This window comes from Erwinia artemisiae, assembly GCF_051400835.1.
In the GTDB taxonomy this organism is placed as follows: domain Bacteria; phylum Pseudomonadota; class Gammaproteobacteria; order Enterobacterales; family Enterobacteriaceae; genus Erwinia; species Erwinia aeris.
Window position 1 is genome coordinate 374,303 of sequence record NZ_JBLFFM010000001.1, and the last position, 115,343, is coordinate 489,645.

Consider the following 115,343-nt stretch of genomic DNA (forward strand, 5'->3'; position numbering starts at 1 on the left):
AAGTTTTCTCCAGCCTGGCTATTCCGGCGGTGCTGACCTCGCTGATGCTGCTGGCGAAATACCGCTTCGGCCACCAGCGTAGCGAAGAATAGTTTCCGGCCAGCCGTCGTCATTTCGTTGTCAAAGCCGTGTCGGAAACGATGCGGTAATAGCTTTCAGCCAGCCAGCGTCATTTCGTTATCAAACCGTGTCGGAAACGGCGCGGTAATAGCTTTCAGCCAGCCAGCGTCATTTCGTTATCAAACCGTGTCGGAAACGATGCGGTAATAGCTTTCAGCCCGCCGTCGTCATTTCGTTATCAAACCGTGTCGGAAATGGCGCGGCTTGAGCTGACTTTGGCTGTAAATATCCCCTTACGCCCTGCAAAAGAACGACATTGATTTCCCGGTTCTGTTGATTAGCAGACTGCAAATTACAGCATGAACTGAACGGTTCGATAAATAATAATCATTTGATTAATAATCAGAAAAATTGGAAGAGCATGATCCAAATGTTAAGGAACCGTAAGCATTTTCTGTAAATGAGGTCACCCGTTGGACTTTGCCGTGGCGCTTGCAAATAATAGTCAGCAGATTACTCAGGACGCAGCAATGAAAAACGAACGCTTGATAAGGATAAGGACGGCAGAAGGGACCCTGTGCGGCAGTCTGGATAAGGACGTTTTTGTTTTCAGGGGCATACCTTATGCCGCGCCGCCTGTCGGCGAGTATCGCTGGCGATCGCCGAAGCCGGTAACGCCATGGCAGGGAGAGCGTGACGCCACGGCATGGGGGGCGGCCAGCTGGCAGAACCGGCAATATTGCACGGCGGTGGGCGGCGGCGATCCGGGCGCGTTCAGTGAGGATTGTCTCTATCTGAACGTCTGGACGCCGGAAACGGAGCCGGCGGGCCCAATGCCGGTCATGGTCTGGATCCACGGCGGCGGTTTTACCATTGGCGCGGCAGGCCTGGCGCCCTATATCGGCCAGCCGCTGGCCTCGCAGGGCGTGGTGGTGGTTACCCTTAACTATCGGCTGGGTCATCTGGGATTTTTTGCGCATCCGGCGCTGGATAAAGAGTATGCGCCGGGCGAAGTCGTCAATAATTTTGCGCTGCTGGATCAAATCGCTGCTTTGCAATGGATACAGCGTAATATCGCTGCCTTCGGCGGCAATCCGCATAACGTAACGATCTTCGGAGAATCATCCGGCGCGCGCAGCGTGCTTTCGCTTTTTTCCTCGCCGCTTTCGGTTGGATTGTTCCATAAAGGCATCGCGCAAAGCCCCTATGCGCTGCCCGATCTACCGCGCGAAAAGGCGTTGGCAAACGGCGAAAAGCTGGCCCGCCATTTTGATTTGCCGCACGCCACGGCGGAGCAGCTGCGCGCGCTGCCTGCCGACGCCTTCTGGCCGCTGGAGAGTTCGCTGGCTAACGGCCCGGTGGCGATAGCGGGCGATCGGGTTTTACCCGTACCCATGCTGAAAGTCTTTAACAACGCCGCCCAGCACAAACTGCCGTTAATGATCGGCAGCAACAGCGATGAGGCCAGCGTCCTCAGCTATTTTGGGGTCGATCCCGCGCTGATTATCCGGCAGCTGCGCGCCACGCAGCGCCTGGGATTGCGTATGAAAATGATCCGCCTGCTGTACGACGGCCTGTATGATGACGACAAGCTCGGCAGGCAGGTGGCGCGTGATATGACTTTTACCGCCATGGGCTATATCGCCGCGCTCTCCCACGCCCGCAAAGGTATCCCTGTCTGGCGCTACTACTTCGATTACGTATCAGAAAATTCGCGCGACCTTTATCCTGACGGAACCTGGCACGGCAATGAGATCCCCTATACGCTCAATACCCTCGACGAGCTGACTGCGCAAATGGGCGATCGCCCCTTTACCGCAGGCGATCGCGAGTTTGCTAAAAAGGTTAGCGGTTACTGGCTGAATTTTGCCCGCCACGCCAGCCTCTTTTCTCACCGGCTCGAAGGCGAACCCGACTGGCCGGTTTGGCAGCCTGGCGCAGACGTAATGATGCGCTTCGGCGAAACGGGCCCGACGCTCAGGCTGGAGAAAAACTTTATGCGCAGACGGATGCAGCTGTTTCGCCTGCTGATGAAAAATATTGTTAAACTTCGGGAATAATTTTTTAACATCGTCCCGCTGGATTTATAACGGATAAAAAAACAAATAACAGGCGCAGCAAGGACTTAACGCTGCGCTATGGTCAGTAACGCCCTGAATAAGAAAGAAATAATTACTCATGATTTTGTTGGCGATGCCGATAACTCCTGTCAAGCGTCCACCACGCAGGACGAGCACTCGGGTTTTAACATCGTTACGGAGTAGTTATGAATTTGCTAAAAGATTTTACCATCCGCAGCGTAATGCTGTCGATCCTCGGGCTTTTCTGCCTGCTATGGACGGCAGTGGGCATTTACAGCGTCTGCGCGCTGAATTCGCTGGGCCAGGGCAACGAGGTTGACCGTGAGCTGGTGAACCAGATGACCACCCTGAGCAAGGGCAACGATCAATATTTTCGCTTTATTACTCGTCTGACGCGCGCAGTGGAATCCCGCCAGGCGGGAAGCCCAACGGCGGCTGCGGATATGGCCTCGGTACAAAAAGCGCTGGATAACATGACCAAGCTGCTGGCCGATTTCAAAGCCGAAGCGCCAGGCCCACTGGCGCCAGGCTACGCTGCTGCCGTCATCGCCAGCTGGCAGAAACTGCTGGACGAAGGGGTTCTGCCGCAGATGCAGCTGGCACAGCAGGCGTCGCTGGACGATTTCCGTCGTCATGCCGCCAGCGTGACGCCGCCGCTCAGCCGCGCTTTTGGCGCCAGCGTGGATAAATTCAATCTTGCCGCTGGCGAAAAGCTGGACGTGACGCGCGTCACCGTCGATCACCTGACCGATATGACTAAAATGATCATTGTTATGGCGGTGATTGCCGGCCTGCTGATCCTGCTTTTTACCGACCGCTACCTGGTAAAAATGCTGGTGCGCCCGCTGGATGGAATGCGCGAGCACTTCCGCCGCATCGCCGAGGGCGATTTGAGCCATCCGCTGGAAGATATCGGCCGCAACTGCGTTGGCAAGCTGATGCCGCTACTGCGCGCCATGCAGGATAGCCTGCGGGAAGCCGTCAGCGCCATCCGCAGCGGCACGGATAATATCTACCGTGGCGCGGCGGAAATCTCTTCCGGTAACAACGATCTTTCCTCCCGCACCGAACAGCAGGCCGCCGCGCTGGAAGAAACCGCCGCGAGCATGGAGCAATTAACGGCCACCGTGAAATTCAACGCCGACAACGCGCGTCAGGCCAGCGAACTGGCACAGAGCGCCTCAACCACCGCCAGCAAGGGCGGCAAGCTGGTAAAAGACGTGGTGGATACCATGCAGGGCATTTCCGGCAGTTCTCGCAAGATTGCGGAAATCACCAGCGTGATTAACAGCATCGCTTTCCAGACCAACATTCTGGCGCTGAACGCAGCGGTAGAAGCGGCGCGGGCAGGCGAGCAAGGCCGTGGTTTCGCCGTGGTAGCCAGCGAAGTGCGCAACCTTGCCCAGCGCAGCGCCGGGGCGGCTAAAGAGATTGAAACGCTGATTGCGGATTCCGTTACTCGCGTGAATCAGGGATCCCGACTGGTTGGCGAAGCCGGTAGCACCATGGACGACATGCTACAGGCGGTAGCGGAAGTTGTGGAGATCATGAAGCAGATCGCCTCCGCTTCGGAAGAGCAAAGCAAGGGCATTTCGCAGATTGGCACCGCCATTACCGAAATGGACAGCGTGACGCAGCAAAACGCCTCGCTGGTGGAAGAGGTTTCTACAGCGGCCAGCGCGTTGGAGCGCCAGACCGAAGAGCTGACGCTCTCCGTTTCTAAGTTCCGTCTCTCACCGGCTACAGCCGCCACGCCGTCACCGGCGCCTTACGTCAAGGCCGCGCCGATTAGCGCACGACCAGCCGTGGCGAAAGCCAGCGCCGATGACTGGGTCTCTTTCTGATCCTCGTTATGCCTTAGCCTGAAGCGCCGTGACCCGGCGCTTTTTTTATGCCTGCCGCGCGGCCAGCAGGCAAAGCTGTTCTGCTACCTGATAAGACTTCACAAAGGAGGAGACCGGCAGGAATTCAAAGCGGGAATGGAAGTTGTGCGCGCCGGTAAAAAAGTTTGGCGTCAGCATGCCCTTCGCCGACAGCGCCGCGCCGTCGGTTCCGCCGCGCATCGGCGTAACCTTCGCGGTAATGTTCAGCGTCTCCAGCGCGGCAAACAGCAGATCTATCGCTCGTCGATCTTCGCCGATAGCGTTGCTGATATTGCTGTAGATCTCGCTGATGCTGACCTCCACCTTGCCGGTCGGATACTGTCCGGCAATCAAGGCGGCGACCTCGTTGATTTGCTGCTTGCGTTGCGCAAAGCCCGTCAGCCCGAAATCACGGATAGAGGCTTTTAGTCTTGCCTCGCTCGCGTTTGCCGTCATCTCGTTAAACCAGATATAGCCTTCACGTCCGGCCGTGTGCTCCGGCGTCTGGCGGCGGTCAAAATGGCTGATAAAATCCCAGGCCATCAGCAGGGGATTCACCAGTACGCCTTTGCCTGACATCGGATGCGCCGGCACGCCGGTGAAGCGGATATCCGCCGACGCCGCGTTGAAATTTTCATAGACCACTTCGCCCAGCTCGCAGCAGTCAATGGTATAAGCGAAATCGACGTTAAAGCGTTTCTCCAGATCCAGCGCTTTGGCACCGCGCAGGCCGATCTCTTCATCAGGCACAAAGGCGACCACGATATCGCCGTGCGTCGCTGCGTCGCGGAGGTTTTCCAGGAGCGTCATCACGACCGTAACGGCCGCCTTATTATCGGCGCCCAGCACGCTGGTGCCGTCGCTAAAGATAATTTCCTCATGCTGATAAGGGACGATCTCCGGGTGTTCAGCCACCCGCAGCCAGATCTCCTGTTCACTGTTGAGGCAGAGATCCTGGCCTTCAAAGCGCAAAATCTGCGGGTGAATATGGGGCGAGAGGCCGACATCGACGGTGTCGATATGGGTGATAAAACCGATACGCGGCGCGCCCGGCGCCTTGCCGGGCAGGACAGCGGTAACGGTCGCGCATTCATCGACCTGCACATTTTCCAGCCGCAGGGCGCGCAGCTCTTCCGCCAGCAGGTTAGCCAGCGTCTGCTGACCGGGCGTGCTGGGCAGGCTTGTCGCGGCGGCATCGCTCTGGCTGGTGACGGCAAGATAGCGGAAAAAACGGCTGGTTAACTGGCTGGCCAGTTGCTGAGACATAGACAATCCTGTGCTTAAGAGAAGAAAAGGGCCGGGCGGCCCTGCTTATCAGCAAACGCCAAAGTCGCCGTCTTCATGGTAAAGATTGACCGAGCTGGCAGGCACCTCGATCTCTTTTTTGTCGGCATCATCCACTCTGGCACAATAAAGCGTCTCGCCTTTAACCTGCAATACCACCATCTTTGGGCCGCCGGTTTTACTTTGCACAATATCATCAGTTTTAAACATGGTATTTCTCCTGTGGTCTCCTTCTATTAACGGTTAGTAAATGAGCATTTGCAAGTGCTTCGTCAGCAAACTGCTGAAAAGTCACTATACTTACCCTTCACGCAAAGCAAACGGGAGGATATTGATGACTATTCATAAGAAAGGTCAGGCACACTGGGAAGGCGATATCAAGAAAGGTAAGGGCACTATCAGCACCGAAAGCGGCGCGCTGAAAGAACAGCCTTACGGTTTCAACACCCGCTTTGAAGGCAAGCCGGGCACTAACCCGGAAGAGCTGATCGGCGCGGCACACGCTGCCTGCTTCTCGATGGCGCTCTCGCTGATGCTGGGCAACGAAGGTCTGGTGCCGGACAGCATTGACACCACGGCGGACGTCTCGCTGGATAAAGTTGGCGAAGGCTTTAAGATTACCAAAATCGCGCTGCAGAGCCAGATCGCCCTGCCGGGCGTCGACAGCGCTAAGTTTGATGAAATCATCAATCAGGCCAAAGCGGGCTGTCCGGTTTCCCAGCTGATGAATGCGGAAATTACGCTGGATTATAAGCTGAACTAATCGGGCCCCGATACCCTGCCGCCCGGCAGGGTATTATCTCTTCTTTCTACTGAAAATCTCTTTATAGCGCGCTGGCAATGTGTTGCTAATTACCCGTTAATTAAATCTCCTCGGTAAACATCCTCTAAATACCTGGCTGATCTTAACAGCAGGTCTGTTTAATCAGCGTTATCTCCAACGCGCTATTTTATTTCGCTTCTGCCGGGGCGCGCATTCAGGATTAACCGTAACATCAGTAAGTTGTATGGATAAATATCAAACCGAATTCCCTTTGCTATTTGGATAAAACAAGGTTAATAGTGGTTTGCGGCTTGATTCCGACTCAGGCTTCACGGCATTGATATCCGGCACTGACTTAATCTTTTAATCAGGGGAGAAGGGGATGAAGCAATCGGTATTGAAAGGAGTAACAGCCGCTATGCTACTGGCAGCGGCAACGGGCGCGGCGGCCAATACGCTGGTATTCTGCTCGGAGGGATCGCCAGAAAATTTTAATCCGCAGCTTTATACGTCAGGCACCAGCGTAGATGCCAGCGCCGCGACCGTTTATAACCGGCTGGTGGACTTTAAACCCGGCACCACTGAACTTATGCCAAGCCTGGCAGAAAGCTGGGATATCAGTGCTGACGGCACCGTTTACACCTTTCATTTACGCAAAGGCGTAAAATTTCAAAGCAACCGCTATTTTCATCCCACGCGCGATTTTGGCGCAGACGACGTAATTTTTTCTTTTATGCGGCAGAAAGATCCGCAGCACCCTTATCACAACGTTTCCGGCGGCACCTACGCCAACTTTGAAAGCCTGGAGTTCGGCTCGCTGATTAAAAATATCGAGAAACTGGACGAGCACACCGTGCGCTTTACGCTGGCCCATGCCGAAGCGCCGTTTCTGGCCGATCTGGCCTGGTATTTTGCTTCTATTCTTTCGGCTGACTATGCCGATGCCATGCTGAAAGCGGGCACACCGGAGAAGGTCGACAGCGATCCGCTCGGCACCGGGCCTTTTGTGCTCGCGCAGTATCAGAAAGATTCGCGCATTCTTTACCGCGCTTTCCCTGAATACTGGCAGGGGAAAGCGAAGCTGGACAGGCTGGTTTTCTCTATTACCCCGGATGCCTCGGTACGTCTCGCCAAGCTGACCAAAAATGAATGCCAGGTGATGCCGTTTCCCAACCCGGCCGATTTGCCCAAAATACGGGCGGACAGCAATCTGGTGGTGATGCAAAAACCCGGACTCAACACGGGCTTTCTGGCGTTTAACACGCAAAAAGCCCCGACGGATAACGTCCGGGTGCGCCAGGCGCTGGCGATGGCGATCAACAAACCTGCGATTATCGACGCTATTTTTCAGGGGACGGGCACGACGGCAAAAAATTTGCTGCCGCCTGACGTCTGGAGCGCCGCCAGCGATTTACAGGATTATCCTTACGATCCGCAGCGCGCTAAAGCGCTGTTAAAAGAGGCGGGCGTGGCGCCGGGCACCGCCATAGAGCTGTGGGCGATGCCGGTTCAGCGGCCTTACAACCCCAACGCGCGCCGTATGGCGGAGATGATCCAGGCCGACTGGCAAAAAGTGGGCATCAACGCCCATATCGTCACCTTTGAATGGGGCGAGTATTTGCAGCGCGTTAAAAACGGCGAGCATCAGGCGGCGCTGATGGGATGGACCACCGCGACAGGCGATCCGGATAATTTCTTCGGGCCGCTGTTCAGCTGTACCGCGGCGAAAGGCGGATCGAATTCGGCTAAGTGGTGTTACAAGCCGTTTGATGCGCTGATTACTGAGGCGCGCTCGGAACAGGATCATCAGAAGCGCGTGGCGCTTTACCGCCAGGCGCAGCAGATGATGCATGATCAAATGCCGGCGGTGATGATTGCCCATTCCACCATTTTTGAACCGGTACGCAAAGAGGTGATGGGCTATCAGGTTGATCCTTTTGGCAAACACCTTTTCTGGCAGGTCGATCTAAAATAGCCGCGGCTATTCGGCGCGGGAGCGGGCTGTTTCAGCGCCCGTTCCCGCTGTGCTTGCCTAATTCTTCGCAGGCATAGGCAAGGAACAGATTCAGCGCCGCTGAACGCTGACGGCCGGTCACGGTCTGAACCTGCAATGTACGCTGGGTCAGCTGATCGATCCCGAGAGAGCGCAACGCCAGATCCAGTCCGGCGTGCTGGAACAGCACCGTGAACGGGCTGCATAGCGTGATCGCCAGCGGGTTTTGCTGTAAAAATGCATAGAGCGTGCTGAAATTATTGCAGGTGAGTACCGGCTCGATAAAGGTCCCGTTCATCTGACAGGAGAGATCAAACAGCTGGCGCACCGTGGTAGCGCGATCGGGCAGCGCCATCGGCCAGGCGGATAAATCCTGCAGTCGGATCGACTTTTCCGCCAGCGGATGGTCTTTACGCATCACCATCAGCACCGGCGCGGGCCAGGAGCCCAGCACCTCGACGCCGCGCTCCGGATGCAGGCTGAACTGAAAAGCCACATCGCATTCGCCCTGGCGCAAAATATCCGCCACTTCCTCAACGCTTCCTACGGTCAGGTTAAAGCTGACCGCCGGATTGAGCTGACGGAACCGCGAACACAGCCCCGGCAGCAGGCTGAACGCCATGCCGTCGGTACAGGCGATGCGCAGCGCCGTGCGCCGTACCGCCTTCAGGCCTTTGATTTCCGCTTTTGCCTGCTCCATGCCCAGCAGGCTTCGCCTGACGTGACCCTCAAAAATTCTGCCCGCATCGTTAAGGATCATACCGCGTGCATGACGCTCAAACAGCGGCGCGCCAATATCCGCCTCCAGACGCTGGATCTGACGACTGATAGCCGAAACGGCCACAAACAGCTGCTGGCTGGCGGCGCTAAGCGAACCTGTACTGGCGACGGCCAGAAAATAGCGGACTTCAGGACTAAGCATAAACCTGCCTCTTTATGGTGCATGCTGCCTGGTAGTGCAGCGAACCTTTGCTTTTGCAGCAAAGCTTGTTTGATATTTTTATAATTGTGGCAAAGCCAGATTTTAGCTTAGATGGAAGCCATAACACTATAAAAGCAAACACAGGTGACTTATGACCCTCGAGCAGCTTCTGACGCAGGCCATGGCATGGTTTGACCGCGGTGAGTTTAAACAGGTGCTGGCCAGACGCATCGCCATTCGTTCCGAAAGCCAGCGGGAGAACCGCGAGGCGGAGATCCAGCGCTACCTGCAGCAGGAAATCGCCCCGGCCATGCAGGCAATGGGCTTTGAGCTAATCGCAATCGATAATCCTCAGGCGCCGCGCTACCCGTTTCTGCTGGCCTCGCGTATTGAAGACGCCGCGCTGCCGACGCTGCTCTGCTACGGACACGGCGACGTAGTGTTCGGCGACGACGAAAACTGGCGCGAAGGGCTGGCTCCGTGGCGGCTGACGGAAGAGGGCGACCGCTGGTACGGGCGGGGCAGCGCGGACAACAAAGGCCAGCACTCGGTCAATATCGCCGCGCTCGAACAGATCTACGCGGCTCGCGGCGGCAGGCTGGGGTTTAACTGCAAATTTTTGTTCGAAATGGGCGAAGAGATCAGCTCGCCCGGCCTGGCGCAAATCTGTCGCGAAAACCCGGAACTGCTCGGCGCAGATATTTTTATCGCCTCTGACGGCCCCAGGCTGAGCGCCGAAAGGCCCACGCTGTTTCTTGGCTCGCGCGGGGCGGTAAACGTTCGGCTGAGCATCAACGCCCGCGATCGCGACTACCATTCCGGCAACTGGGGCGGCCTGCTCAGCAATCCTGGCACCCAGCTGGCGAACGCTTTTTCCTCTCTGGTGAACCAGCACGGCCAGCTTCAGGTTGCGTCGCTGAAGCCGCCGGCGCTGACGGAAGAGATCCGCGCGATCCTGAGCGACATTACCCTGCAACAGGATGTCAACGGCCCGCAGATCGATGCGCAATGGGGCGAAGCGGGGCTGACCCCCACTGAACGGCTCTATGGCTGGAACACTCTGGAGATGCTGTCCTTTCTGACGGGCAATCCGGCGCGGCCAATGAACGCTATTCCCGGCAGCGCAACGGCGGTCTGCCAGCTGCGTTTTGTGCCGGGCACCGACTGGGAAAACATTGAGCGTCACCTGCGTGAGCACCTGGCCGCAGCAGGATTCAGCCAGGTAGAAGTGAAGATGCTGCGCGGCTCGCCAGCAACCCGGCTCGATCCGCGCAATCCGCTGGTGGGCTGGGTGCTGGAGGCAATCCAGCAGGTCAGCGGCAAAAAGCCCGCGCTGCTGCCAAACCTGGGCGGTTCACTGCCGAATGACGTCTTCGCGCATATTCTGAACCTGCCCACGCTCTGGATCCCGCACTCCTATCCGGCCTGCGGCCAACACGCCGTGGATGAACACATGCTGCAATCTGTTGCGCGTGAGGGTTTGCAGATAATGACCCGGCTGCTGTGGGATCTGGGCGAGAAGGGCAGCGAACTGATTGCCAGCCACCAGCGGTTCAGGCAGCAGCAAGGAGGCGCGCAATGAGTACCTTAATCGACCAGCAGCGTTCTGTAGCGGCCACGCCCAACCTGTATAAAACGCTGTTCGCCACCTGTATCGGCAACGCGCTGGAGTGGTTCGATATTGCGATTTATGGCTTCTTCGCCAGCTATATCGCGCAGGCTTTTTTCCCCACGGCGGATCCGGCGGTGTCGCTGCTGCTGACCTTCGGCAGTTTTGGCGTTTCTTTTCTGATCCGCCCGCTTGGCGCGGTGGTGCTGGGCGCCTATGCCGATCGCGTCGGGCGCAAAAAAGCGCTGCTGATGTCCATTTCCCTGATGATGCTGGGCGGCGCTATCATTGTTCTTATGCCCGCTTACGCCACTATCGGCCTGGCCGCGCCGGTGTTGGTGCTGCTGGCTCGCCTGATCCAGGGTTTTTCCGCCGGCGGCGAATTCGGCAGCTCGACGGCTTTCCTGGTTGAGCACTTCCCGCAGCGCCGCGCTTTTATCGCCAGCTGGCAGTTCGCCACTCAGGGAGCCAGCACGCTGATGGCTTCGGCGTTTGGTCTTGGGCTGGCACACTCTCTGAGCGAGGCGCAGATGGAAAGCTGGGGCTGGCGCCTTCCTTTTGCCTTCGGCCTGCTGATTGGCCCGGTCGGGCTGTACATTCGTCGTCATTTGCACGAGCCGGAAAGCTTCAGCCGCCGCGAGAAAATTCGCTCGCCGCTTCGGCTGTTGGCAGGGCAGCAGAAAAGCCTGATGCTGCTGGCGATCGGCCTGATGATTATTTCAACCGGCATCAACTATATGCTTAACTACGTGCCGACCTACGCCACCAAAAGCCTGCATCTTTCTGCGACCACGGCCTTCAGCGCCACGCTGCTTGCGGGCATAATCCTGACGGTGGTCACGCCGCTGATGGGGCTGTGGGCGGAAAAAATCGGGCGCAGGCCGCTGATGTGGGGCTCGCTGTCGCTGCTGCTGGTAACTATTTATCCGGCTTTCGCGCTGGTGGTGAACCAGCCGACGGCGGGCAGGCTGCTGTTGCTGGTCGGCTGGTTGGCGCTGCTGAAATCGGTCTACTTCTCAGTGGTGCCGTCAATGATGGCCGATCTCTTCCCGGTGACCACGCGCGCCAGCGGTATGGCGATTAGTTACAACGTCGCTGTGACCTTGTTTGGTGGTTTTGCGCCGCTGATCTGTACGTTGCTGATTAGCGCGACCGGCACCAGCCTGGCACCGGGCTATTACCTGATGGCACTGACGCTGCTCAGCGGCTGGGCGCTACTGAAAAGTCAAACCAGGCCAGGAGAAGAACAAACGGGCGAGCGGGGTGAAGCGCTGTAGAAGCAGCCCGAAACGAAAGGTTCATGCCTTTAGTAAAAACTCTGGCAACTGGCCAGGAACAAAAGATGCGTGCCTTATAAAACCAGCCTGAAACAACGGATATGCGCCTTTCAGGCTATGTGCAGCAACCAAACGCGACAGGCGCGCGCCTTTCTAAAGCGATAAAAAGCCCGCGTGGTTATGACGCGGGCCAAACAGGGCAACGATCGATACGGCTAAGCCAACCCTGGCTTAACTGGCGGTGACCACTTTAATTGCCAGGCCGCCACGAGAAGTCTCACGATATTTAGCATTCATATCTTTTCCCGTTTCATACATGGTTTCAATCACCTTATCCAGACAGACCCGAGGCTCGCTGACGCGATAAAGCGCCATCCGTGCCGCGTTAACCGCTTTGACGGCCGCGATGGCGTTGCGCTCAATGCAGGGTACCTGCACCTGGCCCGCCACCGGATCGCAGGTCAGCCCAAGGTTATGCTCCATGGCAATCTCCGCCGCGATGCAAACCTGGGCTGGGCTGCCGCCCAGCAGTTCGGCCAGCCCGGCGGCGGCCATGGAGCAGGCGACTCCCACTTCTCCCTGGCAGCCTACTTCCGCGCCCGAAATCGAGGCGTTCATCTTATACAGCGAGCCAATAGCGCTGGCGGCCAGGATAAAGCGAGCCAGCGAACCGGCGTTGACTTCACGAATAAACTTATCGTAATAGGCAAGCACCGCCGGGATAATACCGCAGGCGCCGTTGGTCGGTGCGGTTACCACGCGGCCGCCCGTGGCGTTTTCCTCGCTGACCGCCAACGCAAACATATTGATCCAGTCAACTACCGCCAGGGGATCGCTGGTGGTTTTATCGCTGCTGACCAGCGTGCGGCGCAGGGCTGCCGCACGACGCGGCACCCGCAAACTGCCTGGCATAATGCCTTCCGTAGTCATGCCGCGGGCAATGCCGTTGCTCATGACTTCCCACAACCGCAACAGGTAAGCATCCAACTCCTGCGGAGAATGTAAAGCCCGCTCGTTTTGCATCATCAGCCCGGAAAGCGACAGCCCGGTTTTGGCGCAGTGCTGGCGCAGGTCGGCGGAATTTTTATAGGGCCAGGGCACCGCAACGGCGCTTTGCCGTGGCTGATGAAAATGCGCTTCATCAACGATAAAGCCGCCGCCCACGGAATAGTAGACTCTGGTCAACAGGCGCCGGGAACCGGCAAAGGCGGTAATACGCATCCCATTTTCATGAAGCGGCAAATTCACGCTGTGAAAAACCATGCACTGCTCAAGCGGAAAGGCGACTTCGTGTTTGCCTTCAGCCAGGGGAAGACGACCCGTAGCGGCCAGCTGCTGCATAAAAGGCGCAATGGCATCAATATCGACGCTTTCCGGCAGCCAGCCGGCCAGCCCCATAATAATAGCGGTGTCGGTATTGTGCCCTTTGCCCGTCGCCGCAAGCGAGCCGTATAAATCCACAACCAGCGAGGTGGCGTCAAGGAGCAGATGGTGGGCAATTAATTCATCAATAAAAGTTTTACCGGCCTTCATTGGCCCGACGGTATGCGAGCTGGAAGGCCCGATACCGATTTTAAACATGTCGAAAACGCTAATCATAAAAACTCCGCGCGAAAAGAGAAGGCCCGGCCGATCAATTCATCAGTGAGTAAACAATGCCCGAAATGGCGACCAGGCCTGCCAGCACCACGAAAAGGTTGCTGAGGTGGCCGCGATACTGCTGCATCGCCGGGATCCTGCGGATCGCATACATCGGCATCAGGAACAGGATCATGGCGATCACCGGGCCGCCGAGCGTTTCGATAATGCCCAGAATGCTGGGATTCAGCGTGGCGACAAGCCAGCAGGTCAGCAGCATAAACAGCGCCGTCAGGCGGTTAAGCTTTTTCGGCCCGATCTCTTTTCCGACGGAGCGCAACGATTTTGCTACGATGCCGTTAAAGCCCTCGCGCGCGCCTAAATAGTGTCCCAGGAAAGATTTTGTTATAGCGATCATGGCGATAATCGGCGCCATCCAGGCGATAACCGGGGCGTTAAAATGATTGGCCAGATAAGAAAGAATGGAGATATTTTGCGCTTTAGCCGCGGCCAGATCGGCCGGCGTCAGGCTGAGGACGCAGCTGAAAACAAAAAACATCACCGTCAGCACCATCATGCCGTGCGCGCGTGCCAGAATGCGGGAACATTTCGGCTCGGCGTCCGCGCCATACTCTTTGCGTTTGGCGACGGCAAAAGAAGAGATAATTGGCGAATGGTTAAAAGAAAATACCATCACCGGTATCGCCAGCCAGAGCGTCAACATCAGGCTGCCTGAGCTGGTCGTAGTAAAAGAAAGCGTATCCAGCGCGGCGCTGTTCCAGCGAGGGATCAGATAAACGGCCAGCACCATCAGCGCGGCGACAAATGGAAAAACCAGCACGCTCATCGCTTTTACGATCATCTGTTCGCCAAACCGCACGATAGCCATCATCGCCACGATCAACAGCAGCGACAGCACCATACGCGGTGGGCTGATCATACCCAGCTGATGCGTCAGAAAACTCTCTACCGTATTGGTTATCGCCACGCTGTAAACCAGCAGAATAGGATAGATAGCTAAAAAATAGAGCAGGGTTATCAGCTTGCCTGCGCCGCGACCAAAATGTTCTTCCACCACTTCCGTTATATCTTCGCCGGGATTTTTACCCGACAGCACAAAACGAGTCAGCCCGCGATGGGCGTAATAGGTCATAGGGAAGGCGAGAAGGGTCATAATAATCAGCGGAATTAACCCGCCAACGCCGGCATTGATCGGCAGGAAAAGCACCCCTGCGCCGATGGCGGTGCCGTATAGTCCCAGCATCCAGACGGTATCGGTTTTACGCCACGTCGTAGCGGCAAGCGGTTCTGCGGCTGCCTGAGGAATATGCATTGTACTCTCCGGTTAAAATAATAATCTAAAAAGCTGCCAAATTATCAAAATTTAGTATGGGTTATTCCGCTCGGAGCGCGATATTAAACTACTCAGGCGGCGGCAAGGAAACTAACCTGAACGTGCCGGATAAACAGTGATCCGGATCTCGCATCGGATATTAAAAAAGTCTTAACGCGCACTTTATTATTTTGCTGAGAAGGTTGGTTGAGTATTAATAATCAGGAGGGATAAAAATCAGGCTGGAAATAAAATATATTTTATATTTTAAAAAAATTAACTAAGCGGAGGTAACATGCATAATTATAAGCGCGTGGTAACTTTTGAGTGAGAAGAAAAAGGCCGACTATCATCGGCCCTGGTTATTCAGCGTGCCTGTAAATAAACGACGTGGGTCTGTAGATATTCTTCCAGGCCGTGGCGACCGTCGGCGCCGCCAATGCCGGATTTACGCCAGCCAGCATGGAAACCCTGCATCGCTTCAAAATTTTCGCGGTTAACGTAGGTTTCGCCAAACCGCAGCTTTTTCATCGCCTGCATCGCCGTATTCAGGTTTTCGGTAAAAATGGAGGAGGTCAGCCCATATTCGCTGTCGTTAGCCAGCGCGATCGCGTCATCCAGCGTTGCGAAGGGGATAACCGGCAACACCGGGCCAAAAGTCTCTTCCCGGACGATAGCCATGTCCTGGCGTACGTTGGTCAGCAGCGTTGGCTCAAAGAAGAACCCGCGATCGCCTTTGCGTTTGCCGCCAGCCACTACAGTCGCGCCCTGTTCCACAGCATGGGCCACTTTGTGCTCCAGCCGCGCCAGCGCGTCGGCAGAAATCAGCGGGCCCATATCCAGCGTGTCGTCCTGCGCGGGATCGCCGCAGCTGACCGCATTAAAAGCCGCCGTCAGGCGGCGCACCACCTCATCATAAACGCCTTCCTGGACATAAAGGCGCTCCGTACAGTTGCAGACCTGCCCGGTATTAATCATGCGCGAAGCCACGATGGCTTTTACCGCCAGATCCAGATCCGCATCGTTCATGACGATGGCGGGCGCTTTGCCGCCCAGCTCCAGCGCGACTTTGGTGACGTTTTTTGCCGCCGCCTCCAGCGTGGCGATCCCGGCGTTTACGCTACCGGTCAGGCTGACCATTCCCACTTCCGGGCTGGCGGCCAGAGCCTGTCCTACCTCCGGCCCATAGCCGGTTACCAGATTGAACACGCCCGGCGGCAGCCCAATCTCTTCAACGATTTCAGCAAATATTATCGCGTTGGCCGGCGTCAGCTCGCTGGGTTTGATCACAATGGTATTGCCGGTTATCAATGCCGGAGCGGCTTTGCGGGCAATCAGGAAAAAAGGGAAGTTCCACGGCAGGATCCCCGTGGTCACGCCAATCGCTTTTTTCAATATCAGGATGGTTTCGTCAGGGCGATCGCTTTGCACAATCTCTCCTTCATAACGGCGCGCCCATTCGGCCATATAGTCCAGATAGTCTGCGGTAAACAGCACTTCCGTCTGGGCCAGCTGCTGCGTTTTGCCGCCTTCCGCCACGATAGTGGCGGTCAGCTCCGCTTCACGACGACGAATGCCTGCCGCAATCTGGCGCAGCCAGCGGCCACGTTCAACGGCCGGTAACGCTTCCCAGGCGGGTTGGGCAGCTTTGGCCGCGCTGATGGCGCGATCGGCCTCTTCTTTATCGCTTTGCGGGATGCGGCACAGCAGCACTTCGGTAGCGGGGTTAATTACGTCAATCCAGCGATCGCTGCGATTCTCAACAAACTGGCCGTTAATAAAACAATGATGCAGGCGCGTCACAGGCGTCGTCTCCGTAAATGATATTTTGCGTTTTAGTTAATGTAATGTTGCAGTTATGCTGCCGCATTGAGAGGGTTAATGCCTTTCTCTGAGCGCCACGCCACGCGTGAAACTGGCAAAAAGACAAAGAGATTTGACGAAGAGTGCTGAATAAACAGCAGGTTAATGGAAATATTTGGATGTTTTTCAGAGCAAAGACAGATAACCTGTATCTGTGATCGCAGACGGGATAAGACGGTGGATTTTGCCATTTTCATGCCGGCGCAGGCAGCCAGCCAAAGGTGTGGAGAGAGGCAACCTTCGTAGACTCAGCCTACCGGGAATTTTACCCTCCTATGAAGGAAAAAAAGCATGAGCCACCTTATCTTTGCAGGTATTTTCTGGCATCTGGTGGGCGCGGCCAGCGCCGCCTGCTTCTATGCGCCATTTAAAAAAGTGCGTCACTGGTCCTGGGAAACCATGTGGTCCGTAGGCGGGATCATGTCATGGCTTATTCTGCCCTGGGCCGTCAGCGCCGCGCTGCTGCCTGATTTTTGGGAATTTTACGGCTCTTTTTCGCTCGCGCAGCTGCTGCCTGTTTTTCTGTTCGGCGCCATGTGGGGGATTGGCAATATTAACTATGGTTTAACCATGCGCTACCTGGGCATGTCGATGGGAATAGGGATCGCTATCGGCGTAACGCTGGTGGTCGGCACGCTGATGACGCCGCTGTTACAGGGGCGATTTGTCGAACTGTTCAGCTCCACGGGCGGCCGGCTGACGCTGCTGGGGGTACTGGTGGCGCTGTGCGGCGTGGCGATTGTTTCCCGCGCCGGGCTGCTGAAAGAGCGGGCAATGGGCATTACGGCGGAAGAGTTCAACCTTAAAAAAGGGCTGGTGCTGGCTGTGTTCTGCGGAATTTTCTCCGCCGGCATGTCGTTTGCGATGAACGCCGCCAAACCGATGCAAGACGCCGCCCTGGAGCTGGGCATCAATCCTTTATATGCCGCGCTGCCCAGCTATGTGGTGATTATGGGCGGCGGCGCGCTGGTTAACCTGGGCTACTGCTTTATCCGTCTGGCTACCCAGTCCAGCCTGTCGGTAAAGGCGGATTTCTCGGTAGCGAAACCGCTGCTGGTCAGCAATCTGCTGCTGTCGCTGCTGGGCGGCACCATGTGGTATCTGCAATTCTTCTTCTATGCCTGGGGCCACGCCCGCATTCCCGCGCAGTATGACTTTATCAGCTGGATGCTGCACATGAGTTTCTACGTGCTCTGCGGAGGGCTGGTCGGGCTGGTGCTGAAAGAGTGGAAGAACGTCGGCAAACGTCCGGTCAGCGTGCTGTGCGGCGGCTGTCTGGTTATTATTCTTGCCGCCAACATCGTTGGCCTGGGGATGATCTCCTGATCGGAACGCCACAGGGATGTGGCGCTTACCATGCGGCGGCTTTTTTCTGACGGTGCTGTTCGAACTGCTGGCGAAAGGCGCTGGGCGTCATGCCGGTTTCCCGGGTAAACACGACGGAAAAATAGTTGCTGTCCTCAAAGCCGCACAGCGCGGCCACGTCGCCAATCAGCGAAGGCGTGCTGCGCAGCAAAAATTTAGCCTTACACATGCGCAGCTGCCGCAGATACTGGCCTGGCGTCATGCCGGTCTGCTGACGAAACAGCTGCTTGAGCGCGCGCTCCGACAGCTGATGCTGAAGACAAAAATCGCTGAGATCGAAATGGGCCAGCTGGCCCTGAATGGCCGACATTAGCAGATCCAGCTGTTCGCCCTCAGGCAGCTGCCAGGCAACGTCCGCCGCGTAGCGGTGACGCTGTAGGATCAACACCAGCTGTAAAAACAGCGCCTCCGTCAGCTGACGCGACAGCCGATCGCTTTTGGCGCTCTCCTGCGCCAGCTGCTGGATCACGCTTCTCGCCAAAGCCATGCCGCGCGTCGTCAGCCGCCAGGCCTTTTTTTCCTGCGGCAGAAACTGCGACCAGTCCAGGCCAAGACGAAAGCGCTCCGGGCAGTAGATCACGTTGTCCAGCACCAGCTCGTTGACCGACTCATAGCTGTGGCAGTCTTCAGGACTGATGTAGAACAGATCGCCGCAGGTAATAAGCCAGGGGCGATCGTTCATCACGTGCAGCCCGTTGCCGCGCCAGACGATCACCAGCTCGCAGAACTCATGAATATGGGACGGGAAAGTTTGCTGGGGCGCGCGGTCGGCAATAGCGACCGGCATCAGCCCGGACGGAAAATAGTCGGCTTTCGCCAGACAAAGCGGCTTGCTCACGTGTCACCTCACAGGTCATTTTGCCTGATGGTACGCGGAGAAAAGCCAAATTCACGCTTAAAAAGGGTAGAAAAGTGATTGCTGTCACCAAATCCGCAGTGGTAGGCGATATCGGTAATACGCATTTCACTGTGGCGTAACAAATGCCGCGCCTGCAACAGACGCAGGCGGTTAAGGTAACGCTGGGGCGTGCTGCCCGTCTGTTGTTTCAGCTGGCGATGCAGCGTGCGCAGCGAAAGTGAAAACTTATCCGCCAGCGCGTCCCAGTCCACTTCCTCGCTGTAATGGTCGGCCAGCCAGTCCAGCAGACCGCGCATTCTCCCGCTCTGATCGTCACCGGGCTGCTCGCTGCATCCGCGCCGCAACAGCACCAGCAGCTGCATAAAGCGCAGCTCCTGCTCGGCCCTCGCTTCGGGCTGTTTCGGATCTACCGGCGCGCCCAGTTCTTTAATCAGCGTTTTCGCCTGTTCCATCACCCGGCCGCTGATACGCCAGTGCGAGGGGTAATGTCCTTCTTTTTCCTGAGGTAAAAGATGCTGGAAGTTGGTAATAAAGCGAAACGCCTCCGGCCCACGATAAAGCACGTTGGTCAGGATCAGACGATCCGTTTTTTCATAAAGATGGCGATCATGATCGCGCACAAAGCAAACGCATCCGCCGCAAAGCGTACGGGGTTCGCCGTTGAACACGTGCACGCCCGCACCCTGTTCAACCAGCACAATTTCGTGAAAATCCTCGTGGTGATGTTCAGGAAAGGCGCTCTGCGGCATACGAGGTTCAATGGCAACGGGCAGGCCGCCGCCGGGAAAAAAGTCCACGCTATGTAGTAGGGTCATGGTGCATCTCCTGGGTCGACTCTGGGGTCAGTTTACCGCCGCCGCCTGCGTTGCTGCCTTGATTTTTTGACCGGAAACATCGGCAAATCCGCTTGTTTTTCAAGAAAGTGCGCAGGCAAGTTGGGAAGTGCGCGTCGCGTCACACCGTTAATTTGCCGGCGCCTCAGCAGGAAATGTGAGCTGCTTCACGTTCACCTTTGCCCTGTTGCCAGCGAGGGATCACGCCTGGCACTGGCAGGAAGGTGCCAAAAGCAGCGGCTTTTAGACTAGGGGGCACTAAACAGACAGGAAGCCATCGCCATGAGCCTACAAAATTGTGTTGCCATCGACATGGGCGCCTCCAGCGGACGCGTGATGCTGGGCCGCTTTGATCTGCAAAGCGGCAAGCTGGCGCTGGAAGAGGTCGCCCGCTGCGTCAATAGCCTGGTCGTCAGGGAAGAGCGGCAATGCTGGGATGTGGATGCACTGGAAAAATTTATCCTTGCTTCGCTGGACAAGCTGATTCAGCAGGGCATTGCGCCGGACAGTATCGGTATTGATACCTGGGGCGTGGATTACGTGCTGCTGAATAAGCAGGGTGAGCGGATTGGGCTGCCGGTTTCCTATCGTGACGACCGGACCTGGGGCGTAATGCAGAAGGCCTGCGCCGATTTGGGTCGGGAAGCCATCTACCAGCGCACCGCAATCCAGTTCCTGCCTTTCAACACCCTTTATCAGCTGCGTGCGCTGTGCGAGAGCCAGCCGGAATGGCTCAATGACGTACGTCACGCTTTGCTGATCCCGGACTATTTCCACTATCGCCTGACCGGCAAGCTTAACTGGGAATACACCAACGCCACCACCACGCAGCTGCTGAATAGCCAGAGCGGCGAGTGGGATAATGCGCTGCTGGAATGGACGGGTGCCAATCCCGCCTGGTTCGGCAAGCCCACCGCGCCCGGCGTAAAAATTGGCGACTGGAAGGCCAGCACCGGCTTATCCGTCCCGGTCATCGCCGTCGCTACGCACGATACGGCCAGCGCCGTGCTGGCGGCGCCGCTCACCACGGACAACGTCGCCTGGCTCAGCTCCGGCACCTGGTCGCTGATGGGCTTTGAAAGCCTGCAACCTTATAACGATGCCGCCGCGCTGGCCGCCAACATTACCAACGAGGGCGGCGCGGAAGGGCGCTACCGCGTGCTGAAAAATATTATGGGCCTTTGGCTGCTGCAGCGCGTCTGCCGCGAACTGGCTATCGACGATCTGCCGGCGCTGGTGCGGGAAGCAGAAGCGCAGCCTGCCTGCCGGTCGCTTATTAACCCCAACGATGAACGCTTTATCAATCCGGTCAATATGGTGCGCGAAATTCAGGACGCCTGCGCCGGACAGGGGATGCCGACGCCTGCCACGGCCGCCGCGCTGGCTCGCTGTATTTTTGACAGTCTGGCGCTCTATTACCGCTTCGTGCTGGAAGAGCTTGCCGCCGTACGGGGCGCGCCTTTCAGCCAGCTGCACATCGTTGGCGGCGGCTGTCAGAATCCGCTGCTGAATCAGCTTTGTGCCAACGCCTGCGGTATTCCGGTGGTTGCCGGGCCGGTCGAAGCCTCCACGCTTGGCAATATCGGCAGCCAGCTGATCGCCCACGGCAGCGTCAGGGATGTCACCCATTTCCGCCAGCTGGTCACCCAAAATTTCCCGCTGAACACTTTTATTCCACAGGCCAGTGACGCTTACAGCCGCAGCTGGGCGCTTTTTCAGTCACTGACACATTCGGTTAAGGAGCTATGCGTATGACCCAAGCAATTGAGCAGGCGTTTGAACTGGCAAAATCACGCTTTGCCGAGCAAGGCGTGGACGTTGACGCCGCACTGAAGCAGCTGGATCAGCTGCCGATCTCAATGCACTGCTGGCAGGGCGATGACGTCCGCGGTTTTGAAAATCCTCAGGGCGCGTTGACCGGCGGCATCCAGGCGACCGGCAACTATCCGGGAAGAGCCAGAACGGCGGTCGAACTTCGCGCCGATCTGGAACAGGCGATGTCGCTGATCCCTGGCCCCAAAAGGCTGAACCTGCACGCCATTTATCTGGAAAGCGACAGCCGGGTCGAACGCAACGAAATCAAACCGCAGCACTTTGCCAACTGGGTGGAATGGGCAAAAACCAACGGCCTGGGTCTGGATTTCAACCCGTCCTGCTTTTCGCATCCGCTGAGCGAAAACGGCTTTACGCTGGCCAGCGCCAATAAAGAGATCCGTGAATTCTGGATCGAACACTGTAAAGCCAGCCGCAAAATTTCGGCCGCGTTTGGCGAACAGCTGGGCACGCCGTCGATTATGAATATCTGGATCCCGGACGGCATGAAAGATCTGCCCATCGATCGCTTTGCGCCGCGCGAACGCCTGGCGAACTCGCTTGACGAGATCATCAGCGAGAAGCTGGATCCGGCGCACCATATCGATGCGGTAGAGAGCAAACTTTTCGGCATCGGCGCGGAAAGCTATACCGTTGGCTCAAACGAATTCTGCCTGGGCTATGCCGCCAGCCGCCAGACGGCGCTGACGCTGGATGCCGGTCATTTTCATCCGACTGAAGTTATCTCCGACAAGATCTCAACTGCCATGCTCTACGTGCCGCGTCTGCTGCTGCACGTCAGCCGCCCGGTGCGCTGGGACAGCGATCACGTGGTGCTGCTGGATGACGAAACCCAGGCCATCGCGCATGAAATCGTGCGTCAGCGCCTGTTTGACAAGGTGCATATTGGTCTCGACTTCTTTGACGCCTCCATCAACCGTATCGCCGCCTGGGTTATCGGCACGCGCAACGCCAAAAAAGCGCTGCTGCGGGCGCTGCTGGAGCCGGTGGACAAACTGAAAAAGCTGGAGCTGGAAGGCGACTACACCGCGCGTCTGGCCCTGCTGGAAGAACAAAAATCGCTGCCGTGGCAGGCGGTGTGGGAAGCGTACTGCGTACGTCACGACGTCCCGGCGGGCGCAGGCTGGCTTGACAGCGTTCGCCATTATGAACAACAAACTCTCAGCAAACGTTAAGGATGCAACATGCAACACATTCTGACTTCATGGTTCGTCCAGGGAATGGTAAAAGCCACTACGGATATGTGGTTAAAAGGGTGGGATGAACGCAACGGCGGCAACGTCAGCTACCGCTTACTTGATGAAGAAGTCCGGCCGTTTGCTCAGGATTTCTACCGTGAGCCGCGCACGGTTGAACTGACGCAGCCCGTACCGGAACTGGCAAACTGCTGGTTTATCGTCACCGGCTCCGGCAAATTTTTCCGCAACGTGCAGCTGGATCCGGCGGACTGCCTGGTGCTGCTGCGCGTCAGCGAAGACGGCCGCGCCTACAGCATTTATTGGGGATTGAGCAACGGCGGCCTGCCCACTTCCGAGCTGGCCTCCCATTTCCAGTCGCACAGCGTGCGCATGAAAGTGACCAACGGCGCCGATCGCGTCATCATGCACTGCCATGCCACTAACTTTATGTCGCTGAGCTATGTGGTGGAGCTGGACTCCGCGCTGTTTACCCGCCTGCTGTGGGAAGGCAGCACCGAATGTCTGGTGGTGTTCCCGGACGGCGTGGGCATCGTGCCGTGGATGGTGCCGGGCACCGACGGCATCGGCGAAAAAACCGCGGAGCAGATGGCGTCGCACAGCCTGGTGATGTGGCCGTTCCACGGCATTTTCGGCGCAGGCCCGACGCTGGACGAAACCTTTGGCCTGATCGACACGGCGGAGAAATCTTCCGAGGTGGTGGTAAAAGTGCTGTCGATGGGCGGAATGCGCCAGAGCATTACCACGGAACAGCTGGTCGCGCTGGGTGAACGGTTCAATGTGCAGCCATGGCACGCCGCGCTGGAAGCAAGGCATCCGCATGTTGCGTAAGGCTTTTGTGATGCAGGTGCATCCTGATAAGCATCAGGAGTACGAGCAGCGGCATAATCCCATCTGGCCAGAACTGGCGCAGACGCTGAAAGCGCACGGCGCGCATCATTACAGCATCTTTCTGGACGAGTCTCGCCATCTGCTGTTTGCGGTGGTGGAGATCGAATCGGAAGCGCGCTGGAACGCGGTCGCCAGCACGGAAGTGTGCCAGCGCTGGTGGCGGTCGATGTGTGAACTGATGCCGTCAAACCCGGATTTCAGCCCGGTCAGCGAAGAGCTTAAGCCGGTATTCTATCTGGCATAGTAAAAAGCCCTGGATGGGCCTTCAGGACTGACAACAACGCATCTAAAAATAAGGCTCATCATTTGATGAGCCTTTTCGTTAGTTAATCCGCAGCTGCGGATAGCGTTTCATACTCCAGGCGCACCAGGCCAGCGAAAAGAGGCCGATTGCGCCGCCGGCATAGCCGATATGCGCCATGCCCAAATGCAGGCTCACCTGATTGCCCAGCAGCGCGCCGCCGCCAATGCCCAGATTATAGATGCCCGACATCAGCGACATCGCCACGTCGGTGGCGTCCGGCGCCAGCGTCAGAACTCTGACCTGAACCGCCAGGCCGATAATCATCATCGACAGCCCCCAGATAACACACAGCGTCGAGATCGCCACGGTATGCGTTGCCGCGATTAACAGCGCGAGCATACAGACCGACACCAGCGTAATCGCGCCCAGCAGAAACGTCGCCGGAAACTTGTTGCCCAACGCGCTGAACAGCACGCTACCGATAATGCCCGCCGCGCCGAAAATCAGCAGCAGGAAGGTGGTGAAATTGCCGCCCATCTGCGCCACGGCCTGAATAAAGGGTTCGATATAGCTATAGGCCGTATAGTGCGCCGTAACAATCAGCACGATCAGCAGGTACAGCGAGACCAGGGCAGGGCGACGGAACAGCATCGGCACGCTTTTTAGCGAGCCGGTATGTTCGCTTGGTAGCTTCGGCAGCAGTTTCGCCAGGGTTAGCATAGTCATCAGCGCCACCACGCCGATTACGCCAAAAGTGATACGCCAGCCAAGATACTGTCCGATGACGCGGCCAATCGGCAGGCCCAGCACCATAGCCAGCGCCGTACCGGTCGCCAGCATACTCAGCGCCTGGGTTTTCTTGCCGGCTGGCGCCACGCGAATAGCCAGCGAGGCGGTAATTGACCAGAAAATAGCATGTGACAGCGCGATGCCAATGCGCGAAACCACCAGCACGTTGAAGCTCCACGCGAACGCCGAAAGCGCATGGCTGGCGATAAAGAGCAGGAAGATGGCAATGAGCAGAAAACGCCGTTCGATTTGCCGCGTGAGCAGCATCATCGGCAGCGACATCAGCGCCACCACCCAGGCATAAATCGTCAGCATCAGGCCGACCTGGGCAGTCTGCATGGCGAAGCTGCTGGCGATATCGGAAAGCAGGCCAACCGGCGCGAACTCGGTGGTGTTAAAAATAAATGCGGCGATGGCCAGCATAATGACGCGTAGCCATGCGGTCTTGCGAGAAACGGTTATTGATTGCATCAGGTTTAACGACTTGTTGATAAGTGAGTTCCGCGTTACGCGAAAACAGAAAAGTGTCCATATTGTGTTTGATTTGTGCGACAGATGACATTGAAAAACGCCGTTTTTATGTAAATCAGCATAATCGGCGCGTGGCGAAGGTCATTCACCGCTTTTCACCCTTGTTTCTTGATTTAACGGCGAAAAATCTGTCGACCGGTGAGTATAGCCACAATTACGGGATGCGCCAGGCAGGGAACACCTTCTTACATAACCGCTGCGGGAAAATCAGCATTTCGCACGGGGTTGCGCTACCCTGGAAAGAGAATACCGTTATTTATCGCTTACGATAAGGAGTCTGTAATGAATCAACGTTCCGCTGTAGCCGTATTGGGATTGGGCGCGATGGGGCACGCTTTTGCCGCGAACCTGCTGAAAAACGGCTTTGTCACCAGCGGCTGGAACCGTACCAGCGCGCGCGGTGAAGATTTGCAAAGCGCCGGCCTGCGGCTGGCGGAAACGCCGGAACAGGCGGTGAAAGAGGCCGACGTGGTCATCAGCATGTTGGCGAATGCGGAAATCACCGAGGAAGTGCTGCAAAAAACGCTGTCGAGCCTGAAACAGGGCGCGATCCTGGTGCAAATGGGCACGATTGGCGTAGAGGCGACGGAAAAGCTGCTCGCAACCCTGCACGAGAAGCGTCCGGACGTGATTTTACTGGATGCGCCCGTTTCAGGCACTAAAGCACCTGCAGAAAACGCGCAAATACTGGTGTTGGCCAGCGGCGACCGGGAGAAAGCGCAGGCCGTCGAGCCGGTTTTTGCCGCCATCTCAAAAGGCGTGAAGTGGTTGGGGGCGGCGGGCGCGGCGTCGCGCATGAAGCTGGTGGTCAACGCCTGGCTTATTTCTATGGTGCAGGGGCTGGCGGAAAGTACCCAAATGGCGGAAGAGTTTGGCTTTACACCGGATGAATTCTGGGACGTACTGGACGGCGGGCCGCTGGCGGTTCCCTATGCCAAAGCGAAACTGGGCATGATCAAAGAGGGCAGCTATGAACCGCAAATGCACCTGACCTGGGCGTTAAAAGATGCTCGCCTGGCGCTGGCGGCGGCAAAAGAAAGCCGTCTGCCGGGATTAACCACCATCGCCGAACTGTGGCAGCAGGCCGTGGATGCAGGCTATGGCGAAAAAGATCTGTCGGTCATCTATCGCTATTTGCAGGAAAACAGATAACTTTCTTGTCAAAACAGAGGGAATAATCCCTCTGTTATTCAGGGTTATAGCGTAAATAGCAGGAACTGCTTAACGGCTTTCTTCTAAAGTGCAACACTATTTGGTATATTAATTTACTATCATCTTTATTAGTTGATTGATTTTAATGCTTTTTTAGATCACCGCCGATACGGTGAGGCACAGCTAAAAGCAAGGATCTGAACATGCTTGATATTCGTTTTCCTACAGCTTTACAAATGGTGCTCTGCATAGCCCAGGCGGAGCGGGAAGGTAAACGCAGCACCAGCAAAATTCTGGCAATGGGCCTTGAGGCCAACCCCAGTTTTGTCCGTAAAATGATGGTGCCGCTGACCCGCGATGGCATTATCGTCTCTACGCTGGGCCGTACCGGAACTATCCGGCTGGGGCGTCCGGCGGAGGAGATTACGCTTTGCGATATCTATACTTCCGTGCTGGAGGATAAACCGCTGCTGGCAGGCCGCCCGGAAGTGCCGGCGCGTTGTCTGGTTAGCGCCAACACCTGCTGGTTCTTTAAAGAGCTGGCTCACGAGGCCGAGCAGGCGTCGCTCAACGTGCTGGCGAAGCGGACGGTTGCCGACGCGCTACGGGAAATCTATGAGCGCGACCGCCGCTATCCCGAAGGCAGCTGCGAGGCGATGAAAACCCGTGAAAATGCTGAAACCTGAAGGGCAAGATAACCCTGAATATGGCCGGGCACTGACAATGCCCGGCTTTTTTATTGTCTTAAATCCTGTCGGGCCGCCACGGCTGCCGTAATCTTTACGCACTACGCCGCTTGTTGTGCGCTCTCTTTTTGCCGCTTCGCGATCGCATTTAATGCAACAATTATACTTGCATTAAGCGCGCGTCTGTTTTACCGTTACTAAATGCACTAATGACAGTTACCTTTTACCCCGCCCGGCGGCGGAGGTCAACAGCAAAAACAGGTTATAATTCTAAGGGGAAGACAATGAGCCATGATGATTTTATCAGCGACCTGGTAATGTGGATCGACACGCATATTGAAGGCAAGATGGATTTGGATACCGTGGCCCGCCGGGCAGGCTACTCCAAATGGCATCTGCAGCGTATGTTTAAGCAGCATACCGGCCATGCTTTAGGCGAATATATCCGCGCGCGTCGTCTGAAAAAATCCGCCGAGCGCCTGGCTAAAGGCGGCGAGCCTATTCTGGACGTGGCGATTTCATTCGGTTTCGATTCCCAGCAATCTTTTAACCGCAGCTTCAAACGTCAGTTCGGCCAGTCGCCGGGCGCATGGCGTCGTCAGGTGCAGGTCAGCGCCTGATTGCTTTTCAATGGCGGGCGTAGCGGCCCGCTTTGACTTTTCCGTTCCGCCTCCGTTTCGTTCCTCGCCGCATCGCATAAATATCAGTTCGACCAGGGCAAAACTAACTTTTCCGTCCCGCCTCCGTTTCGTTCTCCTGCCGCAGTGCATAAATATAGGTTCGACCAAATCAAAACAGGCCTGAAAAAACGCGGAGGATTGTATACTGTCTGAATTGTAATGCTTTTTGACTTCAGACAGACAGGAATCCCTATGGAGATACGGAACCTCACCAAACGCCAGCTTTGCGAAGCCGCCAGCTATCTGCTGGTCTTTATCGCGCTGCTGATGATTTTTCCTTTACGCCTGCTGCCGTGTTTTCTGGCCGGATTTATCGTTTACGAAACCATTCTGGCGCTGACGCCCTGGATAGAGAGGCTGGTCAAAGGGCCGCTGGCGCGTTGGATCACCATTTTCTTTCTTACCGTGGTGGTGCTGTTAGCGCTGGCGGGCGGTATCACCAAACTGATTGGCTTTCTGCTGCACGACTTCCACAGTCCGGCGGCTTTCCATGCCGCCGCCAGCAAGCTGCTTGAAGATGCGCAGGATACGCTGTCGCCGGTGGTCACGCGCTATCTGCCCGCAGATATCGATGAACTGCAGCATCAGGTTATGGCCTGGCTGCGCGAGCATCTGGTTGTGGTGCAAACGCTGGGCCGTACCGCCGCGCACACCTTTGCCACTATGCTTATCGGAATGCTGCTGGGCGCGATTATCTCGCTGCGCATCAGCGGCAGCGATACCAGCAACGCGCCGCTAACCCAGGCAATGCTAAAACGTCTGACGCTGCTTGCGGCTTCTTTTCACGATGTGGTTTTCGCACAAATCAAAGTCTCGCTGGTCAACACGCTGCTGACCTGTGGCTTTCTGTTCGGCGTGCTGCCGCTGTTCGGGCTGCACTTTCCGTTTGCCAAAACCGTTATCGTCCTGACCTTTATTGCCGGAATGCTGCCGGTGATCGGCAATCTGATCTCCAACACGGTTATTGTTTTGATTGGGCTTTCCATCTCTTTGCAGGCAGCGCTGATCGCGCTGATTTTCTTGATTCTGGTGCACAAGCTGGAATACTTCATCAATGCCCGTATCTTTGGCACCCGTATCAACGCCAAAACCTGGGAAATCCTGCTGGCGATGCTGGTGTTTGAATCCGCCTTTGGCTTGGCGGGCGTGGTTGCCGCGCCGGTGTTTTACGCCTATCTGAAAAGCGAACTGCGCCACGCCCGCCTGATTTAAGCTGCTTTACTGGCCCCGTTCGGGGCCAGTCTCCGCTATAAAGCTTCTTTATTCTTCTGCCGATAACTTCTCCTGAAGAACCGGAAAATTGCTTCCGCTTCATCTACCAGGGCATCAAATGAAACTCTCTAATTATAAGATCAGCGTGCGTTTAGGCCTGCTGGCCGCAGTATTGCTTTGCGCCACGCTATTTATCGGCCTGCGCGGCCTCGCTATCAACGAAAACGCGCTTGAGCAAAGCAGTCAGATCATGCAGCAGGAAATGCAGATTGAGCGGGTTATCGACACCGCGCGAAATGCACAAGTGCAGTTTAAGATTCAGGTACAGGAGTGGAAAAATACGCTGCTGCGCGGCGGCCAGAGTCCGGAGGCTTTTGCTAAGTACAGGACGGCTTTTATTGAACAGGGCGACAAGACTCAGCAGCTGCTTGCCACGCTGATCGAGACGATGCCGGCGGTAGGCATGGATAACCGTGAAGCGCGGGAGACGCGTAAGCTTCATGGCGAGCTGCAAGAGCGCTATCTCAGCGCGCTACAGGCTTACCAGCAGGGTGATGCCGACAGCGCGCAGCGCGTCGATCGTCTGGTCACCGGCGTCGATCGTCTGCCGACAAAAATGATCGACGAAGTGGTAGCCAACGTGCTGACGCACACGCAAAGCCTACATAAGCAGATCGCCGCTGCTAATCAGCAAAGTTATCAGCACACCAGACTGATCCTGGCCTTGTCGATGCTGTTAGCGCTGTTGACCGGCTGCATCATTACCTGGTGGCTGGTACGCAGCATCACCCAGCCGCTGGCGCAGGCAGTAAAAATCGCCCAGACGGTGGCGGCCGGCGATCTGCAGACGCAAATCGTGGTGAAAGGCCGTGATGAAACGGCCTCACTCATGGCCGCGCTGAAAGAGATGAACACCAATCTTACGCGTATCGTTTCCGACGTGCGTGACGGCACGGAAACTATCGCCTCGGCTTCGTCACAGATTGCCCTGGGCAGTCAGGATCTCTCCGGTCGTAATGAGGCACAGGCCAGCGCGCTGGAAGAAACGGCGGCCTCGATGGAGCAGTTAACATCCGTAGTCAGAAAAAATGCCGACAACGCACGTCATGCCAGCGATATCGCTCAGGATGCCACGTCAGCCGCGCAGCTGGGCGGCAGCGTGGTGAAGGAAGTAGTACATACGATGGGCGAGATTCAGCATTTTTCCAGCCAAATTAGCAATATTATCAGCCTGATTGATGGCATCGCCTTCCAGACCAATATTCTGGCGCTGAACGCCGCCGTTGAAGCCGCAAGGGCAGGAAGCGAAGGGCGGGGCTTTGCCGTGGTGGCCGCTGAAGTGCGGGCGCTGTCGCAACGTTCTGCCGCTGCCGCCAGGGATATTAAAACCTTAATTGACAGCTCGGTCAGCCGCATCAATACGGGTAACGCGCTGGTCGAACGCGCGGGTCAGGCGATGGAAAATATTGTGGAAAACGTGCACCGCGTCAGCTCGCTGGTGGCAGAGATCTCGCTGGCAAGTAATGAGCAAAGCGTCGGTATCGATCAGGTTAACCTCGCGGTAACGCAAATGGATGATGCCACTCAGCAGAACGCCTCATTGTCGCAGGAATCGACCGTAGCGGCGCAGTCCCTGCAGCAGCAGGCTGAAAATCTGCTGCGTAGCGTCAGCGTGTTTAAGCTTTCCGCTATTGTATAGGACACAGAAACGCGACGGCGGCCCGGCTGCTGTCGCATTCTCTCTTTACTAAATAAATAGGCGGAAGACCTGCCCAACGTACCTTTTCGTTCTGCTATTTTTGCCACAGAGTACACTGTTAAATAACCATCATTTCACTATTAAAAAAATAAATTATTTAGCGACAGGGTTAAGAATGTGACATTTTACTGTTAAGCCAGCAGGGTAATTATATTTTGCTATTCTTTTTTTCATGGCGTTTATCCTTTCGTTAATTAAAGAGATAGCCACCTCCTTCATTTAATGCTGACCTGTTATCAATAATTGTCGCCTGGCGATAACGCTTGCCTGATATCTTTCTTTGGACATAAACCCTGAAGAGAAAATAATCATGGCAACCCTGAGTAAAGTAAAAAACATATATTCCCTGGAAAGGCCGGTATGGATGGATGCGGCCGGTCTGAGTAAGGGTATTAATCATGACCGTCAGCATCTGGGAATTATCCTGTCTGCAGGGCAGGCGATCAAAGTCCGCCAGCTATCGCCCAATAACGGCTCATTGACGCTGCGTTTACTGAATAATGATGATCAAACTGAAGCTTCTGTCAGCTTTGGCTCCGCCTGGGTGAAGTTAAGTGCCGGCGCGGCCTCTGTGCCTTTTATTGATACCCCTTACGATCTTTCCACTGCCGTTGTGGAATATGAATATGACGACAGGGCTAACACGCTGCCTGTCTATGAGCAAGGCGGCAGCGAAAGCGCTTTCTTTCAGCTGTGGGACAGCCAGAACGCTGAGTTTGCATTAATCAGCAGCGAGTTTGTGAATATTTTAATTCCGGCAGCCGATAAACAAAAACTGCGTACGCTCCACGCGCAAAATAGCATCGACCGTTTAATCGAAGGCTACAGCAATATCTTTAATTTTTATAACACGCTGCTTGGCCTTTCTTTCCAGACACCTGTTATTACCGATAGGAATATCCGCAACCGCTACTTTATCAAGGCGGATAAAAGCGGCCCGGGCGCGGCCTATTACAGCGGTAGCTGGACCGCCGAAAGCAGTCCGACCATTAGCGACTTCTGGCTGTTCAGCAAAGAGCCCGGCTGGGGCTGCCTGCACGAAATTGCCCATGGTTATGAAGGCAAATTCATGTCGGACAGATTTATCGACGTGCGCGAGGTCTGGAACAATATTCACTGTGCCTGCTACCAGCATCTTACGATGGGCGACAGGCAATATCAGGAAGGCTGGCTGTACGACTATGGCAGACAGGCTGCGGTGGAAAAAGTTATCAATGATTTTGTGCGTAACGGCACGCCAGTGAATCAGTGGGATCTGCGCTCGAAACTCTACTTTATGATGCAGATGGTCAACAAGGCGGGCATGGAAGCCTTTACCTACTTTAATCAGCAGTACCGTCTGCTCAGTAACCGCGACGGCTTTATTGCTGAAGAACATTCGCTGCTGGATATGCTTTCTGTCAGCTTTGCCGAAGCGGGCGCCAAAATTGACGTTACGCCTTTTATGCAGCTGGTTGGCGCGCCACTCACTCGCCAGCAGCGCGACAATAATCTGTTTTGCCAGGGTAAGGCGGTTTATCCGTTAAATCAGCTGGTAGAAGAGGGACGGCTGGCGGCGTTGCAGCAGCAGCTGAATTTGCGTAGTCCGCTGGCGTTGGTGGATGTTCAGCAACTGAAAATAACCGGTCTGACCGGCAGCGTCAGCCTGAAACTGGATATCGATGACTTCCGTCAGATTGAAAATGAAACCCTGACGCTGCTTGACGGCGCAACGGTCGTACGGCAGGTAAAAATTAACCGGCAGGAAGTGCTGCTTGAGGATCTGCCTGTTGGCGTTTACACGCTGCATTTACCCACCGGTAAAAGCCAAAAGTATGCTGTGCAGCCAGGCTATCTGAACGTTAAAACCGGGCAGTCAGCGCAGGTTATTCATTACCAGCGTAAAATAGCCTCACCGTTACTTAATCAGGTATTTAACCTGCTGGGGCTGGGCGATGCCAGTTTTGCCAGCGTCGAGCTGGACCACAGCAAAGGCCTGCTCAGCATTAATGCGGGTGGAAACAGTCCGCACGTTTATTTCCCGGATCAAACCTATGCTCAGATTACGATCCGCGACGGCAGCAACAGAGAAATCTATAAAAGAACTTTTCTGGGCAACGATCGCCTTATTGCTCACGACGAAATCGCTTTCTCTTACGGGGATCGGATTGAAATCTACCATCGTGAACCTTCTCGTTTACGTTTGTCGCCCGCCGTATCCGGCATAATCGATGCTACTGGCGAAACCAATCATTTTGTTATTACGGCCAGCGGCCTGAAAAATGAAAAATTAAACAACAACCCAGAAACGGATCTGGCCGAGAGACTGGAAAGCGCTTCGCTGGCGATTGCCGCTAACCATGCGGTTGTGGGCGCGGATTATGCGGCGGCTAAAGACGATCTCTGGCTGGCCGTCATGGCTTTGAGCCGTCCGCTGCGTGATATCCTGTTTGCAAAATATTATATTTATCTTTCTATGCATAACGAGCTGACGGAGCATCCTGAAGTGCCTGAAGTGCCTGAAGTGCCTGAAGTGCCTGAAGTGCCTGAAGTGCCTGAAGTGCCTGAAGTGCCTGAAGAACCGGTGGCGCCGGCTCCGCCGCTTTATCCGCTTTGGGAAGCCGGTCGCATATACGTCGGAGGCGACAGGGTGACGCACAAAGGACGAAACTATCTGGCTAAATGGTGGATTGGGCAGGGCACCGAACCCGGCCTGGAGAGCACGACCGGGGCGGCAGACGGCGACGGCCGTCCATGGACAGAGATCTAACCCAGGTCTGAGTCAGGCAGCCTGAAAAGTATTCATTTCGGGCTGCTGTTAAATGGCAACGCAGAGCACATGGGAAGGGTACTCTGCGTTTTTTACCTTTATTGAAAGTAACCAGCGGTTCAACTAAACCGCCGCCATCCTGCAACGGCTTTCTCCCGTGCCTGCTACTTACCTGTCTGCTTCAAAATCTCAGCCAGCTGCGCGCGGTGCTCGCCGTCAATCTCCCGAGCGGCGGAATAACCGGCATTCAGCAGAATGGTTTCATTCAGCCCCACCAGCCAGTCATAGATATAGTAGGCGGCATGGTTATTAGGCTTCAGCGCCAGCTTTGTCAGCCGCTGGCCCGGCCCCAGGCTGGCGGCCTGGGTTTCCGGACGGGCGAAGATCTTCTGGCCACGATTGATTTTACTGTCGGGGCGCGCCGACTCTGGCAGATGCTGGAAGCCGAGCCAGGCGACGAAATCGCCCAGCACGCTCAGCGCGCGGGAGACCTGGCGATCGGCCAGCATCTCGGCCGGGGTATTCGCCGCATCTTTATCCGTCAGGATTTTCACCAGCGCGCCTTCAATATCCAGACGAATACTGGCCGTGGTCAGCTCTTCAGTCAGCATCTCCAGCGTGGGGCGCGTCACGCCCAGCAGCTCCAGCAGCGCGTCCTGTTCGGGCAGCTGTCCCAGCAGGTTGATCCAGTAACGGTAGACCTGTTGCGCAAAGCCATTTTCCGCTTCGCTCTCCTCGCCCGTTTGCTGCGCATCCAGCGGCAGCGGTAAAGGATCGTTGCTCAACAGATCGATACTCATTCCAATGCCGAAGGGATCCTCTTCCGTCAGGGCATACTCTTCGTTGCTGCGGCGCTCGGCGGGGTGTTGCTGCTGCATAAACAGGTGACGCAGCGTTTCGCGCGTCGGCAGCAGCCGCTCCAGCAGCTCGCCGTGCACGCCGGTTCTGGTTTGCAACGCCTTCAGCAGCGATTCGGCAACGCGCAGGCGGGCCTCCGGCTCCTCTTTTTCCGCCGCCAGATACCAGCGGCCCAGCAGGTTATCGCTCAGCTCGCGACGGATCTCGCTGAGCTGTTCCTGCAAGCGCGTCATTTTGTTTTCGCGGCTGACTTCGCTGGTCAGCCAGCCCGCCATCCGCTTCACGCCCTTATCGTCCATCGTCAGCATGGTGCCCCAGGCATCGCCGGGATTGCCCACGTAGCGCTGTACGGCGGCGTCGTGGTTCTGACCGTGCGTAATACGCTGGTCAAAAGGCGTCAGCGCCCAGATTAGCGCAGGTTTGCGGCCGCTGTGCGGCTGGCCCTGGGTCTGCTTCACCCAGTTGTCCAGCACACGGCCCACGATGCGGGTATCCGCGCGCTGGCTGGAAGCGTTACAGACCATCAGCAAGTCGACATCCTGCCGTTCTGCGGCGCGGGTTAACAGGAAAGGACGCTTGGCGGTGGTAAAGGCCAGCGCCAGTTCGTGTGCGCTGTCATCCGGCAGAACTGACGGTTCTTCAAAACCGGGAAAGTCCAGCAGATCGACCTGTTCAAACAGGTTTTCACGCGGCGCGCTGTAGAACGGCAGCAGCACTTCGCGGCTCAGCAGGTTCAGCTCGCCCAGCGCCAGGTTAACCGGCCTCAGGCTGCGGCCGTTATGCTGCGGCACTACCTGAATAACGCGATCCGATGAGGCGTTAAAATAGCGCAGGCCGCTGCTGTTTAATACGCTCAGGCCGGGATCGTCCACCGTGCTGATGGGCGCCAGCACGCGTCGCGCGCCGGAAAGATGATGCAGCACGTGCGCCAGCTGGCGATAAAGCGCGGAAAGATCGCGGTCTTCATTCCACAGCAGGGAAAAGAGGCGGGCGCGATCGTCCACGCCCAGCATCGGCGCCAGCTCCACGGCCTGCGGCCAGAAATGACTTTCCAGCGCCTTGCTGCGGCAAATCTGGGCGGCGTTCAGACGGTGCCACAGCGCCACCACGTTATTGCTGCTCATGCCTTCCACGCTCTGCGCCTGGCGATAAACGGCGACGCTTTTCATGCGCTCGGCAATCTGCTGCTCATCCAGCGCGATGGTTTCGCTGCCGCTGCGTTTGGCCCAGATTTGCGCCAGCACGCCGGCGATCTCTTCTTCGCTCATCAGCGACAGCTGCACCGGCCATTCGTTATCGGTGCTGGTCTGCCGGCCGCTGAAGCGCATCACCATGGTGGCGCTCTGCTGCTGCGGATTAAGCTGCGCATAGTCAAAGGTGGTATTGCCCAGCGCCAGCTCCATCCGGCCTTTTTCACTGGCGGCCAGCGCGGCGATCAGCCAGGCTTTGCCCGCCTGCGCCAGGCCGAAAAAGCCGACCGCGCACTCATTGCTCGCGGCCTCATTCAGCCGGGTTGCCTTGTTATGCTGATGCCGCAGCCGGACGCCAAGGCGATCCGCTTCCATATTAAGACGTGGGGCGGTGGTACGGGCGCTTTCCAGCCAAATCAGCGCGCGATCGATACCCTTGGTCACGTTTTCCAGTTTTTTGCCGAACTGCCCCGATGGCTTAGGCGTCAACGCTTTCATTTTTTATATACGCTCCCACTGTCAATCCAGTAATGGGTTAATCCTGAGCCGCTGCTGGCCAGCGTATTCAGCCTGAGCCGCAGATGTTCCAGCGGCACGCGGCTGCCGTCGTCCAGCGTTGCCTCGGCAATAGCAAATCTTTCCGGGCCGAATTCGCCTTTGGTTTCCGCCACCGCCAGCTTGATCTTCAGCACCTTGTCGCCTGCCACGCTGCGGGCCAGCTGCGGATCGGCGATCGACAGGGTGTAAAGCGGCGAAGCGGGCCAGCGATCGTTATCCAGCTGCCGGAATCCCAGCGTCAGCGCGCCGCGAACCTGAAAACGCTCGCGTGGGTCGAGCCGGAAATTATCGTCATCCAGATCGATATCGGCATACCAGACGTTCTCGGCGCTCAGGCTGCCGTTACCGTCCAGCATGCCCAGATAGCGAATAGTGGAGTACGGCTGAAAATCACCTGCCTTAAACCAGAAGTTCGCCAGCCTTAAATCCAGCGACAGCAGGCACAGCATAGCGCCGACCGCCGCCGTGGATTTCGGGTTCTCAATCCGGCCCTGTTTGTTAAAGGGATACCAGTCGTTGGTGTGGTAGCCGTCCAGCGACAGAATACGGCTGACCGGCAGCGGCTGGAGATGGCGGAACAGCGCCTGCACGCCAGGGAAGCGCGAAGGGCGACCCGTCAGCAGCAGCACATCGCAGTCATACACGGCAACCACTTCCGACATCGAGCGCAGGCTCTGGGTAATATTCATACGCGGCGACAGGAACTCCGCATGAAGCTTGCTCAGCCTGACCACCAGCGGGACACGCAGCAGATCGAAAGCTTCCGCCTCGTTCGGCAGCTCGCGCTGGATCTCGCGGTTGATATAGTCGAGCAGCTTTTGCGTCGGCGCCTGGGCCAGCAGCTCGCCAAAGCGGGCATCCAGCTCGGCGTTCAGCTCCAGCGGATCGAATTTTTCATAGGCTTCCAGAATCGCCTGGCCTACCGGAATGAAAATTTGCAGCGTAACCTGCTGACGCAGCGTGGAATGTCCGTCCAGACGACCTTCATGGCCGAAAAGCCGCGTCATTACGCCTTCCGGGTTCACCATACCGGCTTCTTTGAACGCGTGCTGCAAGGCGGGCAGCACGTAAAGCTGGATCACATCCAGCAGAATGTCGTCGCCGGCCTGCTTAAAGCCTTCGCGGAACAGCAGGCGCGGCATAATCTTCACGTTGTTACCGACGCCGTCATCCAGGCGATACTGGGTGATCGCCAGATCGGTGGTGCCGCCGCCGATATCAATGGAGGCGATACGCAGCGTTTTGCCCACCGGCTCGTCGGGCGCGCGAACGCGATCGGGGCGCGCCATGCTGACAAAGAACGCCTCGGCGCGACCGCCGAAGTTCACCTGCGTTTCGTTATAGAGATAAACCATCTGGCCGCAGGTCGCTTCGTCCCATTCCATCTGGACTTCCGGTACCGGCACGCTGCTTTTTGCCTTGTCTTTGGCGCTGGTAAAGTCGTCATCCGCCGGATGCCAGCCCATCGCTTTCCAGATCAGCGCGATCGCTTCCTGCATCCGACGACGGAAAATCTCGCGCTCCGGTTTAGGCATAGCGGAAGGCAGCGTCAGGATAATATTACGCAGCTGGCGCGGCGCGCTGCTGTGCAGCATCTTCTGGCGCTGCAGCGCGCTGTTCATTTGCAGCAGCGCCTGCGCCAGCAGTTCGCCAAGCATAAACGTCATTACGGAACTACGGCTGTACTGCGGCGTAAAGACCGGCAGGCGCTCCTCCAGCGGCTGGCTGAACAGCGGCTCGCCTTCGTCATTAACCAGATTAGTCAGCGGCGCGGCGGTTGCCAGCGGCTCCAGCGCGGCGTTGCCCGGCGTGCGGCTGAAGCGCCAGCCTGGCGTGTAGGCATCCTCATCCCAAAGATAGCGGCGCGGGCTGGAAATGCCGGTTGCGCCTTCCGTGCCTAAACGCTGCAGCGCCAGGTTGCTCGCCTCGCGGCCTACGCGGGTAATCGAAGGCCAGATAAAGGCGTCATCGCGTCCGCTTTCCATCGAGAAGTTCTGCTTGCCAAAGCTGGCCTGGGCAAATTCAACGCGGCTCTCGAACAGCTCGTTATAGACGCGGTGCGGCGTGCCCAGATCCCGCAGATGCAGCTCATAGGTGTGCTTGAGGCCGTGATGATCGTCAACGTGATCTTCCACCATAATGCCGCAGGTATGCGAGTTGCCAACGTCCAGGATCAAATCGACCGGGATGGCCGGCTCCTGTAGCGTGGCGGCGCTGATCTTCAGCTCCGGCATCGCCAGCTGGTGGCCGAGCATATGCAGAATATTCAGGTAATGGGCCTGGTATTCAAATTCGCGCAGCGCTGTGCGGATATTAACCTGCGGACGCTGCTCGACGGCGGCGGCCTGCTGGCTGAAGACCTCGCGCAGCCAGCCGTCGATCCAGGTATGATCCAGAAACTCGCCCAGCTCGTTGCTGCGATAAGCCAGCGCGAAGCTGACGCCGTTTTTGACGTCGCTCTCCACCAGCGCCAGCGACTCGTCTTCGCCTTCCTGCCAGGTGCGGGTTTCGAAAGCCAGGCAAATGCGATGCGTCTTGCCGTTTTGATCGGGCTTATCCAGCGCGACAATCTGCACGCGCGCCCAGTTATCAGGCCCGCCGATAAAAGTGCGGGGCGGATTAAAGCGAAAGAAGGGCAGCGGCAGCCACACGCCGTCCAGCAGCGCCAGCGACTGCGCCAGCGGGAAACTAAACTCGGGCTTCACCACTTCCGGCATGCCGCCCACCGCGATCGGCAGCAAATATTTGCCGCTCTGCGCGTTAAAGTTCAGACGCAGCAGCGGGCCGTTGGCCGTCTGACGGACAAATTTGCCCGGCAAATCGTTTTCCGGATCCGGCGTCAGGGCAAAATCCAGGAACTGGATGCCGCTGTTCTGAATCAGCGTCATGTTCGGTTTAAAATCTGCGGTCGCCAGCATCATTATTTACTCTCGCGCTTCATCGTCATCGGTAATACGGTATCGGCATCATATTGGCCGCTACAGGCGGCGGCGGTGCCTTCGGCGCCCTGTACACAGGTCAGCTCGGGCATGTGGTAGCGCGAACCGTCGCTGCATTTTGCTCGGGTGCGGCTATTAATTACCAGGTTGCCGGATTTCATCACGCCCGCGTAGACCTCCACGCGACAAACCGTGCCGTCGCCCTGGGTCATCTGCGCCTGGCCTTTGCCGTTGCGCAGCTGATAGCGCAGCACGGGCGGCTTGCCGGTGAGCGGGGTTTTAATGCCGACAATCACGCGCCAGTTGCCGTTAAGGAAACGGGTAGAGCCTAGCTTGACCGCGTCCGCAGGCAGCACTAAATCATCTTTACCCGCAGGCACGGCAGGCGGCTGTTCAACCGGGGCTGGCGTGGTCTCAGCAGCGGACTGCGCCGGCGTCACCGTAACGGCCGCGACGCTGGCGGGTGCTACCGGCAGCGCAACGGCAGACTGCTTAACCGCATCAGCAGCAGGCTGCGTTTCGGCAGGTTGTTTAGCCGCATCGGCAGCCGGCTTCGTCTCAGCGGTTTGTTTAGCCGGTTCGGCAGCAGATTGCTTGATATCAGCAGCGGTTTTCTCGGGCGCAACCGCAGGTTTCGGCTCATTTACGTTCGCGGATTGTGACGCTGTCACTTCCTGACGCATGGCGGAAAAATAGTTTTTCATCTGCACGCCAAACACAACCAGCAGCGCGGCAGCAGGCAGTATCCAGCCATAGCGCAGCAGGTTTTGCTTAGCCGTATTTTTCACAGGCTCGGGTTTAACGGGCGCTGATGCAGCGGGCGGCGGCTCAGGCGCATTTTCCGACTCGGCGGAGGTCTGATAAGCCGCAATGGCAGGTGTAACGACAGGCGTAACGACAGGCGCGACGGCGGCAGCGACAGACGGCGCGCTTACCGCAGGCGCGACGGCAACCACCGGCGCGGCCGCCGTCATTTTCGACAGCGTCAACGGCACTTCTTCTTCGACGGCGCGCAGACAATCCAGCGGATCCAGCTGGCCTTTTTTCTCAAGGCTGACAAATCCCCAGAAGGTCAGAACGGGTTTGCCGCCGACCAGATAGACAAAGTTTTGATCGGGAAACTGAATCGCTTTAGCCAGCAGCGCGCCAAAAAGTTTCTGACTGTTTTTATCCGACTGCAGCGCACGCTGGCACAGGTCGGCCACCGTTTGCTGACAGGCAACCAGCTGATTTAACGCGTGCGCGCGTGCGCTGTCGCTGGCCGCAGCCCAGGAGATAACTTTGCCGGAAATGGGCGAATACCAGTCCAGACGGTCACCGGCATCGTTGGGTTGAGGGATAGCCAGGCAGTCAGCTATCTGCTGCTGTTTCCGCAGGCGCAGCGTCTCGCGCAGCTGCAGGGCTGATAAATAAACGGGCTGACCGTTTTCGCCAAGAGGCAGAACCGCGTCCAGGCTTCCGCTGCGTAAAAATAGTTTAGCCACGCAAAGACCTTTTTTAGTCAGGATTCAATAAGTTTTAATCCAAATTTCTATTTACTGTAGTCGAGTGGACTTAAATCAAATGCAGAAATAAGAGGGTAAAGCGTGTTTTACTCAGCTCATGACGCAAAAAAAAGTCAGGAACAGGTTAATTTTTAAGGAAAATAGCTGGAAAAAGCAGCGCCTATCGCAATAACAGGCGCGGCCGAGGTTAATTTTTTACCCAAAGTGCCGATAACGATTTTGTGACGAATACCATAAATATGACAAAAGGTTACAACATGATCGGCTCTACCAAATCGGGGATATTATCCTGGCTGAAATCCAACGCCAGCCATTTACGCGCAACGCTCAGCTCGCTGAACAACGCCATCGCCATGATCGAATTTACGCCACAGGGTCATATCCTGACGGCAAATGCACTTTTTTTAGAGACAATGGGCTACAAACTGAGCGAAATCGTTGGCAAGCATCATCGGCTTTTCTGTACCGACGAGCTGATTCACTCGCCGGAATATGGTCAGTTCTGGCAGCGCCTTGCGCGTGGCGAAAGTTTCAGCGATAAGTTCCTGCGGCTGGCAAAAAATCAGCGCCCGATCTGGCTTGAAGCTAACTATGTGCCGGTACAGGATCGCCACGGCCGGGTGATTAAAATCGTTAAGCTAGCCTCCGATATTACTAGCCATATTCAGGATGCGCAGGAGCAGCGGGCGATGACGACTGCTATCAGCCGCTCAATGGCGGTGATTGCTTTTAACCTGAAGGGTGAAGTATTACGCGCCAACCAGAACTTTTTAAAAACCACCGGCTATAGCCATGAGCAAATTATCGGGCGTCATCACCGCATGTTTTGCGCGCCGGAAGTGTATAACAGCCGTGAATACAGCGAGTTCTGGCACAAGCTGCAAAAGGGCGACTTTGTCGCCGGGCAATTCCCCCGCGTTAACAGCAAGGGCGAAACGATTTGGCTACGCGCCACCTATAACCCGATTTTCGATGCTAACAACGAGCTTTATGAGGTTGTCAAATTCGCTACCGACGTAACGGCACAGGTAGAGAAAAACCAGCAGGAGCGCGAAGCGGTCGATCACGCGTATAAAGCGGCGGTGGAAACCAGTCAAAACACGCGGCTCGGCGTCAGCGTGATTGAAAACAGCGTGGCGCGCATGAACGAAGTCGCCAGCGAGATGCATAAAGTCTCAGGAGACATCAACGGCCTTAGCTCCCAGTCCGCGCAAATTGGCGAGATAGTGGAAACGATCCGTTCTATTGCCAATCAGACCAACCTGCTGGCGTTAAACGCCGCCGTTGAAGCGGCCAGAGCGGGCACGCATGGACGCAGCTTTGCGGTCGTGGCTAACGAGGTGCGCAGCCTGGCGGCCAATATCAATAGCGCCAGCCAGGAGATCGCGAGCGTGGTCGATCGTAACCAGCAGCTGGCACAGCTGGCGCAAAAAAATATTACCGCAAACCTGGCGCGGGCCGACAGCGGCGTGGCGCTGGTAAAAGAAGCGGGCGACGTTATCGTAAATATTCAGAACAACTCCGAGCAGGTGGTTGACGCCATCGGCAACGTGACGCAGCATCTGACCAAATAGCGGCTTCATCTTCCGGCGGGCTGCCGCAATAGTGGACATATTGCGGCGCAGATCGTCAATTTTTACATCCTGATACACTCCCTGCCGCTAATGACTCGTTTCGCTCCCTGACCATCCGGCGAGCTTTGCTAAACTCAGTCCGTTAACGAAACAGAGGAAGAGAGCATGAAAATCAAAAGCTATGCAGCGATGGAAGCCGGTAAGGCCCTGGAGCTGTATGAGTATGATGCGCCGGAGCTGAGCGCCGAGGAAGTGGAAGTCGAAGTGGAATATTGCGGCGTCTGCCATTCCGATCTCTCAATGATCGATAACGAGTGGGGCATCTCACGCTATCCGACTATTGCCGGCCATGAAGTGATTGGTCGCGTGTCCGCCATGGGCGAAGCAGCGAAGTCCAAAGGGCTTTCCGTTGGCCAGCGCGTGGGCATTGGCTGGACGGCGAAAAGCTGTCAGCACTGCGACGCCTGTATCAATGGCGAGCAGGTTAACTGCGAGCAGGGTTCAATCCCTACCATTCTGAACAACGGCGGCTTTGCCGAGAAGCTTCGCGCCGACTGGCAATGGGTTATTCCGCTGCCGGAAAACCTGGACGCGGCGACCGCTGGCCCGCTGCTGTGCGGCGGCATCACCGTCTTTAAACCGCTGCTGATGAGCAACGTCACGGCGACCAGCCGCGTGGGCGTCATCGGCATTGGTGGCCTGGGCCATATCGCTATCAAGATCCTGCGCGCGATGGGCGCGGAAGTGGTGGCGTTCAGCTCCACGCCAGATAAAAAGCAGTCCATCCTGGAAATGGGCGCTGACGAGGTCATCAACAGCCGCGATCCGGAAGCGCTGAAAAGCCAGGCGGGCCGTTTCGATCTGATTATCAGCACTGTAGCAGTGGATCTGGACTGGAAACCTTACTTCGACGCGCTGGCGCCGCAGGGCAAATTCCACACCGTGGGCGCCGTGCTGAAACCGTTTGAAGTCTCCGCTTTCCAGCTAATTATGGGCGATAAAGCGTTGACCGGCTCGTCTACCGGTTCTCCGGGCCAGCTGCGCTCGCTGCTGAAGCTGGCGTCACGCCGCGATATCGCGCCGCGCGTGGAGTATTTCCCGATGTCAAAAATCAATGAAGCGCTGGATCACGTGCGCGCCGGTAAGGCGAACTATCGTGTGGTGCTGAAAGCGGATTTCTGATGCGGTCTTTTAGCTGCTGATATGCTGAACGGCGACCCTGCGGTCGCCGTTTTTTTTAGCCTGCCCTGGCCGGATACAACCATGATGTGTGCTTAGCCCTGGCCTGCGTCCGTTTCAGTAAAAGCAGGGGTCTTCAGGCCGGTGGAATAGGCTACCTTTTTTACTTTTTCCGGCGTGGTGGTCACTTTTACCGCCGGGATAGTGACACGCCCAAAGCCGAGCAGGGTAGGGACATAGCCGCCAACCTGGTGCTCGCCTGCGGGCAAATGCAGTTGCAGGCTCTGACCGCGGATCAGCGCGCCGGCATCTTTACCGTCCACTGTGACATAAACGGCAGAGCCGTCATCGGTACGGCTGGTCACGTGGGAAACGTCAACCTGAGTTGGCCCCGTGGAGAAATCTTCGGCCGAAACCACGGCCGGGCCTTTAAAGAAATCTTTAGCCGATGCCGTTATCGATGTTGTGGCCGGTTCATCTTTCTTGTGGCTGGTGCAGCCGGTCAGGGTTATGGCGGCCATCGCTACGGCCAGGGTGAAACGACAGATCATTATACCTCACTATCCTCTACGGCTTTTAAGGCGCTATTTTAGCGCCTGGCCGCGTCTGAAAACAGTCAGGTCTCTTCTTAAAATGTGCCTTATCGCATTTTTTAACCGGCGCAGACAAAGACCTGACGCGCCTGAGCAGGCAAGATCTCAGTTTTCCGATAATCGTGATGGATAAAAACCGGCTAACGGGAGTCATGATCGCACTTTAGTTACATCATACTAAAGGTACTGATAATAATTCCATACCTAAGCTCCAGAGATAACACGCATTCATACAGGCTAAAACGCAGCTAAATCAGATACAGACTATCAGTAAGAAAGGCATTTTTTGCGGGTAAAGTGCCGCTTCGAATCAGGAACGAAGCGGCAAATGGCTTAACCTATCACCTTATTTCTTCCCGCCAGCGGCGCAATCGCCACCTGTAACAGGCTTAACGCAATCATAAACAGCAGCGGGGCCGACCAGCTGTCAAAATGCTCGTGCAGCACGCCGAAAACCAGCGGGCCCAGCGCGGCCAGACCGTAACCTACGCATTGTGCCATGCCTGATAAGCGCGAAGCCTGATGATGATCGCCCGAACGCAGACCAAACAGAGAAAGGCTTATCACCAAAGAGGCGCCCGCGCCCAGTCCGGCAATAATCAACCAAAACACGGCCAGGGCAGGGAACAGATAAAGGCCGCACAGCCCGGTAAAAATTGCCAGCGAAGCCAGCAGGGCGATAGCGCGCTGATCGGCCAGGCGTTTCAGCGCCCGCATACAGGCAAGATTGGCGACGATTGCCACAATCTGATAGAGAAACAGCAGCCAGCCGGCGGCAAACTGGCTGAATCCTTGCGCCTCAGCCCAGGGCGTAAACCACGCAATCAGCGTGTAAAAGGCCAGCGACTGCAATCCCATAAACAGCGAAACCTGCCAGCCTAATGCGGCACGCCACGGCGAGCGCAGCGTAGAAACCGCCAGCGGTGTGCGCGTCGTTTGTCGTTGCCGGGCGCGTTTCAGCAGCGGTAGCCAGGCCGCCAGCGCGATGGCCGCCGGGATCAGCCAGACGGCCAGCGAAAAAAACCAGCCCGCATTCGTTAACGATGCCAGCGGCACCGCGATACCGGAAGCCAGGCTGGCGGTAATCGACATGACACAGGCATAAAGACCGATATAGCGGGCGGAATGCCGGGCGAAATCACGCTTAATCAGCGGCGGCAGCAGCACGTTGGCGGCGGCAATACCACCGCTCAGGATCGCCGTGCCCAGCCATAGCGCAGCGCTGCTGCCGGCAATGCGCAGAGCGGAACCGGATAAGATCAGCCAGACCGCGAGCCACAGCGTTTTCTCCAGTCCAAAGCGATTGCCTGACCACGCTGCAGGTGGCGCGAGCAGGGCAAACATCATCAGCGGAATAAAATTAAGCAGGCCAGCGTCGGTAGCCGTCAGGCTAAAGGTCAGGCGAATATCTTCCAGCACCGGGCCAATCGACGTCAGGGGGGCGCGCAAACAGGCTACGGTAAGCAGTAAAACAGTAAGGAAAAAACCGGAACGGGTAAAAATTGGGGACATTATCGACATCGCAAAAAGAGCAGGCGCGGCCCGCTGATTATGCGTTGGTTGACGTTAACGCTTACGCAACCGAGCTGGCCCGGCTGTCTGGGCGCTATGTTAACGGCTAAAAAGCGCCGTTGTAAACCTTTTCAGAATGCCCTTATGTAGCCGGTTTACCCGTCATGGCTTACGTCTTACAAAATCCTGAAAAGTTCATTAATAGTCTTTTACATAAGAAATAAAAAAAATTATAGTTCTCATTCGCATTTGTAGATGGCCGTATCATTCGGCGATCGCCGGGGTAGCAGCGTCGGTAAAAGCGTTCCATAAAACAAAAATCACAGTGGCTAAACGGCTCAGGCCGTTAATGACAAGATCGAGGTAGTGATGTTTTTTGCTCAGCACATTAACAGGGAAATCCGCCGGCACGGCGGCGTAGCCACTTCTTACTCCATCGTCGCCGCGCTGGTCGCCGTGGCGTTACAGATGCCTCAGGCAGCAGCGGCGGAAACCGCAGAACAAACGCTTACGGTGAGCGCCGCGTCAGATAATGTCACCGATACCTCCGCTACCGATTACAGCGTTCCCGTCACCTCTTCGGGCACCAAAATGCCGATGATTGCGCGCGATATTCCCCAGTCAGTCAGTATTATCAGCAAGCAGCGCATGGAAGATCAGCAGCTGCAATCGCTGGGCGATGTGTTGAACAATACAACGGGCGTGATGCAGTCCGTAGCGGATATGGATCGCCGCACCTATTACTCGCGTGGCTTCCTGATCGACAACTATATGGTCGATGGCATCCCGACCGTATTTGAAGGGCGCTGGAATCTGGGCGACGCCCAGTCTGATACGGCACTGTACGAGCGTATCGAAGTCGTACGTGGCGCAACCGGCCTGATGACCGGCGCGGGCAACCCTTCCGCTGCGGTCAATATGGTGCGCAAACATGCGGACAGCAAAACCGCGACGGGCGAGCTTTCCGCCACTTACGGCAGCTGGGACAAGCAGCGTTACGTAGCCGATCTCTCTTCGCCGCTGAGCGAATCCGGCAACGTACGAGGCCGTGTAGTTGCCGGTTATCAGGACAACAACAGCTTCGTTGAGCGCTACGGCGCCGAAAAGAAATTTATCTACGGCGTGGTGGATGCCGATCTGACCGATTACACCACGCTTTCCGTTGGCTATGAATACCAGCAAACCAACGCGGACAGCCCAACCTGGAGCGGCGTGCCTCGCTGGCATAGCGATGGATCGTCCACCGACTATCGTCGTGGCTATAACACGGCGCCAGAGTGGGCCTATAACGATAAAGAAAGCAAAAAGGTTTTTGTTAACCTGAAGCAGCGTTTTGACAACGGCTGGATGCTGACGCTAAACGGCACCCATAACGAAACCTTCCTTGACAGCCGTCAGCTCTATATCGACGGTTTCTTCGATAAGAACACCGGCGCGGGCGTCTCTTCCTACGCGGATTACCCGGTCGTCGGCGGCACCGGTTATAACACCGGTAAACGCAAGGTCGACTCGGTCGATACCTTCGCCAGCGGCCCTTATGAGCTGTTTGGTCGCCAGCACGAGCTGATGGCGGGCGTCAGCTACAGTAAGCAGAAGAACACTTATTACAGCGCTTTTGACAACATTTCCTCAGAGATGCTGGGCGATTTCAACAGCTATAACGGCCAATACCCGGAAACAGAATGGAGCGAGCGAACGCTCGCGCAGGAAGACGTGACGCGTCAGAAATCCGCCTATATGGCAACCCGCATTACCCTGGCCGATCCGCTGCATTTGATCCTCGGCGCGCGCTATACGCGCTGGAGCACCAATACGCTGACCCAGGATATGGAGAAAAACAATATCACGCCGTACGGCGGCCTGGTGTATGACATCAACGAAAACTGGTCAGCCTACGGCAGCTATACCTCGGTATTCCAGCCGCAGACCTATCGTGATATCAACGGCAGCTACCTGTCGCCGGTGGTTGGTAAAAACTACGAGGCAGGCCTGAAGTCTGACTGGATGAACAGCCGCCTCACGACCTCGCTGTCGGTGTTCCGCATCGAACAGGACAACGTAGCCCAGAGCACCGGACAGATCATTGCCGGATCGACCGATACCGCCTACGTAGGCAAATCGGGCACCGTGAGCCGCGGGATTGAATTTGAAGTGAACGGCGCGCTGACCGATAACTGGCAAATGACCGTGGGCGGTACCCGTTATGTAGCGGAAGACAGCGAAGACGAAGCGGTTAACCCTCAGCTGCCGCGCACGTCGCTGAAGCTGTTCACCAGCTATCGTCTGCCGTCGCTCCAGGCGCTGACGGTCGGCGGCGGCGTAAACTGGCAGACGCACGTCTGGCAGGATGTGCCCGCGCCGGAAGGCAACGGCACCTGGCACGCGGAGCAGGGCAGCTATGCGCTGGTGAACCTGTTCAGCCGCTATGAGGTGACTAAGCAGCTGACGCTACAGGCCAATATCAATAACCTGTTTGATAAAGAATATGACACCAGCGTGAACCAATATATCGTTTACGGCGAACCGCGTAATTTCTCATTAACGGCCAGCTATAAGTTCTGATGCGGCACAGATAAAGATAGCTCCTGCGGGAGCTATTTTTTTGCCGGTAAATCAATGCGGGGATCTTTCTCTTTATACTCGGGGGTCATTAATGAACGATCCTCATTACTGCATGCTTAAAACAGTCATTCAACCTTCCTGGCGCCTCTGCTAAAACTAGTTCCCTTTAAAAACCGCTACACGTTAGTCGGGAACGGCTGATCCTTTGCTATCTGAGGCTGCGTGCGCGCTCAGGGAGAAAAACATGAAAATAAATATGGTTATTGATAACGTTATTCTGTTGGCCTCGCTGAATGACAGCGAGGCGGCCAGGGATTTTGCGGCTATGCTGCCGCTAACGCTGGAATTAAACGACTACGCAGCGACTGAAAAAATCAGCGATCTTCCTGCAAAACTCTCAGTAGAGGGATCGCCTGAGGGCACCCGTGCCTTAAAAGGCGATATCGCTTTTTATGCGCCCTGGGGCAATCTGGCTATCTTCTACAAGGATTCTGGCTATGCCGCCGGGCTTGTGACGCTGGGACAGTTGGACAGCATTGAGAAGCTGCCGCTAAACAGATCCTCCTTTATGGCCACCTTTGAGCTGGTCGAAAAAGGGTGAGGGCCGGACAGCGCCACAATTTGTGGGGCATATTATGAAAACCCGGCTTCGCGCCGGGTATATGCCAAAAAATCAGAACGTATAAGAGAGATTAACCTCATAGTTGCGCGGCTGGCCGTAAACGGCGGAGTCGCTTAGCCAGGTATACTCGGTGCGATCAAACAGATTATTGACGTTGGCCTGCACGGCCAGCTGCTTCGTTACCTGGTAGCGGGCAAACAGGTTAGCCAGCGGATAGCTGCCCTGATAAAGCCGTTTGGTTTCGCCGTCCGGGCCGGTTGCGTCCTGGAAAGTGCGGTTCTGCCAGTTTACGCCGCCGCCGACGGTCAGCTGCTGCAGCATCGGCAAACGGTAGCGGGTAAACAGCTTCAGCTGGGTTTGCGGCATCTGGCTGTTGTAGCGCCCGGTGGAGTCCGTCGCGACAAAGCGCGTCGCGCCGAACGTCATTTGCAGATTATCCGTTACCGCGCCGTTCAGCTCGAATTCCGCGCCTCTGCTCACTGCGCCTTTGGTCGCAACATAAGCCTGTTCGCTGGAGCCGTTCACATAATTGTCGCCATCCGCTTCGGCAGCGTTCTCCTGTTCAATACGGAACAGGGCAAAAGTGGCGGTCAGGCGACCATCGTCCCAGGCGGATTTCAGGCCCGCTTCGTAATTTTTACCGGTCACAGGCGAAAGATAGCCGCCGTCTTTGCTGCGATACGTTTGCGGCTGGAAGATCGAGGTATAGCTGGCATAGGCTGACCAGGTATCATTAATGTCATACACCAGCCCGCCGTACGGCGTGATGTTGTTCTTTTTCACATCGCCGCTGCTGCCGGTGGTGCTCCACTGGGTATAGCGCGCGCCGACAATCAGCGACAGCGGATCGGCCAGCGAGAAGCGGGCGGCGCTGTACAGCGCTTTCTGCCTGACCATATCGTCCGCGTTCTGATACCAGTCGCCCCAGGCAGGCTCGTCCGCATCGCCGTTCCAGCCGTCGTGGAAGCTGCCGATCTGGCCTTCGTCGTAAGGGCCGTCGGCGCTGTAGGTCGCATTATGCTGACGGCTGTAGCTTCCGCCCACCACCAGCTCGTGGTGGCGGCCAAACAGCCTGAACGGGCCGCTGGCATAGGTATCGAAAGCATCCAGCTTGCGCTTGCCTCTGTCCTTGCTGCCGAAGCCAGTCGTGCCTTCGCCCGTTTGTTCATCCGGCCACTGCTGCAAATAAAGCAGCTTGTCGTTAAAGGTTTCTTCCGCATGGGTGCCGTCGGCGCGGAAGATCCAGCCGTTGTCGAACTGATGGCTGAGATTAGCGAACACTTTGCGCGAGTCTACGCTATAGCGCGTCCAGTCCGCCGCCGTACTGGTGCTGCGATCGTAATGCGTGCGCGTGCCGTTGCTATACCAGGTCGGCAGGCCGCCCCAGGTTGGATTGCCGGTATGGGTCTGCTGATAGTCATAGCCGAGCGAAACCGTGGTGCTGTCGGTCACATCGGCATCGATAACCCCGTAGATAAATTTTTTAGTTTTATGGTAGCGATCCAGCCAGCTGTCGCCATCCTGATAGCCCGCCACCACGCGGCCACGCACGTTGCCGGATTCGCTCAGCGGGCCGGAAGCGTCAACCACGTAGCGCTGCTTGTTCCAGCTGCCGTAGCTGGCCGACACGTTGCCGGTAAAGGTTTTGCTGTCGGCATGTTTGCGCACCATATTAACCGAAGCGGCAGGGCTGCCTGCGCCGGTCATCAGGCCAGTCGCGCCGCGCACCACTTCAATACGCTCATAGATGGCGGTATCTTCCGCCGCATCGCCAAAGTTCCAGGTATCGCTGACGGAGGTCGGAATATCGTCGTAGGTAAAATTAGTGATCTGGAAGCCGCGTGAAAAATAAGCGGAGCGTTCGCTATCGATAACCTCGCTGGCGATGCCGGTGGTGTTATCCAGTACGTCGCCGACCGACTGCAAATTTTGATCCGCCATACGCTGCTTCGTTACCACGCTGAGCGACTGCGGCACGTCGCGCGGCGTCATCAGCATTTTTGTGCCGGCGCGCGTGGTTTTAACGCTGTAATCCTGCTGTTCGCTGGCGCTGCTGTCGTCAGAAGCCGCGTTAACGACCATAGCAGACTCTTCGGCCAGGGCCGGAGTGAGCAGGGCGTAGATAGCCAGCGCCAGCAACGAGACGGTAAATACCGGCGCTCGCGCACCGTTTCCCCTGAGGTTTAAAAACATAAAATTCTCACAATAGGCCACTGCTTTTTATTGTCCGGTGGGACGTGCATTCACGGCGCTCCGGCTGCGCCACGCAGCGGGGAGATCGCAGTGAGAATGTTAATGATAAGTATTTGCTTTTAAGTAGTCTCTAAACAACCTGTCAGCAAAGTGTAACAACTTGTTATTTTTACAGGGAAAACTCATTAGCCGTGCCGCTTCATCCCGTCTGACGCATGGCGCAGATTTACATCTCCTTTGCTAATGCGTATGCTTCTCATTCTTTTTATCGGCTATCAGGCCGTTTATCCATTGATGGAGTCCTGCATGAAATCTTTTAGCCCGCGTAAAGCAGCCCTTGCGGTCGTTGCTGCATTCAGTCTGGCCGCCTGTCAGACCCCGGCAAAAAAACCAGAAGCGCCCGTTAATTCTGCCGCGACGGCCAAAGCGCAAGCGCAGCCTGCCGAGCGCGCGCTGGGCGATGGACTGTATGAAATGGCCTGGACGCCGAAAGCGCTTTACGTCGCCAGCGCGCAATCTTTTAAAAACGTTAACGGCGGCATTCTGTATCGTCTGGATCCCGCCACGCTGGCAACCACCGGTGAAACTCACACCGATCTGAAAAACTTTGGTATGGCGGTCGAGCCGGACGGCAGCGTGTTCTACACCACTAACTCGCTCGACGGTACTATTTCTAAGGTGGATGCAGAGAGCGGCAAAGTGCTGAAACGTCTGGCATTCAGCGAGAAGGGCAAAGACGGCTCGCCTTACGGTGCGCGTGAAATTTTCTGGCACGAAGGGAAGCTTTACGTGGGCGGCGTGGGCGATCCGGGCGTTATTTGGGTGGTGGATGCCAAAACGCTGAAGCTGAGCAAGACCATCAGGAACGCCGGCAAGTGGGTGACGGGCATTATTTATTCGCCGGTGACCGATCGTCTTTATGCGGCTAACGGCGGCGGCGAAGTGCTGGTGATCAACCCGCGCACGCAGAAAATTGAAAAACGCTGGACGGCGGGCGATGGCAAAGCTTATCTGCTGCTGAACCTGGCGGAAGATCCGGCCACCGGCCGCCTGTTCGTCACCGACAACTCAAAGGCGAAAACCACGCTGGTGTTCGACGAGCGCAGCGGCAAAGTGATCAAACGCATCGAAGGCGACGCGCTGGGCATCAAGTTCAACGCGAAGCGCAACGAGCTGTATATCAGCCAGCGCGAATCCAGAAAGGTGTTGCAGCTGGACGCCACCAGCTATGCGGTGAAAAACAGCTGGTCGTTCGACAGCAGCCCGAACAGCCTGCTGGTTTCGCCGGACGGGCAGACGCTTTACGTCACGCTCAAGCAGGATTTCAACAAAGATGATTCGACTAAAGGCAAGGACAGCGTAGTCCGTATCGCGCTGAAATAAGAAAGAGGCGGCCTGCGGGCCGCCTGATTATCACACCTGCGCCATACCGCCATCGACAAACAGTTCGCTCGCGTTGATAAAGCTGGCCGCATCGGAAGCCAGAAAAGCGACCGCTTTAGCAATCTCTTCCGCTTCGCCCAGGCGCCCCAGCGGCACCTGAGCCGCCAGATAATCAAACAATCCCTGGCGCTCTTCTTCACTGACTAATCCACCCAGGCCAGGCGTTTTTACCGGGCCGGGGCTGATGGCGTTAACCCGAATACCGCGTTCTTTCAGATCCAGTGACCAGGATCGTGCAAAGTTGCGTACCGCCGCTTTGCTGGCGCTGTAGACGCTGAAGCCGGCCGTCCCCTGAACGGAAGTGGTGGAGGCGGTCAGGATCACCGAAGCGCCATCGCTCAGCAGCGGCAGCGCTTTTTGCACGGTAAACAGCACGCCGCGCACGTTGGTGCCAAATATCCGATCAAAATGCGCCTCGGTGATGGCGCCCAGCGGCAGCATATCGCCGCCGCCCGCATTGGCGAACAGAATATCCAGACGGCCCGCTTTTTCCGCGATAGTGGCGTAAACCCTATCCAGATCGGCCAGTACGGCGGCATCGGCGCGAATGCCCGTTGCCGCCGTACCGATGGCGGCGACGGCCGCGTCCAGCTCGGGTTGACGCCTTCCGGTAATAAACACGCGTGCACCCTGAGCTGCCAGTTCATGCGCGGCCGCCAGGCCAATTCCCGATGTGCCGCCGGTAACTAATGCGATCTTGCCATTCAGTGCATTCATCTTCTTCTCCGCTGTGGACAGATAATGGCCCGGCTTGTCCGGGTGAGAAGGCACTGTAGCCTTCCGCCTTTTGTTGATAAATCCTGTAAAATGAAAATAACTATCCCTGTACGGAAATAATCAGGACAAAAGAGATGGATCAGCTTATGGCGATACGGGCTTTTGCCCGCGTAGTGGAAACGGGAAATTTTACCCGCGCGGCGGATTCGCTTTCGATGCCCAACGCGACGCTAAGTAAACTGGTGCAGCAGCTGGAGGCGCATCTGGGTATCAGGCTGTTACAGCGCACCACCCGTCGCGTTACCGTCACGCCCGAAGGACGCGAGTATTATGAAAAAACCGCCCGGATCCTGAAGGATTTGGAAGATATTGACGGCGCTTTTACCGCTATTCGCGGCCAGCCGCACGGGCAGTTGCGTATTGATATTGGCGGCTCTACGGCCCGTGACGTGCTGATCCCGGCGTTGCCTGAATTTATGGCCCGCTATCCGGATATCCGTATCGATCTGGGGGTATCGGATCGCGCAGTCGATCTCATCGGCGACAGCGTGGACTGCGTTATTCGCGGCGGCCCGCTTGCGGATTCATCGCTGGTTGCCAGGCAGATTGGTTTTGCCACGCTGATTACCTGCGCCACGCCGGGCTATCTGAAGCGCTCCGGCGTACCTGCCAGCCCGCAGGAGCTGAACAATGGCCATCGGCTGGTTAGCTATCTCTCGTCGGACAGCGGCAGGGCTTTTCCGTTTCGCTTCGCACGGCAGGGAGAAAAAATGGAAATCAAAGCGCCGTACCGGCTCGGCGTAAACGAAAGCAACGCGCACCTGGCGGCAGCGCTGGCCGGACTGGGTATCGTACAGACGTTTACCTACGCGGCCTGCGAAGCGTTGAGAACCGGCCAGCTCCAGGAAATCCTGCAGGCGTGGCGGCCAGCGCCTTATCCTTTTCATGTGGTTTACCCGCAAAATCGCCACGTCACGCACCGTCTGCGCGTTTTTATCGACTGGTTAACAGAGACGTTTCCGGCTCGTATCAATGTGGGAAGTGAATGAAATACTGATGTTGAGACGGATTAAACGATAAAGCCCCGGGTCAGAAAATTACCGGGGATATATAACGGCATAATTTAATTTTATTCAACAAAGACAAAGGTATAGCTTATTAAATAAGCATCGCCTGCCGATTTTACCGGCAGGCAGAAGGATTAGCGTGACGCCGAATCCGGCTCTGAAATAATGCGGTGGCGCTGCGCCTTTTGCGATTCGCTCTGAATGCGGTTCAGCACGTCGCCCTCATGTTCGGCCTCATCGCTGCCGTAAACATATTCATGACCGCTCATCAGTGCATACCAGGCGCGTTCGGCCACTTCCGCCGGTTTGGTCGGCTGACTGGCACCAACTTTGGTATTGGCCTGGCCTGCGTTCTTAAAGAAGTTGGTTTCCGTCGCGCCGGGCATCAGCAGCGTCATATTCAGGCCCGAGCCTTTCAGCTCGTTGCGAATGGCCCAGAAGAAGGAATTGACGAAGGCTTTGCTCGCGCCATAAATCGCCTCGAAAGGGATGGGCGAGGTGCCGGAGATGGAAGAGGTCATCAGGACGTGGCCGCTTTGACGTTCGATCATCGCAGGCAGGAAAATTTTAGCCATATGAACGTAAGAATCGACGTTAAGGCGGATTAGCTGTAGCTCTTTTTCCAGCGCCGTGCCGCCAATAAAGCGGCCGCCCAGCCCCTGACCGGCATTAATAACCAGCGCATCCAGCGCCAGCCCGTCGTTATCGATGCGCTGCTTCAGCTTTTCGATCTCATCATAGCGGCTTAAATCCACGCTTAGTGCGTGGATCTTTGTGCCGTAGCCGCGCAGATCCTCGCAGGCCTTGTGCAGTTTTTCCTCATTGCGCGCTACGGCCACAATGTCATAACCATTTTTCGCAAAAATTCTGGCCAGTTCCAGCCCGATCCCGTTGGAAGCCCCGGTAATCAATGCAATTTTATTCATGCCCGATCCTCTTTTTATATTCTGCGTTAGCGGTCTTTTAACCGTAGCAGCAAAAAAGCGGGACGCGGGCAGCCTGCGCACGTTCAATGGCGCGTTGTCGCTGGCTTCTCAAATAAAATATTTTAAATCAACAGCTTATTTTGGTTGAATGCGATTCAATGACGCGTTGAGTCAACATTTTCGCCCAAAAACCAGTACCAGAGCGGAATAGCCAGCAGGCCGGTAAAGACCAGCGAATAGACGGCGATCATAAACAGCTGTGGCGCCAGCATGCCCGCTGACCAGTCGTGTAAAGGAATATGGTATTCGTCAATCGCGCCGCCGATCATTACTTTCGACATCACGGTAAGCGCGATAACCAGCACAACAGCCAGCGCGGCGATAAACCGCTTTGTTTCTTTCCGTTTCATAACCCGTTTCCACAAGCAAATAGTGCGCCGCAGTATAACAACTCCCTTTGCAAAACGTTCCTGAAACTCGGCAAAATCGTCCCCTCAATTCAGCCGCGTGCGGTTTTTCGCCGTCGGGCGGAATTATGTACAGTTATAGCGGGGCATTTGCAGTAGAATTGCGGGCTTAACGTCATTTATTTAGCAGGAAACTTATGAGGGAGAGTTCGTTAGCCCGCCATCGGCCTTCGGTATGGTGGGGCGCGATGATCATCTGCGGAACCGTGGTTGGCGCCGGTATGTTTACGCTTCCCGTGGTCATGGCCGGCGCCTGGTACGGCTGGTCATTGCTGATCCTGATGGTCAGCTGGGTCTGCATGTTGTTGACAGGATTACTGTTTGTGCAGGCCAGCCAGCATTATCCGCTGGGCGCCGGTTTTGATACCATCACGCGCGATTTGCTCGGACGCGGCTGGGCGGCCGTAAACGGGCTGAGCATTCTGTTTGTGCTGGGCATTCTTACCTATGCCTATATCTCCGCCAGCGGGCCGGTCTACCAGAGCTCTTTAAATCGCGCGGGTCTGCATCTTTCCGTGGCGGACGCCAAAATCATGCTCACGCTATGCGTGGCGGCAGTGGTCTGGCTGGGCACCAAAGGCGTCAGCCGACTGATGACCTTCTGCGTGCTGGCGAAAATCCTGCTGCTGGTGACGCTGTTTGGCGGACTGTTGACGCAGCTGGATATTGCCACGCTGGCTAACAGCGGCGCCTCCGGGCAGGCCTACTGGCCTTATACGCTGGCGGTGCTGCCGTTCTGCCTTGCCTCCTTCGGCTATCACGGCAATATCAGCGGCCTGATCGGCTACTATGCGGGCGATAAAAAACAGGTAAATCGAGCGCTGATGCTGGGGACTTTTATGTCGCTGGTGATCTATCTGTTCTGGCTGACCGGCACGATGGGCAATCTTCCGCGCGCCTCTTTCCCTGCCATTATCGATGCGGGCGGGGATATCGAGGCGCTGATGGCGGCCTTACGGCGCTATCTGCACGTCAGCGCGCTGGCGCTGCTGATGGATGTCTTCTCGCACTTCGCGGTGATCTGCTCGTTTCTTGGCGTGACGGCAGGGCTGTTTGATTTTATTGCCGACCGATTGCAGATGGCGGATACGCGGCTGGGCCGATTAAAAACGGCCTGTCTGACGTTTTTACCGGCGCTGTGCGCTTCCCTGTGGTTTCCGAACGGCTTTATCGCCGCGATTGGCTTTGCCGGTCTGTTCGCCACGCTGTGGGCGGTGATTGTGCCTGCGCTGCTGGCGCGAAAAGCGCAGCAGAAGTTTCCGGAAGCGACCACGCACGCCGGCAGGCAAAATGTAGCCATTGTCGTTGTAATGCTGTTTGGCGGGCTGAACGTGCTGGCGTGGACACTGAGCTGGCTTGGCTGGCTGCCTGTTTTTCGCGGTTAACTATTTATCCGGCCCGGTATTAACCGGGCCGTTTTTTTAGTGATGCAGCATCTCATCAACCACCTGAGCGTTGGTCAGCTGCCACGGATAAAAAGTAGGCCAGTTGTCCATTTCCTTCAGCAACGCTTCCTGAGAGGTGTTGCCCATAAAAATATGGAAGTGAGCCGATTGGCGGGGCGCAATGGTGTGATCGCTGAACTGCACGTATTTTGGTGCCTTGCTGTTGGCGTCGCGGCATTCAAACAGATAGCGAACGCCTTTTTTTCCCGAAGCATACGTCAGGATCTGATGACCCTTGTAGTGATAGTGACAGCGGCTGGCCTGGTCGCCGCGACGAAACTCGATAACATCGTTTTCAATCGCCAGCGTATCGATATCGGTGGCATAGCCCTTGCGGTAATACGCTTTAAGCTGCTCAACGGTTTTGCTTTTATCTTTTTCGGCTTTCTTTTGCAGCACGGGATCAAGCTCGCCGCTGTCCAGCAGAGGGTAGACCGACTGCCAGACGCCGTCCCAGTCCGTCAGGCTTCTTTCCTTAACGTCCTGGTTATTAAAAACGCCTTCCGCCGCTTTCTGTTCGGTTTCGCTCAATGGCTTACCGTGCGAGTGGGCACCATGTGCAAAAACCTGTCCGCACATCAGCAGGGCGCCTAGCGCCAGGCCCACGTTTTTTACTTTTGCCGCCAACATACCATCCTCCGTCCCGTAATTTTTAAATGTTATAACATAACATTTGGGCGGACAGCAATGAAGTTGCGCCGCCAGTAACGGAGGCCATAGCTGGCTATTACTCTTTAGCAGAAAGAACCGCGGTCATATGAACGCCGTTATTATAATTGGCTTCGGTAATGCGGTAAGAGGCGTTGGCCGCTTTCGCCTGGGCTGAAATCTGCGCTTCGGCGGCGTCCAGGGTGGAAGCACAGGCGGTGACGCTTTGGGCGAAGCTCACGGAAGAGATCAGTGAAAGGGCGGTAATAACAACTAATTTTTTGATTGCTTTCATGGAAGGTTCCTTACTTTAATTATCAGATTTAAAGGCATGTCGCCTTGATGTAAGGAATGATAAGCGCGTTGGTGCGGGTTTGAAAGCCGATAGTTTTGCCATTCTTAATCAATAAAACTGAAAAAGAAGAGGGCGCGTACGCCCTGTAAATAAGGGTTATGGCTGTTCTGAAGCACGGCAAAGATAAAAGATAAGAAAGATACCCGGCGCGCTTTCCACTTCCAGCGCGCTATAGGTGTAATGACTGATTTTTCCCTGGCTATCGATAATAGCCTTGTTACCCGTGCCGAACTTGCTGACGTCCTGACGATGCCACATCTCCCGGAACGCCTCGCTGCGGGCGGTAAGATCGTCAATCACCCGCCCGAAATCTTCTGCATAGTTGCTGGCAGCGTAATAGGTGCGAAAGGCGGCAATAGTATGCTGCGCGGCCAGCTCCCAGTGATGGATTTTTTGCTTATAGTCGTCGCTGATAAACATCAGCTTCAGCGAGTTACGATCGTCTTCGGGGATAGTCGACCAGTCAAAAATCTGGCTTCTGGCCGCTTCGTTCCAGTAGAGAATATCCATATTGGCGCGCCGGATAAACGCGGGATGCGGCGCCAGCGCGTCCGCCATCACTTTAACCTCATGCGGTATTGCGCCCGGTTTCGGTGCATTTTTCGCGCCGAAAATCAGCCTGTCCAGATAATCCTGTTCGGTGGTGGAAAGCTGCAGCACGTTGCCGATCCGCTTCAGCGCGGCGGGCGAAATACTGATATCGCGTCCCTGCTCAAGCCAGGTATACCAGCTGACGCTGACGGCGGCGAGCTGCGCCACTTCTTCTCGTCGCAGGCCTTTTACCCGCCGCTGTTGCAGCGTAAAACCATAGTCTTCAGGATTAAGCCGTGAACGGTGATGCGTCAGGAAGTTTTTAATATCCTCGTTGCGTTCCCGGGTATGACTGCCTGTCATAGGATAATTCGCCCCATTTTTCATTCAGCGATTGCGAAATAGTATGGCCGCCAGATTAAGATATTTCGCAGGAGCAAAGCAAAAATTATGTCTACTCAGGCCTCGCAATATACCGGCGCGCCCGGCGTCATGCTTACGGGGATCATTACCCTTGTCGCCGTGATGGGCATTGGCCGTTTTTCTTTAACGCCACAAATCCCTTTAATGATTGAGGATGGCTTTCTTACGCTTTCCAGCGCGGGGATCCTGGCGGCGATGAACTACATCGGCTATTTGCTGGGCGCCATCCACGTCAGTAAATTAAAACGCCATCATACCTTTTATTTAAAAACGGGCCTGATGGCGACGGTGCTGGTTACGCTGCTCTCCGCCGCTACCTCCAGCTTTATGCTGCAATGCCTGTTCCGCTTTGTTTCTGGCGTGGGCGGCGCGTGGGCGCTGATTATCGTGACTTCCTGGACACAGCTGGTGCTGGCGGGCAAGCAGGCGCCAAAACTGTCGGCGGCGGTATTTACCGGCCCCGGCGTGGGGATTACCTTAACCGGCGTGCTGGCCTGGGCGATGGCCTGTCTGGGCTTTCATGCCTCACAGGCCTGGCTGGTTTACGGCGTGGTGGCGACTATTGCCGCCCTGATGATTTTTACCCGGCTGCCAAAGACGCTGGCGACCGCCAACGGCAAAATAAAACCCGAGCCGCTAAACCGCAACCTGAAGCTTTTGCTGGCGGCCTATAGCCTGGCGGGCTTCGGCTATATTCTGCCGGCAACGTTTTTATCGCAGATGGCGCACGCTATTTTTACGGTCGGCAACCAGGCCGCCTTTTTCTGGCCGCTGTTTGGGCTGGCGGCGGCAGCGGGCGTGCTGCTGGTTATTGCCTTTGCCGCGCGTATCCGTACGCAGCCTGCGCTGGCTACGGCCATGATAGTGCAGGGCGCGGGCGTCGCCAGCGTGGTTTTTTTCCATGACGCGAAAGGGCTGCTTATCGCCACGCTGTTAACCGGGCTGGGTTTTCTTTCCATCATGCAGCTTTCGATGCGGCTGGCGCGTGAAGTTACGCAGGGTGCCGTGGCGCGGACGGTAGCGGTACTGACTTCCGGTTACGCAACGGGGCAGCTGATTGGCCCGCTGATGTCGTCGTTAAGCGTGACGCTGTTTCATTCGTTGGAACCGGCACTGCTGCTGGCGGCGGCAGGGCTTGTTGCCGGCGGCATTCTGGTGCTGCTCGGCATTAAAAATACCGCGTAAATCAGTGGCAAGGTCGTGTCGAACACGGCCTTTTTTATGGCAAATTTCTTCGCCATTCCGCCGCAGCAGGGGCATAATCCCGGGACGATTTTTTGTGGCAGGAGACGTCATGGAAAGAGAGACATTATTCAGCTACGTTCGGGAAAACTTTAAGTCAGAACCGGAATACCTTTGGCGCAGCCAGCCGGGTTATGCCGTACTTCGTCATGCCAATGGCAAGAAATGGTTCGCTATCGTCATGAACGTGCCCGGTACAAAACTGGGGCTGGAGCATGAAGAGAGGGTAGATATCCTTAACGTAAAAGTCAGGCCGGAGCACGTCGGTTCGCTGCGGCTCAAAGAGGGCATTCTGCCCGCTTATCATATGAATAAAGGACACTGGATCAGCGTGATCCTTGCCGGCCCTTTATCATCATCAGAAATCTTTGAATTACTTGCGGACAGCCACGGCCTGACTTACCAATCTGAAAGGAAATAAAAATGCGCGTTCGTCCGGCAGCCCGGCTTTTGATCCTTGATGAAGGCCAACGGATATTGCTGTTCAGATATCGCCACACAACGGATGCGCTGGCGGGACAGACCTATTGGGCAACGCCCGGCGGCGGCGTTGAGCAGGGCGAATCTTTTGAACAGGCCGCTATCAGAGAACTGAGGGAAGAAACCGGGATTGTTTGTGCCGATATTGGCAGCAGCATCGCGCAACAAAGTTTTGTCATGACGCTGCCGGATGGCGAGAAGGTCAGGGCGCTGGAAAAATTTTACGTGGTGTGGGTACAAAGCCACGCTATCAGCACTCACGGCTGGAGTCGTAATGAAAAGCGTGTTATCAGCGACCACCGCTGGTGGCACATGGCTGAGTTACAGACCACCGCTGAGATTATCTATCCTCAGGGCCTGGCCACCATCCTCGCTTCGCTATCCGCCTGACAGCACCTGAATCTTTAGACTACCCTTACTTTTCAATTACAGAGGAGAAGCAAGATGGCTGATTCAGTTCTGATCGACACGCTACAGTTTGGCCCGGAAGACGCGCCGGTGCAGAAATATGAAATTTATGGCGATGACGAGAGCATGCCAACCCATGCGGTAATTTACCGCAAAGACGACGGCGGCTGGCAAAAGCTGGATGAGACGCTCAGCTTTGCCGCAGAGGATGAACAGAAAGAAGCCACCGAAGCGATGGGTTACGGCTCTGGCGACAGCCTGCCGGACCTGCGCGATCTGCCTGCCGAAGCCAGGGAGCACTGCGAGCAGCACTGGCAAAATAGCCAGCAATAAATCCTGCCGGGGATAGCCCGGCGCCTGTTGCGTCTGCACAGCGCAATTTCGCTCGCAGTATTCGCCTTTCTGAACTTAACTCAACTACATCGAACACCGCTTTTTGTACCTTACAGGGGGAACATTTGGCCAGAAAACCGCTACCTGAATCCGCTAAAGAACTGACGCTCCGCCGCTGGATATCCATAGGACTTCCCGCCACCGATCTTTTTGCTCTCTGGCTGGCGCCGGATACCTTGCCGCGCATTATGAGCCATTTCGCAAAGGTCACGCCGATCAATAAAAGCGATGCGCACTGGCAGATCGATGGCCCGCTCGGGAAAAAATATGCCTGGGAAAGCCGTATCGTAGAGGCGCAGCCGGGTGAGATTATTGCCTGGCAGTCGCTGGAAGGCGCTGATATCCCTAACGAGGGCAAGCTGGTGCTGACGCCGGCGCCCGGCGAATGGGGAACCGAGCTGGCATTAACCCTGACTTTCACGCCGCCTGGCGGCACCCTGGGTAAAAAAGTGACCACCTTTTTCGATCTGCTGCCTAAAGAGATTGCCAGCATCGCGCTGCATCGCTTTAAAAGCCTCGCCGAAACCGGAGAGATCCCTACGATTAACGGTCAGCCCGCTGGCCGCCATGCCGAACGTCAGGATAAGGAGAAATAAATGCGCGCACTTTGCTGGAATGGCGTTAACGATCTCAGCGTTGAAACAGTGGCGGATCCCGGTCTGCTTAATCCTCACGATGCCATTATTCGCGTTATCCTGACCACCACCTGCGGCTCCGATTTGCATGTTATCGACGGGCTGATCCCCAGCATGCGCGAGGGCGATATCCTTGGTCATGAATTTATGGGCGAGGTGGTTGAAGTAGGCAGCGCGGTGAAAAATATCCGCCGTGGCGATCGGGTGGTGGTTCCTTCCTTTATTTCCTGCGGTTCCTGCTGGTATTGCCAGCATGAGCTGCCTTCCTGCTGCGATAACACCCATCCCCAATGGGAAAAAGGCGAGACGGTGCTGGGCCATCCGACCGGCGGCATTTATGCCTACAGCCACGCTTTTGGCGGCTACGCAGGTTCCCATGCCGAATACGTCCGCGTACCTTTTGCCGATAACGACTGCTTTGTGATCCCGGATGGCGTAACCGATGAGCAGGCGCTGTTTCTGTCCGACGCCGCGCCCACGGGCTATATGGGCGCGGATTTCTGCAATATCCATCCTGGCGACACCGTGGTGGTCTGGGGCTGTGGCGGCGTTGGCCTGATGGCGCAGCAGAGCGCATGGCTGATGGGTGCGCATCAGGTTATCGGCATCGATCGCTATCCGGAGCGGCTGGCGATGGCGCGCGACTATGCCGGCAGCATCACGCTGGATTATACCCAGGTGGATATCCACGAGGCGCTGCTGGAACTTACCGGCGGACGCGGCCCGGACAGCTGCATCGATGCGGTCGGTATGGAGGCGCGAGGTGAAGGTTTAAGCCAGGTATACGACAAAACTAAACAGCTGCTGCATCTGGAAACGGACGTCGGCGCGGCGCTGCGCCAGGCGCTCTATGCCTGTCGCAAAGGCGGCAATATCGCCATTCTTGGCGTATATGGCGTGATGGATAAATTTCCGCTGGGGCTGATGATCAATAAAAGCCTGACCATCCGTACCGCGCAGCAGCATGGGCAGCGTTATATGCATCGGCTGCTGGATCACGTGGCGAAAAACGAGCTGAATCCGGCGTTTATGGCGACGCACCGTTTCTCGCTGGAAGACGCGCCGCGCGGCTATGAAATGTTCAAGCACAAGGAAGACGGCTGCGTCAGAGCGATTTTCGCTCCCTGAACATTCGCCGTGCGGTATGGCCGGGAATGTTGTTGCGGCTGGCAGTTTACCGGCATGAACGGGGTGATATTAATGAAAGAAAAGGGCGCCGCTATCTGTTTTTGGCGGCGCCCTACATTTTTTTGCAGTGCCTCAGGCGATAAAAGAAGCCCGTGTTGGTGTTTTCAATGATAAAGCGATCGTCATATTTAGCTCGCCTGAAAAATGTCACCCCGTTAACGGTGGCCTGCTGTTTGACTCCGCCCATCACGCTTGCCAGTTCTGGCGACGCCACTTCGTTACCGAGCATTTTCACCTGATAGTCACTGCCATGATCCTGAACAAGCGCCGCTTCCGGCAATACCAGCGTTTCAGTTCGGGAACTGGTTATGCGGATATCACACACATATGTTCCCGGTCCGGGATCTACAGCAGCGGAACTGCAAAAGGAAAAGCCTAAAGCGAACAGTGGAAGAATTTTATTCATGCAAACACCATCAAGGGTTAAACAGCACTGTAGAGGTTATCGGCAACGATTTGATAGACTTCAGCCGCCAGGGCTGATGCAGCGAGCTAAGCTTTGCGACAAGCTGGTTTTCATCGTATTTTTCCAAAACGTATTGATGAACCGCCGGTAAGTCATAGTTTTCACGTAGCTTTATTTTGGTACGCATAATGTATATTATGTTAAATTAACGACGTACCAGACAGTCCGGCTACCTTTCCTCGCGTAATCAATTCCCTGCTTTATCCAAAACTGGTCATGTGGATCGTCGCCGTAAGGCGGCTCTTTGTACCCTGTTCCCCAGTTGACGTTCCCGCGCGCCTTTGAGCAAATCCGCCGCCCGTATGCAGCGTTTCATCATGGGGCAACACGGGCTACGTTACCGGGCAAGGCGCTTCACGCTGACTCGTTTTAATTCAATGCTCACTCTTCTCGCCACGGCACGACTTCCCCAAGAAAAGTATGCGTGCAGCAACGGCACGTTACCGGGATATCCTCTGCTGAAATTTGCGGATTAACCTGTTGAAGCATTCCCTGTTCATCAATAAACAAGCCAGGGAAAAAGCTAAACTCGCCGCAGCAAACATACTCGCGCTGCTGGTGCTCATGCTGCGCCACCATCCAGAATATGGGCTCGGGTTTATCTAACCGGCTTTTTGCCTCGCTGTACACCTCATCCCAGCATTGCCCAAGCTTGCTGAGCAGAAAGTAAAACAACGGGGAATAATCCAGCCCGCGCTGATGCCTGCCGTGCATAGATTCGCGCTGCGGCAACATTTCAGCAGGCAGCTTTTTTTTATTCCTTTCGTGGCGATACTCGGCGCCTGGGTGGTTCGAGCGATGCCGCGTGGTCGTGTTGACCCGGCGGTAAAGTCTTTGGGCTTTATTGTCGTGATGAATTCTCAATGTGCGCTCCTTGCTATTAGTCCATGCAAACCGGCTCACCGGTTTTAAGTGAAAGCCGGAACGGCTGCCAGCCTCCCGGCGGATCCCAGTCGCCCTCGCCTTCAATCACATCATTTTCAATTGCTGACAGCGTCACGCCATCAATTGCGCATCGTGCGGATTGCCAGAGAATGCCTTCAGTCAGGTGAACCAGAAAAACATAGCTGTAGGTAGCGACAAGGAAATGCTCATGCAGCCTGACAGAATTAATATCAGGAACAGCATAAATGTGTCCAACGTAGTCATCAAGCGAGAAACTACGGAAATGGCCTGGGATAATGTGCAGATGGTCGCCGCAGATTATCGCTATAGAGTGGTCGTTACACAGAAAGTCGCAGAACGCGCTGGAAATCAAAAAACCTTCTTCATCAGCACGGATATAAAGCTGTAAAACCAGTACTGGCGCGCCATTATCACTAATAAGCACCCTTCTGTCTTTTTCTCCCTGTCCGGCAAACGGATTGATATGAACTATGTTAACTTCACCGGCCGTTATCGCTTGCTCCATAAAGCGGGCTTGATATCTCATTATTTATCCATAAAAACGCTTATTTGCCCATTGAATCGATCGCGCTACGTAAAATCCGCAAGGCTCTGGCCCTGCAGATTTTACGTAGCTGGCTTTGATACCGTCTTTTTCAGGCGCCGATATCCCGCAGCGCTTTGCCTTTCATCAGGTTACGCTCAATATGCTCCAGCGTGACGTGTTTGGTTTCCGGCACCAGCCATATCGTCAGCAGGATAAACGCCAGGTTAAGCGCGGCGTAGAACCAGAACGTATTGGCATTACCAAACTTCTCCAGCATGGTCAGAAACGTCGCGCCGACGATCATATTACCTACCCAGTTAGTGGTCGTGGAGGCGGTAATGCCAAAGTCGCGGCCTTTCAGCGGCTGGATTTCCGAACACAGCAGCCACACCACCGGGCCGGCTGCCATCGCAAAGCCGACGATAAAGATCAGCAGCATCGCAATTGCAAAGTACTTACGAAAATCGGTTTCAATGCCCAGATGCAGCAGCGTGCCCAGCACGCCCATACCGATGGCCATCACCAGGAAGCTGGTCGTAAGCATCGGCTTACGTCCCCAACGGTCGACCAGACCAATAGCGATTAAGGTTGCCAGCACGTTGACCATGCCGACGATCACCGTTCCCCACATTTGCTCGCCGGTACTGGAAAAACCGGCGATGCCGAAAATTTTCGGCGCGTAGTACATCACCACGTTCATGCCGGTAAATTGCTGCATCAGCTGCAACAGCATCCCCAGCCATACTGCACGGCGAAAATTGCCGTTGTTTCTGAACAACGACCAGCCGTGCTGTTTAACCTTCAGGCTTTCCCGGATGTCGTCCAGCTCCTGCTTCGCCTGCTCGCTGGTATTACGCAGACGATCCAGCACGCGCTGCGCCTCGTTAAAACGCCCGTGCGAAGCCAGCCAGCGTGGGCTGTTAGGCAGAAACAGCACGCCGATAAACAGGATCACCGCCGGGATAGCGATAACGCCCAGCATCCAGCGCCAGCTGCCGCTATAGCTAAAGGCGGTATCGGAAAGATAAGCCACCACGATGCCGGTGGTCAGCATTAGTTGATACATGGAGATCATAGAGCCGCGAATGCGTTCCGGCGCAATTTCAGCAAGATACAGAGGCGCGGTATAAGATGCCACGCCCACTGCCAGCCCAAGCAGAACGCGGGAAAATATCAGCGATTCCACATCCGGCGAAAGCGCCGACCATAGCGAGCCGATAATAAACAGCGTGGCCCCGGCCAGCATGCTTTTTTTGCGTCCCAGCTTCGAGGACATCCAGCCGGCGGCCAGCGCGCCAATGGCTGCGCCAAACATCATCGAGCTGACCACCCATTCCTGCTCGTGATTGCTGATATGCAGATCTTTCGCTAAAAAAGGCAGCGCGCCTGCAATAACGCCGATATCAAGCCCGAACAGCAGGCCCGATAGCGCCGCCATCATGCAGACAAACCAGGTAAACCGATTCCCTGAAACTTTACTGGCCTTCATGCCGTACCCCCTCGCTTAAGTCAATTTACATCAAGAATGTTAACTTTATGTAAAGAAGCGGAGTGTCGATGCGTTACCGGTCACATTTTCAGATACGACCGGCGGCAGGATAATGCGGAAGGCAAAACAAGGCAGCCGCTGCCTACTCTTCTTTTTTGCTTTTCCAGTTGGCCCACGGGCTGTCGGCAGGCGGTTCAGGTTCGGCAGAATCGCTTAGCGATTCAATATATAACGCCTCAACCTCTGCCCGCGCCCACGGCGTACGACGCAGAAACTTCAGGCTGGATTTAACGCTGGGGTCGCTTTTAAAGCAGTTGATATTAACGCGTTTGCCCATTTCGTCCCAACCGTAGCGTGCGACAAGCGCATTGATAATGGCTTCCAGCGTCATGCCATGCAGCGGATCTTTTGAAGTGTGGTTAGTCATAGCGTTCTCTCAGCGAAAATAATGCCGCTACCATACTGACTGTCATAGTCAGGTGCAAACCGGGCGTGTTTATTACGCGGCGCTGCTTTATGCAAAACCTTGCTCAAAGCGCACATTTTGAAACATCTTACTCAAATTTTTCTCCAGCCTGCCGATAGTGGTTTATAGACAGGCTTATTGGCCCGTTACTACACATCAGGAAATTTACCAAGACAGAATCCCGGCCTCCGCACCGAAGTGCGAGAAGAGACACGGTTCTTTGCTCTGTAGAGTCAAAGGATAAAACGTTCCACCCGGGAAAATCATGCGTCACCGCGCTGGCGGTCGGCGCACAGTATTCATTGGCGAGGATAAAAGGCCCGCAATGGATCATTGAGATCATGAAAACTTCCTGGGGTTGTCTATGTTTGGTGTAAAAAAATCGAGTTTTTCTCTGTCCTTATCTAAAGGCAGCGCCGTTGTTAAGGACATTAACGCGATTAAGCAGCATGTGGCGTGGATTGAGTTTTTGCCCGATGGAGAAATTCTCAGCGCCAATCAGCAGTTTCTGGAGATGACCGGCTATTCGCTAAGCGAAATCCAGGGCAAGCATCACCGTATTTTTTGCGATACGGACTATGTCCGCTCATCGGAATATCATCATTTCTGGCAAACGCTGGCATCAGGCGAGTCGGTCACGGGTATCTTTGAACGTTTCAGTAAACAGCATCAGCGCTTTTACCTTAGCGCCACCTATTTCCCCGTTTGTGATGATAAGGGTGAGGTTTATAAGGTCATCAAGATAGCCTCTGATATTACCGCTCGTCATCAGGAGCTGGAGCAGAAAGAAGCGGTGATCACCGCGCTGGATCGTTCTATGGCGGTGATAGAATTTACCACTGACGGCAAGATAATCACCGCTAACAGCAATTTCCTTACCCATATGGGCTATGCGCTGTCGGACATCGTTGACCAGCACCATCGTATTTTTTGTTATGACAGCTTTTACCGGGAAAACCCCGATTTCTGGCAAAAAATCAGCAAAGGCCAGCATTTTGTCGGCCGCTTTGAGCGTAAAACCGCCAGCGGCGAACGTATCTGGCTTGAGGCAAGCTACAACCCCATCTATGACGCCGACGGCAAAGTCTGCAAGGTTATCAAGCTGGCTTCAGATATTACGGCCCGCGTTGAGGCGGCGAAGCGCGTGGCAGATATAGCGGTCACCACGTCGGAACAAACCTCGCAAATCACCCATAACGCTAATGAAGTGCTGGACGAAACCGTGCGGAACTCCGGCCAGGTCGCGTTGCAGGTAAGCGCCGCCACGGAAATTGGCACCCAGCTGAACGCATCGGCAAAAAGCATCAGCGAAGTGGTCGATACGATTAACGTTATCGCCTCGCAGACCAATATCCTCGCGCTGAACGCCGCGATAGAATCCGCTCGTGCCGGTGAAGCTGGCCGCGGGTTTAGCGTGGTAGCGGCGGAAGTTCGCCGTCTTGCCGCTTCAACCGCCAGCGCCACGCAAAAAATTACCGCCGTGGTGGACGTTAATACGCAGCTGATTAAGCAGATGTACCAGGAGCTGGATTCAGTCAAACAGTTTATGGTCACCGAGCAGGATAAAATCAGCGAGCTTTCGCGCAGCCTGCGGGAGATCAACAGCGGCGTGCACCAGTTTGTCAGCGTTATTCATCGGCTGGATGTGTAGGCACAGGAAAAGGGAGCAAGGCGGCTCCCTGCTCTTCTTATTCTGCTGCTTTCACGGGCAGTGATAACCTTTGGTGCGTAAGCGCACCATTAAAGCGCTAACGGGCGTGATAAATAAACCTGCCTTATGATTGCAATCTTTAGGCTTCGGGCTTAGCAAACTTCCTCCTGCGCCGGAAAACAGGCTTCTGCAGCTATTACATGATGTTAACAAACGGCGCTTGGTCATCTGCCGCGGAAACTGGCATAATTACTGCATTCTCCTTTTCGTCATCGATTAAAAAGGAGAATGTATGATGAATGTAATGGTGAAAGATCACGAGGCCGTGGATGCAAAACGCAGATCCTTACTGAAGCTTTCCGGCATCATGGCGGGCGGCGCGGCGCTAGCCGCCGGATTTAATGCTGCGACCTTTGCCGCGGCACCGCTCAGCAAATCAGCCTTTACCCCGCCCACGCCGGATCGTCCTGTCCGCATTAATTTCAACGAAAACCCGCTTGGCATGTCGCCCAAAGCACAGGCTGCCGCACGTGATGCCGTCTTAAAAGCGAATCGCTACGCCAAAGCGGAAATTATCGGGCTGCGTCAAAAAGTTGCTGAACATCACCAGGTTTCTCCGTCAGCCATATTGCTTACCGCCGGCTCATCAGAAGGGATTCGGGCGGCGGTGGAAGCCTGGTCACCACAGGGATCGCAGCTGGTTATCCCGGAATTGACCTATGGCGATGGCGAACATTTCGCAAAGATTGCCGGTATGAAGATCGCTAAAGTTAAGATGCTTGATAACTGGGCATTTGATATTGCGGCAATGAAGGCGGTCGTAGCCAATCATCGTGGCCCGTCGCTGGTTTATCTGGTAAACCCTAATAATCCGACGGCGACTATTACCCCAGCCGACTTGATTGAACCATGGATAACCAGCAAGCCTGCCGATACGATGTTTATTGTTGATGAAGCCTACGCCGAGTTTGTTAACGACCAACGTTTCCGCTCCGTCTCGCCGCTGATTGCGCAAGGCATGGATAATATTATTCTGCTGAAGACCTTTTCTAAAATTCACGCTATGGCCGGAATGCGCGTCGGCTATGCGGTGGCGCACCCGGATGCAATTGCGCGGCTCGAAAAGCATGTTGCCGGAGAAAAGATAAATTTCTGCGGCGTTGATGCGGCGTTGGCTTCTATGGATGACCATGCGTTTATCGCATACAGCAAAAAGAGCAACGATCTTTCCCGTCAGATTTTAGTGAAAGCGCTGGACGAGCTACAGCTCCCTTACCTGCCGTCTGAGGGAAACTTTGTTTTCCACCAGCTCAGAACGCCGCTGCAAACGTATCAAAAGCGGATGGCAGAGTCTGGCGTACTGGTCGGCCGCGCTTTTCCACCAGCCGACAGCTGGTGCCGGATTTCGCTTGGTACACCGGAAGAAATGCAGTGGGTCGCCGATAAGCTGCGTGAATTCCGTAAGAAGGACTGGGTATAGTTTTTGGCTATAGCGCGATACTTAGTCTGGGCATACGGCAGAGGGAGCGCTGCGTCTCCCCTGTTTGCCTGTTTTATATACCCGGCGCCTGCAAAAAAAGTTGGTGCGTCACGTTACTGATACCCACGGCCCGGACAAATCCCGCTCGTTCATAAAAAGCGAATGCGGAACAGGGCGCGTTGGTATTCAGACAATCAAAGTAGCGCCCTGCATCCTGAATAACGCTGTTAAGCAGAAGTCGGCCTGTATTCATGCGGCGCCATTTAAGGCTGACGTACAAATGGCGAATTCTACCCGCTCGCGGTTGTAACACATAAGGATCCCGATTCAGACCGCAGATCCCGATAAGCAGACCATCGCAAAAAACGCCCAGCAACTTTTCTCCCGCCGCCTCAAAACGATTATGCCCGCTGAGCCAGTTAGTCTGGAGCCTGTTCAGCATATTGAGTTGAAAACGCATACTCTCGTTGAGTAATGCCGAAAAGCCGTCTGTAGCAGGCGTAATACGGTCAATAAGCAGGTTCATTAGATGATGTCCGATACGGTGTTTAACTCGCGGGCTTTGACCTGAAGATTAATCCAGCCGGATCCAGCGCCTTCCCGCCAGCACGGTCACGGCGATAATCGTGATGCCCGCGGCCAGGTGCATAATGAAATCCAGCATATGCAGATGCGTTTGATGGCACAGCGACAGCAGCATGGATGACATAAAGGCGATGCCGCCGCCTGCCAGCGCCAGGCTTTTGCCCGGATAAAGCGAGCGGGAACGATGCAGCGCCGCTACGGCAATCACCATCATCGGCAGGCTGGCCGACAGCATAAACAGATAACAGTGTACGCCCTCGCCAAACTGTCCGCCGCCCGGCGGTAAGGTGGCCGTCATATTACCTAAATTAAGCGCCAGCCAGATGAGCGCCAGCAGGCCCAGCCATTTCAGACGAACAGGTGGTCGCCCGGCCAGACTGAGCGTAAACGCGCCCGCCATAGCGCCGCTGCCAAGAATAAAAGACAGCAGCAGGCTTAGCAGCGCAGGCAGCGCATCGGGCCGTGACCAGTCGGTGAATCTGCTGTGCAGCGCCCAGCTGCTTACCATGCCGCAGGGCAAGGCCAGCGCTATCCAGGCAGCCACGCGCCAGCCCGTAGGACAGAGGCGTTTAACCGGCCGCGCCGAGTCGCTAAGTTGATCGATAAACCGATCATGATTTCTCATGATTGCTTTTTCCTGATTTGCGAAGGTTAAGCATTGCGCGATGCAAAAGCGACTTTACGGCGGCTATCGACAGATTGCTTTCCGCCGCGGCCTGAGCAAGGCTCTGTTCGCGCAGATGAACGGATTCCACAATTTCCCGCTGCCTTACCGGCAGGCTGTCCAGATAGCCATTCAGTTCATGACCATCGGTATCCGTTTCCGGCAGGACAGCAGCCTGGCGGTTTACCGCCTCCTCGTCCTGAACTTCCTGACTTCTGCCGCGCTGCCGCAGAGCGTCAATCGCCCTGGCCGAGGTAATCGCCGCTACCCAGGGCAGAACGGGACGCTGCGGATCGTAGGTATGGCGGACGCGATGGATCGCCAGCAGCGTTTCCTGAATAACATCTTCAAGCAGCGCTTCATCACTGATTTTTTGACGCGCAAAGGCGCGGATGGCAGGTACCATCGCTTTCAGCAGCCGGTTATAGGCTTCGCGGTCGCCGGCCTGCGCGCGCGCCATCAGCGCAGGCCAGTGCTGCGTCTCAGTGATGGGCATTGCCCGCCTGCAAAACGTTATCTGCCGGGCTTGTAGTCACTACGCTTGCTCACGATTTTTTCCCGTGTTCAGTGGCGCGATCCAGCGCCGAGATAACAATATTGGGCGTCAGCACCTGCGGCAGCACGACCGGTTTGCCACCGTCTGCCGGATAAACCACATAAAGCGGCAGTCCGCCCCGACCGAAATCGCTCAGCGCCTGTTCCACATCCGGATTGTACTTAGTGGAATCCGCAACCATATAGATGGTATCGGTACGCGCCATTGCTGCTTTAACAGCCTGGGTAGAAAGCGACGTGCGATCGTTTACCTGGCAGGTAATACACCAGGACGCCGTAAAGTTTACCAGAATCGGTTTGCCCTGCCCTTTAATCGCCTCGACATTCTGCGGCGTCCAGGCAACGGCTGCCGCAGCCTGTGCAGTTTCGGCGCTGTTTTGCGGCGTGGCGGTGGCGTTAAGGTTAAGCAGCGGCACCGCCACCAGCAGCAGAAATACCACGGTTGCGCTATGCAGCGCCCAGTGACGCCTGCCCATCATCTGACGTTTTTGCGCCATGCCATACAGCCAGGCGGCAAAGCTCAGCAGCAGACAGCAGGCCAGGATAGTCGCCAGCGCCGCCGAGCCGGCCTGCCGCTCCAGCACCCAAATCAGCCAGCCGACCGCGCCCAGCATCGGAAACGCCAGCCCCTGTTTCAGCGTCGACATCCAGGCGCCGGGCGCAGGCAGCACTTTCGCCAGCACCGGAAAAAAAGAAATCAGCGTAAAAGGTGCAGCAAATCCCAGCGCCAGCGAGATAAAGATAATCAGGCTGACCACCGGTGGCTGAGTCAGTGCATAGCCGACCGCGCTGGCCATAAAGGGCGCGCTACAGGGCGTCGCCACAATAATTGCCAGCGCGCCGGTCAGCGCAGAGCCGGTCAGACCGCCACGATCGCCGCCTATTCCCCCTACCCGCTGCACCGAAAGCCCGACCTCAAAAAGCCCAAAAAAATTGAGGGCCGAGCCAAGCATCACCAGGATCAGCAGCGCGATCACCAGCGGCGACTGAAGCTGAAATCCCCAGCCGACCGACGATCCGCCCGCCCGCGCCAGCAGCAGCACGCCCACCAGCGCCACCATGGTCACCACCACGCCGAGCAGAAACGCCAGGCCTTCGGCACGAGCCTGTGCAGGCCTGTCATGATGGCGCAGCAGGCTCAGCGCCTTCAGCGAAATCACCGGAAACACGCACGGCATTAAATTCAGGATAAGGCCGCCCAGGAAGGCGGCAGCGATAGCAGTCAGCATGATAAACCTACTCCGTTATGCCGGGTTGGCCTGGCGATATTTTTTCACCGCGTCCATCGCTTTTTGAATATGCGCGTCCGGATTTTTGTCGGTATAGCTGAGCAGGATCTTGCCGTCCGGCGCAATCACATAGGAAGTGCGGTCGGAATAGGTTTTCCCTTTCATCTCCAGCGTATTTTTATATTCCGTCGCGACTTTCGCACCCGGATCGGCGGCTACGGTAAATTTATCGCGGCATTCCAGCTGGGAAAATTTAGCAATCTGATCGGTATTGCCTGCCGTCACGCCAATCACCGTCGCGCCCTGCTTGTTAAACTCATCGGTCGCTTCGGCAAAGTCATGCGCTTCCAGGGTACAGCCTGCGCTAAACGCGGCCGGGAAGAAATAGAGCACCACCGGGCCTTTTTGCAGCGCCTGCTGCAGCGAGAACGTGGTCGATTTACCGGCCAGCGCGGCATCAAGCTTAAAGTCCGGCGCTTTTTCACCGACCTGCAGGGCGGCAAAGGCGCTGGTCATGGGTAAGGTAAGCGCCAGCAGCGTGGCGGCGGTCAGGGCTTTCAGGTTCATACGCATAAACATCTCTCCATTATTCGACAGGTGAAAGGAAACCATCTCCTTAACCAGAGGTTCGTCGAACAACAGGGAAAAGTTTCGCTGAGATAAAAAAATTTTAGCAATTCGCCTGACTGAGGCGAATTGTGTGATCGCCTTAACAGAACTACCCTTTCCTGCACGCCATTCAGGATCGGGCCTGCTTTGAACGCCCCGATACTGTCAGCCACATCAATTTTTACAGGGATACTATGACGCCGACCAGAACTGAACGCGCCGCTCAACAGAAAGTCGACAGCACTGACGTAAGCGTACACGGAGCGAGAACACACAATCTGAAAGATGTCTCACTCTCTTTCCCTCGCGATGCCATCGTCATCTTTACTGGCGTCTCCGGCTCGGGCAAATCCTCACTGGCTTTCGATACGCTCTATGCGGAAGCGCAGCGAAGGTATCTGGAATCCGTCGCGCCACACGTGCGCCACCTGATTGAGCAGGCTCCGGTGCCGGACGTGGACAACATCGACGGGTTGCCGCCGGCCGTCGCGCTCCAGCAGAGTCGCGCAGGCGCTCAGGAGCGCTCCACGGTAGGCAGCCTGACCCGTATTTCGGTCACGCTCCGCCTGCTTTTTTCCCGTGCCGGGCATTACCCTGAGGGGATCCCGTTTATGCCTGCCGAGGCGTTCTCGCCCAATAATCCGCAGGGTGCCTGTACGCTGTGTCAGGGCACGGGCAGGACGCATGAAGTGAAAGCCAATGCGCTGGTGCCTGATGAGTCGTTAAGTATTCGCGAAGGCGCGATAGCCGCGTGGCCAAACGGCTGGGGAGCAAAAAACCTGCGCACCATTCTTGAAATGCTCGACTACGACGTGGATGCGCCGTGGAAAACCTTATCGGCAAAGGATCGGCAGTGGATACTGTTTACCGATGAGCAACCCTCCGTGCCCGTGTTTCCGGATATGAATGCTAAGCAGCAAAAAGCGGCGATCGCGGCCGGGATGAAACCTGACTATACCGGCACCTACACCAGCGCCAAAAGATATCTGCTGCAAAGCTATGCCGGCGGAAAAGAGTCCGTTAAAAAGCGGCTTTCCCCCTTTATCGCCACGGCGCCTTGTCCCGCCTGTCAGGGGAAAAAGCTTAACCCAAACGCCCTGGCCGTCACCTTTGCCGGCTACGATATCGCCGGGATGGGCGAGCTGACCCTGACACAGCTGAAAACGCTGTTGCTGCCGTTTGCCGAGGGCGAGGCTGCTTCTTTACCAAAGGAAACGGCGCTGCGGGAAGCCACCACAAGAATGGCGTCGGACATCTGCGGCCGTCTTGATCAGCTTGAGAAGCTGGGGCTGGGCCACCTTGCTCTGGGACGGCAGACCACCATGCTCTCTTCCGGAGAGCTTCAGCGGATACGGCTGGCGACCCAGCTTATTTCACAGCTTTTCGGGGTGCTGTACGTGCTGGATGAGCCTTCCGCCGGGCTGCATCCGGACGATGTGCAGGCGCTGCTGCATTCCCTGCGTTCGCTGCTGGAGGCCGGCAACTCGCTGGCGATTGTAGAACACAATCTTGATGTGATTGCCGAAGCCGACTGGCTGATTGAGGTGGGGCCAGGGCCGGGCCGCCAGGGAGGCGAAATCGTCTATAACGGTGTGCCGGACGGGCTGGAGAAAGTGACAGCGTCACGTACGGCGCCTTATTTGTTCAGCGAGCAGCAGCCGGGTTTACGCCAGCGTAACACCCCGGCCAGCTGGCTCAGGCTGGAACAGGTTAGCTGCAACAATATTTCCGCGCTTGATGTGGCCATTCCCCTTGAAAGCATGACCGTGATCACCGGCGTATCGGGTTCGGGGAAATCAACGTTGCTGACCCGCGTCCTGCCGGGCTTGCTGGCACGGCTGGATAACACGCCGGGGGATGAAGAGGCCGGGGAAGAAGACGAGACGTCAGATGTGCAGGGGAACATTGTTGCCGGAGGCGACAGCCTTAAAAGGCTGATCCGCATCGATCAGCGCCCTATCGGACGCACGCCTCGTTCCAACCTGGCAACGTACACCGGCTTTTTTGACACTGTGCGTAAGCTGTTTGCAGAAACCGACGAGGCAAAACGGCGAGGCTTTACCGCGAGCCGGTTCTCTTTCAATCTGCCCGAGGGGCGCTGTCCGGTCTGCGAAGGCCAGGGGCAAATCACCATTGAACTGATGTTTATGCCGGGCGTAAGCGCGCCCTGTTCCGCCTGCGGCGGCGCCCGCTACAACGAGGAAACGCTGAAGATACGGTGGCAAAACCGAACAGTTGCTGACGTCCTCGATCTGACCGTGGATGAGGCCGTTACCGTTTTTGACGGCAATGACACCATTCAGCGTTCTTTAACGGCGCTTACCGCCCTGGGGCTGGGATACCTGAAATTAGGCCAGCCGGCCACGGAATTATCCGGCGGCGAATGCCAGCGCATCAAGCTGGCCTGGGAGCTTCAGCGCGCGCAGCGGGGGAAAACGCTTTATCTGCTGGACGAGCCATCTTCGGGCCTCCATCCTTCCGATACGGATAAACTGCTGGGCGTGCTGGATCGGCTGGTGCAGCGTGGCGATACCGTTATCATGGCCGAACATGATATGCGCATCGCCGCCGAGGCGGACTGGGTGATCGATTTAGGGCCGGGTTCCGGGAGTAACGGCGGCCGCGTCGTGGCGGCTGGAACACCTGAAACGGTCAGCCAGGCGGCTGAGAGCCTGACCGCGCCTTATCTGGCCAGCAAGCTGGAAAAAAGAACCGCCGATCCGCAGTAAGCCTTAAAGGAGGAAGGAAAGTACCCCTTCCTCCTTTATCACTCCGGTCAGACCAGCGCCCACACCAGCCACGTCAGCGCAAAGCCGCTCAGGCCCATCACCGTGGTTAACACCGTCCAGGTTTTCAGACCGTCGACCACGGACAGCCCCAGATAGCGCGTTACCACCCAGAAGCCCGCATCGTTCACGTGCGACAGGCCCAGCCCGCCAAAGCAGGCGGCCAGCGTCACCAGCACCCTGTCCATCTCGTTTGCGCCGCCCACCGCCGACGTCAGCAAGCCGCTGGTGGTCAGGATCGCTACCGTGGCCGATCCCTGCGAGGCGCGCAGCGCCAGCGACAGGATAAACGCCGCCGGCACCAGCGGCAGATGCAGCGTTTCCAGCGTTAACGCCAGCGCTTTACCTACGCCCGACTCTACCAGCACCTTGCCAAATGCGCCGCCCGCGCCCGCCACCAGGATCACGCTGGCCGATCCCGGAATGGCGCGGCCGGTCAGATCTTCCAGCTTGTCTTTGCTCCAGCCGCGACGCAATCCCAGCAGCCACGCGGCCAGCGCCAGCGCGATAAGTAACGCTATCGGCGGCGTGCCGATCACCGTCATCACCTTACGCAGCAGGCTCTCTTCCGCCAGCAGCGAATGCGCCAGCGTACCCAGCACGATCAGCGCGATAGGCACCACGATCAGGCCAGAAATCATCAGCGCGCCCGGCGTCTCGCTCTTTTTCTCTGCGCCTTCCGGCTTCGCCATTTGCAGGCTTTCCAGTACCTCCACCGACAGCTGGAAGCGCTGGCGATTCATCGCCTTCGCCACCAGGTAGCCGACAATGCCCACCGGGATCGAAATTACCAGGCCCAGCAGCATCAGCCAGCCCATATCAGTGTGCAGGATCCCGGCCGCCGCCGCCGGGCCAGGATGCGTAGGCAGCGCCACGTGCACCGTCAGCATGACGCCCGCCATCGGCAAACCGAACTTGATCGGTGAGACGCGCGCAACTTTGCTGAAGCCGTAGATCAGCGGGATCACGATAATAAAGCCGACTTCAAAAAACACCGGGATCCCCAGGATAAACGCCGCCATGGTCAGCGCCGCTACGGTGCGCCGGATGCCCAGCGTCTTGCTGAAACGCTGCGCAAGCGACTCTGCGCCGCCCGATGCCTCAATAATCGCGCCGAGCATCGCGCCCAGTACGATGATAATAGCGATATGACCGAGCAGCCCGCCCATGCCGCTCATAATGATTTCCATGATTTTTTCAGACGGAATGCCGGTGGCGATAGCGACCAGCAGGCTCACAATCAACAGCGCAACGAAGGGATGGACTTTGGCTTTAATGACCAGCAGCAGCAGAACAACGACGCTGGCGGTCGCGATGGCTAACAGCATAGCGGTGGACATGGTAATCCTTCTATTCTTATCGTTTTAACAGACCCGGTGCAGGTAAAGGGTGAGGTAAACCGGCGCGAAGGCGCCGGGTAACACAGGCTTAGCGTTTTTTCGCCCAGGGTTTAAACCAGCCAAGCCCGGCGAGCGTGCCGTTGCGTGGAATATATTCGCAGCCTACCCAGCCGTCGTAGCCCACGTCATCCAGCAGGGTAAACAGCCACGGGTAGTTGATTTCGCCCTCGTCCGGCTCGTGGCGATCCGGTGCAGAGGCGATCTGCACGTGACGATAGCGCCCAGCGTTTTCCCGGATCAGGTGGCTCAGGTTGCCGTCCACCATCTGCGCGTGAAACAGGTCGAGCTGGGTGAAGACGTTTGGCCGATCGATACGCGCCATCATCGCCAGCGTCTGATACTGGCTGGCATAGAGATAGTTGGGCTTGATTTTGGGGCCGAGCGCCTCCAGCAGGATGGTGATGCCGTGCGGCGCAAAACGGTCGGCCGCATAGTGAATATTGCTGATAAACGTCTGCTCGCAGGCCGCGCGATCCATGCCTTCCTGCACCACGCCAGCCATGATATGCACCTGCGAGACGTTCAGCGCCAGCGCATACTCCAGCGCGCTGTCGATATCGGCGCGGGCATCGGCTTCGCGCCCCGGGATCGCCGTTACGCCCCATTCTCCTGACTGCACGTCGCGCGGCGCGGTGTTAAACAGCACCAGCTTAAGGTTATGTTCATCCAGCCGCGCTTTTAGCTGTTGCGCCGGGTAGTCATAGGGAAACAGAAATTCCACGGCCTCGAAACCGGCGTCGGCCGCCGCGGCAAAGCGATCCAGGAAAGGCACTTCGGTAAACTGGGTGGAAATATTGGCTGCAAACTTCGGCATTATCGGCTCCTTAACTCGTCAACTTCGGCCTCGCTGAGGTAGCGGATCGCGCGGTCGCCCAGCGTGAAAATCAGGCGCGCCGTCTCTTCCAGCTCTTCCGTATTATCCGCCGCCTCGCGCAGCGAGCTGCCTACCACTACCGAGCCGTGGTTCGCCAGTAGAAAGCCGCGATAGCGCCCCGCCAGCGCGGCGAGATCGTCTGCCAGCCGCGTATCGCCCGGCCGGTAATAAGGCACGACAGGCACATCGCCGACGCGCATCACCACATAAGGCGTAAACGGTCGGATACAGTTCTGCCGATCCAGATCTTCCAGACAGGAGAGCGCGGTCAGATAGTGGCTGTGCAGGTGCACCACCGCTTTGCAGTCGGGATCGTTCAGATAAAGCGCCCGGTGAAAGGCGATCTCTTTGGAGGGCTTGTCGCCGGCGATCCATTCGCCCTGCGGCGTCACTTTAGACAGGCGATCGCCGTCCAGTTCGCCCAGACAGGAGCCGGTCGGCGTCGCCAGCAGATTACCGTCCTCCAGCAGCACAGAAAGGTTGCCGGCAGAGCCGGTAGCGTAGCCGCGCTGGAAAAAAGAGGCGCCCAGCTTCACCATCTCCTGGCGGGCCTGTTGTTCTGTCATGATGAAAACTCCGTTTGCGCGCGGCGGAAAAACTGCTCGTCGCCAAAATTGCCTGACTTCAGCGCCAGCGACAGCGGCTGATGAATATCCCTTACCCAGGGCACGCCGGGGGAAATGGTCGGGCCGATATGGAAAGCGGTCACGTCCAGGCTCTGCGCCACCACGCCGGAAGTTTCGCCGCCCGCTACGATAAAGCGTTGCCAGCCGCGCGCCTTCAGGTTGCGGGTCACGGCGGCGAACAGGGTTTCTACCGCCTCGCTGCTGCGCTGTGCACCGTATTGCTGCTGAATAAGCTGTAGCTGTTGCGCATCCGCCGTGGCGTAAAGCATCGGCGCCAGCGGCCGGGCGTTTTGATCGGCAACCCAGTCGGCAAGCTCGCGGGCATAGTCGTCTACATTGTCCAGACAGCGGCTGACCTCTACTTCACGCGCGGGAGCCTGCTGACGATAGGCGTTGACCTGCCGGTTGGTCATCTGCGAGCAGGAGCCGGAAATCACCACCGCGCGCTCGCCGCGTGGACGCCCTGCCGTTTCGGCCTCGTTACCAAGGTTTTGCGTAGTGGCCCACTGGCGCGCCAGCCCGATAGCCAGGCCGGAGCCGCCGGTGACCAGGCGCATCTCGCGCAGCGCCTCGCCCTGGGTCAGTAAATGCTGCTCGCTGAGCGCATCCAGCACCACATAATTCACCCCGGCGGCCTTCAGCTCGCTTAGTTTTTCGCGCACCGCTTCGGCACCGAGGTCCAGCGTGGCGGCGGCAATCAGGCCCGCTTTGCCCTTAGCCTGACGCGCCATCAGGCGCAGCAGATTGCTGTCCGTCATCGGCGTGACCGGATGATGACGCATCCCCGACTCCGACAGCAGCTGTTCGCCGACAAACAGATGGCCCTGATAGACGGTGCGGCCGTTCACCGGCAGCGCCGGACAGATAGCCGTCTGCGTTTCGCCAAGCTCATATAGCAGCGCGTCGGTGACCGGGCCGATATTGCCTTTCTCCGTACTGTCGAAGGTGGAGCAGTATTTAAAATAGAAACGATCGCAGCCCTGCTCCCGGAGCCAGCGCAGCGCGGCCAGCGACTGGTCAACCGCCTGCTCAACCGGGCAGGAGCGCGACTTCAGGCTGATAACGATCGCCTGCGCGGCAAGGCTTTCCTGCTGTTCAGGCACGCCGTTAAACTGGATGGTGGCCAGGCCGTTCTGCGTCAGAAAGCTGGCGATATCGGTCGCGCCGGTAAAGTCGTCGGCAATCACTCCTAAACGCGTCATGCCTGCTCCTTGCCCTGAGGCAGCGTGATACCGCTGAAAATCTTGATCACCGCGCTGTCGTCTTCACGGCCATAGCCGGCGTTGCTGGCTTCGGTAAACATGTTCAGCGCGGTAGAGGCCAGCGGCAGCGGAAACTGCAGCGCTTTTGCCGTCTCGGCCACCAGGTTGAGATCTTTCACAAAGATATCGACTGCGGATTTCGGGCTGTAGTCGCCGTCGACCACGTGGCGCATCCGGTTCTCAAACATCCATGAGTTGCCCGCCGCATTGGTGACGACCTCATACATGGTATCCAGTGGGATACCGGCGCGGGCGGCCATCGCCATCGCTTCCGCTCCCACCGCGATATGCACGCCAGCCAGCAGCTGATGAATAATTTTTACGGTGGATCCCAGGCCGATTTCGCTGCCGACGCGGTAGACTTTTGCCGCCACCGCCTCCAGCACCGGCTGCAAACGTTCAAACGCGGCATCGCTGCCGGAGGCCATCACCGTCATCTCACCGGTTGCCGCTTTGGCCGCGCCGCCGGAAACGGGCGCGTCCAGCATCAGCAGCTGATGCTGCGCCAGCCGCTGTTCAATCTGCTGCGCGTCCTGCGCAGAGATAGTGGACGACACCATCACCACCGTGCCCGGCTTCAGCCTGGCGGCCAGGCCATTATCGCCGAATAAAATAGCGTTAACCTGTTTAGCGTTGACCACCAGCAGCAGCACGGCCTCAAGCTGATCGACGAACCCGTCGGCGGCGGTTTGCGCATCGCGGGCGCCCGCCTGGCGCAGCGTTTCCAGCGCCGCTGGATTAAGATCGACGCCCCAGGTGTTCAGCCCCGCACGAATGCAGGAGGCGGCTGCGCCCATCCCCATCGACCCTAAACCGATTACGCAAACGTTTTGAATTGGCACCGTGGCCTCCGTTGTTAAATTAAGTGATTATTTGTTCAATGTTGTTAATCGTGCCAGCTTATCGGATGAATAAATGTGCCGCGCATCACAAATTGAAGGCGGCGAACAAAAAAGAACATTTCTTCACAAGCGCTGTCAGCACTGAATCTTGAGGCGAAAAGGCGGAACCACACCGCAGAACCGGCAAATTTTCTATTCGCGCGGCCATCCCTTTCCATTACAATGTGAAAAATTGATAATTTCACAGGAGCAGACGTGATCCCGGTTGAACGACATCAGCAGATCCTGGCGATGGTGGCCGAACGCGGCGTGGTGAGCTTTTCGGAACTGAGCGAACGGCTGGGCGTATCGCATATGACCATTCGACGCGACGTGCAGAAGCTGGAGGAACAAGGCGCGCTGCTGGCGGTATCCGGCGGCGTGCGTTCGGCGGAACGGCTGGCGGCGGAACCGTCGCACCAGACCAAAACCTCGCTCTATAATGCGGAGAAAAATGCGATTGGCCGCCGCGCCGCGCAGCATATTCCCCGCAACAGCTGTATTTATATTGATGCGGGCACCACCACGCTGGCGCTGGCCGGCGAGCTGCTGGATCGCGACGACCTGCTGGTGGTGACCAACGACTTTATGGTGGCGGCCTTGCTGATGGAGAAAAGCCGCTGTCGGCTGATCCACACCGGCGGCACGGTATGCCGCGAAAATCGTTCCTGCGTCGGGGAAAGCGCGGCGCGCAGCCTGCGCCATCTCGCTATTGATATCGCTTTTATTTCTGCATCCTGCTGGGGGCCGCGAGGCCTCTTTACCCCGGACGAGGACAAGGTCACGGTAAAGCAGGCGGTGTGCGACGTCAGCAGCAAGCGCGTACTGCTCAGCGACAGCTCCAAATACAATAAAATCGCCACGTTTATGGCGCTGCCGCTGGAGATCTTCGACACCATCGTCACCGATAGCCGCCTGAGTGCTCAGGCGCGCGAAGCGCTGGGCGAAGGAAACTGGAAGCTGGCTCTCGCGGATTAACCTGCGTGGCGGTCAGTCGGCGGCTGGTGCGCTATAGTGCGGCCAAAGGAAAGCCGGACAGCAGTGGAGGCTGGTATGCCCGCCAGAAAAAGGAAAAAAATCACCCGCACGCCGCACGATGCGGTTTTTAAGCAATTTCTGACCGATCCCGCTGTCGCGAAAGATTTTATGGCGCAGCATCTGTCCGAGTCGGTGCGGGCCGCCTGCGATTTTTCGACTCTGCGGCTGGCGTCCGGCAGCTTTGTTGAAGAGAGCCTGCGCGCCTGCTTCAGCGATGTGCTTTATAGCCTGAAAACCGCCGGCGGCGACGGCTATATTTATGTGCTGATTGAACACCAGTCGACGCCCGATCGTCATATGGCCTTCCGGCTGCTGCGCTACACGGTTGCCGTGATGCAGCGCCATCTGGACGCCGGTCACACTAAGCTGCCGCTGGTGATCCCGGTGCTGTTTTATAACGGCAAACGGTCGCCCTATCCTTTTTCGACCCACTGGCTTCATGGATTTACCGATCCCGATATGGCGGGCAGGATCTATGGCACCCATTTCCCCCTTGTCGACGTCACGGCGATCCCCGATGACGAGATTGTGCATCACCGGAAGATGGCGGCGCTGACGCTGGTACAAAAGCATATTCACCAGCGCGATATGACGGACCTGTTGGACAGGCTGACCGCGTTGATTTTAGCGGGAGATCTCACAGAACAGCATTTGATTTCACTGGTAAACTATTTATTGCTTGCAGGTGAAGCTTCAGACGCAAAGGTATTTGTACAGCAGCTGGCACAGCGCGTGCCGCAACACGAGGAGAAACTGATGACTATCGCACAGCAGCTCAAGCAAACAGGCGTTCAGGAAGGGATGAAAATGGGCGTCGAAAAAGGAATGCGTAAAGGAATGCGGCTCGGTCGAAAAGCGGAGGCGCGCAATATCGCCCGGGCGATGCTGCTGCAGGGATTTGACCTTCAGGCCGTGGCAACGCTAACCGGGCTGAGCAAGGTTGAACTGGCGCAGCTTTACCCGTGATTTTTCCACCAGGCCTGTAATAAGCACGTCCGGGCCGTCGCCAGGCCCGGCAAAACCCAACCTCATCCTGCTTTTTGCGCCCTGCCGCATACCCTTCACTTTCTACGCAATAGTCTATGATTTCTTCAAAGCTTACATCGCACTCCTTGCGATGTCGTCTATCGCTCACCGCTGTGCTTAAAGAGGCTATTGAATGGGATCCGGAACATTTAGTAAGAGCTGGGGGGCCGAGTATGTGGCCGACGGTAAGATTCGTTTTCGCCTTTGGGCTACCGGGCAAAAAAGCGTCACGCTCAGGCTGGCCGGAAAAGATATGGCCATGTCCGCCAGCGGCGACGGCTGGTTTGAGGCGGAGGTTAGCGAGGTAGCGCCCGGCGCGGAATACAACTTTGTGCTTGCCGACGGCATGGTGGTGCCGGATCCGGCATCGCGTGCGCAAAAGGCGGACGTTAACGGCCCCTCTGTGGTTATCGATCCCGCAAGCTATAGCTGGCAGCATGAATGGCGCGGTCGTCCGTGGATTGAAACGGTGGTGTACGAAATGCATATCGGCACCTTTACCCCGGAAGGCACCTTTCGGGCCGCCATAGAGAAACTGCCTCACCTGGCGGAGCTGGGTATCACCATGCTGGAAGTGCTGCCCGTTTCGCAGTTTGGCGGCAATCGCGGCTGGGGCTACGACGGCGTGCTGCTTTACGCGCCGCACTCCGCTTACGGCACGCCGGACGATTTCAAAGCCTTTATCGACGCCGCGCACGGTCATGGCCTGTCGGTGGTGCTTGATATCGTCCTGAACCATTTTGGCCCGGAAGGCAACTACCTGCCGCTGCTGGCGCCTGACTTCTTTCATAAAGAGCGCATGACTCCCTGGGGAGCCGGAATCGCTTATGACGTCGCGGCGGCTCGCGACTATATGGTGGAAGCGCCGCTGTACTGGCTACAGGAGTACAATCTGGACGGGCTGCGTTTTGACGCCATCGATCAGATTGAAGACACCTCGGAAAAACATGCGCTGATCGCTATCGCCGAACGTATTCGTGCAGAAATCACCGACCGGCCGGTTCACCTCACCACCGAGGACAGCCGTAACGTCATTTTCCTGCACCCGCGTGAAGAGGACGGCAGCGTGCCGCTGTTTACCGGCGAGTGGAACGATGATTTCCATAACGCCATTCACGTTTTCGCCACCGGCGAAACCCACGCCTACTATCGCGACTTCGCTAACGAGCCGGAAAAGCTTATTGCGCGCATTCTGACGGAAGGCTTCGCTTATCAGGGCGAAGTCTCGGCGCAGTCGGGTGAAAAACGCGGCGTGAAAAGTTCAGGTCAGCCGCCGGTCGCTTTTGTCGATTTTATTCAGAACCATGACCAGACGGGCAACCGCGCCCAGGGCGACAGGCTGATCCAGCTGGCGGGCGCCGATCGCACCAAAGTGCTGCTGGCCACGCTGCTCTGCTCGCCGCATATTCCCCTGCTGTTTATGGGCGAAGAGTACGGCGAAACCCGGCCTTTCCTGTTCTTTACCGATTTCCACGGCGATCTGGCTAAAGCGGTGCGCGAAGGGCGCGCGCGTGAATTCCAGGGCCATGCCGGACATGAAGACGAAAGCGTGCCCGATCCTAATGCCAAAAGCACGTTTGACGCTTCAAAGCTGGACTGGCAAAAAACGCAAAGCCCGCAGGGACAGGCGTGGCTGGCATTGACCAAAGAGCTGCTGGCCGTGCGGCAGCGCTATATCGTGCCGCTGCTCACCACTGCAGGCGGCAACAGCGGCAAAGTGCTGCAAACCGCCGCCGGTTTCGTCGCTGTCAGCTGGACGTTCCCTCAGGGCACGCTGTCGATCGCGCTGAATATCGGCGAGAAAACCCAGCCCGTGCCGGACATGCCGGGCGAGACGATTTTTAGCTGGCCGCAGGCCATCACCGAGCTGCCCCAGCATGCCATCCTTGTTCGCCTTGCTCCGGGAGAAACCGCGTGACTATTCCAGCCTCGACCTACCGTATCCAGTTCCGCAGCGGCATGACTTTCGATCGGGCCGCCGCGCTTGTTCCCTATCTGAAACAGCTGGGCATTAGTCATCTCTACGCGTCGCCCATTTTTACCGCGCTTTCCGGCTCTACCCACGGTTACGATGTTATCAACGCCAATGAAATCGATCCGGCGATTGGCGGCCGTGAGGGCTTCGATCGTCTGGTGAAAACGCTGCAACAGGCTGGCCTGGGGCTGATCATCGATATCGTGCCGAACCATATGGCCTCATCGCTGGAAAACGCCTGGTGGCGCGACGTGGTAGAGCACGGCGAAAACAGCCGCTACGCCCACCATTTTGATATCGACTGGTCACGTCGTCTGACGCTGCCTTTCCTTGGCGATGATTTTGAGGTGGAGCTTGAAAACGGCGCTATCGCGGTTAAACCCGATCCGCAAACCGGGAAACCGGCGCTGGCTTACTACGAACATTTCTATCCGCTGACGCCTGCAAGCTGGCAGGATCGGGCGGAGGCGGTGCTGCAACTCACCGACAAAGCCGATATCGCTGCGCTGCACGACAGCCAGCCCTACAGGCTGATGTCCTGGCGGGACGCGCCGCGCGACCTCTCCTTCCGCCGCTTTTTTGAAATCACGGGGCTGGCCGGCGTGCGGGTGGAGGATAAGGCGGTGTTCGATGATGCGCACCAGCTGATCCTCGAGCTGGTGCGCAGCGGCGCGGTGCAGGGCCTGCGCGTTGACCACGTCGACGGGCTGGCCGATCCTAAAAGCTATCTGGAACGGCTGCGTCAGGAAGCCGGACCGGATTGCTATATCACGGTAGAAAAGATCCTGGCTAAGGGCGAGCATCTGCCTGCCGACTGGCCTGTCTCCGGCACCACTGGGTATGAATTTATTGCTTCCCTGTCCGAAGCGCTGGTGGACGGCAAACATATTCGTCAGCTGCGGCAGGCCTATGAAACGCTGCTGGGCAAGCCGGTTGACGTGCAGGCGGAGCTGCGCGCGGCCAAAATGCTGATGGCGACCCGCAACTTCGCCGGTGAAGCGACCAGGCTTTTGCAGCTTGCCACCACTATCGCCGCCGCCGATAACGAGCCGCTGGAAGAGAAAGCGCTGTTGACGGCGCTGCGGGAGCTGCTGGTCGCCTTCCCCGTTTACCGCACTTACGGCACAACAGAGGGGCTGCCGCCCGAAGATGCCGACCTGCTGCTGAAAGTAGCGGACGAGGTGCGCCAGGGCGTTAAGGCACCGGATCCCGAGGCGCTGGGCTTTTTAACGCGGATTATGGCGGGCGAAGTTTCCGCTGCCGCCAGTGACGACGCCGCCAGCTTCCGCACCCGCCTCCAGCAGCTGACCGGGCCGCTGATGGCAAAATCGGTCGAGGACACGCTGTTTTTCCGCCTGCATATGGCGCTGGCGCTGAATGAGGTCGGCGCGGAGCCGATGCCGGATGACTTCTCGCCGGAACGTTTCCACCAGGAGATGCAGGAGCGGCTGGCCCGTCAGCCGGACGCCCTTTCCGGCACCTCTACCCACGACACCAAGCGTGGCGAAGATGCGCGAGCGCGCCTCTATACGCTGAGCGAAGCGCCGGAGCGCTGGGCGGAGTGCGTCTCTCGCTGGCGGCAAGGCAACCAGTCTCAGGTGGTGCAGCTTAAGGACGGCCCTGCGCCAAAACCCGCCGTGGAGTGGATGCTGTACCAGTCGCTGGCGGGCGCATGGCCCACCGATCTGGCGCCTGATGATGCTGAAGGCCTCAAGGCGCTGGAGGAGCGCTTTACCGGCTTTGTAGAAAAAGCGCTGCGTGAGGCGAAGCTGCGCACCGATTGGGCCGACAGCAACGAAACCTATGAAAATGCCGTGCTCGACTATGTGCGTCATCTGCTGTCGCCCGATAATCAGGCTTTTTTGCAGGACTTCACCGCGTCGCTCCAGCCCTTTATCCACGCAGGCCTTGTTAACAGCCTGACCCAGACGGCCATCAAGCTGACCGCACCGGGCGTGCCGGATATTTATCAGGGCAGCGAAACGCTGGATCTGAGCCTAGTGGATCCCGACAACCGTCGCGAGCCGGATTTCGCCGCGCTGGAGCAGCTGTTAAATCAGGTTGAGCAGGTCGATCCCGCTAATGAAGCGCACTGGCTGGACGGTCGCCTGAAGCAGCAGCTGATTGCTAAAGTGCTGCCCCTGCGTCAGCAGCTGCCGGATCTGTTTCGTAAAGGCGACTATCTGCCGCTGAGCGCCACGGGTCAGCAGGCGGAGAACGTGCTGGCTTTTGGTCGAGCCAACGACGAGGCGGCGCTGATTGTGATCCTGCCCCGCCTTGTGTTTAACCGATTGCAGGAGGCGCACTGGGCGCCGGCGGAAATCGCCCTGCCGGAGGCGCTGGCTGGCCGACGCTATATCAATCTGATCAGTGGCGCAGAATCTGCGCTGGAGACAAGCTTTAGCCTGGCGGGAGGCGATCGGCGGATGCCGGTTATTCTGCTTAGCCGGTAAAGCTGACTCTACAGCACAAGGACGTGCTGCTGTAACTTATCCCTATAGTTAACGCTGGTATTACGGAAGCTGCCGCTAATTTGCATTAACGCTTGCCGAAAGCGGCATGTCTGAACCATCTCGTAACAGATGCTCCGCTTTTTCCTGCCCATTTGTAACTAAATTAACTAAAATATGACATTTTTTAGTTTTGTAACTAAAAACACATACAATCTGCCATAACAATATTTTAATATTTATGGACACTTTTTAACTAATGTCAAATCCCGACTATCGACACCTGCCATGATTAAATCAAAAAAACTGATTACCTCAGTTTCGCTGTCTGCGTTACTGATTTCTACAGCAATCCATGCTGAAACTGCACCAGAGAAAACCGACGTTCTGCTGATCGGCGGCGGCATCATGAGCGCCTCGCTGGGCACGATGCTGGAAGACGTTCAGCCAGACTGGAAACAGATTATGGTTGAGAAGCTCGACGGCGTCGCCCTTGAGTCTTCCAACGGCTGGAACAACGCCGGTACCGGCCACTCCGCCAATATGGAGCTGAACTATACGCCTGAGCGTGCCGACGGCACCATCGACGTCAGCAAGGCGCTGGAGATCAACGAAGCCTTTATGATCTCTCGCCAGTTCTGGACTTCTCAGGTGAAAAACGGCGTGCTGAACAACCCGCACTCCTTTATCAACTCTACGCCGCACATGAGCTTTGTCTGGGGCGACGACAACGTTGAGTTCCTGAGCAAGCGCTATGCTGCGCTGCAGAAAACCACCCTGTTCCAGGGCATGAAGTTCTCTACCGATCAGGATCAGATCAAACAGTGGGCGCCGCTGGTTATTGAAGGCCGCGATCCTAAGCAGAAAGTCGCGGCCACCTGGACGCCGGTAGGCACCGACGTTAACTACGGTGAGATCACTCGTCAGCTGACCGCCAGCCTGAAGAAAAACAGCAACTTTAAGCTGGAAACCTCTTCAGAAGTGACCGACTTTAAGCGTAACAGCGACAACTCCTGGCACGTGACCATCAAAGACGTGAAAAACGGCGGCGAACGCGCGATTGACGCGAAATATGTCTTTATCGGTGCTGGCGGCGGCGCGCTGAAGCTGCTGCAAAAAACCGGCATTCCGGAAGCGGACAACTATGCAGGCTTCCCGGTTGGCGGCTCTTTCCTGGTCACCGAGAATCCGGCCATTACCAGCCGTCACCTGCAAAAAGTGTACGGTCAGGCTTCCGTAGGCGCACCGCCAATGTCCGTTCCGCATATCGATGCGCGTAACCTGGACGGTAAGCGTGTGGTACTGTTTGGGCCGTTCGCGACCTTCTCTACCAAGTTCCTGAAAAACGGTTCGCTGTTCGATCTGCTGAGCACCACCACCACCAGCAACTTTATGCCGATGACCCACGTGGGCATGGATAACTTTGACCTGGTGAAATACCTGATTGGTCAGGTCATGCTGAGCGACGACGACCGTTTTGCCGCGCTGAAAGAGTACTATCCGGACGCGAAGAAAGAAGACTGGAAACTGATCCAGGCGGGTCAACGCGTGCAGATCATCAAGAAAGATGCGGATAAAGGCGGCGTGCTGAAGCTGGGTACAGAAATTGTGACCGATCAGCAGAAAACCGTGGCGGCCCTGCTGGGCGCATCGCCAGGCGCTTCGACTGCGGCACCTATCGCTATCAACGTGATGAAGAAGCTGTTCCCGGAGCAGTTCAACTCGCCGGAATGGCAGGAAAAGATCCATAAAGTGGTGCCAACCTACGGCCAGACGCTGAACGGTAACACCGAGCTGACGCAGCATGTCTGGGATGACACCGCGGCCACGCTGCAGCTGACCAAGCCACCGGTTATCAAGATGCCTGCTCAGGAGCCTGCGCAGTCCACCATTACTGGCCAGGCTGAGAAAACGCCAGCCCAGCACGATATGGCGCTGTAAATCCTGTTTCCCGCGCCGGATGGCGCGGGGATCTTTTCAATGATGTGTTTAGAAAAAATGCTGATTGATCGCCTCCTTAAACTATTCTGATTATTTTGCCGAACGTCCCTGAATCCCATTTTCAATAGTATCGATTAAACACCTGGATTTTCTCTTTTAACTCCACCAGCCTAATGATTTTCCCAAAACGTACAGCGCGTTTCCTAACGCTGCGCCTATCGCACCGCTTTGCCAGCCATCATAATCTTTAATTCCGCCGCGGGTTGTTAGCGTTGTTTCGGTTTCAGTCAGGCCACTGGTAATGCTATCGCTTCCTCCGTTTACGTAAATTAACTCTGAAGCATCAAGTTCTCTCATAGAAGTATCCTTCAGGCTGATGGCAACCAGCAGGTATAATGTTCGAAAGAGAAACTATCCCTGCGTCTGCGCGCAAAAGCGCCTGTAGCACAGGCTATCGGGAAATTAAGAAAGCCTGTTGAAAGAAAAAGTAGTGGTGAAAAATCAGTTTGTGAAGCAAGCGAAAGTAAAAATTTTAGTTAAGGAAATATTTAACAGATAATTTTGATTTTAATCAAAAATAAGGGGGCTCACATCCTAATAAACCGGGCTAGCGGCCGGGCAGGCCTCTAAATAAGCCCCTTGTGGGCAAATGTGATACGAGTCGCTTCATTCAGATCCATAGCTTTTAAGGTTTCAGGGGGGACCCATGCGATTTCCTGAAACTCCTCGTTAAAAGTAATATTTCGATTAGTACTGATGCAGTCAAATATAAGATAAATCATATAAATTTCTTCAGTTTTGCCATCCGGGTACGTTTTGGTTCGGATGTCATCACGAAAAGTCCAGGGCTGAATATCTGTGATGCATAGCTCCTCGCCTAACTCTTCATTTATTTCGCGCCTCAGGGCTTCTTCCAGTGTTTCGCCCGCCTCCATCCCTCCACCAGGCAAGGCCCACTGCCCCGGAAAAACACCACGATCCGCAGCCATTTTACAAAGCAAATACTCACCTTCGTTTTGAATCACAGGACATACGATTATCCTCTGTCGCATTTTATTTCCTTAATATCGCTATTTATCCATTAAAGTATCAGGAGGTTTTAATATGTTATTGACCTCAACTGAGGTCAGTTTTCCGAAAGGCTATCCGTAATTTCCCGTTTTGATATCTATGCGATTTTATCCGAGTTATGTTCTTTATTACTCTGTGCTGATTACTCGTTTTATTACTGCGGATATTCGGGAAGCTCGGTAACCTCGCAAGAGAAAGGATTGCGTGCTCAGGGTACGCTCAGCTGAAGCAATTTTAAAGCCATTACGTTTATTTTTGCGGGGTCAGGAAGAAAAGGAGAGGTCGCCCCCTCCTTCCCATTTTTAGCGCAGCGTGCCCGACGTTTCGGTCGCTTCTGCGTGCTCCAGCGCGACAGGAATGCTTTTATAAGCCGGAATACCGCTTTCGGTATCGAAGCTGTCCAGCGGCACCAGCACGTTGGCTTCCGGATAGTAGGCCGCGACCGAGCCAGGCGCCATGTCGTAAACCACTATCGTCAGATTATCCAGGCGTCGCGAGGTCTGCTTGCCGTCCGGATCGAGCGCCACCATATGCACCTTGTCGCCGACCCGCAGGCGGCGTTTTTCTGCCTCATCTGCCGAGATAAACAGCACGTCCCGCCTTCCCGTCACGCCGCGATAGCGATCGTTCAGCCCGTACAGCGTGGTGTTGTACTGATCGTGACTGCGCAGCGTCGTCAGCACCAAATCGTGGCACTTCAGCGAACGCGGATCCTCGTTAATGCCCTGCATGATCTTAAACTGCGCTTTACCCGACGGCGTCAGCCATTTGCGTTCCGACGCGGCGTTGTAAAGACGGAAGCCGCCCGGCTGTAGGATCTTGCGGTTAAAATCCTCAAAGGCCGGGAAAACGGCTTCGATAGCCTGGCGGATAAAGCTGTAGTCGCCGATCATTCTGTCCCAGTTCACCTTAGTGTTGGGCAGCGTGGCTTTCGCCAGACCCGCTACGATGGCCGGCTCCGACTTCAGCCATTCCGAAGCGGGCTTCAGCGAGCCGCGCGAGGCGTGCACCATCGACATGGAATCTTCCACGGTCACGCTCTGCTCGCCCGATGCCTGCCTGTCGATTTCGGTTCGGCCAAGCACCGGCAGCAGATAGTTATGTTTGCCCAACAGCAGATGCGAGCGGTTCAGCTTGGTCGCCATATGCACCACCAGATCCAGCTTGCGCATCGCCTCGAAGGTTTGCTGCGGATCGGAGATCGCCTCCGCCAGGTTGCCGCCCAGGCAAAGCAGTGCTTTGGAGTGGCCGTCGCGGATCGCCTGAATAGCCTGCACCGCACCGTGTCCATGTTTCTGCGGCGGCTTAAAGCCAAACACTTTTTCCAGGTTGTCCAGCAGCGACTGCGGCGGGATTTCAGTAATGCCGACGGTACGATCGCCCTGTACGTTAGAGTGGCCGCGCAGTGGGCAGATGCCCGCGCCTTTCTTGCCGATATTGCCACGCATCAACAGCAGGTTAGCGATTTGCTGTACATTTTGCGTGCCGTACTGGTGCTGGGTGATACCCATGCCGTAACAGATAATGGTTCTTTCTGCTTTGGCATACAGGTGGGCAATATTCTGGATCTCTTCAAACGTCATACCGGAGACTTTCAGAATATGCGGCCAGTCGGTGGCATCCAGGTCCGCCTTCAGGGCGTCAAAACCTTCGGTATGTTCGCTGATAAAGCTTTCGTCCAGCACGCCGGGCTCTCCGGCCGCCAGCGCCCGCTCGTGCATCACCAGCAGACACTTCATCACGCCTTTCAGCATGGCGGCATCGCCGCCAACGCGCACTTTGTAATAGGTAGAAGCGAGCGTGGTGGAGCTGAGCGACAGCATTTCTACCGGGCTTTGCGGAGAGGTAAAGCGTTCAAGCCCTCTTTCCCGCAGCGGATTGATCGCCACGATGGTTGCGCCGCGTTTGGAGACTTCACGTAGCGTACCCAGCATGCGTGGATGATTAGTGCCGGGGTTATGGCCGATACACAGCACCAGATCGCAGTGATCGAAATCTTCCAGTTCGATGGTGCCTTTGCCTATGCCGATGGACTGCGGCAGGCCGACGCTGGTCGGCTCATGGCACATATTGGAGCAATCCGGGAAATTATTAGTGCCGTATTCGCGCGCGAACAGCTGCCAGAGAAACGCTGCTTCGTTAGAAGCGCGGCCTGAGGTATAGAACTCCACGCTATCCGGATCTTCGTAGCTTTGCAGCTTTTCGCCGATTTCACGGAAGGCGGTTTCCCATTCTATAGGCTGATAGGTATCGGTGGCCGCATCGTATTTCATCGGGTGAGTCAGACGGCCTTCGCCTTCCAGCTCAAAAGCGTTGCGTTGCCAAAGCTCACTGACGGTATGGGCAGAGAAAAATTCCGGCGTGGTGCGCTTGCTGGTGGCTTCCCAGGAAACGGCCTTGGCGCCATTTTCGCAAAATTCAAAGGAGGAACCGTGCTGAGGATCGGGCCACGCGCAGCCGGGACAATCGAAGCCCTGCGGCTGGTTGACTTTAAACAACGCGATCACGTCCTGTTTGACCGACATCTGGCCGCGGATCGCGTCGGCAACGGCCTTTAACGCTCCCCAACCCCCCGCTGAACCACCGTAAGGCGCTATTCCAATAGTCTTATTTTGTTGTTTCATACGACTCCGCATCACATTACAAACCAGTTTTTAGCTTAGAACAGCATGCGGCTTCCGACCGGTTTTTTGCTTTCAGAATGTTACCGAATGGCGCTATTAATAACCCATAGCGGCCAGCGACCTGAATCCACAATGGTGCTGAGCCTGCGCATTGTAAACAGAAAGTAAATACCGTATAACAATACGCACCGAGGGGTGTCCTGTTACGGGCTGAGATGGCGCAAGCCGAACCCTTTGAACCTGATCTGGGTCATGCCAGCGAAGGGACGGCTGAGCCAGATAACGCACGTTCCCGCGCCTGACCGGATCTCAAGTATTGAGGAGGTTCCGTGTTTGACGGTTTCTACGGACGGCTGCGTCAACAGACCGGCGATCGCTGGCTGCACTATATCCATCACCCTTTTGTTCGCCAGCTGGCTGACGGCACCCTGCCTGCGTCGGCTTTTCGCCGTTACCTTATCCAGGACTATCTGTTCCTTATCCATTTTGCCCGCGCCTACGCGCTGCTGGTCAGCAAATTTCAAACGCTGCCAGAGATGCGTGCGGCAATCCGCTCGCTGAACGCCATCGTCGACGAACTGCCGCTCCACGTGCGCTACTGCGCGCAGTGGGGCCTGACCGGGAAGGCGATGGCGGCGGAAACCGAGGCGCCAGAAACGCTAAATTATACCCGCTATGTGCTGGATATTGGTCACGCGGGCGACGCGCTCGATCTGTTGACCGCCCTGATGCCCTGCGTGGCTGGCTATGCCGAGATCGGCGTCGGCTTGCTGAACGATACGCAAACCGTATTGACCGGCAATCCCTACGCGCCGTGGATTGAAAACTATGGCGCTCCGCTTTACCTGAGCGGCGTGCAGGCTTCGCTGACGCTGTTTGAAAACCTGGCCGCCCAGCGCGGCGGCACGAGCCGCTTTGAGGCGCTGGCGGGAATATTCGCCACCGCGACACGGCTGGAAACGGCATTCTGGCAGATGGGGCTTGATGCTGCCTGCGCTACGCCGGAAGCGCGATGACGCCGGGTATAGAGGTGAAGGCGGTCAGCCTGCATTTTAGCGATCGTACGTTATTTAAGCAGCTGAGCTTTACGCTGGCAGGTGGCCGCTTTACTTCTCTGCTTGGCCCCAGCGGCGTCGGTAAAAGCAGCCTGCTGAAGATCATTGCGGGGCTGCTTGCACCCTCGACAGGATCGGTGCTGGGTAGCGATGGGCTGCCGGTTGTCGGACGCATCGCCTGGATGGGACAGCGGGATCTGCTCTATCCGTGGCTTAGCGCGATCGACAATGTCGCGCTGGGTGCGCGTTTACGCGGCGAGAAAGCTGACAGACAATGGGCAGAACATCTGCTTGAACGCGTGGGCCTGGCTGGCAATGCCGGCGCGCTGCCCGCCACGCTGTCGGGCGGGATGCGTCAGCGTGTCGCGCTCGCCCGGACCTTGTACGAGCGACGGCCCATTGTGCTAATGGATGAACCCTTTTCCGCTCTTGATGCCATTACCCGCGCCCAAATTCAGGCGCTGGCCGCAGAGCTGCTGGCCGACTGCACCGTGCTGCTGATTACGCACGATCCAGTAGAAGCCTGTCGCCTCAGTCATCGCCTGCTGATCCTTTCTGCTGCCGGGCTTAGCGAGCTTCCTGAGCTGGCTGGTCAGCCGCCGCGAGCGCCCGACGATCCCAATTTATTGCGTAGCCAGGCGCAGCTTATGCGCCAGCTGACAGAGGACATGGCATGAATGCAGCAACGATACGCCGTGGCGTCACGGTATTTGTCGGGCTGATGGCGCTGTGGCAGCTGGCCACGCTTGGCAGCATCCCGGCTTTTCTGTTGCCCTCGCCCATCGCCGTGGCTGCGGCTATGCGGGATAACGCTGGCTATCTCGCTTACCACACGCTTATTACCGCTACTGAAATCGCCGGCGGGCTTATCGCGGGCGTGCTGCTCGGCGCCCTGCTGGCGCTGCTGATGACCTTTTCGCCCGGCCTGCAACGCTGGCTGATGCCGCTGGTATTGACCAGCCAGGCGATCCCCGTGTTTGCGCTGGCGCCGCTGCTGGTGCTCTGGTTTGGCTTCGGCATCAGCGCCAAAATTGTGATGGCGATCCTGGTGATTTTTTTCCCGGTTGCCTCCGCTTTTTTTGATGGCTTACGGCGGGTCGAACAGGACTATCTGGATCTGGCGCGCACGATGGGTGCCTCTTCCGCTTCGCAGCTGCGGCATGTGCGGCTGATGGCGGCGCTGCCGGCCTTTGGCTCAGGGCTGCGGATGGCGGTCGCCGTCGCGCCCATTGGTGCGATTGTCGGCGAATGGGTGGGCTCCGCCGAAGGATTGGGGTTTGTAATGCTGAATGCTAACGCGCGAATGCAGAGCGATCTCTGCTTCGCCGCCCTGTTTGTGCTGGTAGCCATGACGATTGCGCTCTGGCTGAGTACCGATATCCTGCTGCGCCGCCTGATCCGCTGGTCGCCGGAGCGTTAATCACCGTAAGGACAAGATAATGAAAAAAGCTTTAGTTTGTGGGCTGGTGGTAGCAACGTTATCTCCTTTCACCAGCGCGGCGCAAAAGCTGACGCTGATGCTGGACTGGTATGTTAATCCCGATCACGCGCCGATTATGGTGGCGCAGCAGACTGGCGCGTTTAAGGCTCAGGGGCTGGATGTGACGATTATTCCGCCTTCCGATCCGGCGTTGCCGCCACGTCTGGTCGCGGCCGGTAAGGTGGATCTGGCGGTGACCTATCAGCCACAGCTGCACTTTTTTGCCGACCAGGGCTTACCGCTGGTACGCGTCGGCACGCTGATTGATTCCCCGCTCAACACGCTGATTACGCTTGATAAAAGCGTGCATTCTCCGGCAGACCTGCAAGGGAAAACGGTGGGGTATTCCGTCAGCGGCATCGAACAGGCCACGCTCGCCGCTATGCTGCAGCACGACCAGCGGCAACTCAGCGACGTTAAGCTGGTTAACGTCAATTTTCAGCTGACCAGCGCGTTGCTGACCGGCAAAGTTGATGCGGTCATCGGCGGCTACCGTAATATTGAAGCGCTGGAAGTGAAGCTTCAGGGCAAAGATCCCGTGGTGTTCAACGTCGAGGACTACGGCGTGCCGGCCTATGATGAGCTAATTCTGGTGGCGAATCGCGATAGCCTGAACAAACCCGCTATCAAAAAGTTCCTGATAGCGCTCAAGCAGGGCAACGACTACTTGCAGGCCCATCCTGAAGAAAGCTGGCGGGCATTCGCTAAATTGCATCCTGAGCTGAACACCGGGCTGAACAGACAGGCATGGGTAAAAACGCTGCCGCTGTTTGCCCGCGACCCGGCCCGCCTGGATCGCCAGCGCTATCGGCAGTATGAAACTTTTCTTTTTAACCATGGGCTGATTAAAAAAATTACGCCGGTTAACGACTACGTCGTCGAAATCCAGTAAGCTCGCGGGCTGACGCCACAAGCTGAATTTTAATCGATTTCAAATTGCGCTGGACAACACCGCAAAGGCATCTGGTAAGGTATGCATAAAATAGCGAAAAATCTGGAAGCCCCCATGCTGTCAACCATCATCTATCGTAGCCATATTTCCGATGACGTCGCGTATAAGACGTTGGGGAAACTGGCCGAACAAGCCAATCAGGTCAACGAATCACACAGCGTGACGGGCATTTTATTGTTCAACGGCACCCACTTTTTCCAGGTGCTGGAGGGCCCGGAGGACGCTGTGACCGCTATCTATGAGGAGATCTGCAACGATCCCCGGCACCATAATCTGGTAGAACTGATGCGCGATTACGCGCCCGCCAGACGTTTTGGCAATGTCGGCATGGAACTGTTCGACCTGCGTGAATACGACCCGGAAAACGTGCTGCAGGCCGTGCTCGATAAAGGCACCTCTAAGTATCAGCTGACTTACGACGATCGCGCATTGCAGTTCCTGCGCGTGTTTGTCGACGCCACCGAACGGGAAAACTATTTTGAGATCCCGCCGGGCGACTCCTGGGAGTTCGTTGTCGATCGCGAGGAAGCGCTGCCCCGCGAGGCCGTTCCCTCGGCCACGGCCGACTACAGCTTCGCTTTTCAGCCGATTATCGATCCGCTTTCCCGCCAGATCGTGTCGCTTGAGGCCGTTATGCGCCCAACGTCGGGCATGTCGGCGGCCGATTATCTCGCCGGGCTGCCGCGCAGTGAAAGGTATAGCGTCGATCTTAAATCCAAACAGCACGTTTTTGCGATGGCGAAGCAGCTGGGCATTAATGGCCTGACGCTATCGATCAACCTGCTGCCGATGTCGCTGGCGATTGTGCCGGATGCGGTCGATTTCCTGCTGGAGGCGATCCATGCTAACGGGCTGGTGCCTGAGCAAATCGTTGTTGAGATCACGGAGAACGGCACGGTATTCCGCGCGGACGAATTCGAGGCGGCGATTAAAAAACTCAAGGCTTCCGGTATCAGCCTGGCGATTGATGGCTTTGGCGCCGGTTCTGCCGGGCTGGTGCTGCTGACCCAGTTTCAGCCTGACAAAATCAAAATCGATCGCAACATCATTGCCGACGTGCATAAAAGCGGCCCGAAACAGGCTATCGTGCAGGCGATTTTGAAATTTTGCTCCTCTTTGCAGATCGCCGTGATTGCCGAAGGCGTTAACAAGCCCGAAGAGTGGATGTGGTTGGAGTCGGCAGGCATTTGCAACTTCCAGGGCGCGCTGTTCGCGCCGTCCACGCTGAACGCTTTCCCTGTCGTGGCCTGGCCGGAAAAACTCGAAAACGATTAACCTTCGGCCTGCGAACCGGCAGCCCATGCCGCCGGTTCGTTCACCCTCAGGCAAATTTTTTTGCGCCCGCCACGCAGCCCAGCGCGGCCAAAGCGCATGCCAGCATTACGCCGCTGATGCTTTCGTGCAGAAACAGTGCCGCAAAACCAAAGCCGATAAAAGGTTGCAGCAGCTGCAGCTGCCCTATCGCCGCCGTGCCGCCCTTCGCCAGGCCGTGATACCAAAAAATAAAGCCGATCAGCATGCTGAACAGCGAGACGTAGCCTAATCCCATCCATGCGGAAAACGTCACCGCCTGGAACGAAGCTGGCCAGGTCAGCGCAGCAATGGGCAGCGCTACCGGAAGAGCCAGTGCTAACGCCCAGGCAATAGTTTGCCAACCGCCCAGTCCGCGCGCCACACGAGCGCCTTCCGCATAGCCCGCGCCGCAGACGATCACGGCCGCTATGGTCAGTAAATCCTGCCATGAAGCATGACTTTCTTTAGCGGCCAGCGCGTAGCTCGCCACAACAGCGCCGCCAGCCAGCGAAAATAGCCAGAAAGCGGGCTGCGGCCTGCGCTCGCCGCGAACCACGCCAAAGGCGGCAGTACAGAGCGGCAACAGCCCAAGGTACATAAGCGAATGAGCGGCGGAAACGTCCTGCAGCGCAAAAGCCGTCAGCAGCGGAAAACCTATCACTACGCCCATAGCAACCACCATAAGCGAAAACAGATCCGCACGCTGCGGCATTCGTTGACGACCGAGCGCCAGCAGCAGCAGTGCCGCCACCGCCGCAAGGCTGGCGCGCGCAGAAGTTAAAAACAGCGGCGTGAAGTCCGCCACCGCCAGCCGCGTTGCCGGTAGCGATCCGGCAAAAATCACCACACCCGCCAGCCCGCTAAGCCAGCCGTTCGCTTTATTTTTCATGCTTTCTCCCGTTGGACTTCGCTCAGTTAAGCATTGGCAGGATCGCTTACGCCAGATACAATCCAGTACAATTAATCTGAACTGTACTGGCTGTGAATGCAGTACAGGCGTGAGGAACGCCATGCCGCGTAGCCAGACACGTATCGCTTCGGTAATGGAGCAGGTGCGCAAACAGATAGCCGCCCGCGCTTATCTTCCCGGCGCGCGCTTGCCCTCCGTGCGCCAGCAGGCGCGCCTTTCTGGCGTGTCGGTTTCTACCGTAGTGGAAGCTTATGAACGGCTGGCCGCTGAAAACCTCATTGCGGCCCGGCCCGGCGCCGGTTTTTTTGTATCAGGCCCGGCGGCTCCGCTTGATTTAACGCAGCTGACGGCCGATAAAGAGCGCGATATCGATCCTTTATGGATATCGCGCCAGGCGCTGGAGGCGAATCCACAGCTGCTTAAGCCCGGCTGCGGCTGGCTGCCACCCTCATGGCTGTACGAAGAAGGCGTACGCAAAGCGATGCGCATGGCGGCACGAGCGCAGAGCGCGCTACTGACCGACTACGCCTCGCCCTATGGGCACGCAGAGCTACGCCAGTTTTTAGGCCGCAAGCTGGCGAAAACGGGGATTACCGCGACGGCAGATCAGATCATGCTGACCGAATCAGGCACCCAGGCCGTAGATTTGATCTGCCGTTTTTTACTCCAGCCGGGAGACTGCGTGCTGGTTGACGATCCCTGCTATTTCAATTTTCACGCGCTGCTTCGCGCTCACCCGGTAAAGATCGTCGGCGTGCCGTTCACGCCGCAGGGGCCAGATCTGACGGCGTTTGCCCAAATCCTGCAAAACCACGCTCCCCGGCTTTATATCACTAATGCAGGTATCCATAATCCTACTGGCGTATCGCTTACGCCAGTGGTTGCCCATCAGATGCTTAAGCTTGCGGAAGCGGCCGGGCTGATTATTGTGGAAGATGATATCTTTGCCGATTTTGAAACCCATCCCGCGCCAAGACTGGCGGCGTATGACGGTTTACATAACGTTATTCAAATCGGCAGCTTTTCCAAAACGGTTTCGGCGGCGGTGCGCTGCGGCTATATTGTCGCCCGGCGAGACTGGACGGACAGCCTTGTCGATTTGAAAATTGCTACCAGCTTCGGCGGCGGTCAGCTTGCCTCAATGCTGCTGCACAGCGCGCTGACAGGCAGCGGCTATCGACGCCATATGGAATCGGTACGGTTACGGCTGGCGGTAGCGATGCAAACCACGCTGGAAAAGCTGGCGGCGCTGGATATCCTGCCCTGGCATACGCCACAGGCCGGTATGTTCCTCTGGTGCCGTCTACCTGAAGGTGCCGATGCCGCACGGGCGTCACGCGCCTGCTTAAAAGAAGGCGTCGTGCTGGCGCCCGGTAACGCGTTCAGTCAATCCGGTTCGGCAGCGGATTTTTTGCGCTTTAATGTCTCACAGTGTAATGATCCTGCCATCTTCTCCGCGCTGAAACGTGCGCTTAAGCAGGGTTGATTGACTTTCCTTCGCGGCGCAACTTTTCCTTTTAACGCTATGAATAACCAGGATACTTTGTTTCTGTTGAGCAATCATGCTTTACACCGTCTGATGACGGCCGCGGATCGGCTATAAGGAACGCTTTCGTGATGCAATTTTCCAGCGGTTTTTTTCTCAGCCTGTCGCTCTGCCTGGATATCGGCATCGCCAATATCGCTATGATCACGCTGGCCATGCAGCGCGGCTATTTTTATGGCTTCTGGCTTGGGATCGGCACCTGTGTGGGCGACCTGGCGTACGCGCTGCTGGCGCTGGCCGGTATGACGGTGCTGTTACAGTTTGCCGCGGTGCGCTGGGTACTGTGGATTGGCGGCGGCGCGATGCTGCTGTGGTTCGCGCTGAAAATGGCGCTGGCCGCGTTTCGTCGTCAGGGTGAACTGCGTACTGACGAGCCGCAGCAGGCCAGGCCGCTACGCAACGAGTTTGGCCGCGGCGTGCTGCTGGCTATGTCCTCCCCCACGGCAATCCTGTGGTTCGCAACCGTCGGCGGCGCGCTGATTTCTCGTATGGGGCAGCACAGCACAACGGATTCGGGCTGGTTTCTGAGCGGTTTTTTCCTGGCGGGCGTCTTCTGGACCTGCGTTTTATGTCTGGTAGGCAGCTTCGGCGGCAGGCTGCTGGGTGCTCGTCTGCTGAAATATTCCTATATGGCCTCTGCCATAATCTTCAGCTATTTCGCGGTTTACGTGATTATTTCGGGCTATCGCGAGTTTATTATTGTCTGAACAGTACAACGCCGCCGGTAAGCTGCCGGCGGCGGAGCTGGAAGCAGGAAAGTTAGTGCTTAATTTGCCGAAGATCGTCCTCTGACAGTCCGGTCACTTCCATCACGGCTGCGCGATCGAATCCTTTTTCCAGCATGGTGCGGGCGATTTTCAGGCTGGCTTCGCGCTCGCCGTCCTGATGTCCCAGACTGCGGCCTTGTTCGAGTCCCACCTGTAATCCCTGTTCCCTGCCCATCTCTTCAAGTCTTTTTGCTATGGTCATCAGTTCATCCTTATGCTGCGGCAGTGCCTGTGCCAGTTCGTGGAGAAATCCTTTTACATCGGGCGTCTCTCCTGCCTGAATCATATAGTTTATCAGTGCGGCCTGCTGTTGTCCGCTCAGTTCGTCGCTCTGCATCAGCTGGGTTATTTCATTAAACAAATCATGCAGGTCGCGAATGCGAATATGTTTTTGCAGCAGCGTCAGCAGCGCCACCCGGCGGTGCTTTAAAATTTCATCATCCGGGATAACGGTAATATCCACCAGCGGAAAACGGCCGCCGTAGAGTTTTGCTGCCAGCCTGGGTTCACTAAAGAGATCCAGCCAGCTCATGCTGTAAGGATAAGGCGAGCGGCCGCCCTGGTAAAACAGCACCGGTATTACCAGCGGCAACATTTTATGACCGGCGTCCATATGCCGCTGCATGGCCGCAATAGCGTAGCGAAGCAGACGAAAAGGCATCATTCTGTCTGGCGAGCTTTGATGTTCGATTAATATATAGGCGTAGCCGTCGCCGTCGCCACGGGTGGTTTTAAGTGAGTAAAGGATATCGCTGTAGCAGGCTCGCAGATCGTCTTCAACAAAGCTGCCCGACTCCAGCCTGAGCGTGTCCAGATCGCAGATTTCACGCAGTTCCTCAGGCAGATGCAGCTCCAGAAAATCCTGAGCGTGGAGCGTGTTGGACAGAAACGTTTTAAAGATTGCGTCGTGCGGTGTAGGCGTACTGTTTTGCATTGGGGCCATCCTGTGCCGTTATGATGAAAATTCAGGCAAATGCTGGCACAGGATAAAAACAAAATAAAGATATTTTTATTATAATTTTCAATGCGTTACGATAATGCGTTACGGATTTTAGCGCTGAATTAGCGGTTAACCTTAGCGGGATGCCTGGCCGCACCCTTCAGGATGCGGCTTCAGATATTATTTTAAGGCATTTTTAAAGAATGAGGTCAGCTTAGCAAATGGGATAAGATCGGTACGGTCATACAGATCGACATGGCCCGCGCCCGGTACGATATATAATTCTTTCGGTTGTCCGGCACGCTGGTAGGCATCTTCGCTAAATTCTTTGGAATGCGCTTTATCGCCGGTAATAAACAGCATCGGACGTGGCGAAATGGTGTCAATATCATTGAACGGATAGAAGTTCATAAACTTTCCGATGCTGCTCAGCATCGGTTTTGTCGTCAGCGCTTCTTTCTCGCCCTCCGGCGTATAACCACCGCGTGATGTGCGGTAGAAATCGAAGAATTCCCGTTGAATAGCAGACGTTGTATCGTCAAGCTTGTTCACCGTACCTGGAATATAGACCGTTTCTCCGCCTTTAAATTCAGCAAGACGCTGTTCCGTTGCCGTTTTGATAAATGCCTGGCGCTGTTCAGGCGTTACGGCATGCTGCAATCCATTACGGAAAGCGGCCCCCATGTCATACATGCTGACCGTCGCGATGGCCTTCATACGCGGGTCTATTTTGGCCGCGTTGATAACAAAGCTGCCGCTGCCGCAAATCCCCAGCACGCCAATTTTTTCTGCATTAATATAGGGTTGCGTACTTAAATAATCGACGGCGGCGCTAAAATCATCCGAATAGATTTCCGGAGAAATCAGATGGCCGGGTTTCCCCTCGCTTTCGCCCCAAAAAGAGAGGTCTATCGCCAGCGTGACGAATCCCTGCTCCGCCAGTTTTTGGGCGTAAAGAGTTGAGCTTTGTTCTTTTACCGCGCCCATAGGATGACCAATAACGATAGCCGGATTTTTACTTGCCTGCTTCATCCCTTTCGGCATAAATAAATTACCGACCACGTTCATTTGATACTGATTTTTAAAAATCACCTTTTGACGGGTAACCTTATCGCTTTTATAAAAGTTATCTGCGCCGTCAGACATATCGGCTCCGGTTGCAGCAAACGAGCTGATTGCCAGCCCTAATAACAAGGTTAATATTCTCACTGGAGAGTCCTCAATAGCTTTTATTAATATTTACATGAAGCAAGCCGCTATCGCCAAAACGCTTTATAGTCATCAGGATTAAAAACGACTCGCGGGAATAGCACAGAAAAACGCGGCGTTGATTCATTCTCGATGCTGGCCTGAGGAAATTTTACAGGTGGCGCACAGCATTACTAGCTAATGAATGCTTAATAGGTTTATAACTACAGCTTATCAATGATTGAGATCTGCACCTGATGAAACGCAACCTGAACGACCTACTCTATTTTGTTACCGTCGCGCGTGAAAAGAGCTTTACCCGCGCCGCCGCGAGACTGGGCGTGACTCAGCCTGCTCTCAGCCAGGCGATTTCCGCACTTGAGGAGCGTATGCAAATTCGCCTGCTTACGCGTACGACCCGTAGCGTCTCGCCAACGGTGGCCGGCGAGCGTTTACTGCTGACCATAGGTAACCGTATCGATGAAATCGAAGCCGAACTGGATATGCTTACCGAGATGCGCGATAAGCCAGCAGGCACGGTTCGCATTACCTGCGGTCCCAACGTTTTGCACAGTACGCTACTGCCAAAGCTGACGCCGCTGCTGCGCCAGTATCCTGACATCACCCTCGAATTTGATGCCAATCACGGATTTCGTGACATTGTCACAGATCGGTTCGATGCGGGCGTGCGGCTTGGCGATACCATAGATAAAGATATGATCGCGGTACCCATCGGCCCTGAGCTACGCATGGCCGCAGTGGCAACGCCGGAGTATTTTACACGTTACCCTCTTCCCGAAACGCCTCATGATCTCACGCAGCACGCCTGCATTAACCAGCGTATGGTTCGCTCTGGCGGGCTATACTCAGGACGGCGGCGATTTGAACGTACGCGTCAGCGGCCAGCTTATTTTCAATACTTCTGAACACATTGTTGCCGCAGCGCTGGCAGGACTTGGCATCGCTTTTTTACCCGAAGAAGAGTTCGGCAATCATATTGAAGAGGGACGGTTGATCCGTGTGCTGGAGCAGTGGTGCAGGCCTTTTCCCGGCTACTACCTCTATTATCCCAGCCGGAAACAGCCTTCACCCGCCTTCTCTCTGGTAGTCGATGCACTTCGGGTAAGCCGAAAGCGTAGACCTGCCAGCGGGTCGCCTCAGGGTTAGCGCAGCCCCTTCCCCGGCAGCGTCAGCCCTTCTCCGCCCTGGCACATGTAATGGAATGCAAATAACTTCCTGCGGATCGCCTTTAAATGTGAACGAAGATTTCTCCACGCCTGATTAGCAGCAATAGCTAAATACAACGTGGCGGAAAGGCGTTGTATAGCTCCTGAGGTTTACTTTTTATTAACAATAAATCCAAATGCGTAACACTGTGCGCCACGGGCGACCTTAATGAGGAGTGAAGTTATGAAAGCGTTAGTTCAGGATGTGCTCTCTATTTTTTCAGCGAAATCGATCGAGCCGGTGCTGGTTCGCTCAGGCCTGTCTCAGCGGGAAAAAGCCTCGATCGCGCCTTTCGGCGTAACGGAAGTCAGCTGGGCAACCTCGCTGGAAGATCTCCACGACGCGCTGGTGCAAAAGGCGCTGGCCGCAGGCGCGGTCGGTTACCATATTACCCATGTGGAATCCCATAAGCCGGGCCAGGAGACGCAGTCGGTGCTGGCTGCCACCGCCACGCTGTATAACATCAGCGACAGACAGATCGTTGATAACGCGGCGCTTTAAACGGATCGTGCCGAGGTCTGCATTTTCTGAATAGCGAGTGTGCTTTACCGGAATCCAACTATGGCAATCTCCTGAAGGCTGGTAGGCTTTCTGGCCAGCCTGACGGGGCGGCTGTTATCTCAGCCGGCGCGGCGCATTTTTAGCCGCTAAATAAGCGGCGCCGCAGCCTGGCGCGCCAGGGGCAACGCCATAAATGAAGTCCCGTCCTACAGAGTCGCTGGCTAACCGGGAGAGCATTATGACGCAACTTGTAAATTATCTGCACCAGGTACGCCACCATCTGCATCGATTCCCTGAACTTTCGGGTCAGGAAGTCGCCACCACGGCTTATCTGCGCGAGCAGCTGGCTAACCACGATATTACCGTGCTGGATCTGCCGCTGGCGACAGGCCTGGTTGCGGAAATTCGCGGCGATCGGCCAGGCCCGCTGGTGGTGGTACGCGGCGATATCGATGCTTTGCCGATTGAGGAACAGACCGACCTGGCTTTCCGCTCGCAAACGCCGGGCGTGATGCATGCCTGCGGCCATGATTTCCACGCTTCGGCAGTGCTGGGCGCGGCGATCCTGCTGCAGCAACAGTGCGACCAGCTGGCAGGAAGCGTGCGTATTCTGTTTCAGCCCGCCGAGGAAACCGGCCAGGGCGCGCCAGCCGTACTGGCGAGCGGCGCGCTGGATAAAGCCAGCGTCATTTTCGGCCTGCACAACGACCCAGGCCTGCCGGTCGGCGTGGTGGGTTGCAAAGCGGGCGCGCTGACCGCAGGCGTTGACCGTTTCGCCATCCGCATTACCGGCACGGGCAGCCACGCCGCGCGCCCGCATGAAGGCAACGATCCGATCGTGATTGCCGGCCAGCTGATTACCGCTCTGCAAACGCTGATCGCCCGCAATCTCCCCTCCGAGCAAAACGCCGTGGTTTCCGTAACGCAGATCCACAGCGGCACGACCTGGAACGTGATCCCGGCAGAGGCATGGCTGGAGGGCACGGTGCGCACCTTTAACGCCGAAAGCCGCGCCCTGCTCGAACGCCGCTTGCGCCAGCTGCTTAGCGGCCTGGCCGTCTCGTTTAATGCAGAACTCAGCCTGGACTGGCAGCCGGGGCCGCCTTCGGTTAGCAACGACGCGCGCTGGGCGGCTTTCGCGCTTGAACAGGCCAGCGCCAGCGGGCTGGAAGCGCGTACCGTTGCGGCCAGCCCGATAGGCGAAGATTTTGCTTTCTATCAGCAGCGGATCCCTGGCGCCTTTGTGATGGTCGGCTCCGGCGGCCCCTGGCCACTGCATCATCCTGAATTTCGCGTTGATGATAACGCCCTCTTTCCGGCGGCTCGTTATCTGGCCAGGCTGGCGTTTACGGCCGGCAAAACGCTGGCGGCAGAAGCGGGAGTGACAGCCTGAGAATTCAGCTCAGCCTGTCAAACAAAGAGGATGGCCGATGCTTAGCTTTTTCTTTCTGAAGCAGCCTGGTGGATCACCATTTTTCCTGCCTGGCGAGCTAACGCAATGTTTTCGGCCTGTTGTAACACCTGCTGTAGATCCTCTTCATCTATATCAAGGAACTCCCCTTTCATTAACGCTTCGTGCAGATCCTGCCGTGAAATGGCCACATCCATCTGTACGGGTTTTGGCAAGGTTTCAGCGGCAGAAAGCGTATGCGGGTAACGACGACCGATCAGATTATTGAAAAGGATGGCCACAAACGTCAGCGAGACTGAATTAAGCAGCACCGGGACAAAAGCGAAATGGTAGCCACTCATTCCTGCCGCGTGGCTGCCCATCACTGCAGTCAACGCTATTGCGCCGCCCGGGGGATGAAGACAGCGCAGCTTAAACATCAGCACCACGGACAGGCCAGCAGCGAGTGCAGCCCCAATCACGGGCTGTTCAATATAGTGCGCGACGGTCAGGCCGGTTAATGCTGATACAAAATTACCACCTATTACTGACCATGGCTGAGCCAGCGGGCTGTTAGATGCAGCAAACAGCAGAACGGCGGAGGCACCCATTGGCGCAATAAACCAGACGTTAACTTCGCCCAGCGTCCAGTGGCTGAACAGGCTGGCGAACAGCAAACCGGTGAAAGCCCCCAGGCTGGAAAGGATTATCTGGCGGGGTGCCACTACCACCGGGCGCGGCCAGAATCTTTTTATAAAATGCTTTATTTGAGAAATAGTTATCATGCAGGCGATATCTTATCTGATAAAAACGGCGCGCGAATAGTCTCTGAATTTACGGCGAAACACAATGCCCGATCTTTTGCCAATCCTTTGGCGTTCAGGGCCCTTGCTGGCCGCAGCGTAGGCGTCGCTGGGATCGACACTGGTCCCAAAACGATAACGATGTAATCAGAATTTGGCCTTATACTCCCAGCCTGGCCGGTTATTGATTAGCCTGATTGATAAAATTCCCTTTTTCCTTGGTTATTGTACGCATCTGCTATGCCTGACTTAGCGTGCCCTAAGGCCTGCCGGATGTACCCACAAAAAATAGAAAAATTACCCAGCCGGAGTCGCGGTGTTAAAAATGAATTTTATTGCCGGTAATGTTAAAACCACGGTAATTCTGGCATTTCCCAGAGCAAAAGCGCCTGCCTCAGATTTTAAATCAAACGGCATCTCTTTTTTTTCAATTGCCCGAGAAAAAAAGGAAAAGACACCTGTGATTCAATTGTTATATCGATAAGGCGTGATTTTTTCATTAAAGAAATTAAAAGTGACACACACCCCCTGTCAGGGCTATGATTTAAAGTAGATCTATTTTTTTGCGGCAATATACTTCTAACTCGTTATATTTTCCCCGCTTTATTTTAATGCTTAATTTGCACCAGAGTCAGGCTGGCGCTGAGGCCCCAATGATTATAAACAGTGACAGCAATAACGGCCCTCGTCTCCGTGCATTACAGGCTCTCCTTAGCGCTGATGAAAGCAGGGATGAGGTGCTCAGGAAATTTGTTCAGCTTTCCAGCCAGACGCTGGGCATTCCGGGTAGCTTTATCTCCGTACTGGATGATGATACTCAGTACGTTCGCGCTTCCCACAATTTTTCCCTGTCACACTCTTCTCGCGAAGAGTCGCTGTGTCGTCACGTGGTAGACAGCGATAATCCGGTTGTGGTGCCTGATACCCTGCTCGATATTCGGTTTGCCACTCATTCTCTGGTCATCGGGGCGCCGTATATCCGCTTTTACGCTGGCGTGCCGCTAAAAAATAGCGAAGGGATTGTGGTCGGCACGCTGTGCGTAACCGACACGAAGCCCCATCCTTTTAGCGCCAGCCAAATTACCACGCTCAGAATGCTGGCTGCCCTGGTGATCTCTTTCCTTGAAGCATTAAATTCCGCCAGTTTTACCGATCCGGTTACCGCTCTGCCTAATCGTCAGCGCCTTATCCAGGATCTGCAAAACCTGACCGCAGCAGAGAATCAGACGTCGCGTCGGTTAATCATTATTGACTGTATTGATATGCCTCGCGCCTGCGAACTTGCACGCTCAATGGGCATGGGGCCGGTAGAAAATCTGCTTAAAGATGTGGCGACGCTGCTGCCACTCCGTCTGAGGCTGGCAGCAGGTGACAGGCTTTATACGGTTGCCACCGGCCGTATTGCCCTGTTGACACGTCAGGGCAGCCACCTCAGCGCTGAGCGGGTCATCGAAAAGCTGGAGGGAATTAGCGTCGATCTGGGCGACGGTCTTGCTATCGCGCTAACAATTTTTACGGGCGAGACGGACTTTATTCCAGGGGAGGTCGCTGCCCAGGAGATACTCCGCCGCGCAGTCAGCGCGCTGCATGAAGCTATCGCACGCGGTTTGTCATCGCTCCATTTTGTTGAGGTGGTCAATGAACGGCATACGCAGGATCCTGCGCTGATCAGCGATCTGGCTTCTGCGCTGCGGGAAGGCCAGGGGCTATGGCTGGCCTGGCAGCCCAGAATTTGTCTGCACAGCGGTAAGCCTGTCGGGCTGGAGGCGCTTATCCGCTGGCGCCACCCCACTCGGGGCGAGCTCTCTCCTGCTTTTTTTGTCCCACAGGCTGAACAGGGGCAGTTATTATCCGTCCTGACGAACTGGATGACAGATCGCGTGATTAGCCGGCTGGCAAGACTGAAAAACAGCCATATTCAGTTACCGATAATCATTAATGTCAGCGCACGCGACTTCTCGCATAAAGGCTTTGCTACCATGCTGGAAAATAAAATGCTGAAAGAGAAACTGCCTAATGCCCTGCTCGGCATTGAATGCCTCGAAACCGAACGTATGCTTGAGAACCCGGCGGCACTGAGTGGGATGGAAATGTTAAAACTCAGGGGGTTTGGTATTTCACTGGATGATTTTGTCACAGGCTACCGCAATATCAGCTATCTGCGACGTATGCCACGTGATGCAATAAAAATCGATCGATCTTTGATCCGAAATATTTCCTCGGATACCTCTTCACGGATCATTTCCCGCAGTATTGTAACCATGCTGAAGGAGCTGGATTACACCGTACTGGTGGAGAATGGGGAGGCGGATACGGCGTTAACAGAATATGGCAGTAACCAGGAACAGGACTATTTTTATGCCAGGCCGTTGCCAGAGGCAGAGCTGGATCAGTGGCTGGAATGGCGGCTACGCGATCTGGGCAAGTCGTCTTAACCGGTAAAAGCGGATGAAAAAATGAAAGTATTTAAAGGCAATAAAAAAACGTTGCCGGTGCGTTTCTGCAAATATTGTAATAAGCCAATGACATGGCGTAAAAAATGGGAGAAGTGCTGGGACGAAGTGCAATATTGCTCTGAACGCTGCCGCCAACACGCGAAGCGCCCCCTCTCCCGCAAAGATGAACATTCCTGAACTCAGCTCAGCGGCTGCGAACGCGCTGACCGACTTCGTATCACCCGCTGGTTTTTTCCGTTTTCGCCCGATCGTTTAACACGCCGCTTTGCCAGGTGTATTTCGACAGTACCAGGCCGCGTTTGTCGCATGCTCTGTGCACTTATGCCCGAATTGTTCAAAACGGCCTTATCCCTCACCGTCCTTCCGGCCCTTCTCCTTCAGATTATTCCTAAGAAAAACCGTCTTTTACCGCCGCTTAATGTGATTTGCATCACACTTTTAGCATCAGATAGTGAGACGGGTGATTTGTACCACCAAAAATGTTGAATGATAATGATTGTTATTTATAATCGCATTCAAACAAAAGCTGTTAACAGTAATTTAACCTATGGGTTGCACGCGGGATATTGTCTTTACAACGAGTAAGCATGACTCCCTGTTTTTTTAAGGTGTTTCTCCTTTTTGCATCTCTTGATTTTTATTGGAATTTTCGAGCTGGTAATCCTGCCTGGTTTACGTAGGCAGAGTCTTTGCGTCTTAAAGTACAGGAACTAAATATGGTCTTACGCTCATTCGCTCAATCAGTCCCCTCTTCTGCTGTCGGTTATGTTAGCAGCCCTGAAAAATACATTTTCAATAACCAGCAGCTGCCTGCCTGGAATCAGCAAACCCAGGACGTGCTGGCGCTAATGTCCAGAACACTGGAGGCCGTTGAGAAGCCATTTAGCGGCATCCTTCCCCATGAGCTGGCCACAGCGTTCAGCGAGGTCGATTTGGATCGCCCGCTGGGCAGTAACGAAGAGGCGCTGGCAGAGCTTAGCCAGCTCTACCTCCGTGACGCTGTCTGGTTCCATCATCCTAAATACCTGGCGCATCTCAACTGTCCGCTGGTCATGCCTTCTCTTATGGCTGAGCAGATCATGGCCGCCGTAAACAGCTCGGTAGATACCTGGGATCAAAGCGCAGGCGGCACGCTGATTGAGCAAAAAGTTATTGACTGGACTTTGGGCCGTATTGGCCTGCCTGCTGAATCGGATGGGATTTTTACCAGCGGCGGCACCCAGTCTAATTTGATGGCCATGCTACTGGCACGAGACAGCTGGTGTGAAGCCCATCATCCCGGCCACCTTATTAAACAGCGGGGGCTGCCTGAAGATGCTGCTAAGTGGCGAGTATTCACTTCAAAACTCAGCCATTTCAGCATTCAAAAGTCGATGGCGATCCTTGGATTGGGTTATGACGCCGTTATCCCCGTTGATTACGATGCACATTACCGCATGGACGCGAAACAGCTTGAACAGGAGATCCTGCGCTGCCATGAACAGGGATTAATCCCGATCGCCGTTGTTGCCACCAGCGGCACCACCGATTTTGGCAGTATCGATCCGCTTCAGCAGATAGCGGGCCTTTGCCAACATCACGGCTTATGGATGCATGTTGACGCTGCCTATGGCTGCGGCCTGCTGGTATCAGAAAATCATCGCCACCGCCTGAACGGTATTGAACAGGCCGACTCGGTGACCGTCGACTATCACAAATCGTTCTTTCAAAGCGTCAGCTGCGGCGCTTTCTTCGTGCGTAACCGCAAACATCTGAAGCACGTTACCCACCATGCTGACTACCTTAATCCGTTAAGCGCCCAGCAGGAAGGCACGCCAAACCTGGTCAATAAAAGCATTCAGACTACGCGTCGTTTCGATGCCCTGAAGATGTGGCTGACGCTGCGCATCATGGGGCCGCGCATGCTGGGCGAAGCTTTCGACAGCATTATCAACCTGACGCAAATCGCCCATCAGCTGCTGAACCAACATCCCGCTATCGAGGTGCTCCATGCGCCCGAGTTGACCACGCAGATTTTCCGCTACGTTCCCGAGTCAGCGATGAGCGAGGCACAAATTGATGACATTAATGTAGCGATTCGTAAGGCGCTGTTCCGTTCCGGAAATGCCGTCGTTGCCGGTACCAAAGTAGAAGGACGTCAGTATCTGAAATTTACCCTGTTAAATCCCACCACCACCCCTGCTGACCTCGAAGACGTGGTCAGCCTGATTGCGTATTACGGGCGGGAGCAGATGCGGCTTTCTCTATTGACCCCGGCAAACCAGTGAGAGCGTTAAAATGAATAAGACTGTTTACGATTTTATCGGTATTGGTATTGGCCCTTTCAACCTGGGGCTGGCCTGTCTTAGTGAACCGGTTGAAGGCCTGAACGGCTTCTTCCTCGATCGGAATCCGGGATTTGACTGGCACACCGGCATGATGCTGGAAAACGCGCATTTGCAAACGCCCTTTATGGCCGATCTGGTGACCCTGGCCGATCCTACCAGCCCTTACAGTTTGCTTAACTACATGAAGGAAAAAGGAAAGATATACTCATTCTATATTCGGGAAGACTTCTTCCTGATGCGCAAAGAGTATAATCAGTACTGCCAGTGGGCCTGTTCGCGACTCAGCAATCTGCGCTGGAATACGCATGTTGATTATGTCAGCTACGACGAAGAAACGGGCGCCTACCGTATTTCCGCCACCGATACCCGCAGCGGCACACGGCATGAATGGTTCGCGCGCCGTCTGATCCTTGGCACGGGCCCTACCGCCTGGTTACCCGAATGTAGTATTCCGCACCGCCAGCGCCTTACGCATTCCAGCGAATATCTGCTGAACAAAGCAGAGCTGCAGAAAAAACGTTCGATAACCGTGTTGGGCAGCGGACAGAGCGCCGCAGAAATTTATTACGATCTGCTCACTGAAATCGATCGCTTTGGTTACCAGCTCAACTGGATCACCCGCGCGCCGCGTTTTTATCCGCTGGAATATACCAAACTGACGCTGGAGATGACCTCGCCTGAATGGGTGGACTATTTCCATGATTTGCCGCCGGGCAAGCGCGACGAACTGAATGCCCGCCATAAGAACCTCTATAAAGGTATCAACAGCAGTCTTATCAACGACATTTACGATCTGCTGTACATCAAGCAGCTTGACGGCGAACTGGACGTGAATCTGTTTACCCACTCGGCGCTGACGGATATGCGCTGGCTGCCGCAGGGAGAATTCGAACTATCGCTGCATCAGCAGGAGCAGGATTGCACATTTACCCGGCGCACCGAAGGGTTGGTTGTGGCTACCGGCTATCAGTATCGTCCGCCGGCGTTTCTTGAAGGCGTGACTCAGCGTCTGCGCTGGGATGAAAAGGGTCGTTATGATGTTCAGCGCAACTACAGTATCGATAAGCATAACCAGATCTTTGTGCAGAACGCCGAGCTTCATACCCATGGGTTCGTAACGCCCGATCTGGGTATGGCCTGCTATCGCAACTCGGTTTTGCTGCGTGAGCTGACCGGGCGAGAAGTCTATCCGATCGAACGGCAAATTGCCTTCCAGACCTTTCCTGCACAAACGGAGCGATAACATGTCATCGCCTACAATTTTTAGCGCCGACCGTCCGGCCGGCACGTTCAGCCTCCGGCCTATGCGCGCAGAAGACGCTGTGTTGATCCATAGCTGGGTTACGCGTGAATATGCGCGCTTCTGGGGGATGCAGACACATAGCCCTGAGCAGGTTGCCGCTTTTTACCAGGATTTAACGTCCTCCGATCCGCACGCAGCGCTGATCGGCTGTTGCGACGATCGGCCTGTGTTCCTGATCGAATGCTACCGCGCCAGCGACGATGAGGTAGGTAAGTTTTATCCTGCCGCGCCGGACGACTATGGCATGCATATTTTGATCGCCCCTGCCAGCCAGCCGGTCAGGGATTTCAGCTGGCAGGTTTTCACCCTGGTGATGGATTACATGTTCAGCCGACCGGAAGTGAACCGCGTAGTGGTTGAGCCAGACGTACGTAACGACAAAATTCATGTGCTAAACAAGCGTGCGGGTTTTCGTTATCAGCAAACCATTGATATGGGACACAAAACGGCCTGGCTGGCCTTTTGCCAGCGGGAAGATTACCAACACGCTCTACTGCAGGAACAGCTGAATATGACCACTGAAACGACCTCACTGCTGAACGGCGCTCATCTGACGTGCGATAACTGGACCCAGGCTAACCGTTTGCTGATCCGCAAAGCTATTGCCGAATTTGCTCATGAAAAAATCGTAACGCCTGTTGAAACGGGTGATTGCCGCTATATGTTGTCCGTACCGGGAAGCGAATTAACTTATCATTTCCGGGCGATGCGCCTTGCGCTGGATCATTGGGAAATTGAGGTTGAGTCGCTGAGCAAACAGGAGAATGGTCGTGCTCTGCCGCTGGATGCGCTGCAGTTTATCGTTGAGTTTAACCAACAGATTGGCATCCCACAGGCGCTGCTGGCAACATATATGGAAGAGATTAGCAGCACGCTGTGCAGCAGCGTTTTCAAGCTACAAAAAAACCAGCCTGACAGTCAGGCGCTGGTAAAAGCGGATTTCCAGACTGTTGAAGCCTCCATGACCGAAGGTCATCCCTGCTTTGTTGCCAACAATGGCCGTATTGGCTTTGATGCCCGTGACTATCTTGCTTTTGCGCCAGAGGCCGCTACGCCTGTCAGGCTCATCTGGGTAGCGGTTCACCAACGCAATGCCCATTTCTCCAGCCTGAGCAACCTGAGCTACGAGCAGCTGATGCGCGATGAGCTGGGGGAAAAAACCGTGGAGCACTTTACCCAGCAACTGATTAAAAAAGGGCTGTCGGCTGATGAATACATTTTCATGCCCGTTCATCCATGGCAGTGGCAAAACAAGTTGCTGACCGTTTTTGCGGCAGATATTGCGAATAACGATATTGTCTATCTGGGCAGCGGCGACGATAGCTATCAGGCCCAGCAGTCTATTCGCACTTTCTTTAATCGCAGCCAGCCCGGCAAACGTTATGTTAAAACGGCTTTGTCCGTGCTTAATATGGGTTTTATGCGCGGCCTGTCGCCTTACTATATGGCTACCACGCCAGCGATTAACGAGTGGCTGGAAAAGCTGGTTGTCGGTGATGCATGGCTGCAACGCTGCGATTTTCGCATCCTGCGTGAAGTGGCGGCAGTGGGTTATCACAACCGCTATT

General features: G+C 56.0%; 97 protein-coding genes, 1 pseudogene and 1 riboswitch (2 of these 99 running past the window's edge). Of the genes and pseudogenes, 55 read left to right on the forward strand and 43 right to left on the reverse strand.

The window, feature by feature from the left end:
* The 3 genes from ACMGEE_RS01875 to ACMGEE_RS01885 form a co-directional block, all read left to right on the forward strand.
* Positions 1-92: the 3' portion of an MFS transporter gene (locus ACMGEE_RS01875; RefSeq protein WP_253453987.1), read on the forward strand. The gene continues 1,237 nt to the left of window position 1, outside the view; the window shows 92 of its 1,329 coding nt (coding positions 1,238-1,329); its start codon lies beyond the left edge, outside the window; it ends in the stop codon at positions 90-92.
* Between the two features lie 498 nt (positions 93-590).
* A complete protein-coding gene (locus tag ACMGEE_RS01880; protein WP_436829570.1) occupies positions 591-2,120 on the forward strand; it encodes a carboxylesterase/lipase family protein in 1,530 nt (509 codons plus the stop codon).
* Between the two features lie 206 nt (positions 2,121-2,326).
* Positions 2,327-3,985 (forward strand): methyl-accepting chemotaxis protein, encoded by a 1,659-nt coding sequence (locus ACMGEE_RS01885; RefSeq protein ID WP_369894686.1) that lies wholly within the window; start codon positions 2,327-2,329, stop codon positions 3,983-3,985.
* Between the two features lie 45 nt (positions 3,986-4,030).
* On the opposite strand, the gene pepT is transcribed toward ACMGEE_RS01885, so the two are convergent.
* Together pepT and ACMGEE_RS01895 are read right to left on the reverse strand one after the other, a co-directional pair.
* Positions 4,031-5,269 carry a peptidase T gene (gene pepT / locus ACMGEE_RS01890; RefSeq protein WP_436829571.1) on the reverse strand — a complete coding sequence of 413 codons (1,239 nt, stop codon included), beginning with the start codon at positions 5,267-5,269 and terminating at the stop codon, positions 4,031-4,033.
* Between the two features lie 48 nt (positions 5,270-5,317).
* Positions 5,318-5,497: a GDFGVC terminal motif YodC-like protein gene (locus ACMGEE_RS01895; protein WP_125287631.1), complete on the reverse strand. Its 180-nt coding sequence runs from the start codon at positions 5,495-5,497 to the stop codon at positions 5,318-5,320.
* A 124-nt stretch (positions 5,498-5,621) separates the two neighbouring features.
* Here ACMGEE_RS01895 and ACMGEE_RS01900 point away from each other — a divergent pair, with 124 nt between their 5' ends.
* Together ACMGEE_RS01900 and ACMGEE_RS01905 are read left to right on the forward strand one after the other, a co-directional pair.
* Entirely contained in the window at positions 5,622-6,050 is a 429-nt protein-coding gene (locus ACMGEE_RS01900; protein ID WP_125287630.1) for an OsmC family protein, read from the forward strand.
* A 418-nt stretch (positions 6,051-6,468) separates the two neighbouring features.
* The gene (locus tag ACMGEE_RS01905; protein ID WP_436829572.1) at positions 6,469-8,025 is read left to right on the forward strand and encodes an ABC transporter substrate-binding protein; all 1,557 of its coding nucleotides are present in this window, start codon (positions 6,469-6,471) and stop codon (positions 8,023-8,025) included.
* Positions 8,026-8,056: 31 nt separating this feature from the next.
* Here ACMGEE_RS01905 and ACMGEE_RS01910 read toward each other — a convergent pair whose 3' ends face one another.
* Positions 8,057-8,965, reverse strand: coding sequence for a LysR family transcriptional regulator (locus ACMGEE_RS01910; RefSeq protein WP_436829573.1), 909 nt, complete (start codon positions 8,963-8,965; stop codon positions 8,057-8,059).
* Between the two features lie 151 nt (positions 8,966-9,116).
* On the opposite strand from ACMGEE_RS01910, the gene ACMGEE_RS01915 reads away from it, so the two are divergent.
* Positions 9,117-10,547, forward strand: a complete 1,431-nt coding sequence (locus tag ACMGEE_RS01915) for a M20 family metallopeptidase (protein WP_436829574.1) — start codon at positions 9,117-9,119, stop codon at positions 10,545-10,547.
* Positions 10,544-11,851, forward strand: a complete 1,308-nt coding sequence (locus ACMGEE_RS01920; protein WP_253454001.1) for an MFS transporter — start codon at positions 10,544-10,546, stop codon at positions 11,849-11,851. The genes ACMGEE_RS01915 and ACMGEE_RS01920 overlap by 4 nt, the downstream gene beginning before the upstream one ends.
* 231 nt (positions 11,852-12,082) lie before the next feature.
* Here the strand turns inward: ACMGEE_RS01920 and ACMGEE_RS01925 are convergent, their stop codons facing one another.
* The 3 genes from ACMGEE_RS01925 to aldA form a co-directional block, all read right to left on the reverse strand.
* The gene (locus tag ACMGEE_RS01925; RefSeq protein WP_436829575.1) at positions 12,083-13,450 is read right to left on the reverse strand and encodes an L-serine ammonia-lyase; all 1,368 of its coding nucleotides are present in this window, start codon (positions 13,448-13,450) and stop codon (positions 12,083-12,085) included.
* 34 nt (positions 13,451-13,484) lie between these two features.
* The gene (locus tag ACMGEE_RS01930; protein WP_301729516.1) at positions 13,485-14,762 is read right to left on the reverse strand and encodes an HAAAP family serine/threonine permease; all 1,278 of its coding nucleotides are present in this window, start codon (positions 14,760-14,762) and stop codon (positions 13,485-13,487) included.
* A gap of 366 nt (positions 14,763-15,128) precedes the next feature.
* On the reverse strand, positions 15,129-16,565 hold the full coding sequence (gene aldA / locus ACMGEE_RS01935; RefSeq protein WP_253454007.1) for an aldehyde dehydrogenase: 1,437 nt from the start codon (positions 16,563-16,565) through the stop codon (positions 15,129-15,131).
* A gap of 351 nt (positions 16,566-16,916) precedes the next feature.
* Between aldA and rhaT the strand changes: the two genes are divergently transcribed.
* The gene (gene rhaT, locus ACMGEE_RS01940) at positions 16,917-17,951 is read left to right on the forward strand and encodes an L-rhamnose/proton symporter RhaT (RefSeq protein ID WP_253454009.1); all 1,035 of its coding nucleotides are present in this window, start codon (positions 16,917-16,919) and stop codon (positions 17,949-17,951) included.
* Positions 17,952-17,976: 25 nt separating this feature from the next.
* Here rhaT and rhaR read toward each other — a convergent pair whose 3' ends face one another.
* On the reverse strand, positions 17,977-18,828 hold the full coding sequence (gene rhaR / locus ACMGEE_RS01945) for an HTH-type transcriptional activator RhaR (RefSeq protein ID WP_253454011.1): 852 nt from the start codon (positions 18,826-18,828) through the stop codon (positions 17,977-17,979).
* Positions 18,829-18,836: 8 nt separating this feature from the next.
* The gene (rhaS, locus tag ACMGEE_RS01950) at positions 18,837-19,664 is read right to left on the reverse strand and encodes an HTH-type transcriptional activator RhaS (RefSeq protein ID WP_253454013.1); all 828 of its coding nucleotides are present in this window, start codon (positions 19,662-19,664) and stop codon (positions 18,837-18,839) included.
* Positions 19,665-19,964: 300 nt separating this feature from the next.
* Here rhaS and rhaB point away from each other — a divergent pair, with 300 nt between their 5' ends.
* From rhaB to rhaM, 4 genes are read left to right on the forward strand one after another with little or no spacing between them, the layout of a single operon-like run.
* Positions 19,965-21,437, forward strand: coding sequence for a rhamnulokinase (gene rhaB / locus ACMGEE_RS01955; RefSeq protein WP_253454014.1), 1,473 nt, complete (start codon positions 19,965-19,967; stop codon positions 21,435-21,437).
* A complete protein-coding gene (locus ACMGEE_RS01960; protein ID WP_253454016.1) occupies positions 21,434-22,690 on the forward strand; it encodes an L-rhamnose isomerase in 1,257 nt (418 codons plus the stop codon). Before rhaB ends, ACMGEE_RS01960 begins: the two co-directional genes overlap by 4 nt.
* Before the next feature lie 9 nt (positions 22,691-22,699).
* The gene (rhaD, locus tag ACMGEE_RS01965; RefSeq protein WP_125287617.1) at positions 22,700-23,542 is read left to right on the forward strand and encodes a rhamnulose-1-phosphate aldolase; all 843 of its coding nucleotides are present in this window, start codon (positions 22,700-22,702) and stop codon (positions 23,540-23,542) included.
* The gene (rhaM, locus tag ACMGEE_RS01970) at positions 23,532-23,846 is read left to right on the forward strand and encodes an L-rhamnose mutarotase (RefSeq protein ID WP_253454018.1); all 315 of its coding nucleotides are present in this window, start codon (positions 23,532-23,534) and stop codon (positions 23,844-23,846) included. The genes rhaD and rhaM overlap by 11 nt, the downstream gene beginning before the upstream one ends.
* A 78-nt stretch (positions 23,847-23,924) precedes the next feature.
* Here rhaM and ACMGEE_RS01975 read toward each other — a convergent pair whose 3' ends face one another.
* Positions 23,925-25,106, reverse strand: a complete 1,182-nt coding sequence (locus tag ACMGEE_RS01975) for a sugar transporter (protein WP_369894692.1) — start codon at positions 25,104-25,106, stop codon at positions 23,925-23,927.
* A gap of 342 nt (positions 25,107-25,448) precedes the next feature.
* Here ACMGEE_RS01975 and ACMGEE_RS01980 point away from each other — a divergent pair, with 342 nt between their 5' ends.
* The 6 genes from ACMGEE_RS01980 (at position 25,449) to ACMGEE_RS02005 (ending at position 33,404) form a co-directional block, all read left to right on the forward strand.
* Entirely contained in the window at positions 25,449-26,318 is an 870-nt protein-coding gene (locus tag ACMGEE_RS01980) for an NAD(P)-dependent oxidoreductase (protein WP_394148009.1), read from the forward strand.
* A gap of 203 nt (positions 26,319-26,521) precedes the next feature.
* Entirely contained in the window at positions 26,522-27,004 is a 483-nt protein-coding gene (locus tag ACMGEE_RS01985; RefSeq protein ID WP_253454025.1) for an RrF2 family transcriptional regulator, read from the forward strand.
* A gap of 284 nt (positions 27,005-27,288) precedes the next feature.
* Entirely contained in the window at positions 27,289-27,624 is a 336-nt protein-coding gene (locus ACMGEE_RS01990; RefSeq protein WP_125287612.1) for a helix-turn-helix domain-containing protein, read from the forward strand.
* A 252-nt stretch (positions 27,625-27,876) separates the two neighbouring features.
* Positions 27,877-28,896, forward strand: coding sequence for an AI-2E family transporter (locus tag ACMGEE_RS01995; RefSeq protein WP_253454027.1), 1,020 nt, complete (start codon positions 27,877-27,879; stop codon positions 28,894-28,896).
* Between the two features lie 118 nt (positions 28,897-29,014).
* Positions 29,015-30,595, forward strand: a complete 1,581-nt coding sequence (locus tag ACMGEE_RS02000) for a methyl-accepting chemotaxis protein (protein WP_436829576.1) — start codon at positions 29,015-29,017, stop codon at positions 30,593-30,595.
* A 370-nt stretch (positions 30,596-30,965) separates the two neighbouring features.
* The gene (locus ACMGEE_RS02005; RefSeq protein WP_436829577.1) at positions 30,966-33,404 is read left to right on the forward strand and encodes a putative mucin/carbohydrate-binding domain-containing protein; all 2,439 of its coding nucleotides are present in this window, start codon (positions 30,966-30,968) and stop codon (positions 33,402-33,404) included.
* 164 nt (positions 33,405-33,568) lie between these two features.
* Here the strand turns inward: ACMGEE_RS02005 and ACMGEE_RS02010 are convergent, their stop codons facing one another.
* From ACMGEE_RS02010 to ACMGEE_RS02020, 3 genes are read right to left on the reverse strand one after another with little or no spacing between them, the layout of a single operon-like run.
* The gene (locus tag ACMGEE_RS02010) at positions 33,569-35,950 is read right to left on the reverse strand and encodes a virulence factor SrfC family protein (RefSeq protein ID WP_253454033.1); all 2,382 of its coding nucleotides are present in this window, start codon (positions 35,948-35,950) and stop codon (positions 33,569-33,571) included.
* Entirely contained in the window at positions 35,947-38,928 is a 2,982-nt protein-coding gene (locus tag ACMGEE_RS02015; protein ID WP_253460964.1) for a virulence factor SrfB, read from the reverse strand. Before ACMGEE_RS02015 ends, ACMGEE_RS02010 begins: the two co-directional genes overlap by 4 nt.
* A 2-nt stretch (positions 38,929-38,930) precedes the next feature.
* Positions 38,931-40,433 carry an SrfA family protein gene (locus tag ACMGEE_RS02020; protein ID WP_436829578.1) on the reverse strand — a complete coding sequence of 501 codons (1,503 nt, stop codon included), beginning with the start codon at positions 40,431-40,433 and terminating at the stop codon, positions 38,931-38,933.
* Positions 40,434-40,711: 278 nt separating this feature from the next.
* Here ACMGEE_RS02020 and ACMGEE_RS02025 point away from each other — a divergent pair, with 278 nt between their 5' ends.
* Both ACMGEE_RS02025 and ahr read left to right on the forward strand, forming a co-directional pair.
* Positions 40,712-42,028, forward strand: coding sequence for a methyl-accepting chemotaxis protein (locus ACMGEE_RS02025; RefSeq protein ID WP_253460967.1), 1,317 nt, complete (start codon positions 40,712-40,714; stop codon positions 42,026-42,028).
* A 165-nt stretch (positions 42,029-42,193) separates the two neighbouring features.
* Positions 42,194-43,210, forward strand: a complete 1,017-nt coding sequence (gene ahr, locus ACMGEE_RS02030) for an NADPH-dependent aldehyde reductase Ahr (protein WP_253454038.1) — start codon at positions 42,194-42,196, stop codon at positions 43,208-43,210.
* 92 nt (positions 43,211-43,302) lie between these two features.
* On the opposite strand, the gene ACMGEE_RS02035 is transcribed toward ahr, so the two are convergent.
* Together ACMGEE_RS02035 and ACMGEE_RS02040 are read right to left on the reverse strand one after the other, a co-directional pair.
* Positions 43,303-43,758 (reverse strand): hypothetical protein, encoded by a 456-nt coding sequence (locus ACMGEE_RS02035; RefSeq protein WP_253454040.1) that lies wholly within the window; start codon positions 43,756-43,758, stop codon positions 43,303-43,305.
* A gap of 375 nt (positions 43,759-44,133) precedes the next feature.
* Positions 44,134-45,321 (reverse strand): CynX/NimT family MFS transporter, encoded by a 1,188-nt coding sequence (locus tag ACMGEE_RS02040; RefSeq protein ID WP_436829579.1) that lies wholly within the window; start codon positions 45,319-45,321, stop codon positions 44,134-44,136.
* A 360-nt stretch (positions 45,322-45,681) separates the two neighbouring features.
* On the opposite strand from ACMGEE_RS02040, the gene fhuE (ACMGEE_RS02045) reads away from it, so the two are divergent.
* Positions 45,682-47,874 carry a ferric-rhodotorulic acid/ferric-coprogen receptor FhuE gene (gene fhuE / locus ACMGEE_RS02045; protein WP_394148697.1) on the forward strand — a complete coding sequence of 731 codons (2,193 nt, stop codon included), beginning with the start codon at positions 45,682-45,684 and terminating at the stop codon, positions 47,872-47,874.
* 244 nt (positions 47,875-48,118) lie between these two features.
* On the forward strand, positions 48,119-48,475 hold the full coding sequence (locus tag ACMGEE_RS02050; RefSeq protein ID WP_301250765.1) for a cyclophilin-like fold protein: 357 nt from the start codon (positions 48,119-48,121) through the stop codon (positions 48,473-48,475).
* Between the two features lie 72 nt (positions 48,476-48,547).
* On the opposite strand, the gene fhuE (ACMGEE_RS02055) is transcribed toward ACMGEE_RS02050, so the two are convergent.
* Entirely contained in the window at positions 48,548-50,689 is a 2,142-nt protein-coding gene (gene fhuE / locus ACMGEE_RS02055; RefSeq protein ID WP_436829580.1) for a ferric-rhodotorulic acid/ferric-coprogen receptor FhuE, read from the reverse strand.
* A gap of 306 nt (positions 50,690-50,995) precedes the next feature.
* On the opposite strand from fhuE (ACMGEE_RS02055), the gene ACMGEE_RS02060 reads away from it, so the two are divergent.
* Positions 50,996-52,072 carry a YncE family protein gene (locus ACMGEE_RS02060; protein ID WP_253454048.1) on the forward strand — a complete coding sequence of 359 codons (1,077 nt, stop codon included), beginning with the start codon at positions 50,996-50,998 and terminating at the stop codon, positions 52,070-52,072.
* 30 nt (positions 52,073-52,102) lie between these two features.
* Here ACMGEE_RS02060 and ACMGEE_RS02065 read toward each other — a convergent pair whose 3' ends face one another.
* Positions 52,103-52,849 carry an SDR family oxidoreductase gene (locus tag ACMGEE_RS02065; RefSeq protein ID WP_301250767.1) on the reverse strand — a complete coding sequence of 249 codons (747 nt, stop codon included), beginning with the start codon at positions 52,847-52,849 and terminating at the stop codon, positions 52,103-52,105.
* 134 nt (positions 52,850-52,983) lie between these two features.
* On the opposite strand from ACMGEE_RS02065, the gene ACMGEE_RS02070 reads away from it, so the two are divergent.
* Complete coding sequence (locus tag ACMGEE_RS02070) at positions 52,984-53,898, forward strand: LysR family transcriptional regulator (protein ID WP_436829581.1); 915 nt, start codon at positions 52,984-52,986, stop codon at positions 53,896-53,898.
* A gap of 152 nt (positions 53,899-54,050) precedes the next feature.
* On the opposite strand, the gene ACMGEE_RS02075 is transcribed toward ACMGEE_RS02070, so the two are convergent.
* Both ACMGEE_RS02075 and ACMGEE_RS02080 read right to left on the reverse strand, forming a co-directional pair.
* Complete coding sequence (locus tag ACMGEE_RS02075; protein ID WP_253454054.1) at positions 54,051-54,842, reverse strand: SDR family NAD(P)-dependent oxidoreductase; 792 nt, start codon at positions 54,840-54,842, stop codon at positions 54,051-54,053.
* 155 nt (positions 54,843-54,997) lie between these two features.
* Positions 54,998-55,252 carry a DUF2534 family protein gene (locus ACMGEE_RS02080; RefSeq protein WP_301250770.1) on the reverse strand — a complete coding sequence of 85 codons (255 nt, stop codon included), beginning with the start codon at positions 55,250-55,252 and terminating at the stop codon, positions 54,998-55,000.
* A gap of 194 nt (positions 55,253-55,446) precedes the next feature.
* On the opposite strand from ACMGEE_RS02080, the gene ACMGEE_RS02085 reads away from it, so the two are divergent.
* Entirely contained in the window at positions 55,447-56,694 is a 1,248-nt protein-coding gene (locus ACMGEE_RS02085) for an aromatic amino acid transporter (RefSeq protein ID WP_253454058.1), read from the forward strand.
* A gap of 36 nt (positions 56,695-56,730) precedes the next feature.
* On the opposite strand, the gene zinT is transcribed toward ACMGEE_RS02085, so the two are convergent.
* The 3 genes from zinT to ACMGEE_RS02100 all read right to left on the reverse strand — a co-directional run bounded on the left by zinT (position 56,731) and on the right by ACMGEE_RS02100 (position 58,651).
* Positions 56,731-57,384, reverse strand: a complete 654-nt coding sequence (gene zinT / locus ACMGEE_RS02090) for a metal-binding protein ZinT (RefSeq protein WP_436829582.1) — start codon at positions 57,382-57,384, stop codon at positions 56,731-56,733.
* Positions 57,385-57,481: 97 nt separating this feature from the next.
* Positions 57,482-57,697 carry a YdgH/BhsA/McbA family protein gene (locus ACMGEE_RS02095; protein WP_301250772.1) on the reverse strand — a complete coding sequence of 72 codons (216 nt, stop codon included), beginning with the start codon at positions 57,695-57,697 and terminating at the stop codon, positions 57,482-57,484.
* 156 nt (positions 57,698-57,853) lie between these two features.
* Entirely contained in the window at positions 57,854-58,651 is a 798-nt protein-coding gene (locus ACMGEE_RS02100; RefSeq protein WP_301729528.1) for a helix-turn-helix transcriptional regulator, read from the reverse strand.
* An 87-nt stretch (positions 58,652-58,738) separates the two neighbouring features.
* On the opposite strand from ACMGEE_RS02100, the gene ACMGEE_RS02105 reads away from it, so the two are divergent.
* The 6 genes from ACMGEE_RS02105 (at position 58,739) to ACMGEE_RS02130 (ending at position 62,997) form a co-directional block, all read left to right on the forward strand.
* On the forward strand, positions 58,739-59,896 hold the full coding sequence (locus ACMGEE_RS02105) for a YbfB/YjiJ family MFS transporter (RefSeq protein WP_436829583.1): 1,158 nt from the start codon (positions 58,739-58,741) through the stop codon (positions 59,894-59,896).
* A 109-nt stretch (positions 59,897-60,005) separates the two neighbouring features.
* Positions 60,006-60,374: an MmcQ/YjbR family DNA-binding protein gene (locus tag ACMGEE_RS02110; protein ID WP_436829584.1), complete on the forward strand. Its 369-nt coding sequence runs from the start codon at positions 60,006-60,008 to the stop codon at positions 60,372-60,374.
* A gap of 2 nt (positions 60,375-60,376) precedes the next feature.
* On the forward strand, positions 60,377-60,823 hold the full coding sequence (locus ACMGEE_RS02115) for an NUDIX hydrolase (RefSeq protein ID WP_436829585.1): 447 nt from the start codon (positions 60,377-60,379) through the stop codon (positions 60,821-60,823).
* Between the two features lie 54 nt (positions 60,824-60,877).
* Positions 60,878-61,174: a hypothetical protein gene (locus tag ACMGEE_RS02120; protein ID WP_436829586.1), complete on the forward strand. Its 297-nt coding sequence runs from the start codon at positions 60,878-60,880 to the stop codon at positions 61,172-61,174.
* 125 nt (positions 61,175-61,299) lie between these two features.
* A complete protein-coding gene (locus ACMGEE_RS02125) occupies positions 61,300-61,830 on the forward strand; it encodes an SRPBCC family protein (RefSeq protein ID WP_369894702.1) in 531 nt (176 codons plus the stop codon).
* A complete protein-coding gene (locus ACMGEE_RS02130) occupies positions 61,831-62,997 on the forward strand; it encodes a zinc-dependent alcohol dehydrogenase (protein WP_301729532.1) in 1,167 nt (388 codons plus the stop codon). It abuts the gene before it with no gap.
* 112 nt (positions 62,998-63,109) lie between these two features.
* Here ACMGEE_RS02130 and ACMGEE_RS02135 read toward each other — a convergent pair whose 3' ends face one another.
* The 5 genes from ACMGEE_RS02135 to ACMGEE_RS02155 form a co-directional block, all read right to left on the reverse strand.
* Positions 63,110-63,463, reverse strand: coding sequence for a hypothetical protein (locus ACMGEE_RS02135; protein ID WP_394148680.1), 354 nt, complete (start codon positions 63,461-63,463; stop codon positions 63,110-63,112).
* A gap of 441 nt (positions 63,464-63,904) precedes the next feature.
* A complete protein-coding gene (locus ACMGEE_RS02140; protein ID WP_253460976.1) occupies positions 63,905-64,387 on the reverse strand; it encodes a hypothetical protein in 483 nt (160 codons plus the stop codon).
* A gap of 16 nt (positions 64,388-64,403) precedes the next feature.
* Entirely contained in the window at positions 64,404-64,955 is a 552-nt protein-coding gene (locus ACMGEE_RS02145) for a hypothetical protein (protein ID WP_436829587.1), read from the reverse strand.
* Positions 64,956-65,064: 109 nt separating this feature from the next.
* Positions 65,065-66,444, reverse strand: a complete 1,380-nt coding sequence (locus ACMGEE_RS02150; protein ID WP_436829588.1) for a sugar porter family MFS transporter — start codon at positions 66,442-66,444, stop codon at positions 65,065-65,067.
* A gap of 142 nt (positions 66,445-66,586) precedes the next feature.
* Complete coding sequence (locus ACMGEE_RS02155) at positions 66,587-66,871, reverse strand: VF530 family protein (protein WP_253454085.1); 285 nt, start codon at positions 66,869-66,871, stop codon at positions 66,587-66,589.
* Positions 66,872-67,274: 403 nt separating this feature from the next.
* Between ACMGEE_RS02155 and ACMGEE_RS02160 the strand changes: the two genes are divergently transcribed.
* Both ACMGEE_RS02160 and ACMGEE_RS02165 read left to right on the forward strand, forming a co-directional pair.
* Positions 67,275-68,561, forward strand: coding sequence for a methyl-accepting chemotaxis protein (locus ACMGEE_RS02160; RefSeq protein WP_301250786.1), 1,287 nt, complete (start codon positions 67,275-67,277; stop codon positions 68,559-68,561).
* Positions 68,562-68,853: 292 nt separating this feature from the next.
* On the forward strand, positions 68,854-70,041 hold the full coding sequence (locus ACMGEE_RS02165; RefSeq protein WP_436829589.1) for a pyridoxal phosphate-dependent aminotransferase: 1,188 nt from the start codon (positions 68,854-68,856) through the stop codon (positions 70,039-70,041).
* 73 nt (positions 70,042-70,114) lie between these two features.
* On the opposite strand, the gene ACMGEE_RS02170 is transcribed toward ACMGEE_RS02165, so the two are convergent.
* The 5 genes from ACMGEE_RS02170 to ACMGEE_RS02190 are packed head-to-tail and all read right to left on the reverse strand — an operon-like array spanning position 70,115 to position 73,653.
* Entirely contained in the window at positions 70,115-70,567 is a 453-nt protein-coding gene (locus ACMGEE_RS02170; RefSeq protein WP_436829590.1) for a GNAT family N-acetyltransferase, read from the reverse strand.
* A 48-nt stretch (positions 70,568-70,615) separates the two neighbouring features.
* Positions 70,616-71,251: a DUF1109 domain-containing protein gene (locus tag ACMGEE_RS02175; protein ID WP_436829591.1), complete on the reverse strand. Its 636-nt coding sequence runs from the start codon at positions 71,249-71,251 to the stop codon at positions 70,616-70,618.
* A complete protein-coding gene (locus ACMGEE_RS02180; protein WP_125287580.1) occupies positions 71,238-71,786 on the reverse strand; it encodes a sigma-70 family RNA polymerase sigma factor in 549 nt (182 codons plus the stop codon). Before ACMGEE_RS02180 ends, ACMGEE_RS02175 begins: the two co-directional genes overlap by 14 nt.
* A gap of 49 nt (positions 71,787-71,835) precedes the next feature.
* Positions 71,836-73,074: a protein-disulfide reductase DsbD family protein gene (locus tag ACMGEE_RS02185; RefSeq protein WP_436829592.1), complete on the reverse strand. Its 1,239-nt coding sequence runs from the start codon at positions 73,072-73,074 to the stop codon at positions 71,836-71,838.
* A gap of 15 nt (positions 73,075-73,089) precedes the next feature.
* A complete protein-coding gene (locus ACMGEE_RS02190) occupies positions 73,090-73,653 on the reverse strand; it encodes a peroxiredoxin (RefSeq protein ID WP_253460979.1) in 564 nt (187 codons plus the stop codon).
* A 224-nt stretch (positions 73,654-73,877) separates the two neighbouring features.
* On the opposite strand from ACMGEE_RS02190, the gene ACMGEE_RS02195 reads away from it, so the two are divergent.
* Positions 73,878-76,412: an excinuclease ABC subunit UvrA gene (locus ACMGEE_RS02195; RefSeq protein WP_436829593.1), complete on the forward strand. Its 2,535-nt coding sequence runs from the start codon at positions 73,878-73,880 to the stop codon at positions 76,410-76,412.
* A gap of 47 nt (positions 76,413-76,459) precedes the next feature.
* On the opposite strand, the gene ACMGEE_RS02200 is transcribed toward ACMGEE_RS02195, so the two are convergent.
* From ACMGEE_RS02200 to ltnD, 5 genes are all read right to left on the reverse strand, one after another.
* Entirely contained in the window at positions 76,460-77,809 is a 1,350-nt protein-coding gene (locus ACMGEE_RS02200; protein ID WP_253454097.1) for a GntP family transporter, read from the reverse strand.
* An 88-nt stretch (positions 77,810-77,897) separates the two neighbouring features.
* Positions 77,898-78,683, reverse strand: coding sequence for an HPr family phosphocarrier protein (locus ACMGEE_RS02205; protein ID WP_253454099.1), 786 nt, complete (start codon positions 78,681-78,683; stop codon positions 77,898-77,900).
* Entirely contained in the window at positions 78,683-79,309 is a 627-nt protein-coding gene (otnC, locus tag ACMGEE_RS02210) for a 3-oxo-tetronate 4-phosphate decarboxylase (protein WP_253454101.1), read from the reverse strand. Before otnC ends, ACMGEE_RS02205 begins: the two co-directional genes overlap by 1 nt.
* Positions 79,306-80,571, reverse strand: coding sequence for a 3-oxo-tetronate kinase (otnK, locus tag ACMGEE_RS02215; protein WP_253454103.1), 1,266 nt, complete (start codon positions 80,569-80,571; stop codon positions 79,306-79,308). Before otnK ends, otnC begins: the two co-directional genes overlap by 4 nt.
* A complete protein-coding gene (gene ltnD / locus ACMGEE_RS02220) occupies positions 80,568-81,473 on the reverse strand; it encodes an L-threonate dehydrogenase (RefSeq protein ID WP_253454105.1) in 906 nt (301 codons plus the stop codon). Before ltnD ends, otnK begins: the two co-directional genes overlap by 4 nt.
* 255 nt (positions 81,474-81,728) lie before the next feature.
* Between ltnD and ygbI the strand changes: the two genes are divergently transcribed.
* From ygbI to mqo, 5 genes are all read left to right on the forward strand, one after another.
* Positions 81,729-82,490 (forward strand): DNA-binding transcriptional repressor YgbI, encoded by a 762-nt coding sequence (gene ygbI / locus ACMGEE_RS02225; protein ID WP_301250800.1) that lies wholly within the window; start codon positions 81,729-81,731, stop codon positions 82,488-82,490.
* Between the two features lie 75 nt (positions 82,491-82,565).
* Positions 82,566-83,516: an Rpn family recombination-promoting nuclease/putative transposase gene (locus ACMGEE_RS02230; protein WP_436829594.1), complete on the forward strand. Its 951-nt coding sequence runs from the start codon at positions 82,566-82,568 to the stop codon at positions 83,514-83,516.
* A 193-nt stretch (positions 83,517-83,709) separates the two neighbouring features.
* A complete protein-coding gene (gene treZ / locus ACMGEE_RS02235) occupies positions 83,710-85,494 on the forward strand; it encodes a malto-oligosyltrehalose trehalohydrolase (protein WP_436829595.1) in 1,785 nt (594 codons plus the stop codon).
* Positions 85,491-88,004 carry a malto-oligosyltrehalose synthase gene (treY, locus tag ACMGEE_RS02240; protein WP_436829596.1) on the forward strand — a complete coding sequence of 838 codons (2,514 nt, stop codon included), beginning with the start codon at positions 85,491-85,493 and terminating at the stop codon, positions 88,002-88,004. The genes treZ and treY overlap by 4 nt, the downstream gene beginning before the upstream one ends.
* Before the next feature lie 285 nt (positions 88,005-88,289).
* On the forward strand, positions 88,290-89,942 hold the full coding sequence (gene mqo, locus ACMGEE_RS02245; protein ID WP_253454115.1) for a malate dehydrogenase (quinone): 1,653 nt from the start codon (positions 88,290-88,292) through the stop codon (positions 89,940-89,942).
* Positions 89,943-90,098: 156 nt separating this feature from the next.
* Here mqo and ACMGEE_RS02250 read toward each other — a convergent pair whose 3' ends face one another.
* From ACMGEE_RS02250 to ACMGEE_RS02260, 3 genes are all read right to left on the reverse strand, one after another.
* A complete protein-coding gene (locus tag ACMGEE_RS02250; protein WP_253454117.1) occupies positions 90,099-90,299 on the reverse strand; it encodes a hypothetical protein in 201 nt (66 codons plus the stop codon).
* Between the two features lie 269 nt (positions 90,300-90,568).
* A complete protein-coding gene (gene nudI, locus ACMGEE_RS02255; RefSeq protein ID WP_253454119.1) occupies positions 90,569-90,994 on the reverse strand; it encodes a nucleoside triphosphatase NudI in 426 nt (141 codons plus the stop codon).
* 321 nt (positions 90,995-91,315) lie between these two features.
* Positions 91,316-93,637 (reverse strand): FdhF/YdeP family oxidoreductase, encoded by a 2,322-nt coding sequence (locus ACMGEE_RS02260; protein WP_253454121.1) that lies wholly within the window; start codon positions 93,635-93,637, stop codon positions 91,316-91,318.
* A gap of 181 nt (positions 93,638-93,818) precedes the next feature.
* Positions 93,819-93,921: riboswitch (TPP riboswitch) on the forward strand.
* Between the two features lie 45 nt (positions 93,922-93,966).
* On the opposite strand from ACMGEE_RS02260, the gene ACMGEE_RS02265 reads away from it, so the two are divergent.
* From ACMGEE_RS02265 to ACMGEE_RS02285, 5 genes are all read left to right on the forward strand, one after another.
* Positions 93,967-94,653 carry a TenA family protein gene (locus ACMGEE_RS02265; protein WP_436829597.1) on the forward strand — a complete coding sequence of 229 codons (687 nt, stop codon included), beginning with the start codon at positions 93,967-93,969 and terminating at the stop codon, positions 94,651-94,653.
* Complete coding sequence (locus tag ACMGEE_RS02270; protein ID WP_436829598.1) at positions 94,650-95,369, forward strand: ABC transporter ATP-binding protein; 720 nt, start codon at positions 94,650-94,652, stop codon at positions 95,367-95,369. Before ACMGEE_RS02265 ends, ACMGEE_RS02270 begins: the two co-directional genes overlap by 4 nt.
* Positions 95,366-96,112, forward strand: coding sequence for an ABC transporter permease (locus ACMGEE_RS02275; RefSeq protein WP_369894714.1), 747 nt, complete (start codon positions 95,366-95,368; stop codon positions 96,110-96,112). The genes ACMGEE_RS02270 and ACMGEE_RS02275 overlap by 4 nt, the downstream gene beginning before the upstream one ends.
* Before the next feature lie 19 nt (positions 96,113-96,131).
* On the forward strand, positions 96,132-97,064 hold the full coding sequence (locus ACMGEE_RS02280; protein ID WP_253454128.1) for an ABC transporter substrate-binding protein: 933 nt from the start codon (positions 96,132-96,134) through the stop codon (positions 97,062-97,064).
* A gap of 114 nt (positions 97,065-97,178) precedes the next feature.
* Positions 97,179-98,399, forward strand: coding sequence for a diguanylate phosphodiesterase (locus tag ACMGEE_RS02285; RefSeq protein ID WP_436829599.1), 1,221 nt, complete (start codon positions 97,179-97,181; stop codon positions 98,397-98,399).
* A 46-nt stretch (positions 98,400-98,445) separates the two neighbouring features.
* Here the strand turns inward: ACMGEE_RS02285 and ACMGEE_RS02290 are convergent, their stop codons facing one another.
* Positions 98,446-99,306 carry a DMT family transporter gene (locus ACMGEE_RS02290; protein WP_253454132.1) on the reverse strand — a complete coding sequence of 287 codons (861 nt, stop codon included), beginning with the start codon at positions 99,304-99,306 and terminating at the stop codon, positions 98,446-98,448.
* Between the two features lie 121 nt (positions 99,307-99,427).
* Between ACMGEE_RS02290 and ACMGEE_RS02295 the strand changes: the two genes are divergently transcribed.
* Together ACMGEE_RS02295 and ACMGEE_RS02300 are read left to right on the forward strand one after the other, a co-directional pair.
* Positions 99,428-100,813 carry an aminotransferase-like domain-containing protein gene (locus tag ACMGEE_RS02295; protein WP_436829600.1) on the forward strand — a complete coding sequence of 462 codons (1,386 nt, stop codon included), beginning with the start codon at positions 99,428-99,430 and terminating at the stop codon, positions 100,811-100,813.
* 128 nt (positions 100,814-100,941) lie between these two features.
* Complete coding sequence (locus ACMGEE_RS02300) at positions 100,942-101,580, forward strand: LysE family transporter (protein ID WP_436829601.1); 639 nt, start codon at positions 100,942-100,944, stop codon at positions 101,578-101,580.
* A gap of 52 nt (positions 101,581-101,632) precedes the next feature.
* Here the strand turns inward: ACMGEE_RS02300 and ACMGEE_RS02305 are convergent, their stop codons facing one another.
* Together ACMGEE_RS02305 and ACMGEE_RS02310 are read right to left on the reverse strand one after the other, a co-directional pair.
* The gene (locus tag ACMGEE_RS02305) at positions 101,633-102,574 is read right to left on the reverse strand and encodes an Rpn family recombination-promoting nuclease/putative transposase (protein WP_436829602.1); all 942 of its coding nucleotides are present in this window, start codon (positions 102,572-102,574) and stop codon (positions 101,633-101,635) included.
* A 186-nt stretch (positions 102,575-102,760) separates the two neighbouring features.
* Positions 102,761-103,726, reverse strand: a complete 966-nt coding sequence (locus ACMGEE_RS02310) for an alpha/beta hydrolase (protein WP_394148673.1) — start codon at positions 103,724-103,726, stop codon at positions 102,761-102,763.
* A 299-nt stretch (positions 103,727-104,025) separates the two neighbouring features.
* On the opposite strand from ACMGEE_RS02310, the pseudogene ACMGEE_RS02315 reads away from it, so the two are divergent.
* The 3 genes and pseudogenes from ACMGEE_RS02315 to ACMGEE_RS02325 all read left to right on the forward strand — a co-directional run bounded on the left by ACMGEE_RS02315 (position 104,026) and on the right by ACMGEE_RS02325 (position 106,889).
* Positions 104,026-104,935, forward strand: a pseudogene (locus tag ACMGEE_RS02315) (LysR family transcriptional regulator).
* A gap of 243 nt (positions 104,936-105,178) precedes the next feature.
* Positions 105,179-105,496, forward strand: a complete 318-nt coding sequence (locus ACMGEE_RS02320) for a YdgH/BhsA/McbA family protein (RefSeq protein WP_253454144.1) — start codon at positions 105,179-105,181, stop codon at positions 105,494-105,496.
* A 238-nt stretch (positions 105,497-105,734) separates the two neighbouring features.
* Positions 105,735-106,889, forward strand: coding sequence for an amidohydrolase (locus ACMGEE_RS02325; protein WP_253454146.1), 1,155 nt, complete (start codon positions 105,735-105,737; stop codon positions 106,887-106,889).
* A 41-nt stretch (positions 106,890-106,930) separates the two neighbouring features.
* On the opposite strand, the gene ACMGEE_RS02330 is transcribed toward ACMGEE_RS02325, so the two are convergent.
* The gene (locus ACMGEE_RS02330) at positions 106,931-107,671 is read right to left on the reverse strand and encodes an HPP family protein (RefSeq protein WP_253454148.1); all 741 of its coding nucleotides are present in this window, start codon (positions 107,669-107,671) and stop codon (positions 106,931-106,933) included.
* 334 nt (positions 107,672-108,005) lie between these two features.
* On the opposite strand from ACMGEE_RS02330, the gene ACMGEE_RS02335 reads away from it, so the two are divergent.
* From ACMGEE_RS02335 to ACMGEE_RS02360, 6 genes are all read left to right on the forward strand, one after another.
* Positions 108,006-108,173 (forward strand): hypothetical protein, encoded by a 168-nt coding sequence (locus ACMGEE_RS02335; RefSeq protein ID WP_301250817.1) that lies wholly within the window; start codon positions 108,006-108,008, stop codon positions 108,171-108,173.
* A gap of 169 nt (positions 108,174-108,342) precedes the next feature.
* Positions 108,343-110,124 (forward strand): EAL domain-containing protein, encoded by a 1,782-nt coding sequence (locus tag ACMGEE_RS02340; protein WP_436829603.1) that lies wholly within the window; start codon positions 108,343-108,345, stop codon positions 110,122-110,124.
* 21 nt (positions 110,125-110,145) lie between these two features.
* Positions 110,146-110,322, forward strand: a complete 177-nt coding sequence (locus ACMGEE_RS02345; protein WP_253454153.1) for a DUF2256 domain-containing protein — start codon at positions 110,146-110,148, stop codon at positions 110,320-110,322.
* Between the two features lie 539 nt (positions 110,323-110,861).
* The gene (locus tag ACMGEE_RS02350; RefSeq protein WP_436829604.1) at positions 110,862-112,412 is read left to right on the forward strand and encodes a pyridoxal phosphate-dependent decarboxylase family protein; all 1,551 of its coding nucleotides are present in this window, start codon (positions 110,862-110,864) and stop codon (positions 112,410-112,412) included.
* Between the two features lie 10 nt (positions 112,413-112,422).
* Positions 112,423-113,715 carry a lysine N(6)-hydroxylase/L-ornithine N(5)-oxygenase family protein gene (locus tag ACMGEE_RS02355; RefSeq protein WP_253454157.1) on the forward strand — a complete coding sequence of 431 codons (1,293 nt, stop codon included), beginning with the start codon at positions 112,423-112,425 and terminating at the stop codon, positions 113,713-113,715.
* 1 nt (position 113,716) lies between these two features.
* A protein-coding gene (locus ACMGEE_RS02360; RefSeq protein ID WP_301729551.1) for a GNAT family N-acetyltransferase crosses the window boundary here: on the forward strand, positions 113,717-115,343 show its 5' portion. The gene runs 731 nt beyond the window's last position; only the first 1,627 of its 2,358 coding nucleotides appear in the window; its start codon is at positions 113,717-113,719; the stop codon falls past the right edge of the window.

Bases quoted from the DNA above. Each gene is read 5' to 3' on its own strand.
- ACMGEE_RS01880 (WP_436829570.1), top strand. From the start codon at position 591: ATGAAAAACGAACGCTTGATAAGGATAAGGACGGCAGAAGGGACCCTG.
- ACMGEE_RS01885 (WP_369894686.1), top strand. From the start codon at position 2,327: ATGAATTTGCTAAAAGATTTTACCATCCGCAGCGTAATGCTGTCGATC.
- pepT (WP_436829571.1), bottom strand. From the start codon at position 5,269: ATGTCTCAGCAACTGGCCAGCCAGTTAACCAGCCGTTTTTTCCGCTAT.
- ACMGEE_RS01895 (WP_125287631.1), bottom strand. From the start codon at position 5,497: ATGTTTAAAACTGATGATATTGTGCAAAGTAAAACCGGCGGCCCAAAG.
- ACMGEE_RS01900 (WP_125287630.1), top strand. From the start codon at position 5,622: ATGACTATTCATAAGAAAGGTCAGGCACACTGGGAAGGCGATATCAAG.
- ACMGEE_RS01905 (WP_436829572.1), top strand. From the start codon at position 6,469: ATGCTACTGGCAGCGGCAACGGGCGCGGCGGCCAATACGCTGGTATTC.
- ACMGEE_RS01910 (WP_436829573.1), bottom strand. From the start codon at position 8,965: ATGCTTAGTCCTGAAGTCCGCTATTTTCTGGCCGTCGCCAGTACAGGT.
- ACMGEE_RS01915 (WP_436829574.1), top strand. From the start codon at position 9,117: ATGACCCTCGAGCAGCTTCTGACGCAGGCCATGGCATGGTTTGACCGC.
- ACMGEE_RS01920 (WP_253454001.1), top strand. From the start codon at position 10,544: ATGAGTACCTTAATCGACCAGCAGCGTTCTGTAGCGGCCACGCCCAAC.
- ACMGEE_RS01925 (WP_436829575.1), bottom strand. From the start codon at position 13,450: ATGATTAGCGTTTTCGACATGTTTAAAATCGGTATCGGGCCTTCCAGC.
- ACMGEE_RS01930 (WP_301729516.1), bottom strand. From the start codon at position 14,762: ATGCATATTCCTCAGGCAGCCGCAGAACCGCTTGCCGCTACGACGTGG.
- rhaT (WP_253454009.1), top strand. From the start codon at position 16,917: ATGAGCCACCTTATCTTTGCAGGTATTTTCTGGCATCTGGTGGGCGCG.
- rhaS (WP_253454013.1), bottom strand. From the start codon at position 19,664: ATGACCCTACTACATAGCGTGGACTTTTTTCCCGGCGGCGGCCTGCCC.
- rhaB (WP_253454014.1), top strand. From the start codon at position 19,965: ATGAGCCTACAAAATTGTGTTGCCATCGACATGGGCGCCTCCAGCGGA.
- ACMGEE_RS01960 (WP_253454016.1), top strand. From the start codon at position 21,434: ATGACCCAAGCAATTGAGCAGGCGTTTGAACTGGCAAAATCACGCTTT.
- rhaD (WP_125287617.1), top strand. From the start codon at position 22,700: ATGCAACACATTCTGACTTCATGGTTCGTCCAGGGAATGGTAAAAGCC.
- rhaM (WP_253454018.1), top strand. From the start codon at position 23,532: ATGTTGCGTAAGGCTTTTGTGATGCAGGTGCATCCTGATAAGCATCAG.
- ACMGEE_RS01975 (WP_369894692.1), bottom strand. From the start codon at position 25,106: ATGCAATCAATAACCGTTTCTCGCAAGACCGCATGGCTACGCGTCATT.
- ACMGEE_RS01980 (WP_394148009.1), top strand. From the start codon at position 25,449: ATGAATCAACGTTCCGCTGTAGCCGTATTGGGATTGGGCGCGATGGGG.
- ACMGEE_RS01985 (WP_253454025.1), top strand. From the start codon at position 26,522: ATGCTTGATATTCGTTTTCCTACAGCTTTACAAATGGTGCTCTGCATA.
- ACMGEE_RS01990 (WP_125287612.1), top strand. From the start codon at position 27,289: ATGAGCCATGATGATTTTATCAGCGACCTGGTAATGTGGATCGACACG.
- ACMGEE_RS01995 (WP_253454027.1), top strand. From the start codon at position 27,877: ATGGAGATACGGAACCTCACCAAACGCCAGCTTTGCGAAGCCGCCAGC.
- ACMGEE_RS02000 (WP_436829576.1), top strand. From the start codon at position 29,015: ATGAAACTCTCTAATTATAAGATCAGCGTGCGTTTAGGCCTGCTGGCC.
- ACMGEE_RS02005 (WP_436829577.1), top strand. From the start codon at position 30,966: ATGGCAACCCTGAGTAAAGTAAAAAACATATATTCCCTGGAAAGGCCG.
- ACMGEE_RS02010 (WP_253454033.1), bottom strand. From the start codon at position 35,950: ATGAAAGCGTTGACGCCTAAGCCATCGGGGCAGTTCGGCAAAAAACTG.
- ACMGEE_RS02015 (WP_253460964.1), bottom strand. From the start codon at position 38,928: ATGCTGGCGACCGCAGATTTTAAACCGAACATGACGCTGATTCAGAAC.
- ACMGEE_RS02025 (WP_253460967.1), top strand. From the start codon at position 40,712: ATGATCGGCTCTACCAAATCGGGGATATTATCCTGGCTGAAATCCAAC.
- ahr (WP_253454038.1), top strand. From the start codon at position 42,194: ATGAAAATCAAAAGCTATGCAGCGATGGAAGCCGGTAAGGCCCTGGAG.
- ACMGEE_RS02035 (WP_253454040.1), bottom strand. From the start codon at position 43,758: ATGATCTGTCGTTTCACCCTGGCCGTAGCGATGGCCGCCATAACCCTG.
- ACMGEE_RS02040 (WP_436829579.1), bottom strand. From the start codon at position 45,321: ATGTCGATAATGTCCCCAATTTTTACCCGTTCCGGTTTTTTCCTTACT.
- fhuE (WP_394148697.1), top strand. From the start codon at position 45,682: ATGTTTTTTGCTCAGCACATTAACAGGGAAATCCGCCGGCACGGCGGC.
- ACMGEE_RS02050 (WP_301250765.1), top strand. From the start codon at position 48,119: ATGAAAATAAATATGGTTATTGATAACGTTATTCTGTTGGCCTCGCTG.
- fhuE (WP_436829580.1), bottom strand. From the start codon at position 50,689: ATGTTTTTAAACCTCAGGGGAAACGGTGCGCGAGCGCCGGTATTTACC.
- ACMGEE_RS02060 (WP_253454048.1), top strand. From the start codon at position 50,996: ATGAAATCTTTTAGCCCGCGTAAAGCAGCCCTTGCGGTCGTTGCTGCA.
- ACMGEE_RS02065 (WP_301250767.1), bottom strand. From the start codon at position 52,849: ATGAATGCACTGAATGGCAAGATCGCATTAGTTACCGGCGGCACATCG.
- ACMGEE_RS02070 (WP_436829581.1), top strand. From the start codon at position 52,984: ATGGATCAGCTTATGGCGATACGGGCTTTTGCCCGCGTAGTGGAAACG.
- ACMGEE_RS02075 (WP_253454054.1), bottom strand. From the start codon at position 54,842: ATGAATAAAATTGCATTGATTACCGGGGCTTCCAACGGGATCGGGCTG.
- ACMGEE_RS02080 (WP_301250770.1), bottom strand. From the start codon at position 55,252: ATGAAACGGAAAGAAACAAAGCGGTTTATCGCCGCGCTGGCTGTTGTG.
- ACMGEE_RS02085 (WP_253454058.1), top strand. From the start codon at position 55,447: ATGAGGGAGAGTTCGTTAGCCCGCCATCGGCCTTCGGTATGGTGGGGC.
- zinT (WP_436829582.1), bottom strand. From the start codon at position 57,384: ATGTTGGCGGCAAAAGTAAAAAACGTGGGCCTGGCGCTAGGCGCCCTG.
- ACMGEE_RS02095 (WP_301250772.1), bottom strand. From the start codon at position 57,697: ATGAAAGCAATCAAAAAATTAGTTGTTATTACCGCCCTTTCACTGATC.
- ACMGEE_RS02100 (WP_301729528.1), bottom strand. From the start codon at position 58,651: ATGACAGGCAGTCATACCCGGGAACGCAACGAGGATATTAAAAACTTC.
- ACMGEE_RS02105 (WP_436829583.1), top strand. From the start codon at position 58,739: ATGTCTACTCAGGCCTCGCAATATACCGGCGCGCCCGGCGTCATGCTT.
- ACMGEE_RS02110 (WP_436829584.1), top strand. From the start codon at position 60,006: ATGGAAAGAGAGACATTATTCAGCTACGTTCGGGAAAACTTTAAGTCA.
- ACMGEE_RS02115 (WP_436829585.1), top strand. From the start codon at position 60,377: ATGCGCGTTCGTCCGGCAGCCCGGCTTTTGATCCTTGATGAAGGCCAA.
- ACMGEE_RS02120 (WP_436829586.1), top strand. From the start codon at position 60,878: ATGGCTGATTCAGTTCTGATCGACACGCTACAGTTTGGCCCGGAAGAC.
- ACMGEE_RS02130 (WP_301729532.1), top strand. From the start codon at position 61,831: ATGCGCGCACTTTGCTGGAATGGCGTTAACGATCTCAGCGTTGAAACA.
- ACMGEE_RS02135 (WP_394148680.1), bottom strand. From the start codon at position 63,463: ATGAATAAAATTCTTCCACTGTTCGCTTTAGGCTTTTCCTTTTGCAGT.
- ACMGEE_RS02145 (WP_436829587.1), bottom strand. From the start codon at position 64,955: ATGAGATATCAAGCCCGCTTTATGGAGCAAGCGATAACGGCCGGTGAA.
- ACMGEE_RS02150 (WP_436829588.1), bottom strand. From the start codon at position 66,444: ATGAAGGCCAGTAAAGTTTCAGGGAATCGGTTTACCTGGTTTGTCTGC.
- ACMGEE_RS02155 (WP_253454085.1), bottom strand. From the start codon at position 66,871: ATGACTAACCACACTTCAAAAGATCCGCTGCATGGCATGACGCTGGAA.
- ACMGEE_RS02160 (WP_301250786.1), top strand. From the start codon at position 67,275: ATGTTTGGTGTAAAAAAATCGAGTTTTTCTCTGTCCTTATCTAAAGGC.
- ACMGEE_RS02165 (WP_436829589.1), top strand. From the start codon at position 68,854: ATGATGAATGTAATGGTGAAAGATCACGAGGCCGTGGATGCAAAACGC.
- ACMGEE_RS02170 (WP_436829590.1), bottom strand. From the start codon at position 70,567: ATGAACCTGCTTATTGACCGTATTACGCCTGCTACAGACGGCTTTTCG.
- ACMGEE_RS02175 (WP_436829591.1), bottom strand. From the start codon at position 71,251: ATGAGAAATCATGATCGGTTTATCGATCAACTTAGCGACTCGGCGCGG.
- ACMGEE_RS02180 (WP_125287580.1), bottom strand. From the start codon at position 71,786: ATGCCCATCACTGAGACGCAGCACTGGCCTGCGCTGATGGCGCGCGCG.
- ACMGEE_RS02185 (WP_436829592.1), bottom strand. From the start codon at position 73,074: ATGCTGACTGCTATCGCTGCCGCCTTCCTGGGCGGCCTTATCCTGAAT.
- ACMGEE_RS02190 (WP_253460979.1), bottom strand. From the start codon at position 73,653: ATGTTTATGCGTATGAACCTGAAAGCCCTGACCGCCGCCACGCTGCTG.
- ACMGEE_RS02195 (WP_436829593.1), top strand. From the start codon at position 73,878: ATGACGCCGACCAGAACTGAACGCGCCGCTCAACAGAAAGTCGACAGC.
- ACMGEE_RS02200 (WP_253454097.1), bottom strand. From the start codon at position 77,809: ATGTCCACCGCTATGCTGTTAGCCATCGCGACCGCCAGCGTCGTTGTT.
- ACMGEE_RS02205 (WP_253454099.1), bottom strand. From the start codon at position 78,683: ATGCCGAAGTTTGCAGCCAATATTTCCACCCAGTTTACCGAAGTGCCT.
- otnC (WP_253454101.1), bottom strand. From the start codon at position 79,309: ATGACAGAACAACAGGCCCGCCAGGAGATGGTGAAGCTGGGCGCCTCT.
- otnK (WP_253454103.1), bottom strand. From the start codon at position 80,571: ATGACGCGTTTAGGAGTGATTGCCGACGACTTTACCGGCGCGACCGAT.
- ACMGEE_RS02230 (WP_436829594.1), top strand. From the start codon at position 82,566: ATGCCCGCCAGAAAAAGGAAAAAAATCACCCGCACGCCGCACGATGCG.
- treZ (WP_436829595.1), top strand. From the start codon at position 83,710: ATGGGATCCGGAACATTTAGTAAGAGCTGGGGGGCCGAGTATGTGGCC.
- mqo (WP_253454115.1), top strand. From the start codon at position 88,290: ATGATTAAATCAAAAAAACTGATTACCTCAGTTTCGCTGTCTGCGTTA.
- ACMGEE_RS02250 (WP_253454117.1), bottom strand. From the start codon at position 90,299: ATGAGAGAACTTGATGCTTCAGAGTTAATTTACGTAAACGGAGGAAGC.
- nudI (WP_253454119.1), bottom strand. From the start codon at position 90,994: ATGCGACAGAGGATAATCGTATGTCCTGTGATTCAAAACGAAGGTGAG.
- ACMGEE_RS02260 (WP_253454121.1), bottom strand. From the start codon at position 93,637: ATGAAACAACAAAATAAGACTATTGGAATAGCGCCTTACGGTGGTTCA.
- ACMGEE_RS02270 (WP_436829598.1), top strand. From the start codon at position 94,650: ATGACGCCGGGTATAGAGGTGAAGGCGGTCAGCCTGCATTTTAGCGAT.
- ACMGEE_RS02275 (WP_369894714.1), top strand. From the start codon at position 95,366: ATGAATGCAGCAACGATACGCCGTGGCGTCACGGTATTTGTCGGGCTG.
- ACMGEE_RS02280 (WP_253454128.1), top strand. From the start codon at position 96,132: ATGAAAAAAGCTTTAGTTTGTGGGCTGGTGGTAGCAACGTTATCTCCT.
- ACMGEE_RS02285 (WP_436829599.1), top strand. From the start codon at position 97,179: ATGCTGTCAACCATCATCTATCGTAGCCATATTTCCGATGACGTCGCG.
- ACMGEE_RS02290 (WP_253454132.1), bottom strand. From the start codon at position 99,306: ATGAAAAATAAAGCGAACGGCTGGCTTAGCGGGCTGGCGGGTGTGGTG.
- ACMGEE_RS02295 (WP_436829600.1), top strand. From the start codon at position 99,428: ATGCCGCGTAGCCAGACACGTATCGCTTCGGTAATGGAGCAGGTGCGC.
- ACMGEE_RS02305 (WP_436829602.1), bottom strand. From the start codon at position 102,574: ATGCAAAACAGTACGCCTACACCGCACGACGCAATCTTTAAAACGTTT.
- ACMGEE_RS02310 (WP_394148673.1), bottom strand. From the start codon at position 103,726: ATGTCTGACGGCGCAGATAACTTTTATAAAAGCGATAAGGTTACCCGT.
- ACMGEE_RS02320 (WP_253454144.1), top strand. From the start codon at position 105,179: ATGAAAGCGTTAGTTCAGGATGTGCTCTCTATTTTTTCAGCGAAATCG.
- ACMGEE_RS02325 (WP_253454146.1), top strand. From the start codon at position 105,735: ATGACGCAACTTGTAAATTATCTGCACCAGGTACGCCACCATCTGCAT.
- ACMGEE_RS02330 (WP_253454148.1), bottom strand. From the start codon at position 107,671: ATGATAACTATTTCTCAAATAAAGCATTTTATAAAAAGATTCTGGCCG.
- ACMGEE_RS02340 (WP_436829603.1), top strand. From the start codon at position 108,343: ATGATTATAAACAGTGACAGCAATAACGGCCCTCGTCTCCGTGCATTA.
- ACMGEE_RS02345 (WP_253454153.1), top strand. From the start codon at position 110,146: ATGAAAGTATTTAAAGGCAATAAAAAAACGTTGCCGGTGCGTTTCTGC.
- ACMGEE_RS02350 (WP_436829604.1), top strand. From the start codon at position 110,862: ATGGTCTTACGCTCATTCGCTCAATCAGTCCCCTCTTCTGCTGTCGGT.
- ACMGEE_RS02355 (WP_253454157.1), top strand. From the start codon at position 112,423: ATGAATAAGACTGTTTACGATTTTATCGGTATTGGTATTGGCCCTTTC.